Annotated in this window: 104 protein-coding genes and 1 pseudogene (1 of these 105 cut by a window edge); 26 read left to right on the forward strand and 79 right to left on the reverse strand. The window is 73.1% G+C overall.

Annotated features, from left to right (window positions below; translation table 11 throughout):
• Positions 1 to 865: pseudogene (locus ABZ449_RS09925) on the forward strand (hypothetical protein); the annotation flags it as partial.
• A 394-nt stretch (positions 866 to 1,259) separates the two neighbouring features.
• Here the strand turns inward: ABZ449_RS09925 and ABZ449_RS09930 are convergent.
• Positions 1,260 to 2,072 carry an RNA methyltransferase gene (locus tag ABZ449_RS09930; protein ID WP_360343068.1) on the reverse strand — a complete coding sequence of 271 codons (813 nt, stop codon included), beginning with the start codon at positions 2,070 to 2,072 and terminating at the stop codon, positions 1,260 to 1,262.
• Positions 2,073 to 2,161: 89 nt separating this feature from the next.
• Between ABZ449_RS09930 and ABZ449_RS09935 the strand changes: the two genes are divergently transcribed.
• Entirely contained in the window at positions 2,162 to 4,903 is a 2,742-nt protein-coding gene (locus ABZ449_RS09935; RefSeq protein ID WP_360343071.1) for a SpoIIE family protein phosphatase, read from the forward strand.
• 61 nt (positions 4,904 to 4,964) lie between these two features.
• On the opposite strand, the gene cobA is transcribed toward ABZ449_RS09935, so the two are convergent.
• From cobA to ABZ449_RS10015, 16 genes are all read right to left on the reverse strand, one after another.
• Complete coding sequence (gene cobA / locus ABZ449_RS09940) at positions 4,965 to 6,212, reverse strand: uroporphyrinogen-III C-methyltransferase (protein ID WP_360343074.1); 1,248 nt, start codon at positions 6,210 to 6,212, stop codon at positions 4,965 to 4,967.
• A gap of 110 nt (positions 6,213 to 6,322) precedes the next feature.
• Entirely contained in the window at positions 6,323 to 10,363 is a 4,041-nt protein-coding gene (cobT, locus tag ABZ449_RS09945) for a nicotinate-nucleotide--dimethylbenzimidazole phosphoribosyltransferase (RefSeq protein WP_360343077.1), read from the reverse strand.
• Between the two features lie 483 nt (positions 10,364 to 10,846).
• Positions 10,847 to 12,103, reverse strand: coding sequence for a precorrin-6y C5,15-methyltransferase (decarboxylating) subunit CbiE (gene cbiE, locus ABZ449_RS09950; protein WP_360343080.1), 1,257 nt, complete (start codon positions 12,101 to 12,103; stop codon positions 10,847 to 10,849).
• A 136-nt stretch (positions 12,104 to 12,239) separates the two neighbouring features.
• Positions 12,240 to 12,902, reverse strand: a complete 663-nt coding sequence (locus ABZ449_RS09955) for a GNAT family N-acetyltransferase (RefSeq protein ID WP_360343083.1) — start codon at positions 12,900 to 12,902, stop codon at positions 12,240 to 12,242.
• Positions 12,903 to 13,100: 198 nt separating this feature from the next.
• Positions 13,101 to 13,928, reverse strand: coding sequence for a MetQ/NlpA family ABC transporter substrate-binding protein (locus ABZ449_RS09960; protein WP_360343086.1), 828 nt, complete (start codon positions 13,926 to 13,928; stop codon positions 13,101 to 13,103).
• A gap of 57 nt (positions 13,929 to 13,985) precedes the next feature.
• Positions 13,986 to 14,714: a methionine ABC transporter permease gene (locus ABZ449_RS09965; RefSeq protein WP_360343089.1), complete on the reverse strand. Its 729-nt coding sequence runs from the start codon at positions 14,712 to 14,714 to the stop codon at positions 13,986 to 13,988.
• Positions 14,711 to 15,751, reverse strand: coding sequence for an ATP-binding cassette domain-containing protein (locus ABZ449_RS09970; protein WP_360343092.1), 1,041 nt, complete (start codon positions 15,749 to 15,751; stop codon positions 14,711 to 14,713). Before ABZ449_RS09970 ends, ABZ449_RS09965 begins: the two co-directional genes overlap by 4 nt.
• Positions 15,752 to 16,306: 555 nt before the next feature.
• Complete coding sequence (locus ABZ449_RS09975) at positions 16,307 to 16,807, reverse strand: GNAT family N-acetyltransferase (protein WP_360343095.1); 501 nt, start codon at positions 16,805 to 16,807, stop codon at positions 16,307 to 16,309.
• Positions 16,808 to 17,025: 218 nt separating this feature from the next.
• Complete coding sequence (locus ABZ449_RS09980) at positions 17,026 to 17,286, reverse strand: hypothetical protein (protein WP_360343098.1); 261 nt, start codon at positions 17,284 to 17,286, stop codon at positions 17,026 to 17,028.
• Between the two features lie 257 nt (positions 17,287 to 17,543).
• Positions 17,544 to 18,968 carry an argininosuccinate lyase gene (gene argH, locus ABZ449_RS09985; protein ID WP_360343101.1) on the reverse strand — a complete coding sequence of 475 codons (1,425 nt, stop codon included), beginning with the start codon at positions 18,966 to 18,968 and terminating at the stop codon, positions 17,544 to 17,546.
• A 114-nt stretch (positions 18,969 to 19,082) separates the two neighbouring features.
• Complete coding sequence (locus ABZ449_RS09990) at positions 19,083 to 19,631, reverse strand: arginine repressor (RefSeq protein ID WP_360343103.1); 549 nt, start codon at positions 19,629 to 19,631, stop codon at positions 19,083 to 19,085.
• A 23-nt stretch (positions 19,632 to 19,654) separates the two neighbouring features.
• Positions 19,655 to 20,923 (reverse strand): acetylornithine transaminase, encoded by a 1,269-nt coding sequence (locus ABZ449_RS09995; protein ID WP_360343106.1) that lies wholly within the window; start codon positions 20,921 to 20,923, stop codon positions 19,655 to 19,657.
• Positions 20,920 to 21,795 (reverse strand): acetylglutamate kinase, encoded by an 876-nt coding sequence (gene argB / locus ABZ449_RS10000; protein ID WP_360343403.1) that lies wholly within the window; start codon positions 21,793 to 21,795, stop codon positions 20,920 to 20,922. The genes ABZ449_RS09995 and argB overlap by 4 nt, the downstream gene beginning before the upstream one ends.
• 242 nt (positions 21,796 to 22,037) lie before the next feature.
• A complete protein-coding gene (argJ, locus tag ABZ449_RS10005) occupies positions 22,038 to 23,210 on the reverse strand; it encodes a bifunctional glutamate N-acetyltransferase/amino-acid acetyltransferase ArgJ (RefSeq protein ID WP_360343109.1) in 1,173 nt (390 codons plus the stop codon).
• On the reverse strand, positions 23,207 to 24,235 hold the full coding sequence (gene argC, locus ABZ449_RS10010) for an N-acetyl-gamma-glutamyl-phosphate reductase (protein WP_360343112.1): 1,029 nt from the start codon (positions 24,233 to 24,235) through the stop codon (positions 23,207 to 23,209). Before argC ends, argJ begins: the two co-directional genes overlap by 4 nt.
• 94 nt (positions 24,236 to 24,329) lie before the next feature.
• Positions 24,330 to 25,541, reverse strand: a complete 1,212-nt coding sequence (locus tag ABZ449_RS10015) for a methyltransferase (protein WP_360343115.1) — start codon at positions 25,539 to 25,541, stop codon at positions 24,330 to 24,332.
• A gap of 81 nt (positions 25,542 to 25,622) precedes the next feature.
• Between ABZ449_RS10015 and ABZ449_RS10020 the strand changes: the two genes are divergently transcribed.
• Positions 25,623 to 26,027 (forward strand): VOC family protein, encoded by a 405-nt coding sequence (locus tag ABZ449_RS10020; RefSeq protein ID WP_360343118.1) that lies wholly within the window; start codon positions 25,623 to 25,625, stop codon positions 26,025 to 26,027.
• 36 nt (positions 26,028 to 26,063) lie between these two features.
• Entirely contained in the window at positions 26,064 to 26,438 is a 375-nt protein-coding gene (locus tag ABZ449_RS10025) for a S4 domain-containing protein (RefSeq protein ID WP_360343121.1), read from the forward strand.
• Between the two features lie 111 nt (positions 26,439 to 26,549).
• Here the strand turns inward: ABZ449_RS10025 and ABZ449_RS10030 are convergent, their stop codons facing one another.
• The 3 genes from ABZ449_RS10030 to ABZ449_RS10040 form a co-directional block, all read right to left on the reverse strand.
• A complete protein-coding gene (locus tag ABZ449_RS10030) occupies positions 26,550 to 27,056 on the reverse strand; it encodes an FBP domain-containing protein (protein ID WP_360343124.1) in 507 nt (168 codons plus the stop codon).
• Between the two features lie 45 nt (positions 27,057 to 27,101).
• Positions 27,102 to 27,656 (reverse strand): HD domain-containing protein, encoded by a 555-nt coding sequence (locus tag ABZ449_RS10035; protein ID WP_360343127.1) that lies wholly within the window; start codon positions 27,654 to 27,656, stop codon positions 27,102 to 27,104.
• Positions 27,657 to 27,773: 117 nt separating this feature from the next.
• Positions 27,774 to 28,658, reverse strand: coding sequence for an SAM-dependent methyltransferase (locus ABZ449_RS10040; RefSeq protein WP_360343130.1), 885 nt, complete (start codon positions 28,656 to 28,658; stop codon positions 27,774 to 27,776).
• A gap of 211 nt (positions 28,659 to 28,869) precedes the next feature.
• Between ABZ449_RS10040 and ABZ449_RS10045 the strand changes: the two genes are divergently transcribed.
• Positions 28,870 to 29,784 (forward strand): polysaccharide deacetylase family protein, encoded by a 915-nt coding sequence (locus ABZ449_RS10045; protein ID WP_360343133.1) that lies wholly within the window; start codon positions 28,870 to 28,872, stop codon positions 29,782 to 29,784.
• 35 nt (positions 29,785 to 29,819) lie between these two features.
• Here the strand turns inward: ABZ449_RS10045 and ABZ449_RS10050 are convergent, their stop codons facing one another.
• Positions 29,820 to 30,638, reverse strand: a complete 819-nt coding sequence (locus ABZ449_RS10050; protein ID WP_360343136.1) for an SDR family oxidoreductase — start codon at positions 30,636 to 30,638, stop codon at positions 29,820 to 29,822.
• Positions 30,639 to 30,943: 305 nt separating this feature from the next.
• On the opposite strand from ABZ449_RS10050, the gene ABZ449_RS10055 reads away from it, so the two are divergent.
• A complete protein-coding gene (locus tag ABZ449_RS10055) occupies positions 30,944 to 31,813 on the forward strand; it encodes a 3-hydroxybutyryl-CoA dehydrogenase (protein ID WP_360343139.1) in 870 nt (289 codons plus the stop codon).
• A gap of 75 nt (positions 31,814 to 31,888) precedes the next feature.
• Here ABZ449_RS10055 and ABZ449_RS10060 read toward each other — a convergent pair whose 3' ends face one another.
• From ABZ449_RS10060 to infC, 11 genes are all read right to left on the reverse strand, one after another.
• Positions 31,889 to 32,731, reverse strand: a complete 843-nt coding sequence (locus tag ABZ449_RS10060; RefSeq protein ID WP_360343142.1) for a chitosanase — start codon at positions 32,729 to 32,731, stop codon at positions 31,889 to 31,891.
• Positions 32,732 to 32,853: 122 nt separating this feature from the next.
• A complete protein-coding gene (locus ABZ449_RS10065) occupies positions 32,854 to 33,819 on the reverse strand; it encodes an ABC transporter permease subunit (protein WP_360343145.1) in 966 nt (321 codons plus the stop codon).
• Positions 33,816 to 34,742 carry an ABC transporter ATP-binding protein gene (locus ABZ449_RS10070; RefSeq protein ID WP_360343148.1) on the reverse strand — a complete coding sequence of 309 codons (927 nt, stop codon included), beginning with the start codon at positions 34,740 to 34,742 and terminating at the stop codon, positions 33,816 to 33,818. Before ABZ449_RS10070 ends, ABZ449_RS10065 begins: the two co-directional genes overlap by 4 nt.
• Positions 34,742 to 35,179, reverse strand: coding sequence for a GntR family transcriptional regulator (locus tag ABZ449_RS10075; RefSeq protein ID WP_360343151.1), 438 nt, complete (start codon positions 35,177 to 35,179; stop codon positions 34,742 to 34,744). Before ABZ449_RS10075 ends, ABZ449_RS10070 begins: the two co-directional genes overlap by 1 nt.
• A gap of 109 nt (positions 35,180 to 35,288) precedes the next feature.
• On the reverse strand, positions 35,289 to 37,790 hold the full coding sequence (gene pheT / locus ABZ449_RS10080; protein WP_360343154.1) for a phenylalanine--tRNA ligase subunit beta: 2,502 nt from the start codon (positions 37,788 to 37,790) through the stop codon (positions 35,289 to 35,291).
• The gene (gene pheS / locus ABZ449_RS10085) at positions 37,790 to 38,911 is read right to left on the reverse strand and encodes a phenylalanine--tRNA ligase subunit alpha (protein ID WP_188299334.1); all 1,122 of its coding nucleotides are present in this window, start codon (positions 38,909 to 38,911) and stop codon (positions 37,790 to 37,792) included. The genes pheT and pheS overlap by 1 nt, the downstream gene beginning before the upstream one ends.
• Positions 38,912 to 39,072: 161 nt before the next feature.
• A complete protein-coding gene (locus ABZ449_RS10090) occupies positions 39,073 to 40,176 on the reverse strand; it encodes an ATP-binding protein (RefSeq protein ID WP_360343157.1) in 1,104 nt (367 codons plus the stop codon).
• A 119-nt stretch (positions 40,177 to 40,295) separates the two neighbouring features.
• Entirely contained in the window at positions 40,296 to 41,162 is an 867-nt protein-coding gene (locus ABZ449_RS10095; RefSeq protein ID WP_360343160.1) for an RNA methyltransferase, read from the reverse strand.
• Positions 41,163 to 41,260: 98 nt separating this feature from the next.
• Complete coding sequence (gene rplT / locus ABZ449_RS10100; protein ID WP_030055649.1) at positions 41,261 to 41,656, reverse strand: 50S ribosomal protein L20; 396 nt, start codon at positions 41,654 to 41,656, stop codon at positions 41,261 to 41,263.
• A gap of 109 nt (positions 41,657 to 41,765) precedes the next feature.
• Positions 41,766 to 41,960 carry a 50S ribosomal protein L35 gene (gene rpmI / locus ABZ449_RS10105; RefSeq protein WP_030055648.1) on the reverse strand — a complete coding sequence of 65 codons (195 nt, stop codon included), beginning with the start codon at positions 41,958 to 41,960 and terminating at the stop codon, positions 41,766 to 41,768.
• A gap of 143 nt (positions 41,961 to 42,103) precedes the next feature.
• On the reverse strand, positions 42,104 to 42,859 hold the full coding sequence (gene infC, locus ABZ449_RS10110; RefSeq protein ID WP_360343406.1) for a translation initiation factor IF-3: 756 nt from the start codon (positions 42,857 to 42,859) through the stop codon (positions 42,104 to 42,106).
• 445 nt (positions 42,860 to 43,304) lie between these two features.
• On the opposite strand from infC, the gene ABZ449_RS10115 reads away from it, so the two are divergent.
• A complete protein-coding gene (locus ABZ449_RS10115; protein ID WP_359824182.1) occupies positions 43,305 to 43,682 on the forward strand; it encodes a DUF1844 domain-containing protein in 378 nt (125 codons plus the stop codon).
• Between the two features lie 69 nt (positions 43,683 to 43,751).
• On the opposite strand, the gene ABZ449_RS10120 is transcribed toward ABZ449_RS10115, so the two are convergent.
• The gene (locus ABZ449_RS10120) at positions 43,752 to 44,525 is read right to left on the reverse strand and encodes an SseB family protein (RefSeq protein ID WP_360343163.1); all 774 of its coding nucleotides are present in this window, start codon (positions 44,523 to 44,525) and stop codon (positions 43,752 to 43,754) included.
• Positions 44,526 to 44,616: 91 nt separating this feature from the next.
• Between ABZ449_RS10120 and ABZ449_RS10125 the strand changes: the two genes are divergently transcribed.
• The 3 genes from ABZ449_RS10125 to ABZ449_RS10135 all read left to right on the forward strand — a co-directional run bounded on the left by ABZ449_RS10125 (position 44,617) and on the right by ABZ449_RS10135 (position 47,459).
• A complete protein-coding gene (locus ABZ449_RS10125; RefSeq protein WP_360343166.1) occupies positions 44,617 to 45,840 on the forward strand; it encodes an amino acid deaminase/aldolase in 1,224 nt (407 codons plus the stop codon).
• Positions 45,841 to 45,898: 58 nt separating this feature from the next.
• Entirely contained in the window at positions 45,899 to 46,303 is a 405-nt protein-coding gene (locus tag ABZ449_RS10130; protein WP_360343169.1) for a hypothetical protein, read from the forward strand.
• 241 nt (positions 46,304 to 46,544) lie between these two features.
• Positions 46,545 to 47,459 carry a lytic polysaccharide monooxygenase gene (locus ABZ449_RS10135; protein ID WP_360343172.1) on the forward strand — a complete coding sequence of 305 codons (915 nt, stop codon included), beginning with the start codon at positions 46,545 to 46,547 and terminating at the stop codon, positions 47,457 to 47,459.
• A 139-nt stretch (positions 47,460 to 47,598) separates the two neighbouring features.
• On the opposite strand, the gene ABZ449_RS10140 is transcribed toward ABZ449_RS10135, so the two are convergent.
• The 4 genes from ABZ449_RS10140 to ABZ449_RS10155 all read right to left on the reverse strand — a co-directional run bounded on the left by ABZ449_RS10140 (position 47,599) and on the right by ABZ449_RS10155 (position 52,442).
• Positions 47,599 to 48,756, reverse strand: coding sequence for a DUF2510 domain-containing protein (locus ABZ449_RS10140; protein ID WP_360343175.1), 1,158 nt, complete (start codon positions 48,754 to 48,756; stop codon positions 47,599 to 47,601).
• Between the two features lie 109 nt (positions 48,757 to 48,865).
• Entirely contained in the window at positions 48,866 to 49,666 is an 801-nt protein-coding gene (locus tag ABZ449_RS10145) for a 3-oxoacyl-ACP reductase (protein ID WP_360343178.1), read from the reverse strand.
• Positions 49,667 to 49,673: 7 nt separating this feature from the next.
• A complete protein-coding gene (locus tag ABZ449_RS10150) occupies positions 49,674 to 51,053 on the reverse strand; it encodes an aldehyde dehydrogenase family protein (protein WP_360343181.1) in 1,380 nt (459 codons plus the stop codon).
• Positions 51,054 to 51,056: 3 nt separating this feature from the next.
• Positions 51,057 to 52,442: a glutamine synthetase family protein gene (locus ABZ449_RS10155; protein ID WP_360343184.1), complete on the reverse strand. Its 1,386-nt coding sequence runs from the start codon at positions 52,440 to 52,442 to the stop codon at positions 51,057 to 51,059.
• A gap of 301 nt (positions 52,443 to 52,743) precedes the next feature.
• On the opposite strand from ABZ449_RS10155, the gene ABZ449_RS10160 reads away from it, so the two are divergent.
• The 5 genes from ABZ449_RS10160 to ABZ449_RS10180 all read left to right on the forward strand — a co-directional run bounded on the left by ABZ449_RS10160 (position 52,744) and on the right by ABZ449_RS10180 (position 57,044).
• Positions 52,744 to 53,472, forward strand: a complete 729-nt coding sequence (locus ABZ449_RS10160; protein ID WP_360343187.1) for a gamma-glutamyl-gamma-aminobutyrate hydrolase family protein — start codon at positions 52,744 to 52,746, stop codon at positions 53,470 to 53,472.
• Between the two features lie 227 nt (positions 53,473 to 53,699).
• Positions 53,700 to 54,782, forward strand: coding sequence for a cation diffusion facilitator family transporter (locus tag ABZ449_RS10165; protein ID WP_360343190.1), 1,083 nt, complete (start codon positions 53,700 to 53,702; stop codon positions 54,780 to 54,782).
• A 61-nt stretch (positions 54,783 to 54,843) separates the two neighbouring features.
• Positions 54,844 to 55,746, forward strand: a complete 903-nt coding sequence (locus ABZ449_RS10170) for a 5'-3' exonuclease (protein WP_360343409.1) — start codon at positions 54,844 to 54,846, stop codon at positions 55,744 to 55,746.
• Positions 55,747 to 55,902: 156 nt separating this feature from the next.
• On the forward strand, positions 55,903 to 56,697 hold the full coding sequence (locus tag ABZ449_RS10175) for a hypothetical protein (RefSeq protein WP_360343193.1): 795 nt from the start codon (positions 55,903 to 55,905) through the stop codon (positions 56,695 to 56,697).
• The gene (locus ABZ449_RS10180) at positions 56,694 to 57,044 is read left to right on the forward strand and encodes a transcriptional regulator (protein ID WP_360343196.1); all 351 of its coding nucleotides are present in this window, start codon (positions 56,694 to 56,696) and stop codon (positions 57,042 to 57,044) included. Before ABZ449_RS10175 ends, ABZ449_RS10180 begins: the two co-directional genes overlap by 4 nt.
• 93 nt (positions 57,045 to 57,137) lie before the next feature.
• Here ABZ449_RS10180 and ABZ449_RS10185 read toward each other — a convergent pair whose 3' ends face one another.
• From ABZ449_RS10185 to ABZ449_RS10205, 5 genes are all read right to left on the reverse strand, one after another.
• Positions 57,138 to 58,232 (reverse strand): radical SAM protein, encoded by a 1,095-nt coding sequence (locus tag ABZ449_RS10185; RefSeq protein WP_360343199.1) that lies wholly within the window; start codon positions 58,230 to 58,232, stop codon positions 57,138 to 57,140.
• 13 nt (positions 58,233 to 58,245) lie between these two features.
• The gene (locus ABZ449_RS10190; protein WP_360343202.1) at positions 58,246 to 58,779 is read right to left on the reverse strand and encodes a class IV adenylate cyclase; all 534 of its coding nucleotides are present in this window, start codon (positions 58,777 to 58,779) and stop codon (positions 58,246 to 58,248) included.
• Entirely contained in the window at positions 58,766 to 59,374 is a 609-nt protein-coding gene (locus ABZ449_RS10195; RefSeq protein ID WP_360343205.1) for a hypothetical protein, read from the reverse strand. The genes ABZ449_RS10190 and ABZ449_RS10195 overlap by 14 nt, the downstream gene beginning before the upstream one ends.
• On the reverse strand, positions 59,371 to 60,336 hold the full coding sequence (locus tag ABZ449_RS10200) for a hypothetical protein (protein ID WP_360343208.1): 966 nt from the start codon (positions 60,334 to 60,336) through the stop codon (positions 59,371 to 59,373). Before ABZ449_RS10200 ends, ABZ449_RS10195 begins: the two co-directional genes overlap by 4 nt.
• Before the next feature lie 290 nt (positions 60,337 to 60,626).
• Entirely contained in the window at positions 60,627 to 60,899 is a 273-nt protein-coding gene (locus ABZ449_RS10205; RefSeq protein WP_360343211.1) for a hypothetical protein, read from the reverse strand.
• A 194-nt stretch (positions 60,900 to 61,093) separates the two neighbouring features.
• Between ABZ449_RS10205 and ABZ449_RS10210 the strand changes: the two genes are divergently transcribed.
• Together ABZ449_RS10210 and ABZ449_RS10215 are read left to right on the forward strand one after the other, a co-directional pair.
• Positions 61,094 to 62,470, forward strand: a complete 1,377-nt coding sequence (locus tag ABZ449_RS10210; protein WP_360343214.1) for a Tat pathway signal protein — start codon at positions 61,094 to 61,096, stop codon at positions 62,468 to 62,470.
• Between the two features lie 40 nt (positions 62,471 to 62,510).
• Positions 62,511 to 62,999, forward strand: coding sequence for an SAM-dependent methyltransferase (locus ABZ449_RS10215; protein ID WP_360343217.1), 489 nt, complete (start codon positions 62,511 to 62,513; stop codon positions 62,997 to 62,999).
• A 296-nt stretch (positions 63,000 to 63,295) separates the two neighbouring features.
• Here the strand turns inward: ABZ449_RS10215 and ABZ449_RS10220 are convergent, their stop codons facing one another.
• A complete protein-coding gene (locus ABZ449_RS10220) occupies positions 63,296 to 66,151 on the reverse strand; it encodes a DEAD/DEAH box helicase (RefSeq protein ID WP_360343412.1) in 2,856 nt (951 codons plus the stop codon).
• A 158-nt stretch (positions 66,152 to 66,309) separates the two neighbouring features.
• Entirely contained in the window at positions 66,310 to 67,482 is a 1,173-nt protein-coding gene (locus ABZ449_RS10225; protein WP_360343220.1) for an aminotransferase class V-fold PLP-dependent enzyme, read from the reverse strand.
• A gap of 242 nt (positions 67,483 to 67,724) precedes the next feature.
• Between ABZ449_RS10225 and ABZ449_RS10230 the strand changes: the two genes are divergently transcribed.
• Both ABZ449_RS10230 and ABZ449_RS10235 read left to right on the forward strand, forming a co-directional pair.
• Positions 67,725 to 69,791: a prolyl oligopeptidase family serine peptidase gene (locus ABZ449_RS10230; protein ID WP_360343223.1), complete on the forward strand. Its 2,067-nt coding sequence runs from the start codon at positions 67,725 to 67,727 to the stop codon at positions 69,789 to 69,791.
• Between the two features lie 228 nt (positions 69,792 to 70,019).
• Positions 70,020 to 72,398 (forward strand): immune inhibitor A domain-containing protein, encoded by a 2,379-nt coding sequence (locus tag ABZ449_RS10235; protein ID WP_360343226.1) that lies wholly within the window; start codon positions 70,020 to 70,022, stop codon positions 72,396 to 72,398.
• A 174-nt stretch (positions 72,399 to 72,572) separates the two neighbouring features.
• On the opposite strand, the gene ABZ449_RS10240 is transcribed toward ABZ449_RS10235, so the two are convergent.
• Positions 72,573 to 74,030, reverse strand: coding sequence for an MFS transporter (locus tag ABZ449_RS10240; protein ID WP_360343229.1), 1,458 nt, complete (start codon positions 74,028 to 74,030; stop codon positions 72,573 to 72,575).
• 47 nt (positions 74,031 to 74,077) lie between these two features.
• Between ABZ449_RS10240 and soxR the strand changes: the two genes are divergently transcribed.
• On the forward strand, positions 74,078 to 74,551 hold the full coding sequence (gene soxR, locus ABZ449_RS10245) for a redox-sensitive transcriptional activator SoxR (RefSeq protein ID WP_360343232.1): 474 nt from the start codon (positions 74,078 to 74,080) through the stop codon (positions 74,549 to 74,551).
• A gap of 184 nt (positions 74,552 to 74,735) precedes the next feature.
• Here soxR and ABZ449_RS10250 read toward each other — a convergent pair whose 3' ends face one another.
• Genes ABZ449_RS10250 through ABZ449_RS10270 form a run of 5 tightly spaced genes read right to left on the reverse strand, consistent with a single transcriptional unit; the run spans position 74,736 to position 80,442 of the window.
• A complete protein-coding gene (locus ABZ449_RS10250; protein ID WP_360343235.1) occupies positions 74,736 to 75,737 on the reverse strand; it encodes an oligopeptide/dipeptide ABC transporter ATP-binding protein in 1,002 nt (333 codons plus the stop codon).
• Positions 75,737 to 76,735, reverse strand: a complete 999-nt coding sequence (locus tag ABZ449_RS10255; RefSeq protein ID WP_360343238.1) for an ABC transporter ATP-binding protein — start codon at positions 76,733 to 76,735, stop codon at positions 75,737 to 75,739. Before ABZ449_RS10255 ends, ABZ449_RS10250 begins: the two co-directional genes overlap by 1 nt.
• Entirely contained in the window at positions 76,735 to 77,721 is a 987-nt protein-coding gene (locus ABZ449_RS10260; protein ID WP_360343241.1) for an ABC transporter permease, read from the reverse strand. The genes ABZ449_RS10255 and ABZ449_RS10260 overlap by 1 nt, the downstream gene beginning before the upstream one ends.
• Positions 77,718 to 78,680, reverse strand: coding sequence for an ABC transporter permease (locus tag ABZ449_RS10265; RefSeq protein WP_360343244.1), 963 nt, complete (start codon positions 78,678 to 78,680; stop codon positions 77,718 to 77,720). Before ABZ449_RS10265 ends, ABZ449_RS10260 begins: the two co-directional genes overlap by 4 nt.
• A gap of 13 nt (positions 78,681 to 78,693) precedes the next feature.
• Positions 78,694 to 80,442, reverse strand: coding sequence for an ABC transporter substrate-binding protein (locus tag ABZ449_RS10270; RefSeq protein WP_360343247.1), 1,749 nt, complete (start codon positions 80,440 to 80,442; stop codon positions 78,694 to 78,696).
• Between the two features lie 162 nt (positions 80,443 to 80,604).
• Between ABZ449_RS10270 and ABZ449_RS10275 the strand changes: the two genes are divergently transcribed.
• Positions 80,605 to 82,056, forward strand: a complete 1,452-nt coding sequence (locus ABZ449_RS10275; protein WP_360343250.1) for an aminopeptidase P family protein — start codon at positions 80,605 to 80,607, stop codon at positions 82,054 to 82,056.
• 63 nt (positions 82,057 to 82,119) lie between these two features.
• Here the strand turns inward: ABZ449_RS10275 and ABZ449_RS10280 are convergent, their stop codons facing one another.
• Genes ABZ449_RS10280 through ABZ449_RS10290 form a run of 3 tightly spaced genes read right to left on the reverse strand, consistent with a single transcriptional unit; the run spans position 82,120 to position 85,019 of the window.
• Positions 82,120 to 83,142: a nitronate monooxygenase gene (locus ABZ449_RS10280; RefSeq protein WP_360343253.1), complete on the reverse strand. Its 1,023-nt coding sequence runs from the start codon at positions 83,140 to 83,142 to the stop codon at positions 82,120 to 82,122.
• Positions 83,143 to 83,190: 48 nt separating this feature from the next.
• Positions 83,191 to 83,817: a response regulator transcription factor gene (locus tag ABZ449_RS10285; protein ID WP_049656462.1), complete on the reverse strand. Its 627-nt coding sequence runs from the start codon at positions 83,815 to 83,817 to the stop codon at positions 83,191 to 83,193.
• Positions 83,814 to 85,019, reverse strand: coding sequence for a sensor histidine kinase (locus ABZ449_RS10290; protein ID WP_360343256.1), 1,206 nt, complete (start codon positions 85,017 to 85,019; stop codon positions 83,814 to 83,816). The genes ABZ449_RS10285 and ABZ449_RS10290 overlap by 4 nt, the downstream gene beginning before the upstream one ends.
• Before the next feature lie 163 nt (positions 85,020 to 85,182).
• Between ABZ449_RS10290 and ABZ449_RS10295 the strand changes: the two genes are divergently transcribed.
• Together ABZ449_RS10295 and ABZ449_RS10300 are read left to right on the forward strand one after the other, a co-directional pair.
• Positions 85,183 to 86,259, forward strand: a complete 1,077-nt coding sequence (locus ABZ449_RS10295) for an ABC transporter permease (RefSeq protein ID WP_360343259.1) — start codon at positions 85,183 to 85,185, stop codon at positions 86,257 to 86,259.
• Complete coding sequence (locus ABZ449_RS10300) at positions 86,256 to 86,939, forward strand: ABC transporter ATP-binding protein (RefSeq protein WP_360343262.1); 684 nt, start codon at positions 86,256 to 86,258, stop codon at positions 86,937 to 86,939. The genes ABZ449_RS10295 and ABZ449_RS10300 overlap by 4 nt, the downstream gene beginning before the upstream one ends.
• A gap of 1 nt (position 86,940) precedes the next feature.
• On the opposite strand, the gene ABZ449_RS10305 is transcribed toward ABZ449_RS10300, so the two are convergent.
• From ABZ449_RS10305 to ABZ449_RS10315, 3 genes are all read right to left on the reverse strand, one after another.
• Complete coding sequence (locus ABZ449_RS10305) at positions 86,941 to 87,234, reverse strand: Uma2 family endonuclease (RefSeq protein WP_360343265.1); 294 nt, start codon at positions 87,232 to 87,234, stop codon at positions 86,941 to 86,943.
• Positions 87,235 to 87,289: 55 nt separating this feature from the next.
• On the reverse strand, positions 87,290 to 88,000 hold the full coding sequence (locus ABZ449_RS10310) for a GntR family transcriptional regulator (RefSeq protein WP_360343268.1): 711 nt from the start codon (positions 87,998 to 88,000) through the stop codon (positions 87,290 to 87,292).
• A gap of 181 nt (positions 88,001 to 88,181) precedes the next feature.
• Positions 88,182 to 89,063, reverse strand: coding sequence for an NAD(P)-binding domain-containing protein (locus tag ABZ449_RS10315; protein WP_360343271.1), 882 nt, complete (start codon positions 89,061 to 89,063; stop codon positions 88,182 to 88,184).
• A 241-nt stretch (positions 89,064 to 89,304) separates the two neighbouring features.
• On the opposite strand from ABZ449_RS10315, the gene ABZ449_RS10320 reads away from it, so the two are divergent.
• Together ABZ449_RS10320 and ABZ449_RS10325 are read left to right on the forward strand one after the other, a co-directional pair.
• A complete protein-coding gene (locus ABZ449_RS10320) occupies positions 89,305 to 89,862 on the forward strand; it encodes a TetR/AcrR family transcriptional regulator (protein WP_360343415.1) in 558 nt (185 codons plus the stop codon).
• A 122-nt stretch (positions 89,863 to 89,984) separates the two neighbouring features.
• Positions 89,985 to 90,317, forward strand: a complete 333-nt coding sequence (locus ABZ449_RS10325) for a hypothetical protein (protein ID WP_360343274.1) — start codon at positions 89,985 to 89,987, stop codon at positions 90,315 to 90,317.
• Positions 90,318 to 90,380: 63 nt separating this feature from the next.
• On the opposite strand, the gene ABZ449_RS10330 is transcribed toward ABZ449_RS10325, so the two are convergent.
• The 23 genes from ABZ449_RS10330 to arc form a co-directional block, all read right to left on the reverse strand.
• Positions 90,381 to 91,283 carry an ornithine cyclodeaminase family protein gene (locus ABZ449_RS10330; RefSeq protein WP_360343277.1) on the reverse strand — a complete coding sequence of 301 codons (903 nt, stop codon included), beginning with the start codon at positions 91,281 to 91,283 and terminating at the stop codon, positions 90,381 to 90,383.
• Between the two features lie 38 nt (positions 91,284 to 91,321).
• Positions 91,322 to 92,350, reverse strand: coding sequence for a proline racemase family protein (locus ABZ449_RS10335; RefSeq protein ID WP_360343280.1), 1,029 nt, complete (start codon positions 92,348 to 92,350; stop codon positions 91,322 to 91,324).
• Positions 92,350 to 93,708, reverse strand: a complete 1,359-nt coding sequence (locus ABZ449_RS10340) for an aldehyde dehydrogenase family protein (RefSeq protein WP_360343283.1) — start codon at positions 93,706 to 93,708, stop codon at positions 92,350 to 92,352. Before ABZ449_RS10340 ends, ABZ449_RS10335 begins: the two co-directional genes overlap by 1 nt.
• Positions 93,709 to 93,757: 49 nt before the next feature.
• A complete protein-coding gene (locus tag ABZ449_RS10345; protein WP_360343286.1) occupies positions 93,758 to 94,762 on the reverse strand; it encodes a proline racemase family protein in 1,005 nt (334 codons plus the stop codon).
• Positions 94,763 to 94,864: 102 nt separating this feature from the next.
• Complete coding sequence (locus tag ABZ449_RS10350) at positions 94,865 to 95,773, reverse strand: dihydrodipicolinate synthase family protein (protein WP_360343289.1); 909 nt, start codon at positions 95,771 to 95,773, stop codon at positions 94,865 to 94,867.
• An 89-nt stretch (positions 95,774 to 95,862) separates the two neighbouring features.
• A complete protein-coding gene (locus ABZ449_RS10355; protein ID WP_360343292.1) occupies positions 95,863 to 97,263 on the reverse strand; it encodes an NAD(P)/FAD-dependent oxidoreductase in 1,401 nt (466 codons plus the stop codon).
• On the reverse strand, positions 97,244 to 97,561 hold the full coding sequence (locus ABZ449_RS10360) for a (2Fe-2S)-binding protein (RefSeq protein WP_355250421.1): 318 nt from the start codon (positions 97,559 to 97,561) through the stop codon (positions 97,244 to 97,246). Before ABZ449_RS10360 ends, ABZ449_RS10355 begins: the two co-directional genes overlap by 20 nt.
• A 72-nt stretch (positions 97,562 to 97,633) precedes the next feature.
• Positions 97,634 to 98,791, reverse strand: coding sequence for an FAD-dependent oxidoreductase (locus tag ABZ449_RS10365; RefSeq protein WP_360343418.1), 1,158 nt, complete (start codon positions 98,789 to 98,791; stop codon positions 97,634 to 97,636).
• A gap of 153 nt (positions 98,792 to 98,944) precedes the next feature.
• Complete coding sequence (gene tatC, locus ABZ449_RS10370; protein ID WP_360343296.1) at positions 98,945 to 99,886, reverse strand: twin-arginine translocase subunit TatC; 942 nt, start codon at positions 99,884 to 99,886, stop codon at positions 98,945 to 98,947.
• Positions 99,887 to 99,998: 112 nt separating this feature from the next.
• On the reverse strand, positions 99,999 to 100,298 hold the full coding sequence (gene tatA, locus ABZ449_RS10375) for a Sec-independent protein translocase subunit TatA (RefSeq protein WP_360343299.1): 300 nt from the start codon (positions 100,296 to 100,298) through the stop codon (positions 99,999 to 100,001).
• A gap of 191 nt (positions 100,299 to 100,489) precedes the next feature.
• A complete protein-coding gene (locus tag ABZ449_RS10380) occupies positions 100,490 to 100,702 on the reverse strand; it encodes a hypothetical protein (RefSeq protein WP_360343302.1) in 213 nt (70 codons plus the stop codon).
• A 21-nt stretch (positions 100,703 to 100,723) separates the two neighbouring features.
• On the reverse strand, positions 100,724 to 100,954 hold the full coding sequence (locus ABZ449_RS10385) for a hypothetical protein (protein ID WP_360343305.1): 231 nt from the start codon (positions 100,952 to 100,954) through the stop codon (positions 100,724 to 100,726).
• 2 nt (positions 100,955 to 100,956) lie between these two features.
• Complete coding sequence (locus ABZ449_RS10390) at positions 100,957 to 101,883, reverse strand: WYL domain-containing protein (RefSeq protein ID WP_360343421.1); 927 nt, start codon at positions 101,881 to 101,883, stop codon at positions 100,957 to 100,959.
• Between the two features lie 26 nt (positions 101,884 to 101,909).
• Complete coding sequence (locus tag ABZ449_RS10395; protein WP_360343308.1) at positions 101,910 to 102,884, reverse strand: WYL domain-containing protein; 975 nt, start codon at positions 102,882 to 102,884, stop codon at positions 101,910 to 101,912.
• A gap of 177 nt (positions 102,885 to 103,061) precedes the next feature.
• Positions 103,062 to 103,445 carry an FKBP-type peptidyl-prolyl cis-trans isomerase gene (locus ABZ449_RS10400; protein ID WP_360343311.1) on the reverse strand — a complete coding sequence of 128 codons (384 nt, stop codon included), beginning with the start codon at positions 103,443 to 103,445 and terminating at the stop codon, positions 103,062 to 103,064.
• Positions 103,446 to 103,616: 171 nt separating this feature from the next.
• Positions 103,617 to 104,933: an FKBP-type peptidyl-prolyl cis-trans isomerase gene (locus tag ABZ449_RS10405; RefSeq protein ID WP_360343314.1), complete on the reverse strand. Its 1,317-nt coding sequence runs from the start codon at positions 104,931 to 104,933 to the stop codon at positions 103,617 to 103,619.
• Positions 104,934 to 105,136: 203 nt separating this feature from the next.
• A complete protein-coding gene (locus ABZ449_RS10410) occupies positions 105,137 to 106,126 on the reverse strand; it encodes an FKBP-type peptidyl-prolyl cis-trans isomerase (protein WP_360343317.1) in 990 nt (329 codons plus the stop codon).
• A 140-nt stretch (positions 106,127 to 106,266) separates the two neighbouring features.
• Positions 106,267 to 107,628 (reverse strand): Pup--protein ligase, encoded by a 1,362-nt coding sequence (gene pafA / locus ABZ449_RS10415; protein ID WP_360343320.1) that lies wholly within the window; start codon positions 107,626 to 107,628, stop codon positions 106,267 to 106,269.
• Positions 107,629 to 107,745: 117 nt separating this feature from the next.
• Positions 107,746 to 108,501, reverse strand: a complete 756-nt coding sequence (gene prcA, locus ABZ449_RS10420; RefSeq protein ID WP_360343323.1) for a proteasome subunit alpha — start codon at positions 108,499 to 108,501, stop codon at positions 107,746 to 107,748.
• A gap of 31 nt (positions 108,502 to 108,532) precedes the next feature.
• Positions 108,533 to 109,375: a proteasome subunit beta gene (prcB, locus tag ABZ449_RS10425; protein WP_360343326.1), complete on the reverse strand. Its 843-nt coding sequence runs from the start codon at positions 109,373 to 109,375 to the stop codon at positions 108,533 to 108,535.
• 162 nt (positions 109,376 to 109,537) lie between these two features.
• On the reverse strand, positions 109,538 to 109,756 hold the full coding sequence (locus tag ABZ449_RS10430; RefSeq protein WP_049652012.1) for a ubiquitin-like protein Pup: 219 nt from the start codon (positions 109,754 to 109,756) through the stop codon (positions 109,538 to 109,540).
• A 174-nt stretch (positions 109,757 to 109,930) separates the two neighbouring features.
• Positions 109,931 to 111,442 (reverse strand): depupylase/deamidase Dop, encoded by a 1,512-nt coding sequence (dop, locus tag ABZ449_RS10435; RefSeq protein WP_360343329.1) that lies wholly within the window; start codon positions 111,440 to 111,442, stop codon positions 109,931 to 109,933.
• A gap of 228 nt (positions 111,443 to 111,670) precedes the next feature.
• Positions 111,671 to 113,437: a proteasome ATPase gene (gene arc / locus ABZ449_RS10440; RefSeq protein ID WP_360343332.1), complete on the reverse strand. Its 1,767-nt coding sequence runs from the start codon at positions 113,435 to 113,437 to the stop codon at positions 111,671 to 111,673.
• Positions 113,438 to 113,723: 286 nt separating this feature from the next.
• Here arc and ABZ449_RS10445 point away from each other — a divergent pair, with 286 nt between their 5' ends.
• On the forward strand, positions 113,724 to 113,725 hold a 2-nt sliver of the coding sequence (locus ABZ449_RS10445) for a ferredoxin (protein ID WP_360343335.1). Its footprint extends 304 nt past the window's final position; just 2 of its 306 coding nucleotides fall inside the window; its start codon straddles the right edge of the window (only 2 of its three bases are visible, at positions 113,724 to 113,725); its stop codon lies off the right edge, out of view.

Here is a 113,725-nt window from a genome sequence, read left to right on the forward strand (position 1 = left end):
GACCCGCCCGCTGCGGGAGCGCCCGGACCGTCCGCAGACCCCGCCCCCGGCCCGCCCCGGCCCCGGCAACGGCCCTCGCGACCGGGCGGCACGTCCCCGCGAGCGCCAGCACACCCCCGCCCCCGGCGGGCGGCCCGGCACCGCCCGGCAGCGGCTGCTCCGGCAGCGGCTGGTGGTCTTCGTCACGGTGACCATCGGGGTGGCGCTGGCCATCGCGGCGGCGCAGGGCTGCGAGAACCGGGACAACCGGAGCGTGCGGCCACCGACCGGAGCGGTGGCGACCGTCGGCTCCGGCGGCGAGCAGGCGGTGCCGGGCACCTCGGCGGACGTCGCACCGCAGGCCTCGACCACACCGCTCCCGGCCGTGGCGCGCAGCGCCGCGGACAGCGGGCTGACACCCCCGCAGGCGCCCGTGCCGACGGTGGACTGGCCCAACCGCAGCTACCCCGACGGGGCCGGCGGGCCGGCCATCGCCCTGCAGAACGGGCACTCGGTCGGGGCCGGGCCGCAGGTCACGCTGAGTGCGGTGCTGCCGGCCCGGTACAAGGGCCTGCCGGCCGCGGTGGTCGTCCTGCGGCGGGCGGAGGGTTCGACCCCGGTCGACCTCGTCCAGCTCTACACCTTCGCCGGGGACACCCCGGCCGTCGCCACCTCCCGTACCTCGGTGGCGGACCCGCAGGCCGCGGCCACCTGGCGGCTGGACGGCGGCACGGTCGTCCGCGAGGAACGCGCGGCCGTCACCGGCGCGGTCACCTCCACCCGCTACACCGTCCGCCCCGACGGCACCCTCGACGAATCCTGGCCCGGCGCCACCACCCCACCCCCCGCCGCCGCCCCCGCCCCGCCCACCTCCCCCACCGGCTGAAGCCACCCGGCCACGCACGAGAAGTCGGATCGGCCGACTTCTGGCGCACGGCACCCCCGGAACCCCCACAGCCCGGCACCCGGACACCCCGGCACTCGGACACCCACGAGAAGTCGGCCTGGCCGACTTCTGACGCAGCCGTGGAGCCACCGGCGAGGAGAGCGGCCCAGCGCCCCAGAACTCAGGCGGGCCGACTTCCGGCGCATGGAGCCCACTGCGGCCGAGCCCCTGGCAGGTGGCCTCGGCGAAGCCGGCCGCGCGAGAAGTCGGATCGGCCGACTTCTCGCGGGAGGAGGCTTGGGGGCGGCAGCCCGATGGGGCAGCCCCGGCAAGGCGGGCAGGCGCGCGAGAGGTCGGGCGGGCCGGCTTCTCGGGGGAAGCGGGGTGGGGGGATTTACGGGGTGGGGGTGGTGACGGCGTAGAAGGCCACGGCTGCGGCGGCGCCCACGTTGAGGGAGTCGATGCCGTGGGCCATGGGGATGCGGACGGGGTGGTGGGCGGCGGCGATGGCGCGGGGAGTGAGGCCGTCGCCCTCGGCGCCGAGCATCAGGGCGGCCTTGGGGAGACTGTGCGGGATGAGGGTGTGGAGGTCGACGGCCGTGTCGGCGGGGGTGAGGGCGAGCAGGGTGAAGCCGGCCTCGCGGACGGTGTCGAGGGCGGCGGGCCAGGGGTCCAGGCGGGCGTACGGGACCGCGAAGACGGCGCCCATGGAGACCTTGACCGCGCGCCGGTAGAGCGGGTCGGCGCAGTCGGGCGAGAGCAGCACGGCGTCCATGCCGAGGGCGGCGGCGCTGCGGAAGATGGCGCCGAGGTTGGTGTGGTCGACGAGGCCCTCCAGGACGGCGACCCGGCGGGCCCCGGCGAGCACCTCGGCGGCGTCGGGGAGGGGCTTGCGCTCCATCGAGGCGAGGGCGCCGCGGTGCACGTGGTAGCCGGTGACGGCTTCGGCGAGCGCGGGCTCGACCACGTGGACGGGGGCGTCGGCCTCGGCGATGACGTCGCCCATCACCTCCAGCCACTTGGCGGTGAGCAGCATCGACCGCATCCGGTAGCCGGCGGCGAGGGCGCGGCGGATGACCTTCTCCCCCTCGGCGATGAAGAGGCCCTCGGCGGGTTCGCGGCGGCGGCGCAGTTCGACGTCGGTGAGGCCGGTGTAGTCGGCGAGGCGGGGGTCGGCCGGGTCGGTGATGGTGCGGGGTTCGGACACCCTGCGATCTTGCCAAGCCCGGGCGGGGAAGGCCAAACGGCGGACGGAGCGGGGTGGTCCCCGGCTGGCCGTAGTGCAAATATGACCGTATGGCCCGAAATCCGGGCCGATCCTGGGCTCCGTCGGCCTCTGGCGCCACTGGCTCCGCCGGCTCCCCCGGTGGGCGCCCACACGGTCGGCCACAGCTGCCGCACGCGAAGCGGCGGTGGCCGGTGTGGCAACGGTCGGTGGCGGGGCAGGTGTTCGCCCTCCAGGTGCTGGTCGTGCTGCTGCTCGTGGTGGCGGCCGTGGTGGCGCTGGTGGTGCAGTCGCGCAACGACGCCGAGCACGAGGCGCGCAACCGTTCGGTGGCGGTCGCCCAGACCTACGCCAACTCCCCGGGCATCGTCGAGGCGCTGCGCTCCCCCGACCCGACGGCCGTCCTGCAGCCGAGCGCGGAAGCCGCGCGGGTCGCCTCGGGCGTGGACTTCATCGTCGTGCTGAACGAGCAGGGCATCCGCTACACCCACCCGAACCCGGCCCGGATCGGCCAGAAGTTCGTCGGCATCTACGAGCCCGCACTGCACGGGCAGGTGGTGACGCAGCAGGTCACGGGCACGCTCGGCCCGCTGGTGCAGGCGGTGGTCCCGGTGTACGCGCCGGGCGGCTCGGTGGTCGGGGCGGTCTCGGCGGGCGTCACGCTGAAGAACATCAGCAGCGCCAGCGAGCGGCAGCTGCCGGTGGTGCTGGGCGCGGCGGCGGCCGCGGTGGGGCTGGCCACGCTCGGGACGGCGCTGATCAGCCGGCGGCTGCGGCGCCAGACGCACGGGCTGGGCCCGGTCGAGATGACCAGGATGTACGAGCACCACGCGGCGGTGCTGCACGCGGTGCGCGAGGGCGTGATGATCGTCGGCGGGGACGGTCGGCTGCTGCTCTGCAACGACGAGGCGCGCCGACTGCTGGACCTGCCGCCGGACGCCGAGGGCCGCCCCGTGGGCGAGCTGGGCCTGGAGCAGGCGCCGCTGGAGCTGCTGACCGCCGAGCGCCAGGTGACCGACGAGGTGGTGCTGTCCGGGGAGCGGCTGCTGGCGGTGAACGTCCGGCTGATCGACCAGCCGGGCGGCCTGCCCGGCTGCGTCGCCACGCTGCGCGACTCCACCGAGCTGGCGGCGCTGTCCGGCCGGGCCGAGGGCGCCCAGCGGCGGCTGCGGCTGCTGTACGACGCCGGGGTGACGGTGGGCAGCACGCTGGACGTGACGCGGACGGCGGAGGAGCTGGCGCAGGTCACGGTGCCGCGGTTCGCGGACTTCGTCACGGTGGACCTGGCGGACCAGGTGCTGACCGGCGAGGAGCCGCCGCCGGGCCCGTCGCTGGGGCGGATGCGCCGCACCGCGGTGACGGGGGTACGGGACGACGCGCCGTTCTACCCGGTCGGCACGGTGCTGGACGTGGTGCCCGAGACCCCGCTGGCCGGGGCGCTGCACAGCGGTGAGCCGGGCATCGAGCCCCATCTGACGGAGGCCGACGCGTGGCGGGAACAGGACCCGGAGAGGTCGGCGCAGCTGCTGGCGTACGGGGTGCACTCGCTGGTGCGGGTGCCGCTGCGGGCGCGCGGGGTGCTGCTGGGGGTGGCCCGGTTCTGGCGGGCGCAGCGGCCGGAGCCGTTCGAGGCGGAGGACCTGGCGCTGGCGGAGGAGCTGGTGGCGCACGCGGCGGTGTGCATCGACAACGCCCGCCGCTACACCCGGGAGCACACCATGGCGGTGACCCTCCAGCACAGCCTGCTGCCGCGCAAGCTGCCGGAGCAGACGGCGCTGGACGTGGCGCACCGCTACCTGCCGGCCCAGGCCGGGGTGGGCGGGGACTGGTTCGACGTGATCCCGCTGCCGGGTGCGCGGGTGGCGCTGGTGGTCGGGGACGTGGTGGGACACGGGCTGCACGCGGCGGCGACGATGGGCCGGCTGCGCACGGCGATCCACAACTTCTCGACCCTGGACCTGCCGCCGGACGAGTTGCTGGGGCACCTGGACGAGCTGGTGAACCGGATCGACCAGGACGAGGCGGCGGGCGGCGAGCGGGCGGGGCCGGCCGGGGCGACCTGCCTGTACGCGATCTACGACCCGGTGTCGCGGCGCTGCACGCTGGCCAGCGCCGGGCATCCCCCACCGGCCGTGGTGGACCCGCAGGGCCGGGTGGTGTTCCCGGAGCTGCCGACCGGGCCGCCGCTGGGGCTGGCCGTGCTGCCGTTCGAGACCACCGAGCTGGAGCTGGCCGAGGGCAGCCGACTGGTGCTGTACACGGACGGCCTGGTGGAGGACCGGGAGCGGGACATCGACGAGGGGCTGGAGCTGCTGCGGGCGGCGCTGGCCGGGCCGCCGCGCACGCCCGAGCAGACCTGCGCGGACGTGCTCGGGGCGATGCTTCCGGCGCACCCGCAGGACGACATCGCCCTGCTGGTGGCCCGGACCAGGGTGCTGACCCCGGACCGGGTGGCGCAGTGGGAGGTGCCCCCCGACCCGGCGGCGGTGGGCGAGGTCCGGGCCGCGGTGGCCGAGCGGCTGACGGCGTGGGGGCTGGAGGAGGCCGCGTTCGTCACCGAGCTGATCCTGAGCGAGCTGGTGACCAACGCGATCCGGTACGGCTCCGGGCCGATCCGGGTGCGGCTGCTGCGGGACCGTTCGCTGATCTGCGAGGTGTCGGACGGCAGCAGCACCTCGCCGCACCTGCGGTACGCGGCGACCGAGGACGAGGGCGGGCGCGGGCTGTTCCTGGTCGCGCAGTTCGCGGACCGCTGGGGGACGCGCTACACGGCGACCGGGAAGGTCATCTGGACGGAGCAACCGCTGCAGTAGCGCCGGAACGGCCGCGGAGCGGGAAGTCGGGCCGGCCGACTTCCCGCTCCACGGGGTGGGCTCAGCGTCGGAAGGCCGCGGCCAGCACGTTGACGACGTCGCCGATGACGATGACCGCCGGGGGCTTGACGCCCTCGGCCTCGACCACCGCGGCGACGGTGCCGAGGGTGGCGTCCACCCGGCGCTGGGCGGCGGTGGTGCCCTCCTGGACGATCGCGACCGGGGTCTCCGCCGGCCGGCCGTACTCGACGAGCCTGGCGGCGATCGCGCCGATCTTGTCCACGGCCATCAGCAGCACCAGGGTGCCGCTCATCCTCGCGGCGGCCTCCCAGTTGGTGAGCGAGCGCTCGTCGTCCGGGCCGACGTGGCCGGAGATCACGGTGAACTCGTGGGTCATGCCGCGGTGGGTGACCGGGACGCCGGCAGCGGCGGGGACGCTGATCGAGCTGGAGATCCCGGGCACCACGGTGACCGGCAGTCCGGCCTCCGCGCAGGCCAGCAGCTCCTCGCCGCCGCGGCCGAAGACGTACGGGTCGCCGCCCTTGAGCCGGACCACGAACTTGCCGGCCTTGGCGTGCTCGACCAGGGTGCGGTTGATCGCCTCCTGGGCCATGAACCGGCCGTAGGGGATCTTGGAGGCGTCGATCACCTCGACGTGCTCGGGCAGTTCGGCGAGCAGCTCGCGCGGGGCGAGGCGGTCGGTGACGACCACGTCGGCGTCGGCGAGCAGCCGGCGGCCGCGCACGGTGATCAGGTCCGGATCGCCGGGGCCGCCGCCGACCAGGGCCACGCCCGCGCCGTGGGAACGGTACTGGCGGGCGGCCAGCGAGCCGTCCCGCAGGCCGTCCACGATGGCGTCACGCAGGGCGGCGGAGTGGCGCGGGTCACCGGTGAGGACGGCGACGGTGGCGCCCGCGTCGCGGCCGCTGGCCGGGGTCCAGGCGGTGGCCGCGGCGGCGTCGTCGCTGCGGGAGCAGAACACCCGCTCGCGCTCGGCCTCGGCGCTGACCGCCGCGTTGACGGCGGGGTCGTCGGTGGCGACCAGGGCGTACCAGGTGTCTGCCAGGTCGCCGTCCCGGTACGGGCGGGCGTGCCAGGTCAGCTCACCGGCGTCGGCCATGGCCTGGACGGCCGGGGTGGTGGCCGGCGATATGAGGTGCAGGTCGGCACCGGAGGCGATCAGGGCCGGCAGCCGGCGCTGGGCGACCTGGCCGCCGCCGACCACGACGACGCGGCGGCCGGCCAGCAGCAGGCCCACCGGGTAGGGGGTACGGCCCTCGGTGCTCGGGTGCGGGGTGGGCGCGGTCATCGGCGGTGCTCCTGATCGGGGGGGGTGAGGGTGTGGGGACGGTACGGCACGGCACCGCTCCGCGGTCCGGCGCGCCCTCGGGCCGGTCCGCGGAGCGGTGACGGGGTGCGTCAGGCCTTCTCGGTGACCCCGGCGGAGTCGAAGGTGGCTACATCGTGCATCGCCCGGGCGGCGCTCTGCACCAGCGGCAGGGCCAGCAGGGCACCGGTGCCCTCGCCGAGCCGCAGGTCCAGGTCGATCAGCGGGCGCAGGCCGAGCTTCGCCAGCGCCGCCTGGTGGCCGGGCTCGGCGGAGCGGTGGCCGGCGATGCAGGCGGCCAGCACCTCGGGGGCGATGGCCTTGGCGGCCAGCGCGGCCGAGCCGGCGATGACGCCGTCCAGGATCACCGGGGTGCGCAGCGAGGCGGCCCCGAGCAGGAAGCCGGCCAGGGCGGCGTGCTCCAGGCCGCCGACGGCGGCGAGGACGCCGACCGGGTCGCTCGGGTCGGGCCGGTGCAGGGCCAGCGCGGCCCGGATGACCTCGATCTTGCGGGCGTGGGTCTCGTCGTCGATGCCGGTGCCGCGGCCGGTGACCTCGGCCGGGTCGAGCCCGGTGAACACCGAGATCAGGGCGGCCGAGGCGGTGGTGTTGGCGATCCCCATGTCGCCGGTGACCAGTGCCTTGTTGCCCGCCGCGACGAGGTCCCGAGCGGTCTCGATACCGACCTCGATGGCCTTGAGGGCTTCCTCGCGGGTCATCGCCGGGCCCTGGGTCATGTCGGCGGTGCCGGGGCGGACCTTGCGGGGCAGCAGGCCGGTGGCACGGCCCTGCTGGACGGCGTCCGGCAGTTCGGCGGCGACGCCGACGTCGACCACGCAGACCTCGGTGCCGATCTGCTTGGCGAAGGAGTTGATCACCGCTCCCCCGGCCAGGAAGTTGGCGACCATCTGGGCCGTCACCTCCTGCGGCCAGGGGCTGACGCCCTGGGCGTGCACGCCGTGGTCGCCGGCGAAGATCGCCACGCAGGCGGGCTCCGGGATCGGCGGCGGGCACTTGCGGGACAGGCCGCACAGCTGGGCGGAGATGATCTCCAGCATGCCGAGCGAGCCGGCCGGCTTGGTCATCCGCTTCTGGCGGTCCCAGGCCTCGCCGAGCGCCTTGGCGTCCAGCGGGCGGATGCCGCGCAGGGTCTCGGCGAGCAGGCTCTGCGGCTCCTCGCCGGGCAGCGCCCGGTTGCCGTACTGCTCCTCGTGGACCACCCAGGACAGCGGGCGCTTCTTGGCCCAGCCCTGCTGCTCCAGCTCGGGCTCGCCCGGGAACTCGTCGACGAAGCCGACGCACAGGTAGGCGACGACCTCCAGGTGCTCGGGCAGGCCGAGCTCGCGGACCAGCTCCTCGTCGTCGAAGAAGCTCACCCAGCCCACGCCCAGGCCCTCGGCGCGGGCGGCCAGCCAGAGGTTCTCGACGGCCAGGGCGGCCGAGTACGGAGCCATCTGCGGCTGGGTGTGCCGACCCAGGGTGTGCCGGCCGCCGCGGGTGCGGTCGGCGGTCACCACGATGTTGACCGGGGTCTCGAGGATGGCCTCGATCTTGATTTCCTTGAACTGCTTGGCCCGGCCCTTGGGCAGCGAGTCCGCGTACGACTCGCGCTGGCGCTCGGCCAGGGCGTGCATCCGCCGGCGGGTCTTCGCCGAGCGGATCACCACGAAGTCCCAGGGCTGGGAGTAGCCGACGCTGGGCGCGGTGTGGGCGGCCTCCAGGACCCGGATCAGCACCTCGTGCGGGATCGGGTCCGGGCGGAAGCCGTTGCGGATGTCGCGGCGCTCGCGGATCACCTGGTGGACGGCCTCGCGGCCGGCCTCGTCGAAGCCGGGGGCGGCGGGGCCGCGCGGCTCGGCGGGCTCCTCGGGCTGCGGCTCCGGCTGCTCCTGCGGCTCCTCGGCGGCCTCGGTGACCGGCTGGACGGCCGGGTCCACGGTGGCGTCGGTGGCCTCAGCGGCTTCGGCGGCTTCGGCGGCGGGCTGCTCGGGCTGCTCGGGCTGCGGCTGCTCGGCACCTTCGGCGGTCGCCTCGGCGGCCTGCTCCTGGGCGGGCTCGGCCTCCGCGGCGGCGGCGGGCTCGGCCTCGGCCGGGGCCTGGGCCTGATCGGCGGCGGGCTCCGAGGGGGCCCCGGCCTCCTGGGCGGCGGCGACGGACTGCTCGGCGACGCCCTCGGCGGGTGCGGTCTCCTCGACGGCCGCGACGGGCTCGATAGGCTCGACGGCCTCGGCGGCGGGCTGCTCGGCCGCATCGGCGGGCTGCGCCGCCTCCGCGGCGGGGGCGGCCTCGGCCGGAACCTCGGTGGTCGGCTCGGCGGCAGCGGTGGCATCGGCCTCCGCGGGCGCCTCCACGGCCTGCTCCGCGACCGGCTCGGCGGGCGCCTCGGCCGGGACCTCGGCCTGCTGCTGCGGCTGCTCAGCCTCGGCGGCGGGTTCGGCGACGGGCTCGGCGACGGGCTCGGTGACGGCCTGGCCGGAGGGCATCTCGCCGGTACCCGCGGCGGTCTCCGCGACCGGCTCGGCAACGGCCTCCGGGGCGTTCTCGCCCTGGTGGGCCTGCTCGACGGCCTCGGCCACCGCAGCCATCGGAGCGGACTCGGCGCCCGCGACGGCCTCGACGGGCTGAGCGGCGCCCGCGACGGGCTGAGCGACGGCCTCGACGACCTCGACGACCTCGGCCATGGGCTGCTCGGCGGACTCGGCAGCATCGGCGGCCGCTATCGGCGCGGGATGCTGCGGGGCCGTCTCCTCGACGACCGGAGCCTGCTCGGCCTTCCCGACCTTGGGCAGGCCGTGCGGGGTGGGCGCGGCGAGGAAGGCGGAGATCCGGCGCGGCTGACCGGCCGGGGCCACGGCCTCGGCCTCGGTCTGCTCGGCGGACCCGGCGGTGCCGTCGGCGACAACACCCTCGGCGACAGCACCCTCGACGGCGACGGCCTCGGCAGCGGCAGGCTCGGCGACGGGCGCGGCGGCCGTCTCGGCCACCGGCTGGGCGGTCTCGGCCTGGGCCGGCTCGGCCACGACGGCCTGCGGCGCGAGCGCGACCGCCTCCGCGGCGGTCCCGGCGGCCTGGGGGTCAGGGTGCTCCTGCGACACCTGGGGGTCCTGCGCGACCTGCGGGTCCTGGGGAGCCGTCACGTCCTGCGCGGACTGGACCGGGGCGGCGTGGACGGCCTCCGGCGTCTCGACGACCTCGATCACCTCGATCGCCCCGACCATCTCCATCCCCAGCACGGCCTCGACCGGCGGCGCGGCCAGCGGCACCTGCTGGGCGTGCTGGACCTGCTGGAGGTCCTGCGCCTGCGGCAGCTGCTGCCCGTCCACGAGCGGAACGCCCGCGGCCGCCGGAGCGACCGGCGCCACCGGGGCGGCCTGCGGCGCGGCGGCGGGAGCCGGGGCGGCGGCCTCGGCCATCGGCGGACGGCCGACCACCGGGATGCCGACCACCGGGATGCCGTGCGCCGGCGTGCCGCCCTGCGAGGGGCCGCGGTCGGCCAGCGAACGGACCGGCACCTGGCCGGTCATCAGCGACGGGTCCGGGATCGGCGGACCGGCGTGCAGCGGCCGACGCGGCTGCTGAGCCTGCGTCACCGGCTGCTGCGGCTGCATCTGGACGGGCTGCTGCGGAAGGCCGTGCTCGGCGCCGAGCACCGGCGGGTCCACCGGCGGCCAGGACGGCTCGACCGGCATGCCGTCCTGCTGCGGCGCGAGCGGCACCTGCTCGGCCGGGACGGCCGCGAGCGGCTCGCCCCAGGAGCCCTGCGGGCCCGGCATCAGCAGCACGTCGTCATCGTCGTCCAGGCCGTCCGGCGTGTCAGGCTGGTCGAGGAAGTGGAAGGCCGGGCGCGGGGCGCCCTGGTCGACGGCCCAGCCCTCGCCGGGGAGGCCCGGCTGGGGCACTCCGGGAACGCCGTAGCCGTGCTGGCCCTGCGGCGGGATGACGCCCGCGCCGGGGGGCACCGCGCCGGGGACACCGCCGATCGGGGCCGCCGGGTTCGGGATCGCACCGCCGTCCGTCGCGACGCCCTGCAGGGGTGCAACGCCCGCGACGCCCTCCGGTCCGCCGAGCGGGTCCGGCCCGGCGTGCAGGTGCTCCGGCAGTCCCTCGCCCGGGACGTGGCCGCCATCGGTCATTGTCAAAGCTCCTTCCAGGCCGCTGCCGCGCCCTCGGCGACACGATCACCGATCGCAGCGCCCATCCGCACGGGCCGAACCAGCACCGGCCCGCCCCTAACCACACGCGGCCGCCGCGCCGTGGCGCTGCGGCCCAAGTCCATCCGGCGCACTGCGGCACCCCGGCCCGGCGTACCGCCCGCACGGGGCGGCACATCGTCTGAAACAACGACAACCCGGAGCAACCGGCACGACCGCACCGGACCCTACGGCATTCTCCAGGTCCGGCACGAGGCCCGTCGAATTGCCCACACTCCGAGCGGAATCGGATTGCACCGCGTCAAAAAGGTGACAAACCGACCGAATCGGGTGGGTCGCCGACCGATGTGGCCGTCCAGGACGTCACACTACCGGCACGGCGCGGTCACCTCTCGAATCGGTGTCCGGATGCGACCTGGATCACCGTCGACGCCACCGGAAGGCCCCGGCGCGCGCCCACGGCCTTCACACGATCTGCTCACCCCAGAGCACCAGTGCGCCGGTTCCACCCGCCCCCAACGTCAGCCCGTCGTCCTCCCCCACCGGCCGCAACGGGGTCGACTGGAGCAGCGCGCCGTCGGCCCGGTAGCCGGCCCCGGCGATCGCCCGGCGGACCTCCTCCGCCTCGGCGAACGTCCGGGGCAGCGCGACGAACCGTTCCGGCCGGCGGGCCAGTACGGCGCGCACCACGTCGAGGCCGCCGGACTCCACCACCGCCGCGTCCGGCTCCGGGAGGCCGCCCAGCACCTCGGGGCCGCTCCCGTACACGGCCTCCACCTCGACGCCGTAGCGGCGGGCGTTGACGGTCAGCCGGGCGCAGGCCGAGCGGGAGCCCTCGACCGCGACCACGGCGGCGCCGAACCGGGCGGCCTCCACCGCGAGGGCGCCGCTGCCGGCGCCGACCGACCAGACCAAGTCCCCGGGGCGTGCCCCCAGACGGGCCAGGACCAGGGCGCGCACATGGGCGGGGAGCGCCTCCGGTGCGCCCGGTTCGCCCTCCGTGCGCCCGGCGCCCGCGTAGGCGTCACCGGGGAGCGCCCAGCCGCGGTCCGCGCCGGGGTAGCCGACCGGGCGCCCGGCGAGCCAGCCGGCCGCCTCGTCCACGGTGGCGGCCTGGGCGCCGCCGCCGATCACCAGCACCACGTTGGGGTCGCGCCACACGTGGTCGGCGATCCGGTCGGAGGTGAGGACGGTGACGTCCTCGTCCGGGGTGCCGAGGGCCTCGCAGACCACGAAGGTCCGGTGCACCCCGCGCAGCATCAGGGCGAGTTCGGCGGGCCCGGCGCCCGGCGCGGTGAGCACCGCGACCTTGGGGTGGGCCCGGCAGATGTTGGCCGCGCGGCGCAGCCGTCCGCCGTGGACGCTGACCACCTGGGCGTCCTCCCAGGGCATGCCGGCCCGGGCGAAGGCCGCGGCCACCGAGGAGACGGCGGGCAGCACCTCCAGTTCGAGGCCGTACTCGGGGCGGCGCAGGGTGCGCACCACCCCGAAGAAGCCCGGGTCGCCCTCGGCGACCACGACGGCGGCGCCGCGGTGCTCGGCGATCCGGCGGGCGGCCTGCCGGACGTTGCCGAGGGTGATCCGCTCGGCGGACTCCGGCACCGGGAGGGCGCTCAGTTGGTAGGGGGCTCCGGCCACCAGGGTCGCCGCGGCCAGGGCCGCGCCGGCGGCCTCGGTCAGCGGTGTGCCGTCCCACCCGATGACCGTGATCCGGTCAGCCATCTGCGGCCGTTCTCCCTCGCCTCGGTGCGCCACTCGATCCGCCGTCGTGCGGTGCCGGTCCAGAGGCTACCGGGTGCGGTACCCCGGAACCCGACATCTCGCACACATGTCCGCGCCGGCCCCGGGCCCGCCGGGCTCAGTCGCGCAGCACGTAGCGGTCGTCGCGGTGCCAGCCCTGGTGGTGCGGCTCGGGCGACTCCAGGTCCTCCGGGAGCAGGCTCCACAGGATGAGGTCGCTGCGGCTCTCCGCCCCGGCCCGGCGGCCGGAGGCCTCCCCCACCGACTCGCCGGACTCCCCCCGGACTATCCAGGCGCTGCGCAGGACGCCCTCGCTGATGCCGCCGACCTTCTGGGCGACCTGCTGGGCGGCGGTGTTCCCGGCGGCGGTGCGCAGCTCCAGGCGCAGGAAGCCGCGGTCCTCGAACAGCCACTGGGCGACGCCGAGGACGGCCTCCGGGGCGTAGCCCTCGCCGCGCGCCCAGACGGCGGTGACGTAGGAGATCTCGGTGCTGCGCAGCCGCCAGTCGGTGTTGCGCAGTTCGACCAGGCCGACCAGGCGCTGGGTCAGGTTCTCGGTGACGGCGAAGACGATGCCGCGCCCGGCGGCCCGGTGGGCGGGGGCGAGGGTGCGGGCGAGTTCGGCCGCGTACTCCTCGGTGAAGGGGTGCGGCAGGTCCGTCCAGGCGAGGACGAGGTCGTCGGCCATCATCGTGGCCAGTCCGGGGGCGTCGTCCTCCGCAAGGGGTCGCAGCAGCAGCCGTTCGGTGCTGATGGCGGTCTCGGGGAAGCTCGCTGCCATGCCGTCTCTCCTCGCCGGGTCGTGAACACAACACCGTACGCCTCCGTCGTGCCCCGGGTGCCACTCGGTGCGCTGCCCGCACGACGGTACGTCAGAACGCGGCCGACCGTGGCGTCCCTGCCGCATACTGCCCGACCGGGCCCCCGCCGAGGTGCGGCGGGGGCCCGGTCGGGATCAGGGCGTCGAGCGGGTCGCGGCTCAGAAGGCCGGGGTGACCGAGCCCTGGAAGGTGTCGTCGATGTACTTCTTGACCTCGTCGGAGTGCAGCAGCTCGGCCAGCTTCTTGACCCGCGGGTCGTTCTCCTTGCCCTTCTTGACGGCGAGGATGTTGGCGTACGGGTTGCCCTCGGCCTTCTCCAGCACCAGGGCGTCGGTGGCCGGCTTCAGGCCGGAATCGATCGCGTAGTTGCCGTTGATGACGGCGGCGTCGAGGTCGGCGACGGAGCGGGGCAGCTGGGCGGCCTCCAGCTCCTTCCACTTGAAGTTCTTCGGGTTGCCGGTCACGTCGGCCGGGGTGGCGGTGGTGGTGACGCCGTCCTTGAGGGTGATCAGCTTGTTGTCGGCGAGCAGCTTGAGCGCGCGACCCTCGTTGGTGGCGTCGTTCGGCAGACCGATGGTGGCGCCGTCCGGCAGGTCGGTGACCGCCTTGACCTTCTTGGAGTAGACGCCCAGCGGCTCCAGGTGCACCGGCTCGACCGACACGATGTCCGTACCGCGCTTCTTGTTGAAGTCCTCCAGGTACGGGACGTGCTGGAAGAAGTTGGCGTCGGCCGAACCGTCCTGCACCGCCGTGTTGGGGGTCACGTAGTCGGTGACCTCCTTGATGTCGAGCTTGAGGCCCGCCTTCTCCGCGAGGTTGTCCTTGACGTACTTCAGGATCTGGCCGTGCGGGGTGGGGCTGGCCACGACCTTCAGCGGCGCGTTCGCGTCCGAGGAGGAAGAGGACCCGGAGCTGCCGCAGGCGGCGAGCGAGAGGGCGACGCCGGCGGTGGCGAGGATGCTGGTGACCTTCAGAACGTTGCGCACGAAAAGTGCCTTTCTGCGTGGAACGGGGAGCCGCGTCCGGGGTCGGACGGGGGAGGTCTAGGAAGCGACGAGGTCCTCGTCGGGAGCCGTCGGGGTGCGGCGGAGCAGCCGGGTCCGGCCGCCGGCGCGGCCCCGGTGGGCGAGCCGCTGGACGGCGTAGTCGCCGATCAGCTGGACGGCGGTGACGATGATCACCAGCTCGGCCACGATGACCCACATGAAGGTGGTCTCGAAGCGCTGGTAGCCGTAGTTGACGGCGAGGGTGCCGAGCCCGCCGCCGCCGACCGTGCCGGCCATCGCGGAGTAGCTGATCAGGGTGATGACCGTGGTGGTGACCGAGGCCACGATGCCGGGCAGGGCTTCGGGCAGCAGGGTCTTGCGGACGATCGTCCAGGTGCTGCCGCCCATCGACTGGACCGCCTCGACCAGGCCCCGGTCGACCTCGCGGACGGAGGTCTCGACCAGGCGGGCGAAGAACGGGATGGCGCCGATGGTGAGCGGCACCGTCGCCGCCTGCCAGCCGATGGAGGTGCCGACCAGCCAGCGGGTGAAGGAGATCAGCGCGATCATCAGGATGATGAACGGCACCGAACGGGCGAGGTTCACCACGAAGCCGATGGTCTTGTTGACGGCCCGGTTGGCCAGCAGGCCGCCCTTGTCGGTGAGCACCAGCAGCACGCCCAGCGGCAGGCCGAGCAGCACGGTGACGACCGCGGACACCCCGACCATCTGGAAGGTCTCCTGCGTGGCGGGCCCCATCAGGGCCCACATCTCGTCCCAGGTCATGCCACCGCTCCCTTCGCCGCACCGATGCCGTCCGAATCGAGGAGGGCCACCTGAAGGCCCTGCTCGCGCAGGTAGCCGATCGGCACCACGTTGTCCTGGTGGCTGCCGGGCAGCTCGACCCTCATCCGGCCGACCAGCCGGCCGGCGATGGTCTCCACCGCGGCGCCGAGGATGTTGATGTCGATCTGGTACGTGCGGGCGAGCTGGGAGACGAACGGCTGGGCCGAGCTGTCGCCCTGGAAGGTGATCTCCAGCACGGTGGAGCCGGGGTGGCCGGTGCCGAACTCGCTGAGCGGGAACAGCTCGCGGGCGAGCTCGGAGCCGGGCTTGGCGAGCAGGTCGGTGAGCTCGCCGGACTCGACCACCCGGCCGCCGCGCATCAGGGCGGCGGAGTCGCAGACGGACTTGATGACGTCCATCTCGTGGGTGATCAGCAGGACGGTGAGGCCCAGCTGCTGGTTGAGGTCGCGCAGCAGCTTGAGGATCGAGCGGGTGGTCTCCGGGTCGAGCGCCGAGGTGGCCTCGTCGGAGAGCAGCACCTTGGGGTCGCCGGCCAGCGCCCGGGCGATGCCGACGCGCTGCTTCTGGCCGCCGGAGAGCTGGTTGGGGTAACTGCGGGCCTTGTCGCCGAGGCCGACCAGGTCGAGCAGCTCGGCGGCCTTGCGGCGGCGCTCGGTGCGGTCCAGGCCGATGATCTCCAGGGGGAGCTCGACGTTCTGCTGGACGGTCCGCGAGGAGAGCAGGTTGAAGTGCTGGAAGACCATGCCGATCCGGCGGCGGGCCTCGCGCAGCTCCTTGCCGGCCCGGTTCTCGCCACCGGCCAGCGCGGTGAGCTCGACGCCGTCCACGGTGACCGTGCCGGAGGACGGGCGCTCCAGCATGTTCACGCAGCGGATGAGGGTGGACTTGCCGGCACCGCTGGTGCCGACGACTCCGTAGACCTCGCCCGGGCGGACGTGCAGGTCGACGCCGGCGAGGGCGGTCACCTCGCGGCCTCGGGAACGGTAGACCTTCGTCAGGTCCGTGGTGGTGATCACAGCGGCTTTCCGTGGGTCGGGGGCGGGCGGCGCGGATCGGCCGCCCGACCCGGTCGGGGGTCGGCGGGGCGACGTCGCGGCACTGCGCCAGGAGGGTCCGGACCTGGCGTCCCCTGATCGTGGCCGCTGGACGTCGGGGCCGCGCGATGGCGTGGTCCTGACGAGTCACGGCGTCCGCGCGAGTGCGGGCACGACGGGGGAAGGGGTCCGGGAGGAGGGGCGCGCTCGCACGGGGCCGGAGCGACGCCGGAGTCTCGCTTCGGGGCGCGAGGGGGAGGCGCCCTCAGGGGGCGCCGGGGGCGGTGGCCCTCAGCAGTGACACATTCGACGACACATGGCACGCTCACCTGCCGGCAGGGTGCCGGTGGGGGTCCAGTTCGTCGTCGCAGTCATGTGAGCCAGTAAAACAGATGGGTCGAATTCCGCCCAATAATTTCGCAACGCTGTCCGCAATGCGGACATGCACCGCTGCGACCTGCACGGATACGACTCGGCGCCGCCACCGGTGATCCGGATGGTGGCGGCGCCGGAAAGCGTGCGGCGGGGGCGGCGGGCTCAGGCCGTGGCGGCGAGCGGCGGCACGGCGGACTTCTCCAGGTGGACGAAGCTCAGCCGGTTGCTGACCTGCTCGACCCGGGTCTGCCGGTAGCCCTGCCGGGCGTACAGCCGCAGGTTGCCGAGGCTGCGGTGGCCGGTGAAAAGCCGGTAGACGCTCACCGGGCCGTCCTGGGCCATCCGGCGCTCCAGCGCGTCCATCAGGCGGCCGCCGAGGCCGTGGCGCTGCATCCGCGGATGGACGACCAGACGCCCTATCCGGCCGACGCCGTCGGCGCCGACGTGGCCGCGGACGGTGCCGACCACCTCGCCGCCCAGCCGGGCGACCAGGAAGTGCTGCTCGGACAGTTCGGCGCGCAGGCTCTCCAGGCTCTGCGTCAGGGGCTCGATCGCCCAGTCGCCGTACAGCTCGGCCTCGGACTGGTAGCCGAGGTACTGGAGCTTGAGGATCTGCTCCGCGTCCTCGACCTCAGCAGCCGAGATGATCACGCTCATGCCCATGTGGAGGGGCCTCCCCAGTCGTCGTGCCCGGCGCGCAGAGGGTGGCGCGCTCACGCTCAGTATCCGAGCGATCGCGCCACCGTCAAGAGCTGCGTTCGCCAGCGCTCTACCCGGGTGTCAGCTCCGCTCAACCTTCGTGGGGGCGGACGTGAGCAGGGTCACCACCCGTGCCGCCCGGTTTCCGTCCGGTCGCACGGGCTCGCGCTCGGGGCTCGCGCTCAGGGGTAGCGCTCCGCGTGGAGCAGCATCCGCAGGCAGGCCAGGCAGCGCGAGCGGGTGGGGCCGATCGAGCCGCGCGGCATGCCGAGCCGCTCCGAGAGCTCACGGTACGTGGGCGGCGGGTCCTCGGCGAGCGCGGCGATCAGCTGCGGGCAGCGGCCGGGCAGGGCGGCGACGGTCTCGCGGACCACGCGGCGGCGGTGTTCGGCGAGGTACACGTCCTCGGCGGAGGGGACGGCGGGTGGGAGGGGGGTGCACACACCGTGCATGACGGCCCGGGGCGGGGCCGGTTACGCCCGGGCCGGGGCGCGGACGCGGGAGGGGCGCGCCGGTCTCACCGCCGCGCCCCTCCCCCGTCGCGCCGGGGATCGATCCCGGCCGTGGCGGGGACCGAGCCCGAAGGCGTCGGGGACCGATCCCGAAGGCGTCGGGGACCGGTCCCGAAGGCGTCGGGCACCGGTCCCCGGCCGCGCCGAGGACCGGCCTCCCGTCAGCGGACCGACCCGCTGCGCAGGAGTCAGCCCTGCGCCCACTCCTGCTGCCGCGCCAGGTCCGCCTTCACCTCGGCGAGCTGGACCGCGACCGCCGAGGGGGCCGTTCCACCGCGCCCGCTGCGGGCGGCGATGGCGCCGTGGACGCTGAGCACCGAACGCACCTCGGGCGTCAGGTGCTCCGAGATCGCGGCGAACTGGGCGTCCGTCAGGTCGGACAGCTCGATGCCCTCGGCCTCGCAGACCTTGACGCAGGCGCCTGCCACCTCGTGCGCGACCCGGAACGGCACTCCCTGCTTGACCAGCCACTCGGCGATGTCGGTGGCGAGCGAGAAGCCGGCCGGGGCCAGCTCCTCCAGCCGCTCCCGGTGCACGGTGAGGGTGGCCATCATCCCGGTGAAGGCCGGCAGCAGCACCTCCAGCGTGTCGCAGGAGTCGAAGACCGGCTCCTTGTCCTCCTGGAGGTCCCGGTTGTAGGCGAGCGGCAGCGCCTTGAGGGTGGCCAGCAGGCCGGTCAGGTTGCCGATCAGCCGGCCGGACTTGCCGCGGGCGAGCTCGGCGATGTCCGGGTTCTTCTTCTGCGGCATGATCGAGGAGCCGGTGGAGAAGGCGTCGTGCAGGGTGATGAAGCCGAACTCCTTGGTGTTCCAGATGATCACCTCCTCCGCGATCCGGGAGAGGTTGATCCCGATCATCGCGGTCACGAAGGCGAACTCGGCGACGAAGTCGCGCGAGGCGGTGCCGTCGATGGAGTTGCCGACCGAGCCGCCCTCGAAGCCGAGGTCGGCGGCGACGGCCTGCGGGTCGAGGCCGAGCGAGGAGCCGGCCAGCGCGCCGGAGCCGTACGGCGAGACGGCGGTGCGGGCGTCCCACTGGCGCAGCCGCTCGGCGTCCCGGCCGAGGGCCTGCACGTGCGCGAGGACGTGGTGGGCGAAGAGCACCGGCTGGGCGTGCTGGAGGTGGGTGCGGCCCGGCATCGCGGTGTCCGGGTGCGCCTCGGCGAGGCCGACGAGGGCCTGCTGGAGGTCGAGCAGCAGGCCGCCGATGGTCTTCGCGTGGTCCCGCAGGTACATCCGGAACAGGGTGGCGATCTGGTCGTTGCGCGAGCGCCCGGCCCGCAGCTTGCCGCCGAGGTCGGGGCCGAGGCGCTCCAGCAGTCCGCGCTCCAGGGCGGTGTGCACGTCCTCGTCGGCGACGGTGCCGGTGAAGGTGCCCTCCTGGACGTCGGCGAGCAGCCGGTCCAGGCCGTCCAGCATGCCGGCCAGCTCCTCGTCGGAGAGCAGGCCCGCCTTGTGCAGGACCCGGGCGTGGGCCTTGGAGCCGGCGATGTCGTACGGCGCGAGGCGCCAGTCGAAGTGGACCGAGGCCGAGAGCCTGGCCAGCGCCTCGGACGGGCCGTCGGCGAAGCGCGCACCCCAGAGGCGGACGTCGGAGGACTGCTCGGCGGTCATCGCGTGGCTCCTTCATGCATGTGCAGTGGATGGCATAAGTATGCACGAGGGTGCATGAAACACAAAACCCCGGTCGAAGGGGTTCCTTCGACCGGGGTCCGGGATGCCCGGGCCCTACTGGGCCTTCGCCTGGGCGAGTTGCATGAGGTGGTCGGCGAGCGCCTGGCCACCGGCCGGATCACGGCTGATCAGCAGCACGGTGTCGTCGCCGGCGATGGTGCCGATGATCTCGAAGACCTCGGCCTGGTCGATCGCCGAGGCCAGGAACTGGGCGGCGCCCGGCGGGGTGCGCAGCACCACCAGGTTGCCGGAGGCCGTCGCGGAGACCATGAGCTCGCCGGCCAGCCGGGCCATCCGGCCCTCGCTGGCCGACTCCCCCATCGGCGCGCGCGGCGTGCGGTCGCCGCCCTCGGCCGGGACGGCGTAGATCAGCGCGCCGTCCCGATTGCGGATCTTGACCGCGCCCAACTCGTCCAGGTCCCGGGAGAGGGTGGCCTGGGTGACCACGAGTCCGTCGTCGGCGAGCAGCTTGGCGAGCTGGCTCTGCGAACGCACGGGCTGGCGGGTGAGCAGGTCCACGATCCGCCGGTGGCGCGCGGTGCGGGTCTGCGGGACCTGCGGCGTCGGGCCGGTGGCGGACGGGCCGGAGTGGGAAGCGGTCATGTGATTATTCTCCCGGACGACGGTCAACTCGCATCGGCCGGGGCGCCCTCGCGCACCGTCCGGAGGATGTCCGGCAACGCGGCCAGGAAGGCGTCCGCCTCCTGCTCGGTCAGCACCAGCGGCGGGGCCAGCCGGACGGCGTCCGCAACGGCCGCGTTGACCAGGAAGCCCGCCTCCTGCGCGGCGGCCTGGACCCGGGCCGCGACCGGCTCGGTGAGCACGATGCCCAGCAGCAGGCCCGCCCCGCGCACGTGCGAGACCAGCGGGTCGCCGAGCGCCTCCACACCGTGCCGCAGCCGCTCGCCCAGCTTGCGGGTGTGCTCCAGCAGGCCCTCCGACTCGATGGTGTCCAGCACCGCGAGCCCGGCCGCGGCGGCCACCGGGTTGCCGCCGAAGGTGGTGCCGTGCTGGCCCGGGGTGAGCAGGTCGGCGGCCGGCCCGAAGGCGAGCACCGCGCCCATCGGCAGACCGCCGCCGAGCGCCTTGGCCAGGGTGACGACGTCCGGCTCCACGCCCTCGTGGGCCTGGTGGGCGAACCAGTGGCCGGTGCGGCCGACACCGGTCTGGATCTCGTCCAGGACCAGCAGGGTGCCGGTGGCCCGGGTGATCTCGCGCGCCGCCCGCAGGTAGCCCTCGGGCAGCGGGACGGCGCCGTTCTCGCCCTGGATCGGCTCCAGGAAGACGGCGGCGGTCTCGGTGGTGACGGCCGCGCGCAGCGCCTCGACGTCGCCGAACGGGACGTGGGTGACGTCGCCGGGCAGCGGGCGGAACGGGTCCTGCTTGGCGGGCTGGCCGGTGAGCGCCAGGGCGCCCATGGTGCGGCCGTGGAAGCCGCCCTGGAGGGCGACCAGGTGGGTGCGGCCGGTCCGCCGGCTGATCTTGAAGGCGGCCTCGTTGGCCTCGGCGCCGGAGTTGCAGAAGAACACCCGGCCGCCCGGGCGGCCGTCCAGCTGCAGCAGCCGCTCGGCGAGGGCGATGGTGGGCTCGGCCATGAAGAGGTTGGAGACGTGGCCGAGGGTGGCGATCTGCCGGCTCACGGCCTCGACGACGGCGGGGTGGGCGGTACCCAGGGCGTTGACGGCGATGCCGCCGAGCAGGTCGGTGTACTCCTTGCCGTCGGCGTCCCAGAGCTTGCTGCCCTCGCCGCGCACCAACGGGATGCGGGGGGTGCCGTAGTTGTCGGTGAAGGAGTGCTGCCACCGGTCGGCGAGCTGCTCGTTGTGCGTCGCGCCGGCCGTACCGGCCGTGCCGGTGCTCTCGGTGCTCGCGGTGTTGTCGGTCCCGCCGGTCATGCCAGTCCCCCGGTCACGGTCGCTTCGTCGTCCGGCACGACCATCGTGCCGATGCCCTCGTCGGTGAAGATCTCCAGCAGCAGGCTGTGCTGGACCCGGCCGTCCAGCACGCGGGCGGTGCCCACGCCGGAGCGGACGGCGCGCAGGCAGCCCTCCATCTTGGGGAGCATGCCGGTGGCCAGGCCGGGCAGCAGTTCCTCCAGCTCGCTCGCGGTGAGCTGGCTGATCACGTCGTCGGAGTTCGGCCAGTCCTTGTAGAGGCCCTCGACGTCGGTGAGGACGACGAGCATCTCGGCGCCGAGCGCGACCGCGAGGGCGGCGGCGGCGGTGTCGGCGTTGATGTTGTAGACGTGGCCGTCGGTGCCGCGGGCGATCGAGGAGATGACCGGGATGCGGCCGTCGGCGATCATCGCCTTCACCGCGCCGGCCTCGATGTTGACGATGTCGCCGACCAGGCCGATGTCGACCTGCTCGCCGTCCACCACCGCGTAGCGCTTGACCGCCGTCATGGTGTGGGCGTCCTCGCCGGTCATGCCGACCGCGAACGGGCCGTGCTCGTTGAGCAGGCCGACCAGCTCGCGCTGCACCTGGCCGGCCAGCACCATCCGGACCACGTCCATGGTCTCCGGAGTGGTGACCCGCAGGCCGTTGGTGAAGCTCGACTCCAGGCCCAGCCGGTCGAGTTGGGCGCTGATCTGGGGGCCGCCGCCGTGGACCACGACGGGGTGCAGGCCGGCGTAGCGCAGGAAGACGACGTCCTGGGCGAAGGCGGCCTTGAGGCTGTCGTCCACCATCGCGTTGCCGCCGAACTTGATCACGACGGTCTTGCCGTGGAAGCGCTCCAGCCACGGCAGCGCCTCGATCAGCGTCATGGCCTTGGGCAACGCGGTGTTGTTGCGGGCCTGTTCGCCCTTGGGTGCGATCTGCACGGGATTCCCTCGTCGATGGGGGTCCCCCCGGCCGCAGGCTGGGGGAGAATGTCGCGGATCAGGTGTCGCGGATCAGGTGTCGCGGATCAGGGTGCCGCGGACCTGTCGCGGACCTGTCGCGGACCTGTCGCGGATCAGCGGATCAGGTGTCGCGGATCAGGGTGCCGCGGACGAAGTGACGCGGATCAGGTCGAGTAGGCGCTGTTCTCGTGAACGTAGTCGGCCGTCAGGTCGTTGGTCCACAGCGTGGCGCCCGCCGTCCCGGCGTTGAGGTTCGCGGTGATGACGACCTCGCGGCCCTTCATGTCCACCAGGTCGCGGTCCTCGCCCACGCCGCCCGCCTTGCAGACCCAGACGCCGTTGATGGCGACGTCCAGCTCGTTCGGGTCGAAGGCGGCGGCGGTGGTGCCGATCGCGGCCAGCACCCGGCCCCAGTTGGGGTCCTCGCCGTGGATGGCGCACTTGAGCAGGTTGTTGCGGCTGATCGTCCGGGCGACCTCGACCGCCTCGTCCTCGGTGGCGGCGCCGGTGACGTCGATCCGGATCTCCTTGCTCGCGCCCTCCGCGTCGCCGATCAGCTGGCGGGCCAGGTCGGCGCTGACGGTGCGGACGGCCTCGGCGAACTCGGCCTGCTCCGGGACGACACCGGAGGCGGCGGAGGCGAGCAGCAGCACGGTGTCGTTGGTCGACATGCAGCCGTCGGAGTCGATCCGGTCGAAGGTGGTGCGGGTGGCGCCGCGCAGTGCGGCGTCCAGGGCGGCGCTGTCCAGATCGGCGTCGGTGGTGAGGACGACCAGCATGGTGGCGAGGCTCGGGGCGAGCATGCCCGCGCCCTTGGCCATGCCGCCGACGGTCCAGCCGGCCGGGCTGGTGTACTGGGCGGTCTTGTGCACCGTGTCGGTGGTCTTGATGGCGATCGCGGCGTCCTCGCCACCGGTCTCGCCGAGCTCGGCGGCGGCCAGGGTGACGCCGGGCAGCAGGAGGTCCATCGGCAGCCGTACGCCGATCAGGCCGGTGGAGGCGACGGCGACCTCGCCGGCGTTGAGCTCCAGCTCCGCGGCGACCTTCTCCGCGGTGGCGTGGGTGTCCTGGAAGCCGAGCGGGCCGGTGCAGGCGTTGGCGCCACCGGAGTTGAGGACGACGGCGGAGACCCGGCCGCCCTTGAGGACCTGCTCGGACCAGAGCACCGGCGCGGCCTTGACCCGGTTGGCGGTGAAGACGCCGGCGGCCGCGAGCGAGGGGCCGTCGTTGACCACCAGGGCGAGGTCGGGGGTGCCGGAGGCCTTGATGCCGGCGGTCACACCGGCGGCGCGGAAGCCCTTGGCCGCCGTCACTCCGACGTTCGTGGTCGTGCTCACGGTGCGACTCCGTTCACGGGAAGGCCGAGCTCCTCGGGCAGGCCGAGGGCGATGTTCATGCTCTGCACCGCGCCGCCGGCGGTGCCCTTGACCAGGTTGTCGATCGCGCTGATCGCGATGATCCGCCCGGCGGCGGCGTCCAGGGCGACCTGGACCAGGGCGGTGTTGGCGCCGTAGACGCTGCTGGTCTGCGGCCACTGCCCCTCGGGCAGCAGGTGGACGAAGGGCTCGTCCGCGAACGCCTCGGCGTAGGCGGCGCGCAGGCTCTGCGCCGTCACCCCCGGCCTGGCCTTGGCCGAGCAGGTGGCGAGGATGCCGCGCGGCATCGGGACGAGGGTGGGGGTGAAGGAGACGGTGACCGGCTCGCCCGCGAGCGGGGTGAGGTTCTGCGCCATCTCCGGGGTGTGCCGGTGGACGCCGCCGACGCCGTACGGGCTGACGCTGCCCATCACCTCGCTGCCCAGCAGGTGCGGCTTGGCGGCCTTGCCGGCGCCGGAGGTGCCGGAGGCGGCGACCACCACGGCCTCCGGCTCGGCGAGTTGTGCGGCGTACGCGGGGAACAGCGCCAGGGAGACGGCCGTCGGGTAGCAGCCGGGCACGGCGATCCGGTTGCTGCCCTTCAACGCGGCACGGTGGCCGGGGAGTTCGGGCAGGCCGTAGGGCCAGGTGCCGGCGTGCGCGGAGCCGTAGAACTGTTCCCAGTCGGCGGCGGCCTTGAGCCGGAAGTCGGCGCCGCAGTCGATCACCAGGACGTTCGGGCCGAGCTCCTCGGCGACGGCGGCGGACTGGCCGTGCGGCAGCGCCAGGAAGACCACGTCGTGGTCGGCCAGCACCTCGGGGGTGGTGGCTTCGAGCACGCGGTCGGCGAGCGGGAGGAGGTGGGGCTGGAGCGCGCCCAGTCGGGTGCCCGCGTTCGAGCCGCCGGTCAGCGCCCCGATCTCCACCTCGGGGTGGCCGAGCAGCAGGCGCAGCACCTCACCGCCCGCGTAACCGCTCGCGCCGGCGACGGCGACTCGCAATGCCATGGCGTTCCTCCTTCGTCTTGGCATGAATATACGCGTGGCGGAAAATTCATGCAAGGAGTATGTGCCGGAACCCCGCCGGGGCGGGGCGGCGGAGTCAGCGCTTGACGGCCCGCAGCACCACGAACTTGGGGTTCCCGTCGACGAGTCGGCAGTTGCCGAAGAGGCGGCGCAGCTTGACGTGGTAGCCGAGGTGGCGGTTGCCGACCACCCAGAGTTCCCCGCCCGGCCGCAGCGCCCGCTTGGCGCCGGTGAACATCCGCCAGGCGGTGGCGTCGGTGGTGGCCTGGTGGGAGTGGAACGGCGGGTTGTTGAGCACCAGGTCCACCGAGCCGGCGGCGATCACGTCCGGCGCCAGGGCGTCGGCGGTCAGGAACTCGGCCGGGGCGTCCGGGCCCAGGTTGCCGCGGAAGGTCTCCTCGGCGGAGGCCACCGCCTGGTGCGACTCGTCCACGAAGACCAGCTCCGCGCCGGACCCGGCCAGCGCGGCGGCCGTACCGACCACGCCGTTGCCGCAGCCGAGGTCCACCACCCGGGCGCCGGGGGCGGGGACGGGCAGGTGGGCCAGGAAGAAGCGGGTGCCGATGTCCAGCCGGTCGGCGCAGAAGGTGCCCGCGTGGTTGACGACCGTACGGCCGGAGGCGGCACCGATGTCCGACGGCAGCGCGTAGCGGTGCGGCCACGGGTTGGGGCCGGGATCCAGCGTCCGGTCCGGGGTGCAGAGGATCAGCCGGGCCTTGCGGACGGCCAGCGAGGTGCGGGTCGGGCCGAGGATCCGCTCGAAGAGCTGGAGCGTGGAGGTGTGGATCTCGGTGACCATGCCGGCGCCGATCACCACGGTGCCCTCGTGGAGCGCCGGGGCGAGCCGGTGCAGCTGGTCCTCCAGCAGGGCCAGGCTCTTGGGGACGCGCACCAGCAGCACGTCGATCCGCTCCGGCGGGGCGTCCCGGGTGGTGAGCAGCCGGGCCTCGTCGACGGCGGCGCCGGCCCGGGCCAGATTGGCCAGGGTGGCCTGCCGGCCGAGGTGGGAGTCGGCGATCTGGACCGGCCGGTACCCGGCGAGCGCGGTGGTCAGCGCGCCCCAGCGGTCGCCGAGGACGGCGACCGTGCGGCCGGCCAGCTCGGTCGCGGCGCCGGCCGCGCTGTCGGTCTCGCCCGCGAGGTGGCGCAGCAGGTACTCGTCGGCGGCGTCCCAGGCCCGCAGCCGCTCGCGCGGGTCCACGGGGAAGCGGGTGAGCTCGAAGGCGCCCCACGGGGTGGCGAAGGGGGTTTCCGGCGGGGTCGCGGCGCGCGTGGTCTGGGGATTCATCGTGTTCTCAGGCTATCCGACGGCCCCCGGGAGCGATTACGGACGGATACTGGAAGAGCCCGACCGAGAGGGGTGAGGGCGATGGAGTGGAGACTCGAAGTCGTGGTGGTCCCGGTGTCGGACGTGGACCGCGCGAAGCTCTTCTACGAGGAGCGGGCCGGGTTCACCGTCGACCACGACACCCTGCTGCGGGACGGGACCCGGGTGGTCCAGCTGACTCCGCCCGGCTCGCCCTGCTCCATCGTGGTGGGCAACGGGGTGATCGACTCGCCGCCCGGATCGGTCAAGGGCCTCCAGCTGGTGGTGCGGGACATCGAGAAGGCGCACGCCGAACTGGCGGCGCGGGGCGTGGAGGTCAGCCCGGTCCAGCACTTCGTGGCGGGGGGCCGGGTGGACGGGCACGGCGAGGCGTGGAACAACTTCGTGTTCTTCAACGACCCGGACGGGAACGGCTGGGCGGTCCAGGAGGCGCCGCCCGCCGCGTAGCGCGGAGCGGCGGCCGGCCTTGGGTAGGCTCCGGGGATGGCTGAACACGAGGGAAGCGTGCGGGTGGACAGCTGGATCTGGTCGGTCCGGCTGGTCAAGACGCGGGCGCTGGCGGCGGCCGCCTGCCGGGCCGGTCACGTCAAGGTGAACGGCGAGCGGGCCAAACCGGCCCAGTCGCTGAAGCCCGGGGACGAGGTGCGGGTCCGCGAGGAGGGCTACGAACGCGTCGTCGTGGTGCAGAAGCTGATCCGCAAGCGGGTCGGCGCCGAGGTCGCGGCGCAGTGCCTGGTCGACAACAGCCCGCCGCGGCCGCCGCGCGAGTTCGTCGCGGCGGCCGGGACGCGGGACCGGGGAGCCGGGCGGCCGACCAAGCGGGAGCGCCGCGAGCTGGACCAGCTGCGCGGGCAGTGAGCGGTACGGGGACCGGGCCGTACGGGCACCGCGCCGTCCGGACACCGGGCCGTACTGGGACCGGGCCGTCCGGGAACTGCGCCGCGCGGGCACGGAGAGGTACGGGGGCCGCTACACGGCCGCGGTGGCGAGCACCTTGGCGAGGAAGCCGCCCAGGTTGCCCACCGTACGGTCGATCTGCAGCTCCAGCGGCAGCGACTCGTCGGGCCGGGTGACCAGGGTGGACTTCTTCAGCCCGCGCACGTAGAGCGAGCAGGCGAGGTCGGCGCAGATGTAGGTGCCGACGGTGTTGCCCTCGCGCCCGGCCGCCCCCGCCCGGCGGGCGGCGAGCAGCGCGACCCCCGACCCGGCGTGCGCGGTGATGCACAGCGAGCACACGTTGGTCTTGGTCAGGCTGCGCCGGATCACCGGCGAGCGCAGCGTCACGCCGACGAGCTCGCCCTCGTACGGTGCCACCAGGTACGCCCGGTCGGGCGCGCCCTGGTCCCGCCAGCCGAGGAAGTCCAGGTGCTCCCAGGGCAGTTCCGCCAGGCCCCGGGGAAGGTTGAGCCGACGGGCCTCGCCCTTGGAGCAGTTGACGAAGGACGCGCGGATCTCGTTCTCACTCAGGGGTTCCATGCGGCGGAAGCTAACACCGGCCCGCCCGTGGTGTCGCGCCCTTTTTCACCCGGTCCGCACCGGGTGGGCGGCCTGGACGGCGAGCCGCCGCGGGGCTCCCTCCCCGATCCGGGTGAGCAGGTCGTCCAGGGCGAGGAAGGCCTCCCACCGCTCCCGCCCGCCGGCGGCGGCGAGCCGCTCGACCACCAGGTCCTCCAGTTCCCGGACCCGCTTGTTCTTCCAGGCCTTGTCGGCCAGGCTGACCAGCAGCGACTCGACGGTGACACCGGGTTCGTCCCAGCTCGCGTGGCTGCGGGCGAAGCGGGCGAGGTGCTCGGGGACGCCGTGGGCGAGCAGCAGGGCGTACCCGGCGGGCTCGTGCAGGGAGCCGGGGGCGGAGAGCTCCTCGGGGTGGACGGTCTTGCCGATGTCGTGGGTGGCCGCGCCGTACCGGACGGCCTCGCGGTCGAAGACCAGGCCCTGACGGGCGCAGAACCCGGCGATCTCCTCGGCCACCTCGTGCACCAGGGCGAGGTGGGCGACCAGGCGGGGCGGGGCGCCGACGGCGCGCAGGAGTTCGGCGGCGTCCGCGGGCAGCGGGGGCAGGTCGGTGGTGGTCACGCCGCAGGGTAGCCGGGGCACTGAGGGACTGTCAGTGGGGGTTCGTAGGCTTCGACGGTCCGGGCCCGGCGCAGGAGGGAGGCGCCGGGGCCGGACCGTGACGAACGGCCGGGGGCGCTACTTCTTGAAGGCGACACCGGCGTACGCCGAGACGTCCTGCCAGCCCTCGGGGAGTTCGGAGGTGGCCACGTGACCGGCGGTGGGGCGCCAGAGCGGGAGCTGGACGAGCCCGGGGCCGGCGAACTCGAAGTCGCCGAAGAAGGGCTCGACGCCGGAGCGCGGGCGCAGCACGAGCGGGGCGCTGGCGCTGCGGTAGATCCGGGTGCCCTCGGAGGCGCTCTCGCGGGAGGCGAAGTCGGGGCTGCCGTGGGAGAGGATCAGGGCGCTGCCCGGGGCGAGCGCGTCGCGCAGGGTGCGGACGATCTGCTGCGCGCCCTCCTCGTCGCGGATGAAGTGCAGCACGGCGACCAGCATCAGCGCGACCGGCTGGGAGAGGTCGACGGCGCCGGCCAGCGCGGGGTGGCCGAGGATCGCGGCCGGGTCGCGCAGGTCGGCCTCGATCACCGAGGTGTGCCCGGCGGGGTGGCTCGCCAGCAGGGCGCGGGCGTGGGTGGCGACGATCGGGTCGTTGTCCACGTACACCACCCGGGCGTCCGGGGCGACCCGCTGGGCGACCTCGCTGGTGGAGCCGACCGCCGGGATGCCGGTGCCGATGTCGACGAACTGGCGCACGCCCCGGCCGGCGACGAACTCCACGGCGCGGCCGAGGAACTGCCGGTTGGTGCGGGCCAGCAGCGGCAGCGCGGGGTAGGCGGATATCGCGGCCTGGGCGGCCTTGCGGTCGGCCTCGAAGTTGTCCTTGCCGCCGAGGTAGTAGTCGTACATCCGGGCGGTGTGCGGCACGCCGGTGTCCAGCTCGCTCGGCGGCTGCCAGTCCTCGGCTCTGGCCCAGTCCCACTCGGTGTCCGTGCTCCGGCCGGTCGCCGCGCCGTCCTCGTACATGCTGTCCGCCCCCAATGCGCAATGCCGGAAGAATTCGGCCACCGCACGTCAACACGCGGTGCGCGGTGATCGTATCCAAGGACACCGCGACGAAACAGCGGGAGTTCAGGTTTACGCAACACCCGGTGACAGAGTGTGTGCACGTCAAGTCCGGTGCGGCCGGTCGGCGCCGGATCGCCCGCCGCAGCCGTCCTCTCTATGCTGGCTGCCGATGACTGCCGACCGCCGCACCGTGCTGCGCACCACCGCCCGCCTCGCCGCCCTCGCCGCGACCGGCGGCCTGCTCGCCGCCTGCGGCACCGGAACGCTCCGCCGGGCCGACCCCGGGGCGCTCGCCGCGCACCCCGGAACCGTGGACCCGCAGCACACCACCGACCCGGCCTGGAACGGCGCGGAGGGTCCGGCCTCCCCCACACCCACCGCCCCGGCCGAGCCCGGGCCCGCCGGTGAGCCGACCGCCGCCGCGGCCGCCGCCCAGCCCTCCGCCCCGCCGGCCCCGCCCGTGCTGCCGCCGCTCGCGCCCGGGACCCCGGCCGAGGTCGCGTACGGGCCGCGCACCGGGAAGAACGTGGCGCTCACCTTCCACGGCAGCGGCGACCCCAGGCTGGCCACCGCCCTGCTGGAGACCGCCGAGCAGCGCGGCGCCAAGCTGACCGTGATGGTGGTCGGCAGCTGGCTCGACCAGCAGCCGCAGATGGCCCGGCGGATCCTGGACGGCGGCCACGAGCTGGGCAACCACACCCAGAACCACCTCAACATCTCGGCCATGACACCGGACCAGGCGCGCGCCGAGATCGCCCAGTGCGCGGAGCGCCTGCAGCGGCTCACCGGCTCGATCGGCCGCTGGTTCCGCCCCTCCGCCGCGCAGTACGCCACCCCGATGGTGCGCGAGCAGGCCCGGGCGGTCGGGTACGAGCACGTGCTGTCCTTCGACGTCGACCCGCGCGACTACAACGACCCCTCGGCCGCCGACCTGCAGCGCCGGGTGCTGAACTCGGTGCGCGGCGGCTCGGTGGTGGCGCTGCACATGGGGCACCAGTGCACGGTGGACGCGCTGCCCGGCATCCTGGACGGCCTGGCCAAGGCGGGGCTCGCGCCGGTGACCGCCAGCCGGCTCTGCGCCTGACCGCCCGAGGCGGAACACCTCGGACACGCCCCGAGTCAGATCATCGGATCGTCGGACTTGTACGGGCGCAGTCGCAGCGTACGGGCGTCCGCGACGCGGATCGCGTCGGCCCGGTTGACCAGCTCCTCCAGGTCGTCCCGGCCGGCGTGGATGAAGCGCCCGTGCAGCCCGTCGAAGCGGCCGCGGGCCGCGTCCACGGTGACCGCGACCATGTACGGGATGGAACCCCAGGTGGTGGTCTCCTTGAACATCGGCATCCCGGCGGTCATGTCGGTGGCCACCGCGCCCGGGCTGATGTCCAGGATGACGACGCCGTTGCGGGCCAGCGAGTCCGCCATGTTGTCGGAGAGCTGGAGCAGCGCGCCCTTGGAGGTGGCGTACGCGGTGTAGTTGCCGTCCGGGCGCAGCGCGAAGCCGGAGTTGAGGTTGATCACCCGGCCGCGCCGGCGGGAGACCATGCCGGGGAGCACGCAGCGCAGCAGGTTGTAGGGGCCGCGCAGGTTGGTCTCGACCACCTGCCACCACTGGTTGGCGTCGGTCTCCCAGAGCGGCACCTCGGCGCGGTCGACCTGGCCGGCGTTGTTGACCAGCAGGTCGATCGGCCCGAGGTCGCGCTCGACCAGCCGGACCGCCTCGCGCACCGATCCGGGACGGGTGACGTCGGCGGTCACGGCGACGCCCCGGGAGCCGCGCCTGACGCACTCCTTGAGGGTGTCGGTCAGCGTCTCGTGGGTGCGGCCGACCAGGCCGACGGACATCCCCTCGGCGGCCAGGCCGATGGCGAGTTCCCGGCCGATGCCCCGGCCGGCGCCGGTGATCAGGGCGACCTGTCCTGCGAGCGATCCCGTCGACACCCCGTGCTCCCTTCGCGTCCCCGGCCCTGTCCGCTTCCGCCCCGGCTCCCGTCTGCGGCATTCTGTCGGGCGTCGGGCGGAGCGGGCCCCGGGCACACGGGGCCGGGGGCGCCGCCTCACTCGTTCGGGCGATTCCCGAGGGTGGCACCCTGCCGGGGAGGGGGTGACCTACTGGCCGGTACGGAGTAGTAACGTCGTCGGGGCGGTGACCGGTGCACCCATTCCGGCACACCGGCCCCGTCGTCCAGCAACTGGCTGGGCCACCCGTAGCTGGGCGACCCCCAGCACCGTCGAAGGGCAACTGAGTGAGTGACATCGCGCGCGTCGGAGTGATCGGCTGCGGCCTGATGGGGTCGGGCATCGCCGAGGTCTTCGCCCGGGCCGGGCTGGACGTCCTGGTGTCGGAGGCCAGCGGTGAGGCGCTGGAGTTCGGCCGCACCCGGCTGACCAACTCCCTGGAGACGGCCGTCAAGCGCGGCAAGCTGACCCCCGAGCAGCGGGACGACGCCATGGCCCGGCTGTCCTTCACCGTCGATCTCTCCGACTTCGCCGACCGCGACCTGGTGGTCGAGGCCGTCGCCGAGCGCGCGGACATCAAGGTCCAGATCTTCGAGACCCTGGACCGGGTGGTCGAGCGCCGCGACGCGATCCTCGCCTCCAACACCTCCTCGATCCCGATCGTGAAGCTGGCCGCCGCCACCACCCGCCCGGAGCAGGTGATCGGCCTGCACTTCTTCAACCCGGCGCCGGTGCAGAAGCTGGTCGAGGTCATCCCGACCCTGACCACCTCGGCGACCACCACCGAGCGGGTCGAGGCCTTCGCCTCCCAGGTGCTCGCCAAGGAGCCGATCCGCGCCCGCGACCGGGCCGGCTTCGTCGTCAACGCGCTGCTGGTGCCGTACCTGCTGTCCGCGGTGCGGATGTTCGAGTCGGGCGTGGCCACCGCCTCCGACATCGACAAGGGCATGGAGGCCGGCTGCGCCCACCCGATGGGCCCGCTGCGGCTGTGTGACCTGATCGGCCTGGACACCATCGTCTCGATCGCCGAGTCGATGTACGACGAGTACAAGGAGCCGCTGTACGCCGCTCCCCCGCTGCTCTCCCGGATGGTCGACGCCGGCCTGCTGGGCCGCAAGTCCGGCCGGGGCTTCTACGACTACACCGCGAGCGCCTGACGCCCGCGGCGTGCGCGGGACGGCGGGGCCCGGCGGCCGGTTCACGGTCGCCGGGCCCCGCCGCACGGCCTCGCGTCAGCTGTTGATGGCGTAGCTGTCGCCGTAGACCTTCCACTTCAGCGGCGGGTTGAGGTCGAAGTTCTTGGCGTTGAGGAAGACCAGCTGCTCGGTGTCGACCCGGCTGGTGTCCGAGTGCGCCTCCTCCTTCTTCATGACGACCTTGCGGGCGTCCAGGAAGGCCTTGAGGTAGGTGGCCTCGTCGCCGCCCTGGGCGGGGGTCTTGGCCTTCTTCATGGCGGCCGCGCGGATGCCGCCGAAGCTGTCGGAGCTGTTGCCCGGGCCGTGCATGACGATGGCGTCGTAGTAGGCGAACTGGCCGAGCGCGCGCAGACCGTCGCTCTTGGCCTGCTGGACGGCGGGGTTGAAGTACACCCGGTCGCGCTCGTCGTTCTGGGCCTGCTGGAAGACGGTGTCCTTGGCGGCGGCGGCCCAGTCCTTCTCGAACGCGGAGCCGAGGCCGGCGTGCGAGTCGGTGCCGTTGACCTTCTTCAGGGCCGGCAGGTACTTGGCCAGGACGTTGCCGGGCTTGAGGTCGGTGTAGTGCTTGACCAGATCCAGCATGTCACCGGTGCCGGAGCAGAAGCCGATGATGCCGGCGGTGTAGCCGCGGCCGTCCTTGATGTCCTCGATGTACTTGTACTGGGCCTTCCAGTCCAGCGACGAGTTCTCCGCGCTGGACACCAGCTGCATGGCGATGTCCTTCTTGTGCGGGTCGTCCAGCCCGACCCCCTTGGGCTGGACGGCGGCGGCCGGCGACGGGGCGGCCTGGGCCGCCGAGGTGGCCGCGACGGTCAGCGGCGCGGCCACCAGGGCGGCGGCGAGGGCGATGCGGAGGGCACGACGGGGCTGAGGGCGCATGGGACGCTCCGAATCCTCGATGCGTTAGGAAACTTTCCTAACGAGAAGTAGGAAAAGCCCTGGCGCCGCACTCCCGCAAGGGTTTTGACGGAACCTCTTCAAGAGATCTTGGGGGGCGGGGTTCAGAACGCCCGCCGCCGCACCCACCAGACCGCCGCCGCGCACAGGGCCACGGCGAGCAGGGCCGTCCAGCCGAACTCGATGAACTGGAAGGCCCAGAAGCGGCTGTCCGGCTGGTAGGACTCGTGCAGCGAGTAGCCGCCCTCGCTCAGCAGCTTCTGGGCTCCGTAGTAGTCGCCGCCCAGGTCGTAGAGCCGGCCGAGGTCGAGCCGGTTCCCCGCCGGGTCGGTGACCCAGAGGCCGCCCTCCCAGCGGTGGTCGAGCGACGTCTGGGCGAGCGTGTGCAGGGTGTCCTCGAGCGGTGCGCGGTAGTGGAAGCGCAGCGACTCGGCGACCAGGGTGGTCACCACCGAGGCCACCACCCCGATCCCCAGCGCCACCACCGTCCGCCTCAGCACCGCACCCGCGAGCGCGGACAGCGCGAAGACCAGCAGCACCCGGCCGACCAGCGCGGGCGGGGCACTGGTGAACACCAGCGGGGTGAACCGGCCCCCGTGGACCGCCATCGGCGAGATCCACCAGTTGAGCACCGCCGCCGTCACGGCCGTCGCGACGGCGAGCACACTGCCGACCACCACCAGCCCGCCGACCGTCCAGCGGGTTCGCCCGGCGCCCTGGGTCCAGGCGAAGCGCACCGTGCCGTGCTCGAACTCCCGCGCCAGCAGCGGAGATCCGACGAACGCCCCGAGGGCGCCGCCCAGGAAGTACACCACGTTCCCGCCGACCATCAGCTCGGGACCGTACTCGCGCAGGAACTCCTTCCAGCGCTCGTTGCAGCTCCGCAGCGCCATGTCGCACCCGACCGCACCGGTACGGTCGAGCCCCGCGTGGAGGTAGTAGCCGGTGACGGCCAGCAGCAGGAGCAGCCCGACGAGGACGCCCAGCAGCGTCCGCAGCGCGGGCCGGTGGCGCAGCCCGGCCGCCCGCAGGACGGCGGAGCGGGGCGGCGCGAGGGTCAGGGAGCTCACGGCAGCAGCACTTCCTCGTTCGGACGGACGGACCCGCGCGGGCCGGGGAGGGCGGAAGCGGTCGGCTCGCGCAGGTAGGAGAGCACCAACTCCTCCAGGCCGATGCGCTGCTGGCGCCAGTCGCCGGAGACCGGGGCGTCCACGCCGCCGGTGCGGACCAGCAGGTGGGACTGGGCGCCGGCCCGGCGGTCGCGGACCACCGGCAGCTGCCCGGCCACCCGGTCGGCCTCGGCGGTCGGGCCGGTGAGCATCCGGTGGTCGCCCAGCAGGTCGTCCACCTCCCCCGCCACCTGCACCCGGCCGCCACCGAGCACCACCAGGTAGTCGCAGCTCTGCTGCAGCTCGTTGACGGCGTGCGAGGAGAACACCACCGACAGCCCGTCCTCGGCCACGGCGGTCAGCAGCACGGCCATGAAGTCGTGCCGGGCGAGCGGGTCGAGGGCGGCCAGCGGCTCGTCCAGCAGCAGGAGTTCGGGGCGTTTGGCGAGCGCGAGGGCCAGCGAGACCTGGGCCTGCTGACCGCCGGAGAGACGGCCGTACCTGCGGTCCAGCGGGATGCCGAGGCCGTCCAGATGGGTCCGGGCCCGGGCCTCGTCCCAGCGGCGGTTGAGGTGGCGGCCCATTCCGAGCAGGTCGCGCACCGGCAGGCCCGGGTAGAGCGCGGCGTTCTGGGCGACGAAGCCGATCCGGTCCAACGCCCGGGGCGAGCCGGGAACTTGGTCGCCGAGTACGGTCAGCGCGCCCTCGCTGGGCAGGGTCAGTCCGGCGGCCAGGCTGAGCAGCGTGGTCTTGCCGGCGCCGTTCGGGCCGACCAGGGCCACCACGTGCCCGGCGGGGACGGCCAGCCGGCAGTCCCGCAGCGCCCAGGAGCGGCGGTAGCGCTTGCCGAGCCCGGCGCAGTCGATCACCGTGTCCGCGGCCATCAGGCCACCACCCCGTCCCGGCCCTCGCGCAGGTCGCGCAGCGCGTCCTCGAACACCGCGGCCATCCCCTCCTCGTCCAGCCCGGCGGTCCGCGCCGAGCGCATCCACTCCAGCAGTCCGCGGCGCAGCGCGGCCCGTTCGCGCAACGGCACCACCCCGGCCGGCAGGCCCCGGACGAAGGTGCCCTGACCCCGTCGGCCGACCGCGAGACCGCGGTGCTCCAGTTCGCGGTACGCCTTGAGCACGGTGTTCGGGTTGATCGCCAGTCCGGCCACCGCCTCGCGCACCCGCGGCAGCCGGTCCCCCTCCGTCAACCAGCCCATCCGCAGCGCCTGTTCGACCTGCTGCACGAGCTGCAGGTAGGTCGGGACGCCGGAGGCCGGGTCCAGGCGGAACTCGATGGGCGAGGGCCGGTCGTCGTCTTTATCTACTTCCATAGGTAAAGAGATAAGCGATGGACTGAGGCACCGTCAACCCAAGAAAACGGAAAGGGCCCCGCCGCGGACCTCGTGGTCCGTGGCGGGGCCCTGCCCGGGCGCTACCGGATCAGGCGCCGCGCAGCACCGCGCCCGTCCGGGCGACGGCCTCGGCGACGGCTGCCTCGCGGGCGGCGCTCGCCTCGTCGGCGGTCAGCGTGCGGTCGACGGCGCGGAAGCGCAGCGCGTACGCCAGCGACTTCTTGCCCTCGCCGACCTGCTCGCCGGTGAACACGTCGAACAGCCGGATGGCCTCCAGCAGTTCGCCCGCGCCGGAGCGCAGCGCGGCCTCGACCTCGGCGGCCGGGACGGCGGTGTCGACGATCAGCGCGACGTCCTGGGTCGCCACCGGGAAGCCGGAGACGGTCGGTCCGCCGACCCGCTCGGCGCCGTCGGCGGTGAGCAGGTCGATGTCGATCTCCATCGCGGCGGTGCGGGCCGGCAGCCCGAGCGCCTTGACGACCCGCGGGTGCAGCTCACCGGCGTGGCCGACCACCCGGTCGGTGCCGGCCACCAGCAGCTCGGCGCAGCGGCCCGGGTGCCACGGGGCCAGCTGACCCTGGCGGACGGTCAGCTCGATGCCGGCCGCCCGGGCCACCGTGCGGGCCGCCTCGACGGCGTCCGCCCAGGAGGCCTGGGCACCCTTGCCCCACCAGCCCGACGGCAGCCGCTCGCCCGCGAGGGCGACGGCGATCCGGCGCGGCTGGTCCGGCAGCGCGGCGTCCAGCGCGGCCAGCTCCTCGTCGCTGGGCCGGTGGTCGACCGCCGGACGCGGGGCCACGCTCAGCTCGTCCTTGGGCAGGAAGACGGTGCCGGTCTCGAAGATCGCCAGGTCGGTGTTGCCCCGGCCGACGTTGCGCCGCAGCGCGCCGAGCAGGCCCGGCAGCATCGTGGTGCGCAGCGCCGGCTCCTCGTCGTTCAGCGGGTTGACCAGCTTCACCGTGCGGCGGCGCCGGTCGTCCGCCTCCAGGCCGAGCGCCTCGAAGGCGGCCTCGCCGAGGAACGGGTAGTTGTTGACCTCGACGTAGCCGGCCGCGGCCAGCGCGACGCCGATCCGGCGGTTCACCCGCTGGGCCTCGGTCAGGCCCTTGCCCGGGGGAACGTTCGGCATCCGGGCGGGGACGTTGTCGTAGCCCTCCAGCCGGATGACCTCCTCGGCGAGGTCGTACGGGTCGGTGAGGTCGGGGCGCCAGGTCGGCGGGGTGACCTCCAGGACGTCGGCCCCGGCGACCGAGCAGCCGATCTCCTGAAGGCGCCGGGTGACGGTCTCGCGGCCGTACGCGGTGCCGGCCACCCGGTCGGGCAGATCGGCGGCGATGGTGATGGTGCGCACCGGGTGCGGGGCGGCGATGTCGGTGACCCCGGCCTCGGCGGTGCCGCCGGCGATCAGGACCAGCAGGTCGACGGCGCGCTGCGCGGCGGCGCGGGCTGCCTCCGGGTCTACGCCGCGCTCGAAGCGCTTGGACGCCTCGGAGGGCAGCTTGTGCCGCTTGGCGCTGCGGGCGATGACGACCGGGTCGAAGTGCGCGGCCTCGATGATCACCTCGGTGGTGCCCGGACCGGCGGCCGGGTCGAGGATCTCGGTGGAGGCGCCGCCCATCACGCCGGCCAGGCCGATCGGACCACTGTTGTCGCAGATCAGCAGGTCCTCGGGGGCGAGCTTGCGCTCGACGCCGTCGAGGGTGGTGAGGGTCTCGCCCTGCTCCGCGCGGCGGACGACGATCGGGCCGTCCACGCGCTGCCTGTCGTAGGCGTGCAGCGGCTGGCCGACCTCCAGCATCACGTAGTTGGTGATGTCGACGGTCAGCGAGATCGGGCGGATGCCCGACTTCTGGAGCCGGCGCTGGAGCCAGATCGGGGACTTGGCGTTCGGGTCGACGCCGATGACCGTACGGGCCACGAAGCGGTCGCAGCCGGCCTGGTCGTTGACCTTCACCAGGTAGCCGAAGGAGTTCGCCGGCGGCACGTCGAGCAGCGCCGGGTCGGCCAGCGGCAGCCCGTACGCGGCGGCGGCCTCGCGGGCCACGCCGCGCATGGACAGGCAGTAGCCGCGGTCCGGGGTGACGGCGATGTCGAGCACCTCGTCGACGAGCTGGAGCAGCTCGATGGCGTCGGTGCCGGGCTCGAACTCCGGCGGGAGCACGATGATGCCGTGGTGGTCGTCGCCCATGCCCAGCTCGCGGGCGGAGCAGATCATGCCGGCCGAGGTCTGGCCGTAGGTCTTGCGGGCCGCGATCGGGAACGGGCCGGGCAGCACGGCGCCCGGGAGCACGACCACGACCTTGTCGCCGACGGCGAAGTTGGTCGCACCGCAGACGATCTCCTGCGGCTCACCGGTGCCGTTGGCGTCGCCGACGTTCACGAAGCAGTGGCGGATCGGCTTCTTGAAGTCGGCCAGCTCCTCGATGGAGAGCACCTCGCCGACCACCAGCGGGCCCTTGAGGTCCGTGCCGAGCTGCTCGACGGTCTCGACCTCCAGGCCGGCCCGGACCAGGCGCTCCGCGACGTCACGGCCGGTCTCGCCGGCCGGCAGGTCGACGTACTCGCGCAGCCAGGAAAGCGGGACGCGCATCAGATCTCCATCCCGAACGGGAGGGTGAAGCGGACGTCACCCTCGACCATGTCGCGCATGTCGGCGACGTTGTGACGATTCATCAGGATCCGCTCCAGGCCCAGGCCGAAGGCGAAGCCGCTGTAGCGGTTGGGGTCGACGCCGCAGGCGACCAGCACCCGCGGGTTGACCACGCCGCAGCCGCCGAGCTCGATCCAGCCCTCGGAGGAGCAGGTCCGGCACGGCCGGTCCGGGTTGCCGACGCTCGCACCGCGGCACACGAAGCACTGGAGGTCGATCTCCGCGCTCGGCTCGGTGAACGGGAAGTAGGACGGGCGCCAGCGCAGCTCCAGGCCGCCGCCGATCAGCTTCTCGACCAGCACCTCGATGGTGCCCTTGAGGTCGGCGAAGGTGATGCCCTCGTCCACCGCGAGGCCCTCGACCTGGCGGAAGACCGGGGTGTGGGTGGCGTCCAGCTCGTCGGTCCGGTAGACCCGGCCCGGGCAGACCACGTAGACGGGGGGCTCGCGGTCGAGCATGGTGCGGGCCTGGACCGGGGAGGTCTGGGTGCGCAGCACCACGCCGGAGTCGGCGGAGCCGTCCGGGGCCTGGACGAAGAAGGTGTCCTGCATCGAGCGGGCCGGGTGGTCCGGGCCCAGGTTGAGGGCGTCGAAGTTGAGCCACTCGGCCTCGACCTCGGGGCCCTCGGCGACCTGGTAGCCCATCGCCACGAAGGTGTCCTCGATGCGCTCGGCCATGGTGGTCAGCGGGTGCCGGGCGCCGCGCGGGGCGCGGTCGTACGGCAGCGTGACGTCCACCGCCTCCTCGACCAGCACGCGGGCGTCGCGCTCGGCCTCCAGCTCGGCCTGCCGCTTGGCGAGGGCCTGGTTGACGGCCCCGCGGGCCTGGCCGATCAGCTTTCCGGCGGCCGCCTTGGCGTGCGGGGGAAGGGCCCCGATCTCGCGATTGGCGAGCGAGAGCGCGGAACGGTCGCCGGTGTGGGCGACCTTGGCCTGCTTCAGCTCGTCCAGGGAGCCGGCGGCGGCGAACGCGGCGATCGCCTCGTCCCGCGCCTGCTCCACCACCTCGGGCTTGAGGGCCTCGACCTCGACCGGGTCGTACGACTTGTTGGGTGCCGACATCTCTATCTTTCCCGTGCTCCTGCTCGTCCGTGCTCAAGGTCTTTGGGCCAACGCCAAAGGTCGAGTGTAGTCGCAGCGGGTGTCACCGCTGCCGCGAAGCCCGTCCCGGGGAACGACGTCCGACCTGCTCCGAAGCTCACCGCATGCCTTCCGGGCATGGATCAGAGCATGAAGTCGGGTACCCCGGCGGGCAGGATGAACCGGAACCGGGCGCCGCCGCCGGGCGCGCGGTCGACGCGGATCGAGCCGCCGTGGGCCTCCACGATGCCCTTGACGATGTAGAGGCCCAGGCCCGTGCCACCGCGCTTGGAGCCGCGCCAGAAGCGGGTGAAGACGCGCGGCATCGACTCCTCGGGGATGCCGCCGCCTTCGTCGCTCACGGTGACCGCTGTGCCTTCCACGATGCGGGGCGGGGTGCCGTTGCGCTCCCAGACGGGCGCCTCGACGACCTCCTTGGCCGGTGCCACCTCGATCGTGACAGTTCCCTCACCGTGCCGCACCGCATTTTCCAGCAGGTTGGCCAACACCTGGTCGACCTTGTCCGGGTCGGCCCACAGGACGGTCAGCGGTTCGCCGACCCGGACGTCGAAGCGGTCCTCGGGGATGCCGGTGGCGACCTTGCGCTCGACGTGCCGGCGCACCGCCGCGGCCAGGTCGACCACCTGCTTGCGCAGCTCCAGCCGACCGGAGTCGATCCGGGAGATGTCCAGCAGCTCGGCGATCAGCCGGGTGACCCGGTCGGCGTCCGCGTCCACGGTCTCCAGCATCAGCCGCTTCTGCCCGTCGGTGAACCGCTCCCACTTGGCCAGCAGCGTCGCCGTGAAGCCCTTGACGCTGGTCAGCGGGGAGCGCAGCTCGTGCGCCACGGTGGCGATCAGCTCGGCGTGGCTGCGCTCGGTGCGGCGCCGGGCCTCGGTGCCGCGCAGGGCGATCACCAGCCGCTCCAGCGGCCCGCCCGGCGAGCTGCGCACGTACCGGGCGGAGACCAGCACCTCGCGCCCCCCGGGCAGCAGCAGGTTGCGCTCCGGCTGGCGGGTGCGGATGGCCAGCCCGCCGTACGGGTCGGTCAGCTGCCACCAGCGGCGGCCGTCCAGGTCCTCCAGCGGGAGGACGTCCTCCAGTCCGCTGCCGAGCGCGGCCTGCGGGAGCACGCCGGTGAGCCGGGCCGCGGCCCGGTTGAAGCAGACCACCCGGCCCAGCGCGTCGGCGACCACCAGGCCGTCCGGCAGGTCGTCCGGGTCGAGCTCGGGCCCGCTGCCGACCATGGGTTGCCTCCCCGATTACCCACCGTGCCGTTCCCCCCACCGAGGCAGACCCTAGCGCCTCCCAGGCGCCCGCAGTAGGGCTTGAAAGGGGGTGATCCCCCGCGCCCCGGGGCGGTGCGTCAGGCGTTCGAGCGGCAGCCGCCGGGCGAGCGCTGGGCGCGGGCCGAGGCGTACAGGCAGACGGCCGCCGCGGTGGCCAGGTTGAGGCTCTCGGCGTGGCCGTGGATCGGGACGCGCACGACCTCGTCGGTGAGCGCGCGGGTCTCCTCCGGAAGCCCCCACGCCTCGTTGCCGAACACCCATGCGCCGGGCGCCCCCAGGGTGCCCTCGTCGAGCTCCTGGTCCAGGTCGCGCTCCCCCGCGCCGTCCGCGGCGAGCACCCGGACGCCGGCCTCGCGCAGCCGGCCGACGGCCTCCTCGACCGGCACCCCGACCGCCACCGGCAGGTGGAAGAGGCTGCCCACGGAGGCCCGGACGGCCTTCGGGTTGTACAGGTCCACCGAGGCGTCGGTGAGCACCACGGCGTCCGCGCCGGCCGCGTCGGCGGTGCGCAGCACGGTGCCGGCGTTCCCGGGGTCGCGCACGTGGGCGAGGACCGCGACCAGCTTCGGGCGGGCCTTGAGCACCTCGGCGAACGGGGTGTCGATGAAGCGGCAGAGCGCCACGATGCCCTGCGGCGTCACCGTGTCGCAGATGTCGGCGATCACCTCGTCGGTGGCGGTCAGCACCGGCAGCCCCTCGGTCAGGGCGGCCTCGACGATGCCGGCGTGCCGCTCGGCGGCCTCCGGGGTCGCGTAGACCTCGACCACGGCGTGCTCCCCGGTGCCCGGCAGCCTGCCGAAGGCGATGGCCTCCCGGACGGCCTGCGGGCCCTCGGCCAGGAAGCGGCGCTCCTTGGTGCGCTGGTTGCGCTTGGCCAGCCGGCGGGCGGCCACGACGCGCGGCGAGCGCAGGGAGGTCAGCAGGGGGGTGTCGGTGCTCGGCATGGTCTCGTTCTCCGGAGGCGCTGAAGGAGGGGGAAAAGCAGGACCGGACCCGCAGGAGAGCCTGCGGGTCCGGTCAGAGCTCAACCGATCTCGGAAGATCAGGCGGCGTCGGCGGCGGCCTTCGGGGCGTTCACGTCGGCCGGCAGCGCCTTCTGGGCGACCTCGACCAGGGAGGCGAACGCACCCGGGTCGTTGACGGCCAGGTCGGCCAGCATCTTGCGGTCGATCTCGACGCTGGCGGCCTTCAGGCCCTGCACGAAGCGGTTGTAGGTGATGCCGTTGGCACGGGCCGCAGCGTTGATGCGCTGGATCCACAGCTGACGGAAGTCGCCCTTGCGCTTCTTGCGGTCGTTGAAGTTGTAGACCAGCGAGTGGGTGACCTGCTCCTTGGCCTTGCGGTACAGGCGCGAACGCTGGCCACGGTAGCCGCTGGCGCGCTCCAGGATGACCCGGCGCTTCTTGTGGGCGTTGACTGCCCGCTTGACGCGTGCCACTTGATTACTCCTTGGGTTGGACCACGGACTACTTCACGTGGTCCGTCATTCGAATGGGTCGGGAAGGATCAGCTGCCCCGCTCGCGGCTCGCGCCGGGCGGGAGGGCGATCACTTGCCGAGAAGCTTCTTGATCTTCTTGGCGTCAGCGGGGGCCAGCTCGACGGTCCCGGCCAGCTTGCGGGTCAGCGTCGAGGGCTTGTGCTCCAGGAGGTGGCGGCGGCCGGCGCGCTCGCGCAGCACCTTGCCAGAGCCACTGATCTTGAAGCGCTTGCTGGCGCCACTGTGCGTCTTCTGCTTCGGCATTTCGCCGTATCTCCTCGTCGGTCCCGTCCACGCCCGCGCGGCGGCTGCCACGCGGGCGCGAACTGGATGGATCTGCGGTGACCGGGCGGGCCGCCCCGTCACCCTGTGGGCCGGTCTCCCGGGCCCTCCTGGCCGGTGAAGGCTCAGGCGCCCTGGGAGGCGGCCGGCTGCTCGACCGGAGCGTCGGCCTCGACGGCCGGCGCCTCGGCCGGGGCGTCCTGCGCCTCGGTCACGGCGTCCTCGGTCACGGCATCCTCGGCCTCGATCTCGTCGGCCTCGATCTCGTCGGCCTCGATCTCCGCAGGGGCGTCGGAGCCGGCGGTGCGGCCCTGACGCTCGGCCTTGCGGGCGTCCGCGAGGGCGCGGGCCTCGGCCATCGCCTCGGTCTTCTTCTTGTGCGGACCAAGGACCATGATCATGTTACGGCCGTCCTGCTTCGGCGAGGACTCGACGAAGCCCAGGTCCTGGACGTCGTCGGCGAGCCGCTGGAGCAGACGGAAGCCCAGCTCGGGGCGGGACTGCTCACGACCGCGGAACATGATCGTGATCTTGACCTTGTCGCCCTGCTTGAGGAACCGGACGACGTGACCCTTCTTGGTGTCATAGTCGTGCGGGTCGATCTTCGGCCGGAGCTTCATCTCCTTGATGACCGTGTGCGCCTGGTTCTTGCGCGCCTCACGGGCCTTCATGGCCGACTCGTACTTGAACTTGCCGTAGTCCATGAGCTTGCACACCGGCGGCCGGGCGGTCGCCGCGACCTCGACCAGGTCGAGGTCGTACTCCTGCGCGAGCTCCAGCGCCTTGGCAAGCGGCACGATGCCGACCTGCTCGCCGCTGGGACCGACGAGTCGCACCTCGGGGACGCGAATCCGGTCGTTGATGCGGGGCTCGGTGCTGATGGGGCCTCCTCGGTTGCACCTTCTGCGATGCGGCCGTCGGACGGCGGTCGCACGTAGTGGACTCGACCACTGGGCGGGGCTTCATTCGTGCTGCGCTGTCCGGTACGTACACCGCCACACGAAAAAAGCCCCGCTCGGTACAAGCGGGGCTCCACACAACCGGGGGCTGCGCCCGGTGAGGGGCGCTGCGGCGACTCGGCGCCAGGGGCGCCCGTCGCGGACCGGGACCCGTCGACCGCGAAGCCGATCAGGTGGGAGACTTTCGCGGTTGCCCTCTCGGGCCTCCTCAGTGGAGCCTCCACTTGCTGGCCGAGCGCCCATACGGGATCCCGGCCGGTCAGTCTCGAAGCTTACAGCGTCGGGGGGTCGAACGCTATTCCGCCCCTCCGCGGGGCCCCTTGTACGCTCCACGTGTACCCACACGGCACAACGGAACGAGCCACCCTTGAGCAGCGAGCCCACCCAGAACCCCGGCGCTGACGACGACGCGATCGGCTTCGACGACCTCACCCGCGACATCGCCGAGGTCCCGGCCGTCGAGGTGATCACCACCGTCGCGGTGCACCTGATGAGCGCCGCGGCCGTCAAGTGCGGTCTCGCCGAGGGCGGCGAGAAGGACAAGGACCTGGACGAGGCCCGCAAGCTGATCACCGCCCTGGCCGGGCTGGTCACCGCCGGCGCCCCGGAGATCAGCAACTTCCACGCCGCGCCGCTGCGGGACGGGCTGCGCTCGCTCCAGCTCGCGTTCCGCGAGGCCTCCGTCGTGCCGGACGCCCCGGGCGCGGGGCCGGGCGAGAAGTTCACCGGGCCGGTCTACTCCTGAGACCGGACGCGGGAGGCCCGGCCCACGTGGGCCGGGCCTCCCGCTTCTTCCGACTCCTCCCGACGTCTTTCAACGCCTGTAGAGCGGCTCCCCCGGCAGCTCCGCGCTCGCCGGCAGCACCGCGAGGTCCAGCCCCCGGTCCAGCCGCACCCGCAGCACCGGGTCGGCGGCCACCGCCCGCCCGACCCGCTGCGCGGCCGCCTGCAGGCCCGCCTGGTCCAGCGCCGGGTCGAACACCACCGCGAGCACCCCGTCCGAGCCCTCCGAGGCCGCCAGCAGCCCGCTGACCACCTGCGGCTCGGCCGCCAGCAACCCGCGGACCGCCTCGCGCACCTCCGGGTCCGCCGCCGGCGGCAGGAACGGACGGTTCTCCGCCAGTGCCCGCAGCCGGGCTCCGCCCAGCTGGAACGGCACCGGCCCGGCCGGGTCGATCAGCAGGGTGTCGGCCCGCTCCGAGAAGGCCACCATCGCGGCCTGCGGGGCCGCCGTCGGCGCCGGGCGGGCGTCGGCGCGCCAGCGGGCCAGCGACTCCAGCGACGTGAAGGCCGGCAGCGCGCGGCGCCCGTCCGGGGCCTCCAGCACCGGGACGGCCATGTCGCTGGTCTTCTCGTGCCGGTGCCCGTGCGCGTCCACCTCGACCTCGCCGAGGATCGCGACGATCGGGACCATCAGCCGGGTGGGGGTCAGCGCCGCCAGCACCTCCGGCTCGGCCGCACGGTCCTGCGACCAGCGCGCGAGGGCCTCGGCGAGCGCCGGGTCGGCGGTGCCGTCGTCGTCGGAGAAGCCGGGATTCGGGATGTTCTTGCCGACGAACGCCGGGTTGGAGAAGTCTTTGCGGTCCACCCGCCCGACCCTATGCCACCGCGGGCGAGCGGCCCCATTTCCCTGCACGCGGGGCCTACCCACCGGTAGCGCGGTGTGGCACCCTGCGCCCATGGTGATCCTCGACGCGCCCGCGCCCGCACCCGCCCCGGTCTCCGACCGCCTCCGGTACGACCGCGCCACCGCCCACCTGGACGGGCCGGTGGCCGTCGTGGACCTCGCCGCCTTCGACGCGAACGCCGCCGACCTGGTCCGCCGGGCGGGCGGCAAGCCGATCCGGCTGGCCAGCAAGTCCATCCGCTGCCGGGCACTGCTGGAGCGGGCACTGGCCGTGGACGGCTTCCTCGGGGTGATGAGCTTCACCCTGGAGGAATCGCTCTGGCTGGCCCGCACCGGCGTGCGCGACATCCTGCTCGCCTACCCCTGCGCCGACCGGGCCGCCTTCGCCGAGCTGACCGCCGACCCGCGGGCCGCCCGCGAGATCACCGTCGTGCTGGACGACCCGGCCCAGCTGGACCTCATCGACGAGGCCCGCGACGGCGACGCCGAGGTGCGGGTCTGCCTGGAGCTGGACACCTCGCTCCACCTGCTCGGCGGCCGGGTCCGGGTGGGCGCCCGGCGCTCGCCGCTGCGCACCCCCGAGGACCTCGGCGCCTTCGCCGAACTCGTCCAGCGCCGCCGGGGCTTCCGGGTGGTCGGCCTGATGGCGTACGAGGGGCACGTCGCCGGGGTGGGCGACCGGGTGCCCGGACGGCCGGCGCGCTCGCGGCTGATCCGGCTGATGCAGGACAAGGCCAGGACCGAGCTGGCCGAACGGCGCGCGGCGGCGGTCCGACGACTGCGGCAGGTCGCCGACCTGGAGTTCGTCAACGGCGGGGGCACCGGCAGCGTGGAGTCCACCGTCGCCGAACGCGCCGTCACCGAGGTCGCGGCCGGCTCCGGGCTCTACCAGCCGCAGCTGTTCGACAACTACCGCGCCTTCCGGGGCCGCCCGGCCGCGCTCTTCGGCCAGCCGGTGGTGCGCCGCCCCGGCCTCGGCGTGGTGACCGTCCTCGGCGGCGGCTACCCGGCCTCCGGCGCGGCCGGCCCGGACCGCTCGCCGGTGCCGTACCTGCCGACCGGGCTGCGCTACGACCCGATGGAGGGCGCCGGGGAGGTGCAGACCCCGCTGCTCGGCTCGGCCGCGGACGACCTGCTGATCGGCGACCGGGTCTGGTTCCGGCACGCCAAGGCGGGCGAGCTGTGCGAACGCTTCGCCGAGCTGCACCTGATCGAGGGCGACCGGATCGTCCGGACGGTGCCGACGTACCGGGGCGAGGGGAAGACCTTCCTCTGACGCTTCGTCCGCCTTTGCCCTACCGTGGTGCCGACACCACGAACACAAAGGGGGCGGCATGGACGCCGAGATCACGGACCTTGCGACGAGGGGCGCGACCGCATTGGTCGGGCTGATGGTCACCGAGGCCTGGACGCGGTTCAGGCCTCGCTTCGCCGCGCTCTTCGGGCGGGATCGCGAGGAGGACGTGTCGCTGGAGCTGGACGAGATCCAGGCCGAGATCGCCGAGGATCCGGAGAGCGGCGAGGGCCAGTCCTCCCAGTGGCAGCGACGACTGCGCCTGGCACTGCGGAACAACCCGGATGCCGTTGCCGAACTCCGGGCCATCCTCGATGAGTTCGAGCCCAAGGCCACTGAGCAGGCGACCAACGTGACGTACATCAACAACACGCTCAACGGCGGGAACTCGACCTACAGCGGAACCGTGATCATGGCCGGCTACTACAACGAAAAGAAGGACTGACCTTTTCGGAGCCTTAACGGGGCCCGATGGAACGGCTAACCACGGCCGTCCGTCGGGCCTTTGTGCTGCTCCGGGGCCTACAGTCCGTCAACAAGCGCAGCACGCACGACTATTGCCATCTGGTCCAGACCAATCCTACGCTCTGGCCGGGGGTCGCGCGCCGGGCCGGCGGCTCCCGAGCGGGCAGGCGTGCCCGCTCCCCCACACGCGCCCGGAACGACGGTCAAGGAGTCCCCACCCCATGTCCATCAAGCGAAGTGCCCTGTCCGTCGGCGTGATCGGCGCCGCGGTCCTCGCGGTGGCCGGTACCACCGCCGGCACCGCCAGCGCCCACGGCACGATGACCAACCCCGTGAGCCGGGTCGCGGCCTGCTACGCCGAGGGCCCCGAGCACCCGGTGTCCCAGGTCTGCAAGGACCTCGTCGCCGCGAGCGGCACCCAGCCGCTGTACGACTGGAACGAGGTCAACATCGCCAACGCCAACGGCAACCACCAGGCGCTGATCCCGGACGGCAAGCTCTGCTCGGCCAACCGCGACAAGTACGCGGCGCTGGACTGGCCGCGCACCGACTGGCCGGCCACCGCGGTGAAGGCCGGCGCCTTCACCTTCCAGTTCCGCACCACCGCGCCGCACGTCGGCACCCAGACCGTCTACATCACCAAGGCGGGCTACGACCCCACCAAGCCGCTGAAGTGGTCGGACCTCGACCAGACCCCGGTGGCCAAGGTGCAGGTCGACCGCAACGCCGTCAACGGGTCCTACACCTACTCCGGCACCCTGCCGCAGCGCACCGGCCGCCAGGTCCTGTACACGGTGTGGCAGCGCAGCGACAGCCCGGAGGCCTTCTACTCCTGCTCCGACGTCGACTTCGGCGCCTCCACCACGGCCGTGTCGGCGCTCGCCGCCCAGGCCCCGGCCGCGCCGAGCGACGCCCAGATCGCGGCCGACGCGTCCAAGTCCACCGTCGCCCACCACGGCCACGGCGGTGACCCGGACTCCCCGGCCGGCCAGGTGATCCCGACCGCCTCCGCGGCCGTGGGCGGCACCTCGGCCACCGGTCCGCTGCTGCTCGCGGGCGCTGCCGCGATCGGCGTCGGCTGGGCCGGCATGGTGCTCCGGCGCCGTCGCGTCGAGGCTGTTCGACGCGACGCCTGACGCCGGGCGCGGGAGCCGGGCCGGCACACCCCCGTCCGGCCCGGCTCCCGTGACACCACCCCGTACGACGGCGAACGGCGGCGGCCCACCCGGGGTTCTCCCTCCCGGGTGGGCCGCCGCCGTGTGAGGAGCGCGGGGCTCAGGTGGTGGTGCCCCCGGCGCCGCCGCCCGCACCGGCCCCGCCGGAGCCCGTCCCGGGCAGCCCCGGGATGTTCGGCAGCTTGCCCTTGTAGGCGGTGATGCCCTTGACGACGGTGTCCATCACCGCGACGTCCGGCGCCTTGTCGGCGATGTCGAAGCCGAAGTGCACCGAGACCAGCGACTTCCCGTCGGCGGACGGGAAGACCACGGTCTGCACGTAGCCGTTGTTGCCCTTGGGCGCGTCCACCTTCCAGCGGACCAGGTAGCCGTCCTGGCCGTTGACCTTCACCGCCTCGGACTTGAGCTCCTGGTGCCCGGTGATCTCGCCGTACGAGTCCTTGGCCGCCGCCTCGATGTCGGTCTTGGCCGCCGCCTGGGCGTCGGTGCCGCCGCCCTCGATCCGGCCGGTGTTCACCCCGCCGAGGGAGCACTCGCCCTTGCCGTCCGCGCAGGTGTACGAGCCGACGGTGAGCATGGCGTAGCCCTTGTCGGTGGTGCCGGCCTCCCAGCCGTCCGGGACGGGCAGGGTGAGCCGGTTGACCACGTCGATCGCCTGGTCGGCGTTCGGGCTGGTCCTGCCGCCTCCGTTGCCACCCCCGTTGCCGCCCCCGCCGCCCTTGCCGTTCCCGTTCCCGTTCCCGCCGTTGCCGGGGTCGCCGAAGTCCGGGACGCCGCCCCACGGGCCGCGGCCGTCCTGCGGGGCCGGGCGGGCGCTGCGCGGGGCGCGGTCCCGGTGGCCGTCCATCGTGAGGTAGGTGATCCCCGCGCCGGCGCCCAGGCCGAGCAGGGCGGCGACGGTGGTCGCCACCACCAGCTTGGAGGGCTTGCGCCGGGGCTTGCGCGGCGGCCCGGCGGGTGTGCCGTAGGCGGCGCCGAAGGGCGGCGGCTCGGGGTAGCGGACGGTCGGGCCGCTCTCCAGCACCTCGCCCTCCAGCACCCTGGGCTGCTCGGCCGCTCCCGGCCCCGGGTCCGCGGCGGACGCCGGCTCCGCCGCCGCCGGGGCGTCCGCCGCCGGGGCGTCCGCCGCGGGGGCGTCCGAGGGTGCGGGCCGGGTGGAGGCCGTCCAGCCCTTGCCGTCCCACCACCGCTGCGGCCTCGGGTCGCTGGTGGTGTCCTTGGGGTCCGGGTACCACCCGGCGGGAATCTGCTCACTCACGACAGAGAATCTAAAGGCAGCCGGATAAACGCGAAATCAGCGCAGCCGGTATTTTCCGCCGTTTTCGATGAGATTCCGGTGAGAACCCCGGAGCGCGGGCGTCCGCCGGCTACAGCGGGGTGACGTACGCCCCGGAGATGCCGCCGTCCACCAGGAACTCGCTCGCCGTGATGAAGGAGGAGTCGTCGCTGGCCAGGAAGGCCACGGCGGCGGCGATCTCCTCGGCCCGGGCGAACCGGCCCAGCGGGATGTGCACCAGCCGGCGGGCGGCCCGCTCCGGGTCCTCGGCGAACAGCTCGCGCAGCAGCGGGGTGTCCACCGGCCCGGGCGAGAGCGCGTTGACCCGGATGCCCTCCCGGGCGAACTGCACGCCCAGCTCGCGGGACATCGCCAGCACCCCGCCCTTGGAGGCGGTGTAGGAGATCTGCGAGGTGGCCGCGCCCATCCGGGCCACGAAGCTGGCGGTGTTGATGATCGAGCCCCGCCCGTGCCGGCGCATGTACGGCAGCGCGGCCTTGCAGCACAGGTAGACCGAGGTCAGGTTGACCTCCTGGACCCTGCGCCAGGCGTCCAGCCCGGTGGTCAGGATCGAGTCGTCCTCCGGCGGCGAGATGCCGGCGTTGTTGAACGCGACGTCCACGCTGCCGCAGGTCTCGTACGCCTCGTCGAACAACGCCTCGACCATGTACGGGTCGGTGACGTCGGTGTGCACGAACAGCCCGCCGACCTCCTTGGCGGCGGCCCGCCCGGTCTCCTCGTCGAGGTCCGCGCAGACCACCTTCGCCCCCTCCGAGGCGAGCCGGCGGGCGGCGGCCAGGCCGATCCCGCTGCCCGCGCCGGTGACCACCGCGGTACGGCCGACCAGCCGGCGGCAGACCACCTCGTCCCGCGCGGCGTGCTTCTCGCTCATCGGGCTGTCACTCCTCGCTGTGGATGAAGACGTTCTTGGTCTCGGTGAAGTGGCGCAGCGCGTCCGGGCCCAGCTCGCGGCCCACCCCGGACTCGCCGTAGCCGCCGAAGGGCGTCCAGTAGCGCACCGAGGAGTGCGAGTTGACCGACAGGTTGCCCGCCCGTACGCCCCGGGCCAGGCGCAGCGCGCGGCCGACGTCCCGGGTCCAGATCGAGCCGGACAGGCCGTAGCGGGTGGCGTTGGCCAGGCGCAGCGCGTCGGCCTCGTCGGTGAACGGCAGGACGGCGGCGACCGGGCCGAAGATCTCCTCGGTGACGGCCGGGACCTGCGGATCCTCGGGGGCGATCACCGTCGGCGGGTACCAGTAGCCGGGCCCGTCCGGGATCTTGCCGCGGGCGAGCACCGGCAGGTCGGGGGTGAGGTACGAGGCGACCCGGCGGACCTGGGCGGCCGAGATCAGCGGGCCGAGCCGGGTCTGCGGGTCGGTCGGGTCGCCGGTGCGCAGGGTCTCGACGGCCGGCAGCAGGTGGGCGAGGAAGTCCTCGTACACCTCGCGCTGGACCAGGATCCGGCTGCGGGCGCAGCAGTCCTGGCCGCTGTTGTCGGCGAAGGACATCGGGTCGGCGGCGCGGGCCAGGTCGGCGTCGGCGAAGACGATGCTGGGGCTCTTGCCGCCGAGCTCCAGGGTGACCCGCTTGGCGCGGGCGGCGCAGCGGGCGGCGACCTCCTTGCCGACGACGGTCGAGCCGGTGAAGACGATCTTGCGGACCGCCGGATGGTCCACCAGGGCCCGGCCGGTGGTGGCGCCCGCACCGGGGACGACCTGGAACAGGCCCTCGGGCAGGCCCGCCGCGAGGGCGAGCTCGGCCAGCCGCAGGGCGGTCAACGGGGTGGCCTCGGCGGGCTTGAGCAGGACGGCGTTGCCGGCCGCCAGGGCGGGGGCGAAGCCCCAGGCGGCGATCGGCATCGGGAAGTTCCACGGCGCGATCACCCCGACCACGCCGACCGGCTCGTGGAAGGTCACGTCCAGGCCGCCGGCCACCGGGATCTGCCGTCCGGTCAGCCGCTCCACTCCCCCGGCCGCGTACTCCAGCAGGTCCCGGACGTTGCCGGCCTCCCAGCGGGCACCGGCCGGGAGGTGGCCGGCTTCCTCGACCTCCAGCGCGGCCAGCTCCGGGACGTGCACCTCGACCTGGTCGGCGAACCGGCGCAGCAGCCGGGCGCGTTCGCCGGGGGCGAGCGCGGCCCAGCCGGTCTGGGCCGCCACCGCCCGCCGGACGGCCACGTCCAGCTGTTCGGGGGTGGTGTCGGGAACGGTGGCGAGCACCTCGCCGGTGGCGGGGTTGCGGACGGTGCTGCTCCCGGCGCCCGGGTTCGCCTCGGTCATGGATCACATCCGTTCGAAGGATCGGTAGCGCTCCCAGTCGGTGACCGCCCCGTCGTAGGCGGCCTGCTCGACCCGGGCCATGTTCAGGTAGTGCTCGACCACGTCGTCGCCGAAGGCCTCGCGGGCCGGTTCGCTCGCCGCCCACAGCTCGGCCGCCTCGCGCAGCGATCCGGGCACCCGGGCGTACTCCTCGACCGCGTAGGCGTTGCCCAGGCAGGGCGCGGGCAGTTCCAGCTTGCGCTGCAGCCCGTGCAGGCCCGCCGCGATCATCCCGGCCACCGCGAGGTACGGGTTGACGTCGCCGCCCGGCACCCGGTTCTCCATCCGCAGCCCGGCACCGTGGCCGACCACCCGGTAGGCGCAGGTGCGGTTGTCCCGGCCCCAGGCGACGGCGGTCGGGGCGAAGGAGCCGGGGCGGTATCGCTTGTAGGAGTTGATGTTCGGCGCGTACAGCAGGCTGAACTCGCGCAGCGCCGTCAGCTGGCCGGCCAGGAAGTGCCGCATGGTGTCGGTCATCCGGCCGTCCCGGTCGGCGAAGGCGGGGGCGCCGACGGCGTCGCGCAGCGAGAGGTGGATGTGGCAGCTGTTGCCCTCGCGCTCGTCGTACTTGGCCATGAAGGTGAGCGCGCAGCCGAGCTGGGCGGCGATCTCCTTCGCGCCGGTCTTGTAGACGCTGTGCTGGTCGCAGGTGCTGAGGGCGTCGGCGTAGCGGAAGGCGATCTCGTGCTGGCCGAGGTTGCACTCGCCCTTGGCCGACTCCACCACCAGGCCGGCGCCGGCCATCTCGGTGCGGATCCGGGACAGCAGCGGCTCGACCCGGGCGGTGCCCAGCATCGAGTAGTCCACGTTGTAGAGGTTCGCCGGGGTCAGGCCGCGGTAGCCGCCCAGCCAGGCCTGCTCGTAGGTGTCGCGGAAGACCAGGAACTCCAGCTCGGTGCCGATGTCGGCGGCCAGGCCGTGCTCGGCGAGCCGGGCGATCTGGCGGCGCAGCAGCTGGCGCGGGGCGGCGTCCACCGGGTGGCCACCGTGCCGGGCGAGGTCGGCGGTGACCTGGGCGGTGCCGGGCTGCCAGGGGGTCAGCCGCAGGGTGGCGAGGTCGGGGCGCATCGCGAAGTCGCCGTAGCCGGTGGCCCAGGAGGAGAAGGCGTAGCCGTCCACGGTGTTCAGGTCGACGTCGACGGCCAGCAGGTAGTCGCAGGCCTCGGCTCCGTGCTCGGCGACCTCGTCGAGGAAGAACCGGGCGGCGAAGCGCTTGCCCTGGAGGCGGCCCTGCATGTCGGTGAAGGCGAGCGCGACGGTGTGCACCTCACCGGCGTCCACCAGGGTGCGCAGCCCCTCCAGGGTCAGCGGTGGCCGGGGCGGCGAGCCCGCGGTGGTCTGTTCGGACATGGCCGAACCCTCCTCCTCGATCACTCTTCGAGATCAAGCGGTCACAGCGAACCGTACGGCCTGCGGCTCGCGGGGCGGAAGAGGGCGGGTGAGTGGCGGCCGGGTGTCGGGCGGGGCGGAGACGGGACGGGCGGGCGGGACGGGTGTCGGGCGGGACGGGTGTCGGGCGGGGTGGGGTGGGGTGCCTGGCCGGCGCGGGGCGGGCGGGGGGGTCGAGTGCGGGATGGGTGCCGGGCGCCCGTGGCGCGCCGACGCGCGTGGCTGACGGGGGATCCGCCGCTCCGGGGGGAGAATGCGCGCCATGGATCGCAGGCCTTTGATCGGCGTCAGCACCTACCTGGTGGACGCGAGTTGGAGCGATTGGCGGGGCCGCCGGGTGGCCCTGCTGCCCGAGCGGTACACCGCGCAGGTCCGGGACTCGGGCGGGATCGCGGTCCTGCTGCCGCCGGACGTCCCGGACCGCGCGCCGGAGGTGCTGACCCGGCTGGACGGCCTGGTGATCGCCGGCGGGCCGGACATCGACCCGGCGTACTACGGGGAGCCAGTGCACCCGGCGACGGAGGTGGACTCGCCGGAGCGGGACGCCTGGGAGGTCGGGCTGCTCCGGTCGGCGCTGGCGGCCGGGATGCCGCTGCTGGCGATCTGCCGGGGCATGCAGATCCTGAACGTGGTGTGCGGCGGGACGCTGGTGCAGCACCTGCCGGACGTGATGCCGGTGGACGTGCACGGCGGCTCGCCGGGGCGCTACGGCTCGCACCCGGTGCGGCCGGTGCCGGGGACGCTGCTGGGCGGGCTGCTGCCGGAGAGCGAGCTGGAGGTGCCGACCTCCCACCACCAGGCCGTCGGCCGGCTGGGGTCGGGCCTGCGGGTGAGCGCCCACGCGCCGGACGGGACGGTGGAGGCGGTGGAGGGCCCGGGGTTCGCACTCGGGGTGCAGTGGCATCCGGAGCAGGGGGACGACCTGCGGCTGATGCGGGCGCTGGTCCGGGCGGCCACCGCGGCGGCACTCGACACGCTCGCGCTGGGGTAGCGCAACTGGGCATGGCGGCAGGGGAGTTCGGCCCGCCCGGCGGCTGCGGAGTGCGCCGGGTCCGGCCGCCGGGACGGGAACGACAACGGTCACCAGTACAGCCTTTGGATCTTTGTCGATTCTGCGGTTCACTTCGGTTGCGGGGCGGTCGCGCCGCGCCCCCCTTCCCACCCGTGCGCCTCGAGAGGACTTCCATGGCCGGGCACGAGCATTCGCACGACGATCATGTGCATGACCAGGAGCACGCGCCGTCGCACTCGCCGTCGCAGTCGCCGTCGCGCTCGCACGGGAACGGCGGGCACGGCGGGCACGGGCACGGCGGGCACTCGCACGGTCCCGGCGGCCACTCGCACGGCGTCGCCGCCGACGCGGACCGCCGCTGGCTGCTCAGCGCCCTCGCCCTGATCGTCGTCTTCATGGCCGGCGAGGTCGTGGTCGGCTTCGCCGCCCAGTCCCTGGCGCTGATCTCGGACGCGGCCCACATGCTCACCGACGCCGCCTCGATCGTGCTCGCGCTGATCGCCATGCGGCTCGCCGCCCGCCCGGCCCGGGGCGGCTACACCTACGGCCTCAAGCGCGCCGAGATCCTCTCCGCCCAGGCCAACGGCGTCACCCTGCTGGTGCTGTCGGCCTGGCTGGGCTACGAGGCGATCACCCGGCTGCTCGAACCGCCGGAGGTCACCGGCTCACTGGTGCTGGTCACCGCCCTGGTCGGGATCGTCGTCAACCTCGCCGCCACCTGGTGCATGTCCAAGGCCAACCGCAGCTCGCTGAACGTCGAGGGCGCCTTCCAGCACGTGCTGACCGACCTCTACGCCTTCATCGCCACCGCCGTCGCCGGTGCGATCGTGCTGACCACCGGCTTCGCCCGGGCCGACGCGATCGCCTCGCTGATCGTCGTCGCGCTGATGCTCAAGGCCGGCATCGCGCTGGTCCGGGACTCCGGACGGATCTTCCTGGAGGCCGCCCCGGCGGGGATCGACCCGGACGCGGTGGCCGACCGGATGGTCACCGAGCCGCTGGTCGAGGAGATCCACGACCTGCACATCTGGGAGATCACCTCCGGCCAGCCCGCCCTGTCCGCGCACATCCTGGTCACCCCCGGCGGCGACTGCCACGCGGTGCGGCGCTCCCTGCAGCACCAGCTCTCGCAGGAGTACGGCATCACCCACTCCACCCTCCAGGTCGACCACGTCGGCGAGGACGAGGCCGGAGCACTGCTGCAGATCACCACCCCGGCCGACTCCGCCGCCGAACACTGCGCCGACGCCCACGGCCCGGTCCACCGCGCCGGACCGCACGAGCACTGACAACACACCCGTCCGTCACCGCGGTGCGGCATGATGCTGAGTCGTGACCGCACCGCGACTGATGCTGCTCGACTCCGCCAGCCTGTACTTCCGGGCCTACTTCGGCGTACCGGACACCCTGCGCTCGCCGCAGGGTGAGCCGGTCAACGCCGTCCGCGGCCTGCTGGACTTCATCGCCAGGCTGGTCCACGACCACCGGCCCGACCAGCTGGTGGCCTGCATGGACGCCGACTGGCGCCCCCAGTGGAGGGTCGACCTCGTCCCCTCCTACAAGACCCACCGGGTCGCCGAGGCGGCCGAGGACGGCGAGGAGGAGGTGCCCGACACGCTGGCCCCGCAGGTCCCGGTGATCGAACAGGTGCTGGACGCGCTCGGCATCGCCCGGGTCGGCTCCCCCGACTACGAGGCGGACGACGTGATCGGCACCCTCACCGCCCGCGCCACCGGGCCGGTGCAGATCGTCACCGGCGACCGCGACCTCTTCCAACTGGTGGACGACGCCCGCGGGATCACCGTGCTCTACCCGGTCAAGGGCATGGGCAACCTCCAGGTCACCGACGACGCGCTGCTGCTGGAGAAGTACGGCGTGCGCGGCGCCCAGTACGCCGACATGGCCGCCCTGCGCGGGGACCCGTCGGACGGCCTTCCCGGCGTCAAGGGCATCGGCGAGAAGACCGCCGCCCAGCTGATCAACGAGTACGGCGACCTCGCGGCCATCCGCGCCGCCGCCCTCGACGTCGGCTCCAAGCTCACCCCGGCCCGCCGCCGCAACATCGTCGAGGGCGCCGCCTACCTCGACGTCGCCCCCAAGGTCGTCCGCGTCGCCGACGACGCCCCCCTGCCGGCCTTCGATCCCGCCCTCCCCCGCGAGCCCCTCTATCCCATGACCCTCGAGGAACTCTCCGCCCGCTGGGGCCTCGGCACCTCCCTCGACCGCCTCCTGGAGTCCCTCGCCACCCGCTGAGCCCGTCCTCGCGAAGGGGCCCGCACGTTCGACGCGAACGTGCGGGCCCTCGGCGTTCGCGGGAGCCGCCTTCCCCAACAGCCCTTGACTGGTTCCTACTTTGCGATGCAAAGTTCATGGCACCGCAAAGCTCGAACGCATGAACAGGGGTGGATCATGACGACGACGCACCGGGCCGGCCCGGCCGAACTCCTCGCCGAGACGGAAGGGCTCCGGGCCCGGGCCCGGACACGGCTGCGCGGCTCGGGGGTGCCGCTGCTCGGGTTCGGCGTGCTGGCCCTGGCCGCCGTGCCGGTCTCCGGCCAGGCCTACAACTTCGGCGCCAACGGGCGGGGCGTCACCTCCTACCCGTCCTTCGCCTACTCGGAGCTCATCGACCTCTGTGTGTCGCACACCCCGGACGGCGTGTGCCGGACCGGCGACTTCGACGGCGCCTTGGCCCGCTTCCTGGCCTGGGGCGTCTGGTACGCGCTGCTCCCGGTCGCCTGGCTGGCCCTGGCCCGCTGGTACCGGCGGCGCGGTGAGGCCCGCGGGATCCTCCCGCACCGTGGCGGCTGGACCGGCACCGCGGTCGGGATCGGAGTGCTGCTCACCGCCGTCCTGCTCGGACTGGTCTTCGCGCGCCATGTGCCGTTCGGACTGTCCCTGCTCGTGAACACCTACGCCTCGCCCTGGTACGTGGTCGGCATCGGCCTGGTCGTCCTCGGCGTGACCGAGCGCAGCCCCCTGGTCACCGCCGCCGGACTCGCCCACACCGCACTGCTCACCGCCTACCTCGCGGCGCCGTGGGAGAGCGGCTGGCTGCCCTGGCTCGACCGGGGCGACGGCGGCTGGGCCGACGGCCCGCAGCCGAAGGCCCTGCTGCTCGCGGCGGTCCTGCTGGCCGCCGGGCTGGCCCAGTGGACGGCGGCACGCCGCACGCCCGCGGCATCCCGTACGGTCACCCCATGAGCGTTGCGGACGAAGCCGAGGAGCAGCACCCGACTCTCGCGCTGGACGACACCGTCCACCAACGGGTCCGGCTCGGCATCCTGGCGGTCGCCCGCGAGGCCGAGAGCGTCGAGTTCGGCTTCCTCAAGGAGCAGTTGGGCGCCACCGACGGCAACCTGTCCCGCCACCTCAAGGTCCTGGAGGAATCCGGCCTCGTGGCCGTCGCCAAGGGCTATGTCGGACGCCGCCCCCGCACCTGGGTCACCCTCACCCCGCGCGGCGCCGAAGCGCTGGACCGCGAGCTCCGCGCCCTGCGCGAACTCGTCCGCCGCCTCGACGCCGCCGGGCCCGGCCACGCCCCGGCGTAGGAAGTCGGCCGGGCCGACTTCCGGCGCCCCGACCCGGCGGCCTCGCTCGGGTCGAGCGAGGCCGCCAAGGCCCCATCGTCCAGAGCCCGCCACTCAGGCGGCAGCGCCGTACTCGCGCGTCAGCCGCCGGACCTCGGCGTCCTTGAAGGCCTGCACCTCTTCCACGATCCCGCTCCTCGGCAGCTCGGCCAACGGAACGCAGAGGTCCATCCGCTGGATGCAGACGCCCACCATGTACTCCCCCTGCTCGGTGAGGTACAGGCGGATGCCGTAGTAGCCCTCCTCACAGTCCGTGTCGTTGTTGAACCGGCACGACGCGCAGGTGTCGGGGAGCCGTACAGGCAGCAGTCGCTTGACGTAGACCGCCCGGCTGCCGAGCGCCCGATAGAGGGTGCGCTCGTCGGAGGTGCCGGCGGTGAACGTCCGGAGCACCGGTTCCGCGCCGACACGGGCCAGCACTTCGGAGATCGCCGCCACCGACTCCGGCCCGTGCTGGATGCTGGTGAGCATCCGCACGTCCGCGAACTGGCCGTACGACTCGACCAGGTTGACGACCCGGTCCACGTGCGCCATGCCAGGAACGACGATGTTCACGGACACCTTGACGCCGTTGGCAACGGCGGCCCGGACGGTCTGCTCCGCAGCGCGGATCTTCGTCCCGGCCAGACCCGCCGACCTGAACCGCTCGGACTGGACGGCCCCGAGTTCCTCGGCGGTCGTGCCGAACACCGAGACGTTGACCCGGTTGAGTCCGGCCACCGAACACTGCGGCATCACCTGCCGACCGCGCTCCCCGTTACTGGTCATTCCGACGCTCAGCCCCATGCCGGAGAGCGCCGCCACCAACGCGGGCACCTCCGTGTGGAGGGTGGGCTCTCCCCCGGTGAGGTGGACCTCGTCCGCGTCGAACGCCCTCGCCACGGTTCGCACCGCCCGCCGGAAGGCCATGTCCGGGTCCATCCTGGCGGCCAGAAAGCCGACTCCGTTCGTCTCGCTGTAGATCGACACGCGCCCGGTCCTCCCCGGGCCCGCGACGAAGGGCAGTGCGGTGCGGTCCCGGTTGTCGGCGGTGACCGGCGTTCCCTCGTTGTGGCAGAACGTGCAGGCCAATCCGCAGTCGTCGATCACCTTGATGCGGATGGTCCGGTCCCGGACGACCCTGACCGCATGACGCTGGGTAGCTGACAAGGCTTCTCTCCTGTCACTCGAACGTGAGCCGGGGGATCGACTCGATGTCGATCCCGTACCGGCGGTAGACCTTGGTCGTGTTCTCGCTCGTCAGCTCATCCAGCGGGAGCTTGAGCGCGAGGGCGGTGGCGTGGACGTGTTCGGCGCTGTCTCCCTCGATCTCCACGTAGGGGGGAATCAGCGGCCAGTGGTCGATCTCGACGGCCGCGCCGGCCAGCCTCCAGGAGGACCGACGGTTCTCCTGGTACGCCTTCGGCTGGTAGCCGAGCTTGCCGAGGAGCGCGTTAGTGACGTCGAAGTCGCCGACGATCGTCTCCGTTTCGGTCACGCCGTCGATCGCGTCGGAGTGGATCTCCTTGGCGCACAGGGTGACGTCGGTGCCGGTGTCCCGCAGCCGGACCCACGCGCCCGGCCGGCCGGGGATGTCGTAGACGTAGCGGCGCTGGAACCGGTCGACCAGGTGCTCGGCCCCGGCCTCGGCCAGGAGCGCTCGCATCGCCTCCGGCTCGATGTTGAGGACCTTTGCCTCGAACTCAATTGCGGTCATGGAAAGTTGCCTTCCTCAATGCGGTACGAGCATGCGAGCGCACGGTATCGACGATGCCGCGCACCACCTCCTCCGGCGGGCGGTCGGTGCCGTCCACCGGCAGCAGGCCGAACGCCCGGTACACGCGGGCGCTCTCCGCCACGTTCGGTTCCTCACGCTGGTGCCAATAGGTCAGCGTCCCTTGTGCGGCCCGCCGATGAAGCCGCTCCTGGCGCACCTGTTCGTCCACTTCCAGGAGGATCGGCACGTCCGGAACCAACGCCTGGTCCGGATACTCCAGCGCGCAGTCGTACCCCATCGCCGTATGCGTGGCGATCGTGCGCGGGAAGTAGGACTCGACCACGACCGTTCGGCCGGTCTCGATGAGCGCGCGGGCGGTCTCGGACTTGAGGTGGTTGGCCATCATCCACCAGTGGAAGCGCGCCGGCAGGATCCCCGTGGCGTCGACCTCCGCACGCGTGCGGGGGAATGTCGGCAGCGTCCCGTCCGTGAGGTGAACGCCGTCGAGGAGGGCGGCGACCAGCGGGGCGACGGTGGTCTTCCCGCTCGCACTGAGACCGTCAAGGGTGATGAAGAGTCCTCGGGTCGCATTCATGTGGACTCCATTCGCGGGCCCCAGTTCCAGGGGGCCTGGTGGGCCCCGCGCAGGCAGGCGACGCGGTGGGCGGCCTGCCGGCGGGTGTCGGTGTCGAGGTGGGCGCGGCGCACCGTGTCCATCACCGCGGTGAGGACGACGAGGTCGCGTACGACCTGGTAGCCGGTCCAGGCGCCGATGTAAGGGTGCGGTGGGAGCCGGTCCTCACGTTCGTACGAGAGGTAGGTGTCGGCGTAGGTCCGGTGGTCGTCGCGGGGGCCGGTGAGCAGTTCGGAGCGCCAGCGGGCGGCGACGAGGTCCCATTCGCGGTGGCCGCGCTGGAGCGGGCGGCGCAACAGGAGGCCGACGTGAACGCCGTCGTCGTGGACCGGGGCCATGCCGAGGGTGCCCAGGACGACGGTGTCCGGTGTCGGCCAGTCGAGGTAGTCCCACTCCTCGCGCAGCTGGGTCGCGCGCTCGCGAAGGAACCGGCGGACGGCCGCGTCCAGCGGGGCGTCGTCCAGGCCGGCCAGCAACCCGGAGAACGGGTCGTGCTCCCCCAGCCATGGCCCCGACGCGGCGTCGATGCGGTGAGTGAGGGCGGTCACCCAGGCTGACAGGGAAGCGTCCGGGCTTCGCAGCCCCGGGCGGTGCCAAAAGGTGACGGCCTGGCCGTCGGCAGCCACCCGGACCTCGGTGTAGTGGGGAGAAGTGACGGCGACCCGGTTGCTCTTCAGCAACTGCGCGCTCTTGACGAGTGCCCACGCCTCATCCACGTGCGGGTGCACGATGGCGAGCGCACGCGAGCGCGCTCCGAGCGACCACAGGTGGTTCGGGCTGTCACTGACCAGCTCGGCCTTCGCGACGTCGTCGCCGGTGAACACGCAGGCTTGCGTCAGTGCCTCATAGGAGGCCGCGATGTCCAACCTGCGGGCTGCGGCGGCGGTCTTGAGCAGCGTTCTGGTGCGCGGTCCGACACTCACGGCGCAGTCCTTGGGGACGGAGTGGGTGGATGGGAGAGAGGGGAGACCGGTCCGGTTCGACCCACGCCAGGTCGTGTGCCGAGACGGGCGAGCGAGCGACGATCTGCTCGACCGTGACGGTCGCCGACCGCGCCGGACGAGGCAGCTCGATCTCGGCCCAGATCTCCTTGCCGCCCCCGGTAAGGCTCTCGACGCCGAAGCGGGACACGACCCCCATCACCAGCGTCAGGCCACGGCCGCAGGTCGCCTCATCACTCGCCGACCGGTACTCGGGCGTGCCCCCGCCCGGATCAGCCACGGACACCCGCAGCGCACCCGGGGTGCACATCAGAGAAGCGGCCCCTCTTCACGCCCGGCTGGTCGCCACCGCAGCCGTGCAGGACGGCGTTGGCGCCGAGTTCGGACAGGACGAGCTCGACGTCGTCCAGCACGTCACCGTGCTGCCGGGCGTCCAGGCCGAGGCCGAGCAGCGGCATGACCGTCCTGGCCCAGCGGCGGAGCTCACCGATCCGTTCCCGTTCGGCGGGGAACCTCGTCGTGATGATGCGTGATCCAGGCTCCATGGGGGCGCCTCACTCGCTCGGGGTCGGGACAGTTCGAAGACAGGCCTCACCGCCGCCCGGACATGACGGAACGTTCGCAGTGCAGGCCCTGCAACTGCCTTGCACGAACAGCAAACCGTCCAAGTTGGCCGAGAGTAAGGTATTGGCGACCGTCCGTTGTTGAACCGGTTGAACGGCATCTCCAGGAGACCCCCATGGGGCGCACTCGCCAACCCAATGAGCGGCTGGGCCAGCTCATTCGGGAAACCGGCCGGCCCAACGAAGCCCTCTCCCGGGCCCTGTGCGGCGTCGCGGCCCGCCACAACGATCCGGCACGTCCAAGCCGGGCATCCGTCACGCAGTGGGTCCGCCAAGGCGTGATGCCCTCCGGGAACATCCCTCAGTACCTCGCGGAAGTGCTCACCAGCTGGCTGAACCGTGACATCACCCTTGCGGCGATGGGGTTCGGGGACGAGCAAACGGATCTACGCGACTGGGACTTGGATACGCTGAAGGCTCTGGCGGCTCTTGGACGGATCGACGTTGACGTGGAACGCAGACAGCTCCTCCGCACGCTCACATACTCGCTCGGGGCGCTGAGCATTCCCCCCGGCAGCTGGTGGGAGCACATGGCCCGCACCGACAGCCGTGGCATCACCCACCGCCGCGCTGGTCAGGCCGACGTGGACGCCGTTCGGGAGATGACGGGGCTCTTCTCCCAGCTCGACCAGCGGCGCGGCGGCGGACACGGACGCACGGCGGTCGCGCAGTATCTCCTCACGGACGTCGGAGAGTTCCTCCAAGGCACCTTTTCGTCCGACCAGATCCGGCGTGACATGTTCTCCGCAGCATCCGAGCTCGCCTACCTGGCTGGATGGACGGCGTTCGACAACGGCGAGCACCCCACCGCTCAGCACTACTACACCGTCGCCGTGAAGCTGGCGGCCGAGGCCGACGACCCCGCAATGGCCGGCCACGTCCTGCGCGCCATGGCCCACCAGGCGGTCGACCTTCACAAGCCGCGCCACGCCGTCCGGGTTGCTGAGGCGTCCATGGCCGGCGACCGGTACCGGCTCGCCAGCTCGCGCGAGCGTTCCCTGCTCGGCGTCGTCCACGCGCGCGCCCTGGCCGCCGCGGGCCGCACCGCCGAAGCGAACGCCGCGCTGCTCCAAGCCGAACGCGACCTGTCAGCGGCTTCCGCCGGCGACGACGAGCCGGCGCGGGTGTTCTTCTTCGGCGAGGCGTCCTTGGCACACGAGACGGCATCGGCGCTTCGTGATATCGGCGATCTGGAAGGTGCAGCAAGGGAGTTCGAACGCAGCGTCGCGACCCGCCGGGTCTCGTCCTTCACCCGGACCCACGCGGTCACCCTCGGCCACCTCGGCCTCGTGAAGGCCAGGCAGCACTCCATCGAGGAGGCCTGCACGATCTGGTCCCAGTCGCTCGACGCCATGCAGACCGTCCGCTCCGCCCGTACCCGAGACGTCGCATTGCAGATTCGCAGTGCACTGTCCCCCTACCGCGGGCGGAAGGTGTCGACCATCGACACCGTCGACAGGCGCGCCGCCGAGTACTTGGCCGCCACCACCTGACCCGCTGTCCTGGCGCGGTCCGTTCAGAGGAGGGAAGCACGTGGGTGATGTCTTCAGCGTGGAAGCACTCGGGCACGTTGTGGGAGGCCGCACGGAACCGACCGACGACTACTGGGGCGGGACGCGCGCCGTCATCCGACTCGACAGCGACAGGTTTCCGCTCGACGCGACGAAGGGGCTGGAGGAGTTCTCCCACCTCGACGTGATCTTCCGGTTTCACAAGACCGACCCAAACGACCTGAACTTCGGTGCGCGCCGTCCCCGGGACAACCCCGACTGGCCCGAGGTCGGCGTGTTCGGCCACCGGAACATGCGACGCATCAACTGGCTCGGGTCCTCCCGCTGCCGCCTCCTCAAGGTCGACGGCCTGGACCTCCACGTCGAGGACCTGGATGCCATCGACGGCACCCCGGTCCTCGAAGTGAAGCCCTGGTTCGAGGAGTTCGGACCGCGCGGGCAGGTACGTCAACCCGAATGGACCACCGAGATGCTTCGCGACTACTTCGCCCCGACGTCACCCCAGCCCTGACCCGATCTTGCTAATCTCCGCTGCCCTCCATCTGCTGCGTAGGAGGGGGTTTGTGGTCGGCTCCCTCGCTCGGGTCGAGTGAGGGAGCCGAGGCCAAGTGTGAAGGTCTGTGGTCCGCCGTAGGAAGTCGGCAGGGCCGACTTCCTACGCAGCACCGGAATCCACGAGCGGGGGTGGGGGTGGGGGTGGGAAGGGGGCGGCCGGAGGCCTGGCGCTTCCCACCTCTTCATCCTCGGAGATGCGCAGGGGCCCGCGCGTTCGCGAGAACGTGCGGGCCCCGGGGGAGGTCCGGCCGGTCAGCCGACGGAGGAGTAGGCGATGATGCCGCGGCGGAGGCCGTCGACGGCCTTGCGGGCGGTGCGGCGGAGTTCGGCGTCCTCGCCGGCGGCGTCCTGGATCTGGCCGAGGACGTCGATCAGTTGCTTGGTCCAGCGGACGAAGTCGCCGGCCGGCATGTCGGCGTCGCGCAGGACCTGGTCGAGGTTGTGGCCGAGCGCCCAGCGGTAGGCGACCCAGGCGAAGCCGAGGTCGGGCTCGCGCTGGCCGACGCCCTCGGCGGTGTTGATCCGGTGCTGCTCCTCCAGGGCGTCCAGGTGGCCCCAGATCCGGACCATCTTGCCGAGCGCCTCCTTGGCCGCGCCCTCCGGCACCCGGGGGGCGCCGGCGTCGTCGGACTGGCGGGCCTCGTACACCAGCGCCGAGGCGCAGGCGGCGAGTTCGGCGGCGGCCAGGCCGCTCCAGACGCCCTCGCGGATGCACTCGGAGGCGAGCAGGTCGAGTTCGCCGTAGAGCCGGCCGAGCCGCTTGCCGTCGTCGGTGACGGTGTCCCCGCTGAGGTAGCCGAGGTCGGTGAGCAGTGCGCAGACCCGGTCGAAGGTGCGGGCGATGGTGTGGGTGCGCGAGCGCATCCGGCGCTCCAGCAACTCGGTGTCGCGGTGCAGCCGGTGGTAGCGCTCGGACCAGCGGGCGTGGTCCTCGCGGTCGGAGCAGCCGTGGCAGGGGTGCTGGCGCAGTTCGGTGCGCAGCCGGGTGATCTCCGGGTCGTCGGCGGCGGCCGCGCGGCCGCGCCGGAACCGCTCGGGCTCCAGGTGGCCGGCCTTGGTGCGCAGGGCCGAGGCGAGGTCGCGCCGGGACTGCGGGCTGCGCGGGTTGAAGGACTTGGGGATGCGCAGCCGTTCGATCGCGACGACCGGGTACGGGAAGTCGATCATGGCGAGCCGCTTGACCTGCCGCTCGGCGGTGAGCACCACCGGGCGCGGGCCGTCCTGGAAGTCGGGGTGGCGCGGGCCGCCCCGGCCGGAGCGGTTGACCGGCGGCAGGCCCGGGTCGAGGACCAGGGCGAGGCCGGCGAACTTGCCGGTGGGCACGTGGATGACGTCGCCCGGCTTGAGCTGCTCGATGGACTCGACCGCGGCCGCGCGGCGCTGGCTGGTGCCCTCGCGGGCGAGCTCGTTCTCACGGTCCTTGAGCCTGCGGCGCAGCTCCATGTACTCGTCGAAGTCGCCGAGGTGGCAGGTCATCGACTCGCGGTAGCCCTCCAGCCCCTCCTCGTTGCGCTGCACCTGGCGGGCGATGCCGACCACCGAGCGGTCCGCCTGGAACTGGGCGAAGGAGGTCTCCAGCAGCTCGCGCGAGCGGTGCCGGCCGAACTGGGAGACCAGGTTGACGGCCATGTTGTACGAGGGCCGGAACGAGGACTTCAGCGGGTAGGTGCGGGTGCCGGCCAGGCCGGCCAGCGCCTCCGGGTCGAGGCCGCGCTGCCAGAGCACCACGGCGTGGCCCTCGACGTCGATGCCGCGCCGCCCGGCCCGGCCGGTGAGCTGGGTGTACTCGCCGGGGGTGATGTCGGCGTGGGTCTCGCCGTTCCACTTGACCAGCTTCTCCATGACCACCGAGCGGGCGGGCATGTTGATGCCGAGCGCCAGGGTCTCGGTCGCGAAGACGGCCTTGACCAGGCCCTTCACGAAGAGCTCCTCGACCACCTCCTTGAACCGGGGCAGCATCCCGGCGTGGTGGGCGGCGATGCCGCGCTCCAGCCCGTCCAGCCACTCGAAGTAGCCGAGGACGTGCAGGTCCTCGTCGGGGATGTCGGCGCAGCGCTCCTCGACGATCGCCCGGACCTGGGCGCGCTCGGAGTCCTTGTTGAGCCGCAGGCCGGAGCTGAGGCACTGCTGGACGGCGGCCTCGCAGCCGGCCCGGCTGAAGATGAAGGTGATCGCGGGCAGCAGGCCCTCGGCGTCGAGCCGGTCGATGACGTCGACCCGGCCCGGCGTCCAGACCCGTCCGGGACGGCCGTTGGGCATCGAGCGGCCCCGGCCGCGGCCGAAGCGGTCGCGCGGGTTGCGGTCGAGCTCGGAGCGGGCGAGCCGGACCAGCTCGGGGTTGACGGCCTTGCCGGGGTTCTTCAGGTTGTTCTTGGGGCGGCCGTCCCGGTCGGGGTCGGCGAACAGGTCGTACATCCGGTTGCCGGCCATCACGTGCTGCCACAGCGGCACCGGGCGGGTCTCGGAGACGATCACCTTGGTGCCGCCGCGCACGGTGTCCAGCCAGTCGCCGAACTCCTCGGCGTTGGAGACGGTCGCGGAGAGCGAGACGAGGGTGACCGACTCGGGGAGGTGGATGATGACCTCCTCCCAGACGGCGCCGCGGAAGCGGTCGGCGAGGTAGTGCACCTCGTCCATCACGACGTAGCCGAGGCCGTCGAGGGTGCTGGAGCCCGCGTAGAGCATGTTGCGCAGCACCTCGGTGGTCATCACCACCACGGGTGCGTCGCCGTTGACGGAGTTGTCGCCGGTGAGCAGGCCGACCTTGGCGGCGCCGTAGCGCTTGACCAGGTCCCCGTACTTCTGGTTGGAGAGCGCCTTGATCGGCGTGGTGTAGAAGCACTTGCGGCCCGAGGCCAGGGCCAGGTGCACGGCGAACTCGCCGACGATGGTCTTCCCGGAGCCGGTGGGGGCGGCGACCAGGACGCCGGATCCGGCCTCCAGCGTCTCGCACGCCTCCAGCTGGAAGTCGTCCAGCGGGAAGTCGTACAGCTGCTGGAAGCCGTACAGGGCGGTGGCCTGCTCCTGGGCCCGGCGACGGCTGGCCGCGTACGCCTCGGCGGGGCTGAGCTCCTGGTCGTCCTGGGGCTCGGGATCGGGGGTGTTCATCGCCGTCCGGGTGTGGTTGGTGTGATCTCGCATCTCAGCGAGAGGTTACCCGGGAGGACTGACATCGATAGCACCGTTTTTCCGTGCGACGAGATCGCTCCCCGGATCGCTCCTCTCACGTCCATGGTCGCAAATGTCTTCACCCACCCCCGGGGGCGTCAGTCCTTCAGCAGCTCGGCCAGCCCGTCCGCCAGCCGCTCGTACTCCCCCGGCCGGTTGTACAGCTGGGCGCTGACCCGCAGCACCCCGCCGCCGGCCCACGGGCGGACGGCGATCCGGGTGCCGAGCCGGTGCCACACCTCGGCCATCAGCGCCTTCACCTGCGGCTCGGTCTCGCCGAACCCGGCCGGCAGCCGGACGGTGCGCATCCACACCCCGGGCGTCGCGGGCAGCGGCACCAGACCGGCCCGCTCGACCAGCACCCGGCGGCCGTACGCGGCGAGGGCGGTGTTGTGGGCGGCCACCTCCGGGTGGCCGAGCTCGCGCAGCAGCTCGAAGCCGGCCGGGGCGGCCAGCCAGGGGGTGTAGTCGCAGGTGCCGCGCCACTCCACGTTGCCCGGGAACCCCTTGTCGTGCTCCCAGGACAGCGCCAGCGGGCGCACCCGGCCGGTCCACTCGGGGCGGACGGCGAGCACGCCGGTGGCGCGCGGGGCGAAGGCCCACTTGTGCAGGTTGCCGAACCAGAAGTCGGCGTTCGGGTCGACCGGGGCTGGCAGCATGCCGGGCGCGTGGGCGCCGTCCACCACGGTGGTCACGCCGCGGGCGCGCAGGTCGGCGAGCAGGGCCGGGCCGGCCACCAGACGGGCGGTGGGCGAGGTCAGCTGGTCCAGGATCGCGACGGTGGTGCGTCCGTCCACGGCGGCGAGCACCGCCTCCCGGACGGCCTGTTCGTCCGGGGCGTCCAGCGGCACCGGGGCGACCACCACCTCGGCGCCGGTCTCGGCGGCCTTGCGGGCCGCGGCCTGGGTCACCGCGCCGTAGCCGTGGTCGGTGACCAGGATCCGGTCGCCGGGCGAGAACGGGATGGTGTCCAGGGCGATCGCGACCGCCTCGGTGACGTTGGAGACCAGCGCGAGCCGGTCCGGGTCGGTGTCCAGTTCGACGGCGATCCGGGCGCGGGCGGCGGCGATCCGGGCCGGGAGGTCGGCGAAGAAGCCGTCCGGGTCCCACTCGTGCTCGGTGCGCAGCCGCTCCTGTGCCCGCTGCACCGGGACGGGCACGGCGCCGTACGAGCCGTGGTTCAGGTGCGCGGCCTGCGCGGACACGCTGAACAGCCCGTCGGCGGCGGGCAGGGGGGCCGGGGGTTCGGCGGCCCACAGGTCCTCGATCACGGTTTCCTCCGTTGGCTGACGCACCGGTGGCCGGCGCGACGGTCCCGGCGCGACGGTCCCGGCGCGACGGTCCCGGCGCGACGGTCTGGCACACCGGCGCCCGGCGCGCCTCCGGCTCGACGTCCCGCCGTACCGGCCGGCACCGGCCGACACCGGCCGACACCGGCACTACTGACTGATGTGTGACATTTCACATGACAGACTACTGGTCGGGGCACGCACCTCGCGACCACCATCGGGCCGTGACCATCACCGACGCCTTCCTTGCCCTCAGCGCCCGTACCGGCCGGTTCACCTTCGGCGCACCGCGTGCGTACACCTTCGCCGAGGACGGTACCCGGCTGCTGCTGCTGCGCTCCACCGGTCCGGAGGATCCGGTCGACCGCCTCCACCTGCTCGACACCACCACCGGCGAGGAGCGGCTGGTCGCCGACCCGGCCGCGCTGCTGCCCGGCCGCACCGGCCGGCGCGAGGACCTGCCCGTCGTCGAGCGCCGGCTGCGCGAGCGCACCCGGCTGGTCGCTGCCGGCATCGGCACGTACGCCGCCACCGCCGACCTCGCCGCCGCGGTCTTCACCCTGGACGGCCGGCTGTTCCGCACCGACACCGCCGCCGGCACCAGCGACGAACTCCCCGTCGCCGGGCCCGCGTTCGACCCCCGGCCGGACGCCACCGGACAGCGCGTCGCCTACGTCGCCGACGACGCCCTGTACGTCACCCCCGCCCTGGAACCGCTCTCCCCCGCCGACGGCGCCCGCTGGGGCGTCGCCGAGTTCGCCGCCGCCGAGGAGCTCGGCCGCGCCCGGGGCCACTGGTGGCGCCCGGACGGCGGCGCGCTGCTGGCCGCCCGGGTGGACGAATCCGGCGTCCCCCGGCGGTACTTCGCCGACCCGGCGCACCCCGGCGAGGCTCCCGAGGACTTCGCCTACCCGCAGGCCGGCGGCCCCAACGCGGATGTCCAGCTCTGGGTGCTCGGCCTCGACGGCACCCGGGTCCAACTGCACTGGGACAACGAGCAGTTCCCGTACGTCTGCGCCGCCTCCTGGGTCTCCGGCGAGGAGGTGCTGCTGACCGTCGCCGACCGCCTGCAGCAGAACGTGCTGCTGCTGAGCGCCGACCCGGCCACCGGCAAGAGCACCGAACTCTCCCGCACCACCGACGAGTTCTGGGTGGACGACCTGCCCGGCACCCCGGCCCGGCTGGCCGACGGCCGGCTGCTCACCGTCCACGACACCCCGCAGGCCCGCGGCCTCGCGCTGGACGGCAAGCCGCTGGACACCACCGGCCTGCAGATCCGCCGGGTCGTCGGCCGACTGGACGGCCGGCTGCTCTGCGAGACCGGCGAGGGCGACCCCTTCGACCAGTACGTCCACCTGATCGACCCGGACGGCGGCGCACCCGAGCCGCTCGCCTCCGGCCCCGGCATGCACGCGGCCCTCGCCGCCGCCGACACCCTGCTGCTCACCTCGGCCACCCCGGAGGGCGTCCGGCGCGTCGTCCGCCGCGACGGCCGCGAGCTGCCGCTCACCGACCGCAGCGCCCCGCTGCCGTACCGGGTGGAGCCGCTGCTCGCGCGGGTCACCGAACGCGCCCTGCCCGGCGCCGTGGTCTACCCGCGCGACCACGTCCCGGGCCGGCGGCTGCCCGTCCTGCTGGACGTCTACGGCGGGCCCGGCTACCAGGCGGTGGCCAACGAGCCGCGCCGCTGGCAGCTCAAGCAGTGGTGGGCCGACCAGGGCTTCGCGGTGGTCACCGTCGACAACGGCGGCACCCCGTTCGTCTCCCCCGCCTTCACCCGCACCATCTTCCGCCGCTTCTCCCAGGTGGCGCTGGACGACCAGGTCGACGCCCTGCACGCGCTCGCCGAGCAGCACCCGGACCTCGACCTCGGCCGGGTCGGCGTGCGCGGCTGGTCGTACGGCGGCTACTTCGCGGCGCTCGCCGTGCTGCGCCGCCCGGACGTCTTCCACGCCGCCAGCGCGGGCGCCCCGCCCACCGACTTCCGGCTCTACGACACCGCGTACACCGAGCGATACCTCGGCCTGCCGCAGGACAACCCCGAGGGCTACGCCGACGACTGCCTGATCCCCGACGCGCCCGGTCTGAGCAGGCCGCTGCTGCTGATCCACGGGCTGGCCGACGACAACGTCCACCCCTCGCACACCCTGCTGCTCTCCCAGGCGCTCACCAGGGCCGGCCGCCCGCACAGCGTGCTGCCGCTGCCCGGTGCCACCCACATGACCCCGGGCGGGCTGATGGAGCAGCTGGCCCAGTCCGAACTCGCCTTCCTGCGGGCTTCCCTGGGGTGATCCGCCGCACTGCCCCGACCGGGCCGCGACACTCCCGCGCGATCAGCGTGGCGCCGGAGTGCGCCACCGGCTGAGGGCTCGGTGGTTCAGGGGCGTCGCGGCTTCGGCCGCGGCGCCCTTTCGCCTGCTCCCAACCCCTTCCACGTGACCCGTCACATGTGAAATATTACCTGCGCTTCATCGACTGATGATCTGAAGGACCCCCATCCCCCGGAAAGGACCGGTCAGTTGCGCAGACTGTCCGCGGCCCTCGCCGCCGCGCTCACCACCGGCGCGATAGCGGCCACCCTGCTGGGCACCCCCGCCCAGGCCGCACCCCCGAGCCCCGCCACCCTCGCCGCGGCCTCGGCCGACGCCGACCAGGGCGCCGCACAAGGCGCCGAGGCCCCGCCCGCACCGCTGGCCCCGCAGGAACGCGAGCGCCAGGCGCTGCGCGGCAAGGCCCTGGAACAGCTCAACAAGGGTGCCGTCGCCAAGGCCGCGGGCAAGCGGGCCCCGGCGAAGGTGAAGATCGGCAACGACTACGTCCAGCTCGCGCACCAGCGCACGGACAAGGTCTTCGTGATCCTCGCCCAGTTCGGCGACGAGGTGGACAACACCACCCAGTGGAACGGCCAGCCCCGCTACGGCGGCACCCCCGGCCCGCGCCACGACCAGATCCCCAAGCCGGGCAAGGACGACAACCACACCCTGTGGTCGGCGGACTTCGACCGCGCGTACTACCAGAAGATGTTCTTCGACGACACGCCCGGCGCCGTGTCGATGCGCAACTACTACCGCACCCAGTCCTCCGGCCGGTACGACGTCGAGGGCACCGTCAGCGACTGGGTCACCCTCCCGTACAACGAGGCCCGCTACGGCAGCAACAAGGGCCCGCAGGGCTCCGGCGCCTGGACCCAGGGCCAGGAGTTCATCCGGGACGCCGTCAAGGCCTGGTACGACGGCGAGATCGCCAAGGGCCGCACCGTCGCCGACGTCAAGGCGCAGCTCGCCCAGTACGACGTCTACGACCGCTACGACCACGACAAGGACGGCGAGTTCAACCAGCCGGACGGCTACCTGGACAACGTCGTCGTGGTGCACGCGGGCGTGGACGAGACCTGGGGCGGCGGCGCCCAGGGCGCCGACGCGCTGTGGGCGCACCGCAGTTGGGCCTTCCCGGACGCGACCGGGCAGACCGGCCCGGAGGGCGACAAGATCGGCGGCGCACCGGTCGGCGACACCGGCCTGTACGTCTACGACTACGTCCAGGGGGGCGAGAACAGCGGCGTCGGCCTGTTCGCCCACGAGTACGGCCACAACCTCGGCCTGCCCGACCTGTACTCCACCAGCGGCGGCGACAACAGCGTCAACTTCTGGTCGCTGATGTCCTCCGGCTCGTACCTGGGCAAGGGCCCGAACACCACCGGCGGCTACCCCGGTGACCTCGACGCCTGGAGCAAGCTGCAGTTCGGCTGGCTCGACTACGACGAGGCGCAGGCCGCCACCCGCTCCACCCACGCCCTCGGGGTGAGCAGCTACAACACCGACCAGGCCCAGGCGGTCCTAGTCCACCTTCCGGACGGCACCACCAGCACCGACCTCACCGACCCGTACGAGGGCGGCCGGCAGTGGTGGAGCGACACCGGCGACAACCTCGACAACTCCCTGGCCCGGGACGTCGACCTGCGCACCGCCGCCGGCCCGGCCGCCCTGGACGCGGCGGTCTGGTACGACACCGAGCAGGACTACGACTTCCTGACCGTCGAGGCCTCCACCGACCAGGGCAAGCACTGGACCGCCCTCGGCGGCACCGTGGACGGCGCCCCGATCGGCAACACCAACGCCAACACCCCCGGCCTGAGCGGCGCTTCCGGCGGCTACAAGCAGCTGCACATCCCGCTGGACGGCTACCTCGGCCAGCAGGTCCGGCTGCGCTTCCACGCCACCTCGGACGGCAACACCCACGGCCGGGGCGTGCTGGTGGACGCCGTGAAGGCCACCGCCGGCACCGCCGTGCTGTTCGCCGACGGCGCCGAGAACGGCACCGACGGCTGGACGGCCAACGGCTTCACGGTGATCACCGGCCGCGCCGCCGTCAAGCAGCACCCGCGCGCGTACCTCGCCGAGAACCGCCGCTACACCGGCTACGGGGCGTTCCTGAAGACCGGCCCGTACAACTTCGGCTACAGCGGCGTCGCGGGCAAGGCCAACGTGGTGGACAACTACCCGTACCAGGAAGGCGTCCTGATCTGGCTCTGGGACACCTCGTACGGTGACAACAACACCAAGGACCACCCCGGCGGCGGGCTGATCCTGCCGATCGACGCCCGCCCGGCGCCGGTCCGCTTCACCGACGGGACGCTGGTCAACGGGCGGGCGCAGACCTACGACGCGACCTTCTCGCTCAAGCCGACCACGGCGTTCACCCTGCACAAGGGCGGCGTCCCGGTGCGCGTCCCGGCCAAGCCGGCCGTCCCGGTGTTCAACGACCACACCGGGGTGTACGGCGACCCGGCCACGCCGCAGCTGACGGTGAAGGTGCCGGACACCAACACGAAGATCGAGGTCGTCCGGGAGTCCCAGGGCGGGAAGATCACCACCGTCCGGGTGGGCCCGGCCTCCTGAGGCCCGCACCGCCGTGACGAAAGGCCCCGGATCCCCCCGACGAAAAGGGATCCGGGGCCTGCTCGTGCCCGCCGCGGCCCACGTCCCCGGGCCGCGGGCGGTGTGCGCGGCGGTGACCACGCCGCGGGCGGTACGCGCGGCGGTGACCACACCGCGGACGGTGCGCGCCGCGGCTCAGTTCCCCACGCCTCGGGCGGTGCGCGCGGCGGTGACCACGCCGAGGGCGGTGATCGCGGCGATCCCGAGGGTCATGTACCGGGCCGAGTCGACCGGGGCGTCCCCGCCCAGGTTGACCAGGGTGCCGGCCAGCGCCGAGGTCACCGAGAAGGCGATCAGCTGGGTGGTGTTGATCGCCGCGGCCGCCTTGCCGCCCTCCGCCGGATCGCTGCTGCTGCGCATCGCGGCCACACTCAGGTGCGGGAAGGCCAGCCCGATCCCGGTGCCGGCGCCGAACAGCGCCACCGCCCAGAGCAGCACCCTCGGCCCGGAGGCGTGCCCGGTCTGCGACAGCCCGTAGACCAGCAGCCCGCCGACCAGCACCAGCGGGGCGGCGCGGATCGCCAGGGCCCGGCCGCGGGCCGACTCGATGCCGACGCTGAACAGCTGGGCGGTGGTCCAGCCCGCCGAGGTGGTGGCGCCGAGGAAGCCGGCCACCAGCGGGGAGAGGCCGCCCAGCTGCTGGCCGAACAGCGGGATGAAGTTCTCCGTCACCACGCCCGCGCAGAGCACCGCGACGGTCAGGTAGAGCCACTTCAGCGGGTTGCCGGCCCGGTAGGTCTGCCGCGGCAGCACCGTGGCCGCCGCGCGCCGCTCGACCGCCACGAATCCCACCAACAGCGCCAGTCCGGCGAGCAGGCACACGGCGGTCGGCCAGCCGCTCGGCACCGTCGAGCTGATGCTGAAGGCGGCCGCCGCCAGGGTGAGCAGCAGCAGTGAGGGCAGCGGCACCGGGCCGCTGCCGTGCCCCGCCCCGGAGCGCCCGGGCAGCACCCGGCGGGCCACCACCGCCAGCGCCAGCGCGGCGACCAGCAGCAGGACGTACGCCCCGCGCCAGGCCCCGAGCTGGGCGAAGAGCCCGCCCAGCGACGGTCCGACCAGGGTGCCGACGCCCCACATCGCGGAGACCAGTCCGGCCGCGCGGGTCCACAGCCGCTCCGGCAGGGCGCTGCGGATCACGGCGTAGCCGAGCCCGGCCACCAGTCCGCCGCCGAGGCCCTGCACCACCCGGCCGAGGATCAGAGCCGCCATCGACGGGCTGAGCGCGTTGATCACCGCGCCCGCGCCGAAGACCAGGAAGCCCAGCACGTAGGCCCGGGCCGCGCCGAGGCGGTCCAGCAGCCGGCTGACCAGCATCGAGGCGATGACGGCGGCCGTCAGGAAGCCGGTGGCCACCCACGCGTAGTACCGCTCACCGCCGGTGTCGGCGACGATCGAGGGCATCAGGGCGGCGGTGAAGTAGAGGTTCATCGCGTACAGCGCGACGCCGCCGGCCAGGATCGAGGCGGGGGCGGCGTAACGGCGGGAGAAGAGTTCGCGCCACCCGCCGGAGGCCCCCGCGGACGGCGACTCCGGCGGGCAACTGTCCAGCTGGGCAGCGGTGGTGCGGTTCTCGACCGCAGGTGATTCGGTCACGTCCGGTACGCTAGGACTTCAATAGAACTTGAAGTCAAGGAGCCGCCATGACCACCGCGCCGGTCGATCTGCTGAGTGTCGGCGAGGTGGCCCGCCGGGCCGGGATCGCCACCTCGGCGGTGCGCTTCTACGAGGACCAGGGGCTGATCTCCGCCGAGCGCACGTCGGGCAACCAGCGGCGCTACCGGCGGCACGTGCTGCGCCGGATCTCGCTCATCCTGGTCGCCAAGCGGCTCGGCATCCCGCTCTCCGAGGTCGCCGAGGTGTTCACCGGCCTGCCCGAGGACCGGATGCCCGGCAAGCACGACTGGGAGCGGATCTCCCGGCGCTGGGCCGAGCAGCTGCGCGCCCGCCGGACCGAGTTGGAGCGGCTGGAGGAGGAGCTGACCGGCTGCATCGGCTGCGGCTGCGTGTCCCTGCGCCGCTGCCGGGTGCTCAACCCGGGGGACGAACTGGCGGCCGAGGGCCCGGGCCCGCGCCGGTTGCTGCCGGAGGAGGGCCTGCTGCCCGTCGAGGAGTGAGCGAGTGAGCGGGGAAACCCGTCGGGAAGAGAGCGGGTGACCCGCCGGGAAGAGAGCGGGTGACCCGCCGAGGAATGGGCGGGCCACCCGTCGAGGATGGGGCGGGGAAAGGGGTGGAACCCGGTCGGACGCGGCCCTCGCAGGGTTCCCCGCCGCGTCCGACCGGGGGCTTTTTCGGGCGGCCTCAGGCCTCCGGGAAGTGGCAGGCCGCCTGCCGCTCGCCGGGCCCGGCGATCTTCAGCAGCGGCCGCTCGGTGCGGCAGAGGTCCTGGGCCTTGGGGCAGCGCGGGTGGAAGGTGCAGCCGGGCGGCGGGTCGGCCGGGCTCGGCGGGTCGCCGAGCAGCACGATCCGCTCCCGCCGGCGCTCCGCCTCCGGGTCGGGCAGCGGAACGGCGGACAGCAGCGCCTTGGTGTACGGGTGCGCGGGGTTCCCGTACACCTCGGCCTTGTCGCCGATCTCCACGATCCGGCCCAGGTACATCACCGCGACCCGGTCGCAGACCCGCTTGACCACCGAGAGGTCGTGCGCGATGAACACGTACGCCAGCCCCAGCTCCTGCTGGAGCCGCTCCATCAGGTTGACCACCTGGGCCTGGATGGAGACGTCCAGCGCGGAGACCGGCTCGTCGGCGATCACCAGCCGCGGCGAGGTGGCCAGCGAGCGGGCGATGCCGATGCGCTGGGCCTGGCCGCCGGAGAACTCGTGCGGGTAGCGGTCCAGGTGCTCGGGGATCAGCCCGACCAGCTCCATCAGCTCGGCGGCGCGCTTGCGCGCGTCCGCCGCGCTCCCGCCCTGGACCAGCAGCGGCTCGGAGATGATCCGGGCCACCGTCTGCCGGGGGTTGAGCGAGGAGTACGGGTCCTGGAAGACCATCTGGAGGTCGCGCCGGTGCGGCCGCAGCTGGGCCTGGGAGAGCCCACCGATCTCGGTGCCGTCGAAGGTGACGGTGCCCGAGGTCGGGTCGAGCAGCCGGACGATCATCCGCCCGGTGGTGGACTTGCCGCAGCCGGACTCGCCGACCAGGCCGAGGGTCTCGCCCGCGCCGACGTCGAAGCTCACCCCGTCCACGGCCCGGACCGGCGCACCGGGCCGCCCGGTGCGGCTTCGCCGACCGGGGAAGGTCTTCACCAGGTCCCGTACCGAGAGCAGCGGCCCGGCCGCGCCCTTCGTCGACGGCGTGGTCATCACAGCACCCCTTCCGGCACCAGCGGCAGGTGGCAGGCGGCCTGGTGGCCGGGGGCGAGCCGGTCGAGCACGGGGCGCTCGGCCAGGCAGCGGGCGTGCTCCTCGACGGACGCCGCGGTGGTGCGGGCGCAGCGCGGGGCGAAGGAGCAGCCGGGGGCGGGGGCGATCAGCGACGGCGGGCTGCCGGGGATGGCCCGCAGCGGGGCGTCGTCGGTGTCGTCCAGGCGCGGCAGCGAGTCCAGCAGGCCGCGCGTGTACGGGTGCGCGGGCTGCGCGAACAGCCGGTCCACCGGGGCCTGTTCGGCGGCCCGGCCGCCGTACATGACCAGCACCTCGTGGGCGACCCGGGCGACCACGCCGAGGTCGTGGGTGATCATCACGACGCCGAGGCCGCGCTCCTGCTGGATCCGGGCGATCAGGTCGAGGATCTGCGCCTGGACGGTGACGTCGAGGGCCGTGGTGGGCTCGTCGGCGATCAGCAGCTCGGGCTCGCAGGCGAGCGCCATGGCGATCATGACGCGCTGGCGCATGCCGCCGGAGAACTGGTGCGGGTACTCGTCGACCCGGCGGGCCGGCTCCGGGATGCCGACCTCGGCCAGCATCTCCACCGCCTTGGCCCTCCCGGCCTTGCGGTTCGCCTTGAAGTGCACCCGGTAGTGCTCGGCGATCTGCTCGCCGACCGTGTAGAAGGGGTGCAGGCTGGACAGCGGGTCCTGGAAGATCATCGCGATCCGGCGGCCCCGGACGACGCCCAGTTCCTTCTCCCCGAGCCCGTTCAGCTCCTGGCCGTTCAGCCGGATCGAGCCGGTGACGCTGGCGCCGCGGTGCAGGCCCATGACGGCGAGCGAGGTGACGGACTTCCCGCTGCCCGACTCGCCGACCAGCCCGAGGGTGCGCCCGGCCTCGACGGTGAAGGAGATCCCGTCCACCGCCCGGACGGTGCCGCGCGGGGTGTCGAAGGCGACCTTGAGGTCCTCGACCTCCAACAGTCCGGTCATCAGTACCTCACTCTCGGGTCGACGAACGCGTACAGCAGGTCGACCAGCAGGTTCGCCGCGACGATGAAGAAGGCCGCGAGCAGGGTGACGCCGAGGATGACGGGCTGGTCGGAACGGCCCAGGCCGTCGTAGAACAGCCGGCCCACGCCGGGCAGGCCGAAGATCGACTCGGTGATCACCGCGCCGGCCAGCAGGCCGCCGAGGTCCATCCCGAAGATGGTCAGGATCGGCGTCATCCCGGAGCGCAGCCCGTGCTTGACGGTGACCGTCAGCGGCGGCAGGCCCTTGGCCCGGGCGGTGCGGATGTACGGCTCGGCCATCGCCTCGATCATCGAGTTGCGGCTCTGCCGGGCGTACATGGCGGCGTACAGCAGGGCCAGCGCGATCCACGGCAGCAGCAGGTTGGAGCCCCACTCCAGGGGGTTGTCGGTGAACTTGTGGTACGAGGGGTAGGGCAGCAGGCCGGCCGTCCTGACGACGCCCCAGATCAGCATGATCGAGGTGAAGTAGACCGGCAGCGAGGCGGTGCCGACGGACAGCACCATCAGTGTCTTGTCGATCGGCCGGCCCTTGCGCAGCGCCGAGGTGACGCCCGCGCCGAGGCCGAGGACCAGCCAGAGCGCGGCCGCGCCGAGGGCCAGCGAGATCGAGACCGGCAGGCGGTCGGTGAGCAGGTCCCAGACCGGCAGCCCGTACTCGTAGGAGTAGCCGAGGCAGGGGAAGCCGCAGTGCACCGCGCTGGGGCCGGAGCCGTAGTCGCGGCCGGCGAAGATGCCGCCGAGGTAGGCGAGGAACTGCTCCCAGACCGGCTTGTCCAGGCCCATCGCGGCCTTGACGTCGGCGAGCCGCTCGGGGCTGCAGGTCTTGCCGCAGGCGGCCGCGGCCGGGTCGTTGGGCAGCAGGTAGAAGATGGTGAAGGTGATGGCGCAGATGGCGAGCAGGATGCCCACCACTCCGAGCAGCCGGCGGCCGAGGTAGAGGATCACGACCGGCCTCCCCGGGGGTCGAGGATGTCCCGCAGCGCGTCGCCGAGCAGGGTGAAGGCGAGCACGGCGACGAACAGGAACGCGGTCGGGATCAGGAAGTAGGTCGGGTCGGTCTCGTAGTGCACGATGCTCTCGGCGATCATCTGGCCCCAGGACGCCGTCGGCGGGCGGACGCCCACGCCGAGGTAGCTGAGCGCGGCCTCGGTGGCGATCATGCCGGGGACGAGCAGGGTGGTGTAGGCGATGATCGGGCCGGAGACGTTCGGCAGGATCTCGCGGGTGAGGATCCGCCAGGAGCGCGCCCCGCCGACCTTGGCGGCCTCGACGTACTCGCGGTGCTTGAGCGAGAGGGTCTGGCCGCGCACCACCCGGGCGATGCCGGGCCAGGTGAACAGCCCGATCACCAGGGTGATCAGGAGGATCCGGTTGACGTCCTTGGCCACCGACATCATCGCGATCATGAAGATCAGCGAGGGGAAGGACATCGTGAGGTCCATCAGCCGGGACAGCACCGTGTCGACGCGCCCGCCGAAGTAGCCGGCCGCGATGCCGGCCAGGGTGCCCACGACCACGACGACGGCGGTCGCGGTGAAGGCGATCAGCAGCGAGACCTGCCCGCCGTGCAGCACCCGGGCGAACAGGTCGCGGCCGGTGCCCGGCTCGACGCCGAGCCAGTGCCGGGCGCTGATCCCGCCGAAGTCGCCCCGGGGCACGCCGCCCAGGTACGGGTCGATGGCGCGCTTGTCGAACTCCTCGGGGGTCCAGCCGCCGAGCGAGCTGAGCGGGCCGGCCAGCGCGGCGGCCAGCACCAGCACGCCGACGGTGATCAGTCCGAACCGGGCCGAGCCCTTGGCCCACAGCTGGTCCCAGACCAGCCGCCAGGGCCCGCGCCCGGCACTCTTCTTGGCGCCCCCCGCCGTGGCGTCGGCCACGGCGGGGGGCTCAGTGGTGGTACTCATCGCTTCCGGCCCCTCACTTGCCCTTGGCGGGGTCCTTGAGGCCGATGGCACCCAGGTCGAGCATGCCGGCGTAGCCCTGGTTGCCGAACGCGCCGGCCACGTTGCTGCCGACCAGCAGGGGGCGGCGCTGCCAGATCAGCGGGACGGCCGGGGCCTTCTTCGCCAGGTCCTGGTCCAGCTGCTGCCAGGCCTTGTTGGCCTCGTTGACGTCCGTCATGGCCGCGATCTGGTCCATCCGGTCCATCGTGGCCTGGTCCTTGTACTGGCTCAGGTTGCCCTGGTTGCCCTTCTCCTTGATGGTGCGGCCGTCGAACTGGAACGGCAGGAAGGTCGCACCGGAGGGGTAGTCGGGGCACCAGCCGTTGATGGTCAGCTCGGGGGCGTTCTTGGTGTCGCCGACGGTGTCCTGGAAGGCGGACGGGTCGGTGGTGTTGATGGTGACCTGGACGCCGGCCTTGGACAGCGACTGCTGGATCGCCTCGGCGCGGGTCTTGTCGCCGAGCGAGACGGTGAGCGAGACCTTGAGGTCGGTCTTGCCGGCCTCCTGGAGCAGCTTCTTGGCCTTCTCCGGGTCCCCGGTGGCCGGGATCTTCAGCGGGTCGGACTTGACGCCGCCGGTCAGCGACGGCGGCAGGTAGGAGGTCGCCACGTCGGCCATCGCCGGGCCACCGAAGGCCGTCACCTGCGCGTCGCGGTCGACCGCCCACATCATCGCCTCGCGCACCTTCGGGTCGTCGAAGGGGGCCTTGGCGGTGTTCAGGTACAGCATGTCGGTACAGCCGGTGACCTCGGCGGCCATCCGGGACTTGACGTCCTGCTTGGGCAGCACCTTGGCGACGGTCTCGTGCTGCATCCACGGCATGTTGATCGCGTTGGCGTCGGCGCCGTCGCTGGCGATGATCCGGTCGTCGGCCTGACCGCCCTTGATGCCCTGGGTGACCACGACCTTGTCCGGGTACGCCTTGCGGACGGTGTCGGTGGCCTGATCCCAGTTGGTGTTGCGGACCAGCACCAGCTGCTTGCCGCGGTCGTAGGTCTCGATCTTGTACGGGCCGGAGGAGAACGGCCGGGCGTCGTACTGGGTGCCCTTCTCCTGGGACTGCGGCACCGGGGAGAAGGTCGGCAGCGAGACGGTGGAGGAGAACTCGGCGACCGGGCGCTTCAGGTGGAAGACGATGGTCTTGTCGTCCGGGGTCTCGATGCTCGACAGGTGCTCGCCGTTCAGCGGGCCCTTGTAGTTCTCGCCGTCGGCCAGGTACTGGATCGCGTAGTCGGGGCCGCCGGTGAGGTCAGGGGAGTAGGACCGCTCGACGTTGTACTTGATGTCGGCGGACTTGATCGGCGTGCCGTCCTCGTACTTGAGGCCGTCCTTGAGCGTGAAGGTCCACACCTTGCCGCCCTCGGAGGACTTGCCGAGGTCGGTGGCGAGGTCCGGGACGATCTCGCTGCCGGCCGCGCCGGGCTCGGACTTGAAGGTGGTCAGCGTCCGGTAGAGCAGCCGGGTGCCGAAGTCCATGTGCGGCACCACCCAGTTGCGGGCCGGGTCGAGGTGCGCGAAGTCCTGGTTGGTCAGGACGGTGAGGGTGCCACCCTTCACGGGGGTGCCGCCGATGATCGAGCCGGACGCCGCGCCCGGGCCCTTGCTGTCGGAGGGGGCGGCGTCGGTGCCGCTGTCGCTCTTGTCGTTCGAGCAGGCCCCGAGGCCGAGGGTGAGGGTCGCCGCGAGGGCCGCCGCGAGGGCGGCGTGGGTGCGCCTGGTCATGTTGCAACTCCGCTGTGGGGGGCCTGATCGTCCGATCTGGCCGCTGCGCTGTGTGACCCGTAACATAGTAATGTGAAATTGCACTGCACAAGAGGTGACGCCACCCGTTACCGAGCTGTGTCCGTGCCCCGCATCTCCCCAGTCCCGCCTAGGAGTTCACCGGTGACCCTTCCCCCGACCGGCCTCAACACCGGAAGCCACGACCTCCCGGTCTCCCCCGCCCTCGCCTCGTTCATGGCCACCAGCTGGGCCGCGACCCCGCTCCCCACCGACCAGCGGGTCCCCGGCTACGACCGCTTCCCCGGCCGCCGCGCCCGGCTCTCCGCCGCCTTCCCCGGCGAGCGACTGGTCGTCCCGGCCGGCCGCCTCAAGGTCCGCTGCAACGACCTCGACTACCGCTTCCGCCCGCACAGCGCGTACGTCTGGCTCACCGGCCTCACCGGCGAGGACCAGGCCGACCACGTCCTCGTCCTCGAACCGGCCGGCCCCGAGGGCCACGAGCCGGTCCTCTACCTGCGTCCGCGCTCCCCGCGCGACGGCGGCGAGTTCTACCGCGACCGCCGGTACGGCGAGTTCTGGGTCGGCTCCCGCCCCGACCTCGCCGAAGCGGCCCGACTCACCGGGGTGCGCACCGAACACCTCGACGACCTCGGCAAGCTGCTCGCCGGCCCGCAGCCGCCCACCCGGGTCCTGGCCGGCACCGACCCGCTGGTCGACGAGGCCACCGGGCGGCCGTCCGCGGACCGCCGGGACGGCGAACTGGCCGCGGTGCTCTCCGAGTTGCGCCTGGTCAAGGACCAGTGGGAGATCGGACAGCTGCAACTGGCCGTCGACCACACCACCACCGGCTTCGAGGACGTCGTCCGCGCCCTGCCCACCGCGCTGCGCCACCACCGCGGCGAACGCTGGATCGAGGGCGTCTTCGACCTGCGCGCCCGCGCCGAGGGCAACGGCACCTCCTACACCACCATCGCCGCCTCCGGCGCCCACGCCTGCGTGCTGCACTGGATCCGCAACGACGGCGCCCTCGACCCGAACTCCCTGCTGCTGCTGGACGCCGGCGTCGAGACCGACACCCTCTACGCCGCCGACATCACCCGCACCCTCCCGCTCAGCGGCACCTTCACCCCCGTCCAGCGCCAGGCCTACGACCTCGTCCTCGCCGCCCAGAGCGCCGGCATCGCCACCCTGCGCCCGGGCGCGCAGTTCCGCGACTTCCACCGCGCCGCCATGCGGGTCATCGCCGAGGGCCTCGCCGACTGGGGCGTCCTGCCCGTCTCCGCCGAGGAGGCCCTCGCCGAGGACAACGGCCTCTACCGCCGCTACACCCTCTGCGGCAGCGGCCACATGCTCGGCCTCGACTACCACGACTGCGCCAAGTCCCGCGCCGACCGCTACCTCGACGGCACCCTGGAGGAGGGCATGGTCCTCACCGTCGAACCGGGCCTCTACCTCCAGCCCGACGACGAAACCCTCCCCGCCGAACTCCGCGGCCTCGGCATCCGCATCGAGGACGACCTGGTCATCACCGCCGACGGCGCCCACCTGATGTCGAGCGCCCTCCCCCGCGCCGCCACCGACGTCGAATCCTGGATGGCGACCCTGCTCTCCTGAGCCCGGGAGCGGGCGATCGAGCCACCTTGGTCGTCCGCTCCCCCTGCCGCGCGCCCCGGCGCGTCAGGCGCGGGCCGACCGCCACAGGGCGGTGACGATCTGCTCCGCCGGGCCGGTGCGGGCGAGCTTGTGGGCGGTGCCGGCCCAGAGGTGCATGGCGGCCGTGTCGCCGCGGCGGGCGGCGGCGGCGCGCAGGGGGGCGGTGAGGCGGTTGACGTCGGGGTAGGCGGGCGGGGCGTACGGGCCGTGGCGGTCGATGAAGGCGTTGCGCAGGCCGCGGGCCGGGCGGCCGGTGAAGGCGCGGGTGACGACCGTCTCCGGCAGTTCGACGAGCGCGGCCCGGTGGGCGGCCGGGGCACCCGACTCGTCCGACCGCAGCAGCGCCGTACCCAGCTGCACCGCCACCGCTCCCGCCCGCAGCGCCGCCGCCACGGCCGGGCCGTCACCGAGCCCGCCCGCGGCGATCAGCGGCAGCCCCGTCACCTCCCGTACCGCGGGCAGCAGTCGGAGCAGCGGCAGCTCCCCCGGCTGGTCCGTCACCCGGTGGGTGCCGCGGTGGCCGCCCGCCTCCGGCCCCTGCACGCACAGCGCGTCCATCCCGACCGCCTCCGCCGCCCGCGCCTCCTGCGGCGTGGTGACGGTGGCGACCTGGGTCGTCCCGGCCGCCCGCAGCGCCGCCGCCTCCTCGGCCGTCGGCAGCCCGAAGGTGTACGAGACCACCGGCACCGGATCCGCGAGCAGCGCGGCGAGCTTGGCCTCCCAGTCGTCCCGGTCCGGCGCGGTCTCCTCCGGCAGCGTCACGCCCCACCGCTCGGCCTCGGGCCGCAGCCGCTCCCGGTACGCGGCGACGGCCGCCCCGTCCCCGGGCCGGCCCGGCACGAACAGGTTCACCCCGTACGGCCGGTCGGTCGACCTCCGCACCGCGGCGATCTGCTCGGACATCCCCGCGGCGCTCTTCATCCCCGCGGCCAGGAACCCCAGCCCGCCGGCCCGGTTCACCGCCGCCACCAGTTCGGGCGTCGAGGGCCCGCCCGCCATCGGGGCGGCGATCACGGGGACGACGAGCTCGTCGAGCCGGACGGTCATCGGGCGCTCCTCACACTGCCACGGGCACGGAACGCCCCCACCCTACGCTCAGCGGATCAGCCCCAGCCGCCGCGCCTCGCGCACCGCCGCCGTGCGCGAGTCCACCCCCAACTTGGTGTAGATGTGCACCAGATGGGACTTCACCGTGGCCTGGCTCAGGTGCAGCCGCTGACTGACCTGCTGGTTGGTCAGCCCGTCCGCGACCAGCCCCAGCACCTCGGTCTCCCGGGCGCTGAGCGCCGCCGCCGGCGTCCGCATCCGCTCCAGCAGCCGGTCCGCCACGCTGGGCGCCAGCGCACTGCGCCCGGCCGCGGCGGCCCGCACGGCCTGGGCCAGCTCCTCCGGCGGCGCGTCCTTCAGCAGGTAGCCGGTGGCGCCCGCCTCCAGGGCAGGCAGGGTGTCCGCGTCGGTGTCGTACGTGGTGACCACCAGCACCCGCGGCGCGCCCGCCCGGGCGGTGATCGCCGCGGTGGCCTGCGCCCCGTTCATCGCCGACCCGGGTCCGAACTGGAGGTCCATGAGCACCACGTCCACCCCCGGCTCCGCCGCCAGCTCGACGGCCCGCTCGGCGGTGGCCGCCTCCGCCACGATGGCGAAGTCCGGCTCGCACTCCAGCACCGCCCGCAGCCCGGCCCGCACCACCGGGTGGTCGTCCGCGATGAGCAGCCGGATCACGGGCCCACCTCCGCGGTGACCGGCAGCTGCACCGCCACCGTCGTGCCCTCCCCGGGCGCCGACTCCACCGTGAAGCCGCCGCCGAGCGCCCGCGCCCGGGCCCGCATCGAGGGCAGCCCGAACCCGCCGTCGCCGCCGGTGCGGCCGGCGACCGCCGCCGGGTCGAACCCGGCTCCGTCGTCGTACACGTCCAGTGCCACCTCACCCTCCATGTAGCTGAGCGTCACCTCGGCCCGGGTGGCCCCCGCGTGCCGGACGGTGTTGCCGAGCGCCGACTGCGCGATCCGCAGCAGCGCGACCTCCTGCGCGGCCGGCAGCCGGACCGGGGCGCCGGAGACGTGCAGTTTCACCGGCAGTCCGCTCTGCGCCGTCGTCGTCGCGCTCAGCCGCTCCAGCGCGACCGGCAGCGGATCGCCGTCCAGCGCGGGCGGGGTGAGCGCCCGGACGAACCGCCGGGCCTCGTCCAGGTTGTCCTGGGCGGCCTGCCGCGCCTGCTCGACGTACCCGGCGGCGGCCTCGGTGCGCTCCGGCAGGGCCCGCTGGGCCGCCCGCAGCAGCAGCTGGATGGAGCTGAGGCTCTGTGCGAGGGTGTCGTGGATCTCCCGGGCGAGCCGCTCCCGCTCGGCCAGCACGCCGGCCGTGTGGTGCGCGGCGGCGGCGTCGGCGCGGGCGGCGGTCAGTTCGTCGATCAGCCGGCGGCGCTCCTCGCTCTCCCGGTACAGCGCCTGGTAGCCGAGCACGGTGGCGGTGGCGACGGCCGCGCCGAGCGCGGGCCCGATCGAGGCGGCGAAGCCGAAGCTGTGCTGGTGCCAGGACCAGGCGGCGATCGACGCGGCGGCGGTCAGCCCGACGGCCACCAGCCCGCCGCGGCGCCCCAGTAGGTGCAGTTCCAGGAAGTACAGCGGGAACGCCAGCCAGACCCCGTCCTGGGTGGTGATCAGCACGCCCGCCCAGGTGAGGCCGAGCAGCACCAGCCAGAGCGCGGCCGCCCGGCGCGAGCGGCGCACGGCGGCCAGCTGCGGCCCGACGGTGTAGACGGCGGCCATCGCGGTGGCCGCGGCGGCGACGGCGGCCGGATCGCCGCCGCGCTCGACGAAGACGGCCCGGGCGACGGCGAGCGCGAGCAGGCCCGCAACGAGCAGGTGCAGGCAGACCTGGAGGACGCGGGCGACGGGGGTGGTTCTGGATCGTTCGGTCGCCATCCGTCCAGCCTAAGTCGGCGCCCGCGGCGCGGCATCAATCAAAAGGTTGAACTCGGCGTCTTCCCTTTGATGCCCAGGATGCAATCCCCGGCGCGATGCCCCGGGGCCCGCCTGCCCGGCACCGTGGAAGCGTCGAAAGAAACTGCGCAGAGAGAGGCTCACCGTGTTCGTCGCCTGGAGGGACCTCAGGTTCGCCAAGGGGCGGTTCGCCCTGATGGGGACCGTCATCGTGCTGATCACCGTCCTGGTCGGTCTGCTGTCCGGGCTGACCGCCGGACTCGGCCGGCAGAACATCTCCGCGATCACCGGCCTGCCCGCCGACCACCTGGTCTTCGGCAAGCCGGCCGACGGACAGAAGCTCTCCTTCACCGACTCCCAGGTCACCCCCGACCAGTGGCAGGCCTGGGCCCGCGAGCCCGGCGTCACCTCCGCCCAGCCGATCGGCATCACCACCACCAAGGCCGCCGCCGGCCAGCGCACCGCCGCGCTCTCCGCCTTCGGCGTCCCGGACGGCTCCGGGCTCGCCCCGCAGGGCACCCGGATCGCCGCCGGCCAGGCGGTGCTGTCCGAGACCGCCGCGGAGAACCTGGGCGGCCTCACCGCCGGCGCCGAGTTCACCCTGGCCGGGCACCCGCTGAAGGTCGCCGCCGTCGAGGGCGACGCCGCGTACAGCCACACCCCGGTGATCTGGACCAGCCTCGGCGACTGGCAGCAGTTCGCCCCCAACGGCGCCGGCCACGCCACCGTCATCGCCCTCGACACCGCGAAGGGCGCCGACCTGGCCGCCGCCGACGCCCGCCACGGCACCGAGACCCGCACCCGCGACGACGCACTCGCCGCGATCGGCTCCTACACCTCGGAGAACGGCTCCCTCCAACTGATGCGCGGCTTCCTGTTCGCCATCTCGGCGCTGGTGATCGGCGCGTTCTTCACCGTCTGGACGATCCAGCGCAGCGGCGACATCGCCGTCCTCAAGGCCCTCGGCGCCTCCACCCGCTACCTGCTGCGCGACGCGCTCGGACAGGCCGTCCTGCTGCTGGTGCTCGGCACGGTCGTCGGCACCGCGATCGCCTCCGGGTTCGGCGCGCTGATCGGCTCCGCCGTCCCCTTCGTCCTGGACGCCCCGACCGTCCTGCTGCCCGCCGCCGTCATGATCGCCCTCGGCGCGATCGGCGCGGCCCTGTCCATCCGCCGGATCACCTCCGTCGACCCGCTGACCGCCCTCGGGAGCGCCCGATGAGTCTTGTCCTCGACCGCATCACCCTCACGTACCCGGACGGCGACGGCCGGCTCACCGCCCTGGACGAGGTCTCGCTGACCGTCCCCAAGGGCTCCCTCACCGCCGTCGTCGGCCCCTCCGGCTCCGGCAAGTCCAGCCTGCTGGCGGTCGCCGCCACCCTGATCACCCCGGACTCCGGGCAGGTGGTCATCGACGGCACCGACACCACGGGCCTCAGCCGGGCGGAACTCACCGCGCTGCGCCGCACCAGGATCGGCATCGTCTTCCAGCAGGCCAACCTGCTGCCCTCGCTCACCGCGGTGGAGCAGCTGCAGGTGATGGCCCACCTGGACGGCCGCGCCCCGCGCACCGCCCTGCCCCGGGCCCTGGAACTCCTGGACGCCGTCGGCCTGCGCGACCAGGCCGCCCGCCGCCCGCACCAGCTGTCCGGCGGTCAGCGCCAGCGGATCAACATCGCCCGCGCGCTGATGAACGACCCCACGGTGCTCCTGGTGGACGAGCCCACCAGCGCCCTCGACCACGAACGCGGCGCCGCCGTCCTGGAGTTGATCACCGACCTCACCCACCGCCGGGCCACCGCCACCGTCCTGGTCACCCACGACCGCACCCACCTGACGGCCGTCGACCAGATCGCCGAGGTCCACGACGGAAGGCTGACGCTCCCGGCCGCGGCGGTCTGACCTACTTCTTGGCGATGAGCACGTCGTCCACCGAGAGCGTCACAGCGGCGCCGATCGACTCCGGCAGCGTGAACGACTGCCCGGGGTGGTGGACGGCGTGCACCCGGTACTCGCCATCTCGCGGCTCGGTCAGAACCATGACCTTCAGGTTCTTGCGGTCGACGATGAGATGGACGGGCACTCCCGCACCGGCATACAGAGCCGGCTTGACCTTCACGTCGGTCAGGTAGTTCGACGATGTCACCTCGACCACCGGCCTGAAGATCACCGGGTCGTAGTTGTTGCTCTCGACCAAGTGATCTGCATGGGCGCCCGATCCTCAGACTTCACCCGGACGAGTGGTTCAGCGTCTAGCGGGACCGCAGTCGCAGGGCCGAGGACTCCGGCTCGGCGGGCTTCTCCTCGCCGGCCCACAGCGAGCGGACGTGGCTGAGGTGGCGGATCATGCAGGCCTCGGCGCCCGCCGCGTCACCGGCGAGCAGGAGGTCCAGCAGCTCCAGGTGCTCCTCCGCGGAGGAGACCAGCTCGCCGCGCTCGTCCAGCCGGTTGAGGCCGTACAGCCGCGAGCGCTTGCGCAGGTCGCCGACCACCTCGACCAGCCGGGTGTTGCCGGCCAGCCCCAGGAGGTCGAGGTGGAACTGGCGGTCGGCCTCCAGGTAGCCGATCAGGTCGTGCTTGCGGGCCGCGGCGACGATCGCCTCGGCCTGCGGGCGCAGCCGCTCCAGCTGTTCCGCGGTGGCGGTGCGGGCCACCCGGCCGACGGTCGGGACCTCGATCAGGGCGCGGATCTCGGTGTAGTCGTCGAGGTCGCGGTCGGTGAGCTCGGTGACCCGGAAGCCCTTGTTGCGGACGGCCTCGACCAGGCCCTCACGGGCGAGGTCGAGCATGGCCTCGCGGACCGGGGTCGCGGAGACGCCGAAGTCGGCGGCGAGCGCGGGCGCGGAGTAGACCATGCCGGGGCGCAGTTCGCCGGAGATCAGGGCCGCCCGGAGCGCGTGGGCGACCTGGTCGCGAAGCCGCTCCTGTACGGAGATCAGGGTGCGGGATTTGAGGTCGGCCATGGTGTTCCTCCGGATGGGTGCAGAACACCAGCGTACAATGTCACGTTACGTTGCGTACGCAACAGCAGACGATTCACACACCTGCGACGACGGCCCCTCGCGACACCGAACGCCATGGTGGCAGCGGCCGTCGACCGCGACAACGGCCGACGGCACACGATCTTCCACCCTGTACGGAGGGCTACGCCCGGCGGAACTGGCCCACCAGGGTGGTCAGGCCGGCCGCACCGTTCCCGTCCGCCGCGCCCCGCCGGAACGCCTCCGCCAGGACGGCCGGAAGGGCGCCGTCCACCCCGGAGTCCTCCGCGGTGTGCCGGACGTGCTCGATGCTCGCCAGGGCCATCGCCAGCCGGTCGACGTCGCCGCGGTGGTCCCCGGCGGTGATCCTCGGCGCGTAGAACGCCTGGAAGCCGGCCATCGAGGCGGCGGTCGAGGACAGGTACGGCAGGAACTCCTCGGCCGAGATGCCGTTGGCCTCGGCGATCGCCGTGGCGTGCAGGTAGCCGACCATCGAGGACCAGAACAGGTCCATCTGGATCTGGTAGTACAACTGCGCCAGTCCGGGGTCGTCACCCCGGTAGTCGACCCCGGTGAGCACCTCCAGGGCGTCACGGTGCCGCTGGAACAGCTCGACCGGGCCGCTGTAGAAGGTGGACGACCCGGGGCTGCCGATGCCCGACGGCGGCACCTGCACCCCGCCGGTCAGGTGCCCGGCGCCGCGCTCGGCCAGCCAGCGGGCGGCCTCGCGGGCCCGCCCCGGGGTGTCCGAGCCGAGGTTCGCGATCACCTTCCCCTTCAGCGCCGGCTCGACCGACTCCAGCACCCCGAACACCGCGTCGTAGTCGGTGAGGCTGAGCACCACCAGCTCGTTCGCCGCCACCGCCGCCTCCGCGCCGGGCGCGGCCTGCGCACCGCGGGCCACGAGCGCGTCGGCCCGCGCGGCCGTACGGTTCCACACCGTGACGTCGTACCCGGCGTCCAGGAACGCCCCGGCCATGGCCTGCCCCATCGGGCCGAGCCCGATCACCGTCACGGACCGCTTCGACTGCTGCTCCACGGACATGCGTCTTCCCCTCCACCGGAAACGATTCTCTAGAACGAGCGCTCTATCCAGAGCGCCGGAGCCGACGCTAGCACAGGAGTAGAACGAACGCTCTACCCAGAACCTCGGCTAGGATCGCGGCGTGAAGACGCCCGAGAGAGCCGACGCGAGCCCGAACGCGAAGACGAACGCGAAGACGGGCACGAACGCGCACGCGAGGACGAACGCGAAGGCCGAAGCGAAGCCCGGCACCCGTGAGCGGATCGTCCGGGCCACCTCCCGGCTGCTGCAGCGCCAGGGGTACGAGGGCACCGGGATCAAGCAGATCTCCCGCGAGGCGGAGGCCACCCTCGGCTCCGTCTACCACTTCTTCCCGGGCGGCAAGCAGGAGTTGGCCGCCGAGGCGATCCGGCACGGGGACGAGGAGTTCGCCGTGCTGCTGCGCGCCGGGCTCGGCTCCTCGCCGGACCTGGGCGAGGCGATGACCTCCTGCACCCGGCTGCTCGCCACCGAACTGCGCGCGTCCGACTGGCAGGACGGCTGCCCGATCACCAGCACGGCTCTGGAGACGGTCGGCCGGGTGCCGGTGATCGAGGAGGCGGTGGCGGAGGCCTTCGCCAACTGGCGGGCCGTCGTGACGGACCGCCTGCTCGCCGCCGGCATCGGCGAGGAGGACGCCCGCGAGCTGGCCGGCACCGTGATCAACACCTTGGAGGGCGCCGAGCTCGCCGCCCAGGTCGCCCGCAGCGAGGAACCGCTGCTGGTCACCGGCAAGCACCTGGCCCGCCTGCTCACCGCCTACGCGGACGACCGGGCCTGACCACACCGGGCCGCCACCGGCAGGACGCCCGGAAAACGTGAGGAGCCGGCGCAGCGGGGGATCCCTTCCCGCTGCGCCGGCTCCGGTTCCACAACTCCCGACCACGGCCAGGAGTAACGCACTTGTCGATCGAAGCGGCACTGTACGACGGCCGCCCGAACAACGGCCGCCGCACCAGCCCGAACCTGCTGCACCTGTCCACCGGCCACGGCGCCGGTCTCGCCGACGCCCTGGCCGGGCACACCCGCCCGTCCGACCACCGGCTCGGCCGGATCGACCCGTACGGCGACACCCTGTTCAACGAGCAGGACGCCGGCGCCGCCTTCGAGGAGGCCACCGCCCTGCTCGCCCGCTGCACCACCGAGGCGCAGCGGGCGGCCGTCCGCGACCTGCGCAACCTGCTCGCCAACTGCGCGGCCATCCCGGGCAGTTGGCTCTGCCTCTACGGCGACTGAACCTCCGGCCGCCTACGGCGGCCGAACCGCTACGACAACCGAGCTGCCACGGCGGCCGAACCGCTACGGCGCGGCCCGGTACACCTCCGCCGCGACGGCCAGGTCCTGCCAGGCCATCCCGACGCTCTTGAAGAACCGCGGCCGCCCGTCCGGCACCAGCGCGTCGCCGCGCACCAGCTCGGCGAGGTTCCACAGCTGCCGTCCGGCCACGCCCGCCATCAGCAGGTCCCCGGCCTCCCGGCCCGCGACCGTACGCGCCTCCACGTACAGCTCGGCCCGCTGGACCAGCAGCTCGTCGACCTCGCGCGCCTCCGGCTCGTGGGAGCCGACCGCCGCGACCGCCGCGTGCGCGGGCACCAGGGCGCCGTCGAACAGCGGCGTGCGCGCGGTGGTGCAGCAGACCACCAGGTCCGCCTCGCGGACCGCCCGCGGGCCGCCGACCTCGGCCGTCAGCCCGAGCTTGCGCCCGTAGGCGGCCAGCGCCTCGGCCCGTTCGGCGTTGCGCGCCACCACGGTGAGCCGGCGCAGCGGCCGTACGGCGAGCAGGGCGTCCAGGTGCCCGTACGCCTGCGGCCCGGAGCCGAACAGCACCAGGTGCTCGGCCTCCGGCACCGCCAGCCGCTTGAGCGCGGCCGCGGTGACGGCGGGCGTGCGCAGCGCGGTGAGCGCGGCGCCGTCCAGCAGGGCGAGCGGCTGCAGGGTGGGCCCGTCCAGCAGCAGGTAGCTGCCGGTGATCCGGGGCAGTCCCCGCTCCGGGTTGGCGGGCGCCACGCCGGCGATCTTCACGCCCGCGTACGGCCCGGCGGCGGCCGGCATCATCAGCAGTTCCCCGGCGGGCACCGGTACGGCCGAGCGGGCGGGTGCCGCCTCCGGGTCGAACCCGTCCAGCAGCACCCGCTCGATCGCCCCCACCGCACCGGCGGGCCCGACCCCGCCGGTGCCCGTCACGGCGTACTGGAGCGGCACAACCGCCGTTCCGGACGGTGCGGTCGGACTCGTGGAGGTCACAGCAGGAACCCCGCTCCCAGCTCGTCGTCCGGCTCCAGGACGAAGCCGTGCTCGCCGGTGCGGAAGGCCGTCCCGCCGACCTCGGTGACCACGCCCTCGCCCTGCGGGTCGCCGCCGGGGAGGAAGCGGCCGGAGAAGACCGTCCCGATGATCGACTCGTGCCGCAGCGGCTCGCCGGGGGCCAGCCGCCCCTCGGCGGCGAGCACCGCCAGCCGGGCGGAGGTGCCGGAGCCGCAGGGCGAGCGGTCGATCTGGCCATCGGCGAAGACGGTGACGTTCCGCTGGTTCAACACCCCGTCCACCGAGGGGAGTTCGTCGTACAGCACGACCCCGTACACGCCCGAAAGCCGGGCGTCCGTGGGGTGCGCGACCGCCTCGGCGCCGGCCAGCGCCGCCCTGATCTCCCGCCCCACCGCGGTGAGTTCGGGCAGCTGCTCCGGTTCCACGGCGAGCCCGAGGGCGGCCGCGGACACCGAGGCGTAGCAGGCCCCGGAGTGCGCCACGGCGACCTCCACGGTGCCGAGCGAGGTCTCCACCGGCAGCTTCAGCGCCGTCACCCGGCTGGGCACGTTGCGGAAGGTCACCCCGGTGGTGCGTCCGCCGGCCCGCTGCACCAGCGCGGTGACCCGGCCGGACGGCACGTCGATCCGCACCCGCGCCACGCCGTCCTCGGGGGCCGGCACGAGTCCGGAGTCCACCGCCCAGGCGCCGAGCGCGATGGTGCCGTGCCCGCAGGCGGTGGAGTAACCGTCCTTGTGCCAGAACAGCACGCCCAGGTGCGCCTCGTCGTCGTCCGGCGGCACCAGGAAGCCGCCGTACATCCCGGCGTGGCCGCGCGGCTCGCGGACGAGCAGCTGCCGGACGTCGTCCAGCGCGCTGGGCCGGGGAGCCGTCGCGCTGCCGCCCGCGCCGAGCGCGATGGCCCGGCGCTCGGCCACGGTGTCGCCGGGGATCGGCGGCACGCCGTCCAGCACGATCCGGAACGGCTCGCCGGCCGTGTGGTAGTCGACCGTCCGCACGAACATCAGAGCGCACCTCCGCCCGGCAGCACGCTGACGGTCCGGCTGACGGTGTAGAAGTCCAGGGCGGCCTGGCCCTGTTCGCGCTCGCCGTGGCTCGCGCCCTTGGCCCCGCCGAAGGGCAGGTGGAAGTCGACGCCGCTGGACGGCGCGTTGACCCGGATCATGCCCGCGTCCAGCCGGTCGGCGGCGGCCAGCGCCACGTCCAGGCTGCGGGTGTGCACCGAGGTGGAGAGGCTGTGCGGGGTGTCGTTGGCGAGCGCGATGGCCTCGTCCAGGTCGGCCGCGGCGTGCAGCACCGCGATCGGGCCGAAGAACTCCTCGCGGGCCAGCGGGTGTTCGGCCGGGACCTCGGCGAGCAGGGTCGGCTCGACGTACCAGCCGGCCCGCTCGGGCACCCCGCCGCCCGCCAGGACGACGGCCCCGGTCTCGACCGCCGAGGAGACGGCCCCGGTCAGCCGCTCCCGGGCGGCGGCGTTGATGACCGGCCCGCAGACCGCGTCGTCGACCGCCGCCAGCGCCTTGACCAGCGCCTCGCGCAGCGGCTCGTACGCGGCGCCGACCGCGATCACCCGGCTGGTGGCGGTGCACTTCTGCCCGGCGTACCCGGCGATCGCCGCGGCGATGTGCCCGGCGGCCTGCGCGATGTCGGCGTCCGGCAGCACCAGCGCGGCGTTCAGCCCGCCGAGTTCGGCCTGCACCGGCACCCCGCGCTCGGTCGCCGCCCGCACCACGGCCCGGCCGACGCCGGTCGAGCCGGTGAAGGAGATCACGTCCGCCGTCTCCACCAGCGCCGCGCCCTCCTCGGCCCCGCCGGGCAGCACCGTGAAGACGTCCTCGGGCAGCCCGGCCAGCTCCGCCAGCCGCAGCGCGCAGGCCGTCGCCTCGGGGGCCGGCTTCAGCACCACCGCGTTGCCGACGGCGAGGGCGGGTGCGGCCTTCCAGGTCGGGATCGCCAGCGGGAAGTTCCACGGCGCGATCAGCCCGGCGACCCCGTACGGGCGGCGCCGGGTGAGCAGCAGCCCGGGACCGGCGGCGGTCTCGTGCACCGCCCCGGAGGGCGCGTACGGCGCCTGCGCGTAGTAGCGCCAGATCGCCGCCGTGCGGGCGACCTCGCCGAGCGCCTCGGCCAGCGGCTTGCCGACCTCGCGCACGATCAGCGCGGCCAGCTCGTGGGCGTGCGCCTCCACGGCGTCCGCGATCCGGCCGAGCGCCGCCGAGCGGGCACCCGCCCCGGCGGCGAGCCAGTCGCCCTGCGCCGCCCGGGCCCGCGCGACGGCGGCCCGCACGGCCTCGGCGCCGGGCTCCTCGACGGCGACCACGAGGTCGTCGGGGTCGGCGGGGTTGTACGAGGTGATGGTCACAGCCAGCAGCCCTTCGAGGGAGGTACGGGGAACGAAGGAGGAAGGAGGGTCAGAGCAGGAAGCCCGCCGGGAACGGGTCGCTCGGGTCGAGGAAGTACTGGGCGGTGCCGGTGACCCAGGCCCGCCCGGTGACGGTGGGCACCACCGCGGGCCGTCCGGCCACCTCGGTCTCCTCGACCAGCCGTCCGGTGAAGGTGGTCCCGATGAAGGAGTCGTTGCGGAAGTCCCGGCCGAGCGGCAGTTCGCCGCGCGCGTGCAGCTGGGCCATCCGCGCCGAGGTGCCGGTGCCGCAGGGCGAGCGGTCGAACCAGCCGGGGTGGATGGCCATCGCGTGCCGGGAGTGCTCGGCGGTGGAGCCGGGGGCGAGCAGCTGGACGTGGTGGCAGCTGTGGATGGACGGGTTCTCCGGGTGCACCGGCCGGTCCGGGCTCGCGTTGATCGCGTCCATCATCGCCAGGCCGGCGTCCAGGATCTCCTGCTTGCGCTCGCGCTCGAAGGGCAGCCCGAACTCCTCGAGCGGCAGGATGGCGTAGAAGTTGCCGCCGTACGCGAGGTCGTAGGTGACCGTGCCGTAGCCGGGCACCTCGATCTTGCGGTCCAGGGCGACGGAGTAGGAGGGCACGTTGCGGATGGTCACCGCCTTGGCGGCGCCGTCCTCGACGTGCACCTCGGCGACCACCAGTCCGGCCGGGGTGTCCAGCCGCACGGTGGTGACCGGCTCGACCACCGGGACCATCCCGGTCTCGACCAGCACGGTGGCGACCCCGATGGTGCCGTGCCCGCACATCGGCAGCAGTCCGGAGACCTCGATGTAGAGCACGCCGAAGTCGGCGTCGGGCCGGGTCGGCGGCTGGAGGATCGCGCCGCTCATCGCCGCGTGGCCGCGCGGCTCGTACATCAGCAGGGTGCGGAAGTGGTCCAGGTGCTCCTGGAAGTGCACCCGGCGCTCGGCCATGGTGGCGCCGGGGATGACGCCGAAGCCGCCGGTGATCACCCGGGTCGGCATGCCCTCGGTGTGCGAGTCGACGGCGTGGAACACGTGGCGGCTGCGCATGGGTCACAACTCCCGTACAGGTTCGAATGGTTGGCTGGGATGCGCCCCGGGCCGGGCCGACTGCCGCCGCAGCCGGCCCGGAGGCCCGGAATCGCGCGGGTGTCAGACCAGGCCGTCGGCCAGCGCCTTCTCGGTGGCCGCGCGGACGGCCGCCTCGATCTCCGGGGTGAGCGGCTGGCGCGGGGCGCGCACCGGGCCGCCGGGGCGCCCGGCGATGTCCATGGAGAGCTTGATGGCCTGGACGAACTCGGTCTTGGAGTCCCAGCGCAGCAGCGAGTGCAGCGACTTGTACAGCGGCAGCGCGGTCTCCAGGTCCTTGGAGACGGCGGCGTCGTAGAGCGCCACCGAGGCGGCCGGCAGGGCGTTCGGGTAGCCGGCGATCCAGCCGACCGCGCCCGCGAGGGCCAGCTCCAGCAGCACGTCGTCGGCGCCGATCAGCAGGTCCAGCCCGGGGGCCAGCTCGGCGATCTCGTACGCCCGGCGGACGTCGCCGCTGAACTCCTTGACCGCGACGATCGAGCCCTCGGCGTGCAGCTGGGCGAGCAGCGCGGGGACGAGGTCGACCTTGGTGTCGATCGGGTTGTTGTACGCCACGATCGGCAGGCCGGCCTTGGCGACCTCGGCGTAGTGGGCGCGCACCGAGGCGTGGTCGGCCCGGTAGGCGTTCGGCGGCAGCAGCAGGACGGAGCCGGCGCCGGCCTCGGCGGCCTGCTCGGCCCAGCGGCGGGACTCGCCGCTGCCGTAGGCGGCCACGCCGGGCATGACCCGGGAGCCGTCGCCGGCCGCCTCGACGGCGACCTCGACGACCTTGGCGCGCTCCTCGGCGGTCAGCGTCTGGTACTCGCCCAGCGAGCCGTTGGGGACGACGCCCTCGCAGCCGGAGTCGATCAGCCAGCGGACGTGCTCGGCGTAGGCGTCGTAGTCGACGGAGTGGTCCGGGCGCAGCGGAAGCGTGGTGGCGACCATGATGCCGCGCCAGGGACGGGTGGTGTCGTGCTGGGTGATGGACACGTGAGCTCCTAGATGAGGTGTGACATTTTATTAGAATGGGCAGGCCGGAGACAAGGTCCCCGGCCCACCGTTCGACGACGGGCGTCCTGCTACGACTCCGGGGTGGGCCCGGCCGCCAGCTGGGAGAGCGGCACCGGGCAGCCCAGCGGGCGCCGGTCGGGCCCGGGCTCACCCGAACCGGCCAGGCAGGCCACGGCCGGACCGCACATCCGGCCCTGGCACCAGCCCATCCCGGCCCGGGTGAGCAGCTTGACGGTGCGCGGATCGCCCGCGCCCAGCTCGTCGACGGCCTCCCGGATCGCCGCGACCGGCACCTCCTCGCACCGGCAGACGTCGGTGTCCGGGCGCAGCCAGCCGGTCCAGCCGGGGCCGGGCCGGTGGGCGGCGGCCATCAGGTCGGCGAAGGCCCGCAGCCGCGAGCGGCGGCGCAGCAGCGCGGCCGCGGGCCGCTCACCGGCCACCGCGTGCGCGGCCAGCTCGCCCTCGGCGAGCGCGAGGTCCGCGCCGCCGACGCCGTTGGTCTCCCCCGCGGACCAGAGGCCGGGCACGCTGGTCCGCAGCCGGGCGTCGACCTCCAGCGCGACCGCGCCGTCCGGCCCGGTCACGGTGCTCGCCCCCAGCTCGGTGGCCAGGTCGATCTGCGGCAGCAGGCCGTGGCCGACGGCGAGCGCGTCGCAGTCGATCCGCCGCTCGGTGCCGGGCACCGGCCGCCAGTCGGCGTCCAGCCGGGCCACCGTGACGCCGGTGACCCGGTCCGTCCCGTGCGCCTCGACCACCGCGCTGCGCGGGCGCAGCCGCACGCCGTGGCGCAGCAGCGCGCCGCCGTGCCCGGCGCCCTCGACCAGCTTGCCGGGCACGCCCACCAGCACGCCGGGGCGCCGCGCGTACCCGAGGTAGGCGGTGGCCTCGACCACGGCGGGCACCTCGGCCCCGGCGGTGACCAGCGAGGAGGCCGCCGCGAGCAGCAGCGGGCCGCTGCCGGCCACCACGATCCGCTTCCCGGGCAGCACCAGCCCGGCCTTGAGCATGGCCTGGGCGCCGCCCGCGGTGACCACCCCGGGCAGGGTCCAGCCGGGGAACGGCAGCTGCCGCTCGTACGCGCCGGTGGCGAGCAGCACCGACCGGGACCGGACGGTGGCCCGGTCGGTGCTCTCCGGCCCGCGGGTGACGTGCACCGCGAAGCCGTCCCCGGTGCGCTCCAGCGCCCAGACCTGGTACCCGGCCCGGAAGGCGGCCCGCCCGGCGCGCTCGTGCGCGTCGAGCCGGTCGGCCAGCCCGGTGTAGGCGGACCAGTGGTGGTGCAGCCGGTCCGGCCGGGCCGCGCCGAGGCCGGGCGCCGGGTGCCGGTAGTACTGCCCGCCGGTGCGCTGCCCGCCGTCCAGCAGGGCGCAGCTCAGCCCGAGGTCGGCGGCGGTGACGGCGGCGGCCAGCCCGGCCGGGCCGGCGCCGACCACCACGAGGTCGAAGGTCTCAGACGGCGAGGTCGGCACGGCCGTGGCCCTCCTGGGTGGTGACGGTGGTGCCGGGCTCCGCGGGGAGCAGGCAGGTGCGCTGGTTGGGGCGGCCGTCCACGGTGGCCAGGCAGTCGAAGCAGGCGCCGATCCCGCAGAACGCCCCGCGCGGCCTGCCGCCGACCCGGGTGGTGCGCCAGGCGAGCACGCCGTCGGCCCAGAGTGCGGCGGCGATCGACTGCCCGGGCAGCGCGGGGACGGGCCGCCCGTCGAACTCGATGTGGTGGGCGGGCCCTGGCTCGGCCTCGACCAGCCCGGCGGGGGTGCGGCGGCGCATCGGCGGCTTCTCCAATCCTGGACGGAATCTCGTGTGTGGCAATCGCGGGCGGGCCCTCACCCGGCCGGGCTGTTACGTCGAAGGGAACCGGTCCGCCCGGAACGGCGCGAGGTCCAGCTCCGGCTGCTTGCCGGTGAGCTGCTCGCTGATCAGCAGTCCGGTCGCCGGGGCCAGCCCGATGCCGGCCCCCTCGTGCCCGCAGGCGTGGTACAGCCCGGGCACCCGGGGGTCCGCGCCGATGGCCGGCAGGTGGTCCGGCAGGTACGGGCGGAAGCCCCGGTAGGTCCGCATCACGGTGACGCCGGCCAGGACCGGGAACAGCGCGGCGGCCTGGCCGGCGAGCCGGCGCAGCACCTCCTGGGAGAGCGTGCGGTCGAAGCCGACCCGCTCCCGGCTGGCGCCGATCAGCACCGGCCCGCCCGGGGTGCCCTCGATCACGGCGGAGGTCTCCAGCCCGGCCGATCCGCTGGCCACGTTGGCCACGTAGTCGGCGGCGTAGACCTTGTGCCGCACGACCCGCGGCAGCGGTTCGGTGACCAGCACGAAGCCGCGCCGGGGCAGCACCGGCAGGTGCACTCCGGCCAGCGCGGCGATCTCACCGCCCCAGGTGCCCGCCGCGTTCACCACGGCGGCGGCGGCCAGGCTCCGCCGGTCGGTCCGCACTCCGCGCACGGCGCCGTCCGGGCCCCTGTCGACGGCGGTGACGCTCTCCCCGGTGATCAGCTCGGCGCCCATCCGGCGGGCCTCGCGCAGCAGGTGGGCGGCAGCGAGGGCGGGCTGGACCTGGGCGTCCTGCGGGTAGTGGAAGCCGCCAGCCAGGCCCTCGGCCAGGTGCGGCTCCAGCTCGCGCAGCCGCTCGCCGGGCACCTCCTCGGCCTCCACTCCGACGGCCCGCTGCCCGGCGGCGAAGGCCCGCAGCGCGTCCTGCCCGGCGGCGGTGGAGGCGACCACCACGCCGCCCTTGGGCTCGTACTCCATCGCCGGGCCGAACCGCTCGGCGAGTTCGCGCCAGAGCCGGGTGCTGAGCAGGGCGAGGTCGAGTTCCGGGCCGGGCTCCTTGTCGGACACCAGCAGGTTGCCCTCGCCGGCCCCGGTGGTGCCGCCGGCCACCGGCCCGCGGTCCACGACGGCGACGGCGAGCCCGGCGCGGGCGGCGTAGTAGGCGCAGGCGGCGCCGACCACACCGGCGCCGACCACGACGACGTCCAGGAGAGGTCTCTCGGTCTTCAGCACCTCAGTAATATGTCACATGCCATGAGCGCTGCCAAGACCGCCCCACCGAAACCCGACCAGCCCCCACCAGCGGAAAGGCCGCGACGACGAGGAGCCCCGGCCCACCGCTCGACAGAGCGGCGGACCGGGGCTCCCTCAAGCCCTACCGGCTCAGGTGATGTCGTCCATCTCCTCGCGGCGGGACGCCGGCACCGCCGCGCCGGCCGCCGGGGCCGTCGAGGCCTGGACGGACTCCGCACCGGCCACCGGCTGCACCGAGAGGTCCACGTGCGAGGCCTCCTCGTCGTCCAGCCCCGCGTCCGGGTTGCGGCGCGCCTTCCGCTTGTCGTTGAAGAGCGCGATCGCCACCGCGATGAAGTACAGCCCCCAGATGGGCGCGGCCAGCGCCAGCATGCTCAGCGGGTCGGCGCTCGGCGTGGCGAAGGCCGCGAACACCGTGATGCCCATGACCATGCCGCGCCACCAGCCCAGCAGCCGCTTGCCGGTGACCATGCCGACGACGTTCAGCATCACCAGCAGCAGCGGGAACTCGAAGGCCAGGCCGAAGACCAGCACCATCCGGGTGGCGATGTCGAAGTAGTCCTCGGGCGGCAGGATCGGCGTGGTGTTGTTCGGGGTGAACGAGATGAGCACGTCGACCGTGGTCGGCAGCACCAGGATGGCCACGCCCACACCGGCCAGGAAGAGCGGCGCCCCGCAGGCCATGAAGATGACCGTGTACTTCTTCTCGTGCCGGTGCAGGCCGGGCGCCACGAAGGCCCAGACCTGGTAGAGCCAGATCGGCACCGTCGCGACCACACCGGCCGTCAGCGCCACCTTCAGCATCCAGGTGAAACCGGCGGTCAGACCGATGTTGGAGACCTGGGCGCACTTGCCGTGGAACTGCGAGGCCGTCTCCATGGTGCACCGCGGCAGCGGCTTCAGGAGGAAGTCCTCCAGCTGCTTGTGGTAGATCGCCGCCACGATGGTGATCAGCACGATCGCCAGGACCGACTTGACCACGCGGTTGCGCAGTTCCCGCAGGTGGTCGGCGAGGGCCATCCGCCCCTCAGGATCCTTTGACGCCTTCGGCGCCTTGGAGAGCTTGCTCAACCCCGGTCCTCAACTCGTGCGTCGGGGCCCGCCGGCCGGCGGGCCTCCGTGGTCGCGCGCGTCCCGCACGTCGGGTGCGCGGCGCGCGTCAGGTGCCTCACGTACGCCGCGCTCAGTGCGGGCGGTCGCCGTCGGGCGCGGAGGCCCCGGCGGCGGGCTGGTCCACCGGACGGGCCGTGGCCGACGCGCCCGGAGCGGACTGGACGGTCCGGCCCGGGTTGCCGTCCACCGGAGCCGGAGCGGGCCGGGCCGGCTCCTCGGACTCGCCGTCCGAACGCATCGCCCGGGCCTCGCTCTTGAGGATCCGCATCGACTTGCCCAGGGAGCGCGCCACGTCCGGCAGCCGCTTGGCTCCGAACAGCACGATGGCGAGTACCACGATCACCACGATCGCGGTCATCGAGATGCGCATGCGCGACCACCTTCAGTCATGGCAGCCCGACCGGCCGTCCGCTGCGGATGGTAACCGCCGCGGATGACGTCACGACGACGGCCGCCCGAACAGGACAGCGGCCCCCGGTACGCGGTTCAGGAGCCAACTGAGAGCGTAACCCGACCCCACCCCCGCGCAGCAGCCCCCGTACCACCACGGGCCCGGCCGTGCTAGGCGACGGTGACGCCCCGCTCCTCGGCCGGGGCAGCCGGGGCGGGCATCGCGTCCGCCAGGTCCTCGGCGGCCGCGGCCAGCGCCCGCGAGGCCCGGTCCACACCCTTGGCCAGCGCCCGCACGTCCAGCCAGAGCCGGATTCCGAGGACCCCGAGGACCAGCAGGCCCGCGGTGGCGAGCAGGACGGCGGCGACGAGCATCCAGGACATGCGCCCCACCCTATACGGGGGCTACCCCTCGGCCGGGACGAGCCGCATGGTGCGCACCCCGGCCCCGGTGAGCGCCTCGACGATCTTCTCCCCGGCCGGCTTGCGCACCGCCGCCCCGCACTGCGGGCAGCCGAAGCTGTAGTGCGCCTGGGCCGGGGTGCGGCCGAGGGTCAGCCGGAAGTCCTCGGCCGGGAGCTCCACCTTCTCCCGGCACTCGGAGCAGTAGACCTTGAATCTCGTCCCGGGTTCCACCCTCAGGCCCGCCCCTCCCCGTAGGCGGCCAGTGCCTCCCGCGCGGCCGAACGCGCCTGCTCGGCCAACTCGGGCGGCGAGACGATCCGGCCGTCCCGGCCCAGCCGCAGCGCCAGCGGGCGCAGCTGGGAGGGGTCGGCGCTGCGCAGGGTGATCCGCAGCCCGCCGTCGGGCAGTTCCTCGGCCCGGTCGTGGGTGTAGTACTCGGCCACCCAGCGCCCGCCGGAGGAGACCTCGACGACCACCTCGGGGTCGTCCGCCGCCGGGTTGACCAGCCCGCCGCTCAGGTCCCGCGGCTCGCGCCGGGGCGGGTCGGCCGGGGTGTCCAGGACGCGGATCTCGGCGACCCGGTCGAGCCGGAACATCCGGTGGTCCTCGGAGGTGCGGCACCAGGCCTCGAGGTAGGTGTGGCCCTCGGTGAGCAGCCGGATCGGGTCGACCTCGCGCTCGGTCATCCCGCCGCGCCCGTGCGAGTAGTAGCGCAGCCAGAGCCGGCGGCCCTCGCTGAGCGCGCGGTCGATGTCGGCGAACACGTGGCTCTCCGCCTCGAAGGTCACACCGACCCGGGCGCTGCCCTCGGCACTCTCCCCGGCCGCGTTCTCGATCTTGGCGACGGCCCGGGTGAGCGCCTCGCGGTCCCCGGCCCGCAGACCCGGCAGCCCGGCCACCGCGCGGGCGGCCACCAGCAGCGCGGTCGCCTCGTCGGCGGCCAGCCGCAGCGGCTGGGCCACGTCGTCGACGTTGTGCCACCAGATCCGCTCGCCGTCGGTGTCGATGTCGAGCAGGTCGCCGCCGCGGAAGCTGGTGCCGCACATCGGCAGCACGTTGAGGTCCGCGATCAGCTCGCGCTCGCTGATCCCGAACGCCCGGGCCACCTCGGCGACCTCGGCCCCGGGCCGCTCGCGCAGGTAGGTGACCAGCGACAGCATCCGTCGCGTCTGGTCGATGGCATTGCTCACGGACGTTCTCCCTCGATACCCGCGACCGCCCGCAGCCGGTCGACCACATCCGCCCGCAGCTCCTCCGGCCCGAGCACCAGCACGTCCGGCCCGAACTCGGCCAGGTCCGCGCCCAGCCCGTTGCCGTACGGGATCTCCAGCTCGTCCCAGGCCTCGTCCACCCGGGTGCTGCTCAGCGCCTTGGTGCGCAGCGGGAAGCCGGCGCCCCGACGGACCCGGACGGTCGCGGTGGCGGTGGCCCCCTCCCCCGCGAACTTCGCCACGGTGGCCCGGACGTCCACGTGCTCGGGCACGGTGCCGAGGAAGGCCCCGGACCTCGCCTTCACCCTGCCGGTGATCCGGCTGAGCCGGAACACCCGGGCGTCACCGCGGTCGCGGTCGTACCCGGCCAGGTACCAGTGCCCGCGCCAGCACTCCAGCGCCCACGGCTCGACGCTGCGCTGCTCGACGGCGGCGGCCCCGGCCTTGCGGTACTCGAAGGTGACCGGGCGGCGGTCCCGGGCGGCGGTGAGCAGCGGCTCGAACGCGGCCTCCCGGGCGGGGATGCGCGGCTCCAGGGCGGTGCGGCCCTCGGCCTCGGCGAACGGCACCCCGGCCGCGCGCAGCTTCTGCAGGGCGCCGCTGGCCGCGCCGGACATCTTGGCCTGCTGCCAGACCCGGGCGGCCAGGGTCAGCGCGGCCGCCTCCTCGGCGTCGAGGGCGATCTCCGGCAGCCGGTTGCGGTCGGCGCGGGCCAGGTAGCCGAGCTCTCCGTCCAGGGTGCTCTCGTCGACGTCGATCACCAGGCCGAGCTCGCGCAGGTCGTCCTTGTCCCGCTCGAACATCCGGTTGAAGGCGTCCTCGCTGCTGGTCTGCCAGGCCTCGCGGTACGCCTCGATGGATTCCCGCAGCTCCTTCTTGGAGAGCGGACGTCTGGTGTTCATCAGGCACAGGGCGAGATTCATCAGCCGCTCTGCCTTGGCGATCGCCATCGCTGACCCTTCCGGTGTGCCGCGCCGCGCGCGGGGTGCGCCAACCGGGCGATCACCACCCGGCGGGACCGACCGTACCGGTCGCGGTACGCACTGCAAAAGCGGCGTCCGCGAACGCCCCCGGACACGCCCGTGGGCCGGGCCCCCGGAGGGGTCCGGCCCACGGTCACGGCGGGCTCAGACGGCCAGCAGGTCGACCACGAAGATCAGGGTCGAACCGGCCGGGATGAGCGGCGACGGCGACTGGTCGCCGTACGCCAGGCTCGCCGGGATGGTCAGCTCGCGGCGGCCGCCGACCTTCATGCCGACGACGCCCCGGTCCCAGCCCTTGATGACGCGGCCGGCGCCCAGCGGGAAGCGGAACTCGTTGGGGCTCCGGTTCCAGCTCGCGTCGAACTCCTCGCCGGTCTCGAAGGTCACGCCGACGTAGCGGACGCTGACGTTCAGGCCCTTCTTGGCCTCCGCGCCGTCACCGACGACGATGTCGCGGATCTGCAGCTCCGTCGGGGCGTCGCCGATCGGGAAGTCGATCTCGGGCTTCTCGCTGAGGTTGACGCTCACAGTCCCTCTTCTCACATTCGCTTGCCATCACGACCAAGCGGCGGACGCCCGCACCCGGTCCCCGGACAACAGTCCGGACGGACCACCGTACGCGCGCCCGCCGCCCGTCCGGGTCCGGCCACGCGGCCGGACCCGGAGGTCACACGTGCACCATTGTCACCCGAAAGTGGATCAGCCCTGACCGGCGTCGAGGATGTCCACCACGAAGACCAGCGTCGCACCGGGCGGGATGTCGCCCTGGCCCTTGTCGCCGTAGCCCAGCGAGGCGGGGATCACCAGCTCGACCCGGCTGCCGACGGTCTGGCCCTCCAGGCCCTGGTCCCAGCCCTGGATGACCTGGCCGCCGCCGACCGGGAAGGTGAACGCCTGGCCCTTGCTGAGCGAGGAGTCGAACACCTTGCCGTTGGAGAACAGCGCGCCGGTGTACTGGACGACGACCTTCTCGCCCTTCTCCACCTTCGGCCCGGTGCCCTTGATCAGGACGTGCGACTTCAGCTCGGTCGGGTCCTTCGCGCCGGCCACCGGGGTGATCTCGGCCGGCTTCTTGCCGTTGTCCTTGACCTGCGGGAAGTCCGCCGGCGGCGGGGTGACGGTTCCGCTCACCACGGCGTCGGGCGCGTTGGCGTTGCGGATGTCGATCACGAAGATCAGGTCGTCCTTGGGGCCGATCGACATGTCGGCCTTGCCCTGGGCGCCGAAGGCGGCGGCCGGCGGGGCCACCACCAGCAGCCGGCTGCCGGCCTTCTTGCCGATCACGGCCTGGTCCAGGGCCGGGATCAGCGCGTCGGTGCCGGCCTGGAAGATCTGCGGCTTCCCCTCGGCGTCGTACGAGCTCGGGATGTCCTTGCCGGTGTTCCAGTCCTTGGCGGTGTAGTCCACCGAGGTCCAGGAGTTCTTCTCCACCTTCGGCCCGGTGCCCTCGGTGAGGACCTTGACGACGAAGGAGCCGTCGGAGGTCTCGCCCGGCACCTGGATCTCGGCCTTCTTGCCGAAGTCCCCGGCGACGGTCGGCAGCACCTTGGCGCTGTCCTTGATCGGCGGCACCGGCTCGGCGGTCGGCGTGGGCGGCGCGGTCTTGGCCGCGTCCGGCTTGGCCGCGGCACTGTCCTTGGAGCCGTCGTCCTTGTTCACCATGTAGAGCGTGATGCCGCTGCCGACCAGCAGCACGGCCAGCACCGTGCCGAGGATCACACCCAGCCTGCCGACACCGGGCGGGTTCTCGTCGTACCCGGCCTCCGAGCTGTCGGACTTGCGCACGCTGGAGGCGAAGATCTGCGGGGCGTCGTCCGTCTTGGTCCCGCCCGCGGCCCGCGGCGCGTCGCCGGGCTGCGCCCAGCCGGCCTGCTGAGCCAGGATCGCCGGGGGGACGACGATGGACTCGCGGTCCACGCCGGCCGGGCCGCCGGGACGGGAAGCGGCCGGGTCACCCGCAGAGCCGTCGTTCGCCGCGGTGCCGGCCCCGCCCGGGCTCGGCGTCTTCTCAGTCATGACTCCCCATCCATCTCGCCACGAGGTCTTCCAGGTCTGCGCCCGGCGTGAGCACGCCGGCCTGCGGTCGCACCGCCCGCCCCGGACCTCGGCGCCGGGCGGCGCCTGCCACAGTGCGTGGGCAGTATGACAGCTCAGGATGAGGGCGGACGCTTCGCTGTACGAGCGTCCGCCCAAGCGTACGGAATCCCCCGGCCCAGTTCCTAGACCGCTTCGAGAATGTCGATCACGAAGACCAGGGTCGAGTTCGCCGGCACCGAGCCCTGCGCCTTGTCCTGGTAACCGAGCGCCGGCGGCACCACCAGCAGGACCCGGCTGCCGACGTTCTGCCCGACCAGACCCTTGTCCCAGCCCTCGATCACGCTGCCGGTGCCGATCTGCACCGCCTGCGCGCCGCCGTGCGTCCAGGAGGAGTCGAACTGCTGGCCGTTGGCCCACAGCACCCCGGTGTACTGCACCACCAGGGTCTGCCCGCTCTTGACCTGCTTGCCCTCGCCCTTGATCAGCACGGCCTGCTGGAGGTCGGTGGGCGCGGCCTGCCCCTCCGGGATCGTGATCGTCACCGGCGCCTTGCCGTTGTCCTTGACCTGCGGCAGCGTCGCGGGCGGCTGGGTCATCGTGCCGCTGAGCGTGGAGTCCGGCGGCAGGCTCTCCATGATGTCCAGCACGAACACCACGGTGTCCCCCTTGTTGACGCCCAGCTGACTGGACCCCTGCTCGCCGAAGGCCGCCTCCGGCGGGGCCACCACCAGCAGCCGGCTGCCCACCTTCTTGCCGATCACGCTCTGGTCCAGCGCGGGCACCAGCTGTCCGCTGCCGGCCTGGTAGAGCTGCGGCTTGCCGTTGGCGTCGTAGGAACTGGGCAGGTCCTTGCCGGTGGTCCAGTTCTTGGCGGTGTAGTTGACCGTCACCCAGTCGCCCTTGTTGACGGTCGCCCGCTCGCCCTCACTGACCGTGTTCACCACGAACTGACCACTGGGCTGCTGGCCCTCGGGAATGGTGATGGTGGCCTTGCTGCCGAATCCGCCACCCGAAAGAGTGGGCATCGGTGACGCCTCGGCAACCGGCGAGGGCACCGTCGGGGCGGCACTCGCCGGGGAGGGCGTCGCCGGACCGGCCGCCTTGGGGGAACTGCTGCAGGCGACCGCGAGCAGCAGCGGCAGGGTGAGAAGCAAACCGGCGGTGCGGCGCACGGTGGTCCTAACTGTCGGTCGAAGTCGGCTCTCCCGACTCGACGGACAGCGTATGCCCGGCACGCGTCCGGCCCCGGTAGACACCACCGGGGCCGGCTCCAGCGTCTTGATCTTGGCGGCCCGAGCGGACCGCCCCGGGCCTACATCCCCGCGATCAGCTTCTCCACCCGCTCGTCCACCGAGCGGAACGGGTCCTTGCACAGCACCGTGCGCTGCGCCTGGTCGTTCAGCTTCAGGTGCACCCAGTCCACCGTGAAGTCCCGGCGCTGCTCCTGCGCCCGGCGGATGAAGTCCCCGCGCAGCCGGGCCCGGGTGGTCTGCGGCGGGATCGACTTGGCCTCGAAGGTCTTGAGGTCGGTGGTCACCCGCTGCGCCTGGCCCTTGCCCTGGAGCAGGTAGAACAGGCCGCGACGGCGGTGGATGTCGTGGTACGCGAGGTCGATCTGGGCCACCCGCGGGTTGGACATGCTCATCTGGTGCTTCTCGCGGTAGCGCTCGATGAGCTTGTACTTCATGATCCAGTCGATCTCCTGGGCCACCCCGTCCAGCCGCTCGCTGCGCACGGCCTCCAGGGTGCGGCCCCAGAGGTCGAGCACCCGGGCGACGGTGCCGGTGTTGATGCCCTTGCGGTCGGCGAACTCCAGCGCCTTGGTGTAGTACTCCTCCTGGATGTCCAGCGCGCTGGCCTCCCGGCCGTTGGCCAGCCGCACCTGGTGGGTGCCGGTGAGGTCGTGGCTGACCTCGCGGATCGCCCGGATCGGGTTCTCCAGGGTGAGGTCGCGCATCACCACGCCGGCCTCGATCAGCCGCAGCACCAGGTCGGTGGTGCCGACCTTGAGCAGCGTCGTGGTCTCGGACATGTTGGAGTCGCCGACGATCACGTGCAGCCGGCGGTACCGCTCGGCGTCCGCGTGCGGTTCGTCCCGGGTGTTGATGATCGGGCGCGAGCGGGTGGTGGCGGAGCTGACGCCCTCCCAGATGTGCTCGGCCCGCTGGCTGACGCAGAACACCGCGCCGCGCGGGGTCTGGAGCACCTTGCCGGCGCCGCAGATCAGCTGCCGGGTGACCAGGAACGGGATCAGCACGTCGGCGAGCCGGGAGAACTCGCCGTGCCGGGCCACCAGGTAGTTCTCGTGGCAGCCGTAGGAGTTGCCGGCCGAGTCGGTGTTGTTCTTGAAGAGGTAGACGTCCCCCGCGATGCCCTCCTCGTGCAGCCGCCGCTCGGCGTCCACCAGGAGCCCTTCGAGGATCCGCTCACCGGCCTTGTCGTGCGTCACCAGCTCGACGACGTCGTCGCACTCGGGGGTGGCGTACTCGGGGTGGGAGCCGACGTCGAGGTAGAGGCGGGCGCCGTTGCGCAGGAAGACGTTGCTGCTGCGGCCCCAGGAGACGACCCGGCGGAACAGGTACCGCGCGACCTCGTCCGGGGACAGCCGTCGCTGCCCGCGGAACGTGCAGGTCACGCCGTACTCGTTCTCCAGCCCGAAAATCCGGCGGTCCATGAGCACTCCATTCTCTGTCGGAGCTGTCCGAAACCGCCTCCACGACGACTGGGCCGCCGCAGGGGCACCGGAGTCCCGTACGGCGGCGGGCCGCCGTACGGGACTCCCCAGGCACTGCTACACCGGCGTGCCGTCCGCCGGGTTGTCCTCGTCGTCCGCCTCGGCGGACTGGTCCCCGTCGAGCAGCCGGCCCAGCTGGTTGCCCAGGATCCGCTTGAACTTGCGCTGCTGGAACCGCTGGCGGTCGAGGACCGCGACCTCCAGTTGTTCCGGCGTGAGGCTGCGCGGGCTGCCGCCGTTGGGGTCCCGGGCGAGCGAGTCCACGGCGACCTTCACGGCCTCGGTGAGGCTCATGCCGGCCCGGTGGCGCTGGCCCAGGTAGTTGCCGATCGAGTCGGCGTTGCCGCCGACCACCACGTAGTTCTTCTCGTCCACGACCGAGCCGTCCGGCGTGAGCCGGTAGATCTGGTCGTTGTCGGCCGTGCGGCCGACCTCGGCCACGATCAGCTCGACCTCGTACGGCTTCTCGCCGACCGACGAGAAGATGGTGCCCAGGGTCTGGGCGTACACGTTGGCCAGGCCCCGGGCCGTGACGTCGGCCCGGTCGTAGGAGTAGCCGCGCAGGTCGGCGTAGCGGACGCCGCCGATGCGCAGGTTCTCGAACTCGTTGTAGCGGCCGACCGCCGCGAAGGCGATCTTGTCGTAGATCTCGGAGACCTTGTGGAGCGCCCTGGAGGTGTTCTCCGCGACGAAGACGATGCCGTCGGCGTAGGTGAGCACGACCACGCTGCGGCCGCGCGCGATGCCCTTGCGGGCGTACTCCGCGCGGTCCGCCATGGCCTGCTGGGGCGAGACGTAGAACGGTGTCGACACCGGCGGTCGTCCCTTTCCTGTGAGGTGGAAGCTAGATCAGCGGGGCCTGCGGGCCGTTGGGCCGGGCCAGCCGCTCGTCGGTGATGGCGACGGCGACCTCCGTGACCTCCGCCTCGGTGAGCCGGCGGAAGCCGTCCTCGGTGATCAGCGAGACGATCGGGAAGATCTTGCGGGCGAGGTCCGGGCCGCCGGTGGCGGAGTCGTCGTCCGCCGCGTCGTACAGCGCCTGGACGACCATGGTGACGGCCTGGTCGGCCGTCAGGTCCTCGCGGTAGAGCTTCTTCATCGAGCCGCGGGCGAAGACCGAGCCCGAGCCGGTCGCGGTGAAGCCGCGCTCCTCGGACCGCCCGCCGGTGACGTCGTAGTTGAAGATCCGGCCGCGGCCGAGGTCCAGGTCGTAGCCGGCGAACAGCGGCACCACGGCGAGGCCCTGCATCGCCATGCCCAGGTTGCCCCGGATCATGGTGGTGAGCCGGTTGGCCTTGCCCTCCAGGGAGAGCGTGGTTCCCTCGATCTTCTCGTAGTGCTCCAGCTCCAGCTGGAACAGCCGGACCATCTCGATCGCGAGGCCCGCGGTGCCGGCCACGCCGACCGCGCTGAACTCGTCGGCCGGGAAGACCTTCTCCATGTCGCGCTGGGCGATCACGTTGCCCATCGTCGCCCGGCGGTCACCCGCGATCACCACGCCGCCGTCGAAGAGGGCGGCCACGATCGTGGTCCCGTGCGGGGCCTCGACCACGGCCCCCTCGGGGAGCCCGCGGTGACCGGGGACCAGCTCCGGCCGGTGCTCGGCGAGGAAGTCGACGAACGAGGACGACCCCGGGGTCAGGAAGGCAGCCGGTAGACGCCCGGTGCCACGAGTGTTGGCTTCCACACGATTCCTTCCAGGTAGCTTGAAGCGCGCGCTGCCCGCACCCTACCCGCCCGACGATCACTGTCCAGGGGTGGAGGGGCCGGTGCCGGAACGGCCGGGCGGTGCTCGCCACCCGGCCGCCCCGGACGGTCGCGACCGTGAATTCGGAATGCCCGGTGCGGGCTATTGCCCGCCCTTCTGGACGAATCCGCGCACGAAATCCTCGGCATTCGACTCGAGGACCTCGTCGATTTCGTCCAGCACCGCGTCGACGTCGTCGCTCAGCTTTTCCTGGCGCTCCTTGAGGTCCTCGGAATTCTGGCTTTCCGCGGCCTGCTCCTCGACCTCCTCGGAGGAACGGTTTGCCCGCTGCTGGCCGCCGCCGGTGTCCTTGCTCGCCATTTCCCTCACCCCGCTCGATTCGTCTGGCACGGTTCGGTCGTTGCTTGCTGCACCGACCCTATACACAAGGCGCGACTGCCGCTCCCGGTTTGCCGGTGGCGCTTCCTGTCCAACGCCCGCTGCCACCCCGGATGATTCCCATTCGGCGGACGTTCACCCATGGTGATCGAAAAGTTACCCGCCGGACAGCACCCGGAGCAGGTCCTCGGCCGTGCGGCAGCGGTCCAGCAGCTCCTTGACGTGGTTGCGGGTGCCGCGCAGCGGCTCCAGGGTGGGAACGCGCTGCAGGGAGTCCCGGCCCGGCAGGTCGAAGATCACCGAGTCCCAGGAGGCCGCCGCGACGTGGTCCGCGTACTGCTCCAGGCAGCGACCGCGGAAGTACGCCCTGGTGTCCTCCGGCGGCTTGGAGACGGCCCGCTCGACCTCCTCCTCGGTGACCAGCCGCTCGAACCGCCCACGGGCCACCAGACGGTTGTAGAGGCCCTTCTCGGGCCGTACGTCGCTGTACTGGAGGTCGACCAGGTGCAGCCGCGGGTTGGCCCACTCCAGGGCGTCCCGGCTGCGGTAGCCCTCCAGGATCTCCCGCTTGGCGATCCAGTCCAGCTGCCGGGACAGCGACATCGGGTCGCGCTCCAGCCGGCCCAGGACGTCCTCCCAGCGCGCCAGCACGTCCACCGTCTGCTCGTCCGCGTCGGTGCCGAAGCGGTCCTCGACGTACTTGCGGGCCAGCTCGAAGTACTCCAGCTGGAGCTGGACGGCGGTGAGCCGGCGCCCGTTGCGCAGGGTGATCAGGTGCTTGAGCGTCGGGTCGTGCGAGACCCGGTGCAGGGTGCGCACCGGCTGGTCGACGGCGAGGTCGGCGGCGATGAACGAGTCCTCGATCATCGACAGGACCAGTGAGGTGGTGCCCAGTTTGAGGTAGGTGGAGATCTCGGAGAGGTTGGCGTCCCCGATGATCACGTGTAGTCGGCGGTACTTCTCGGCGTCGGCGTGCGGCTCGTCCCGGGTGTTGATGATCGGGCGCTTGAGCGTCGTCTCCAGGCCCACCTCGACCTCGAAGTAGTCCGCCCGCTGGCTGATCTGGAAGCCGTGCGCCGAGCCGTCCTGGCCGATGCCGACCCGGCCGGCGCCGGTGACCACCTGGCGGGAGACGAAGAACGGGGTGAGGTGGCGGACGATGTCGGCGAACGGTGTCGCCCGCTTCATCAGGTAGTTCTCGTGGGTGCCGTAGGAGGCGCCCTTGTTGTCGGTGTTGTTCTTGTACAGGTGGATGTTCTGCCCGTTGGGCAGCTCCAGCGCGCGTTGCGCGGCGGCGGCCATGATCCGCTCGCCGGCCTTGTCCCAGAGCACGGCGTCGCGCGGGTTGGTCACCTCGGGCGAGCTGTACTCGGGGTGCGCGTGGTCCACGTAGAACCGGGCCCCGTTGGTGAGGATGACGTTGGCGAGGCCGATGTCCTCGTCGGTCAGCTGGCTGGCGTCCGCGACCTCGCGGGCCAGGTCGAACCCCCGTGCGTCGCGCAGCGGATTCTCCTCCTCGAAGTCCCAGCGGGCCCGCCGTGCCCGGTGCATCGCCGCCGCGTAGGCGTTGACGATCTGGGACGAGGTGAGCATGGCGTTGGCGTTGGGGTGCCCCGGCACGGAGATCCCGTACTCGGTCTCGATGCCCATCACGCGCCGTACGGTCATGCGGCCCTCCTTGCCCGGTGCACCGCCCCCGACGGGCGGAGCACGCTGACGTACCGCCGAACAACACCGACGCCGGGCCTCTGCCCGCGGACGGTGGGTCGAGCCTAGAACCCGGCGCCGAGTGGCGGGCCCGGAGACGCGCCGTCCGGCTGCGGGGCCGCGAGGCGCCACAGCCGGACGGTGTGCGTACAGCTCCGGGGACCGCAGCCGGCCCGGACAACCGCGTGCTTACAGGTACTGCCCCGTGTTGGCGACAGTGTCGATCGAGCGGCCGGACTCGGCGCCCTGCTTGCCGGTGACCAGCGTGCGGATGAAGACGATCCGCTCGCCCTTCTTGCCGGAGATGCGGGCCCAGTCGTCCGGGTTGGTGGTGTTCGGGAGGTCCTCGTTCTCCTTGAACTCGTCCACGCAGGCGGCGAGCAGGTGGGAGACGCGAAGACCGCGCTGACCGTGGTCGAGGAAGTCCTTGATGGCCATCTTCTTCGCGCGGTCGACGATGTTCTGGATCATCGCGCCGGAGTTGAAGTCCTTGAAGTACAGGACCTCCTTGTCACCGTTGGCGTAGGTGACCTCCAGGAAGCGGTTCTCCTCGGTCTCGGAGTACATCCGCTCCACCACCGACTGGATCATCGCGGCCACGGTGGCGTCGACGGAGCCGTCGTGCTCCTTGAGGTCGTCCGGGTGGAACGGCAGCGAGTCCTTGAGGTACTTGGAGAAGATGTCCTTCGCGGCCTCGGCGTCCGGGCGCTCGATCTTGATCTTGACGTCCAGGCGGCCGGGCCGCAGGATCGCCGGGTCGATCATGTCCTCGCGGTTCGAGGCGCCGATGACGATGACGTTCTCCAGGCCCTCCACGCCGTCGATCTCGGCGAGCAGCTGCGGGACGATGGTGTTCTCCACGTCCGAGCTGACGCCGGAGCCGCGGGTGCGGAAGAGCGACTCCATCTCGTCGAAGAAGACGATGACGGGCGTGCCCTCGCCCGCCTTCTCCCGGGCCCGCTGGAAGACCAGGCGGATCTGCCGCTCGGTCTCGCCCACGTACTTGTTGAGCAGCTCGGGGCCCTTGATGTTGAGGAAGTAGCTCTTCCCCTGGGGGCGGCCGGTGACCTCGGCGACCTTCTTGGCCAGCGAGTTGGCGACCGCCTTGGCGATCAGCGTCTTGCCGCAGCCGGGCGGGCCGTAGAGCAGCACGCCCTTGGGCGGGCGCAGCTCGTACTCCTTGAAGAGGTCGGCGTGCAGGTAGGGCAGCTCGACCGCGTCGCGGATCAGCTCGATCTGGTTGCTCAGGCCGCCGATCTGGCGGTAGTCGATGTCCGGGACCTCCTCGAGGACCAGCTCCTCGACCTCGGACTTCGGCACGACCTCGAACACGTAGCCGGAGCGGGGCTCCAGCAGCAGGGCGTCCCCGGCCCGGATGGTCAGCCCGCGCAGCGGCTCGGCGAGCCGCACCACGCGCTCCTCGTCGGTGTGGCCCAGGACGAGGGCGCGCTCGCCGTCCTCCAGGACCTCCTTGAGGGTGACGATCTCGCCGATGTTCTCGAAGGCCATCGCGTCCACGATGTTGAGGGCCTCGTTGAGCATCACTTCCTGGCCGCGCCGCACCTGGTCGAGGGCGACGCCGGGGCTGACGTTCACGCGGAGCTTGCGCCCCCCGGTGAAGATGTCGGCGGTGCCGTCCTCGTTCGCGTCGAGGAAGGTGCCGAAGCCCGCCGGGGGCTGTGCCAGCCGGTCCACTTCCTCCTTGAGGGCCACGATCTGGTCGCGGGCCTCGCGCAGGGTGGAGGCGAGCCGGTCGTTCTGGGCGGTCACGCCCGCCAGGTTGGTCTGGAGCTCGACGATCCGCTCTTCGAGGATCCTCGAATTGCGCGGCGAGTCGGCGAGCTTGCGGCGCAACACGGCGATTTCCTGCTCAAGGTACGAGACCTGAGCGGCCTCGTCGGAACCACGAGCGGGCCTGCCGGTGCTGCGGTTGTAGTCGTCATCGTGGGCTGCCACGGTCCTCACCTCCTCCGGGGAGCTGGACGCTTCCAGACCCTACCTGGGACCAGGGGTCCGTAAACCCCTAGATCAAGAAAGATGGAACGGGCGTGTCCGATCTTCGCCCCAGCGTGCTTCCCCTCTGCTAAGGGGGATACCCACCGCGCACGGCCCAAAGCCGGCCAGATGTATCGTCGAGCGAAGTGATATCCGATCGCGACCACAAGTCGAGGTCCGATCGTTGTACGAATGGCGGGATTGCTCCAGGAATAGGGGCGACCCGGGACAGAAACGGCAGGGGACCAT

This window comes from Kitasatospora sp. NPDC005856 (assembly GCF_040629945.1).
Lineage (GTDB): Bacteria > Actinomycetota > Actinomycetes > Streptomycetales > Streptomycetaceae > Kitasatospora.

Bases quoted from the DNA above. Each gene is read 5' to 3' on its own strand.
- ABZ449_RS10210 (WP_360343214.1), top strand. From the start codon at position 61,094: ATGGGGCGCACTCGCCAACCCAATGAGCGGCTGGGCCAGCTCATTCGG.
- ABZ449_RS10345 (WP_360343286.1), bottom strand. From the start codon at position 94,762: ATGCGCAGCCGCCACGTGTTCCACGCCGTCGACTCGCACACCGAGGGC.
- cobT (WP_360343077.1), bottom strand. From the start codon at position 10,363: ATGACCGATGGCGGCCACGTCCCGGGCGAGGGACTGCCGGAGCACCTG.
- ABZ449_RS10175 (WP_360343193.1), top strand. From the start codon at position 55,903: ATGACGACGACGCACCGGGCCGGCCCGGCCGAACTCCTCGCCGAGACG.
- ABZ449_RS10300 (WP_360343262.1), top strand. From the start codon at position 86,256: ATGAGTCTTGTCCTCGACCGCATCACCCTCACGTACCCGGACGGCGAC.
- ABZ449_RS10095 (WP_360343160.1), bottom strand. From the start codon at position 41,162: ATGCCGAGCACCGACACCCCCCTGCTGACCTCCCTGCGCTCGCCGCGC.
- ABZ449_RS09990 (WP_360343103.1), bottom strand. From the start codon at position 19,631: ATGACCGCTTCCCACTCCGGCCCGTCCGCCACCGGCCCGACGCCGCAG.
- ABZ449_RS10030 (WP_360343124.1), bottom strand. From the start codon at position 27,056: ATGGAACCCCTGAGTGAGAACGAGATCCGCGCGTCCTTCGTCAACTGC.
- ABZ449_RS10150 (WP_360343181.1), bottom strand. From the start codon at position 51,053: ATGACCGAGGCGAACCCGGGCGCCGGGAGCAGCACCGTCCGCAACCCC.
- ABZ449_RS10090 (WP_360343157.1), bottom strand. From the start codon at position 40,176: ATGGTCGGCAGCGGGCCCGAGCTCGACCCGGACGACCTGCCGGACGGC.
- ABZ449_RS10395 (WP_360343308.1), bottom strand. From the start codon at position 102,884: ATGGCGATCGCCAAGGCAGAGCGGCTGATGAATCTCGCCCTGTGCCTG.
- ABZ449_RS10070 (WP_360343148.1), bottom strand. From the start codon at position 34,742: ATGGCCGCGGACACGGTGATCGACTGCGCCGGGCTCGGCAAGCGCTAC.
- argC (WP_360343112.1), bottom strand. From the start codon at position 24,235: ATGGCATTGCGAGTCGCCGTCGCCGGCGCGAGCGGTTACGCGGGCGGT.
- ABZ449_RS10380 (WP_360343302.1), bottom strand. From the start codon at position 100,702: ATGTCCTGGATGCTCGTCGCCGCCGTCCTGCTCGCCACCGCGGGCCTG.
- ABZ449_RS10265 (WP_360343244.1), bottom strand. From the start codon at position 78,680: ATGAGTACCACCACTGAGCCCCCCGCCGTGGCCGACGCCACGGCGGGG.
- pheT (WP_360343154.1), bottom strand. From the start codon at position 37,790: ATGCGCGTCCCGCTTTCCTGGCTGCGCGAGTACGTCGACCTGCCGGCC.
- soxR (WP_360343232.1), top strand. From the start codon at position 74,078: ATGACCACCGCGCCGGTCGATCTGCTGAGTGTCGGCGAGGTGGCCCGC.
- ABZ449_RS09955 (WP_360343083.1), bottom strand. From the start codon at position 12,902: ATGGCAGCGAGCTTCCCCGAGACCGCCATCAGCACCGAACGGCTGCTG.
- ABZ449_RS09935 (WP_360343071.1), top strand. From the start codon at position 2,162: ATGGCCCGAAATCCGGGCCGATCCTGGGCTCCGTCGGCCTCTGGCGCC.
- rpmI (WP_030055648.1), bottom strand. From the start codon at position 41,960: ATGCCGAAGCAGAAGACGCACAGTGGCGCCAGCAAGCGCTTCAAGATC.
- ABZ449_RS10360 (WP_355250421.1), bottom strand. From the start codon at position 97,561: ATGCGCCGCCGCACCCCCGCCGGGCTGGTCGAGGCCGAGCCAGGGCCC.
- ABZ449_RS10125 (WP_360343166.1), top strand. From the start codon at position 44,617: ATGGTGATCCTCGACGCGCCCGCGCCCGCACCCGCCCCGGTCTCCGAC.
- ABZ449_RS09965 (WP_360343089.1), bottom strand. From the start codon at position 14,714: ATGACCTGGGACGAGATGTGGGCCCTGATGGGGCCCGCCACGCAGGAG.
- ABZ449_RS10180 (WP_360343196.1), top strand. From the start codon at position 56,694: ATGAGCGTTGCGGACGAAGCCGAGGAGCAGCACCCGACTCTCGCGCTG.
- ABZ449_RS10430 (WP_049652012.1), bottom strand. From the start codon at position 109,756: ATGGCGAGCAAGGACACCGGCGGCGGCCAGCAGCGGGCAAACCGTTCC.
- ABZ449_RS10270 (WP_360343247.1), bottom strand. From the start codon at position 80,442: ATGACCAGGCGCACCCACGCCGCCCTCGCGGCGGCCCTCGCGGCGACC.
- ABZ449_RS10045 (WP_360343133.1), top strand. From the start codon at position 28,870: ATGACTGCCGACCGCCGCACCGTGCTGCGCACCACCGCCCGCCTCGCC.
- ABZ449_RS10020 (WP_360343118.1), top strand. From the start codon at position 25,623: ATGGAGTGGAGACTCGAAGTCGTGGTGGTCCCGGTGTCGGACGTGGAC.
- ABZ449_RS10145 (WP_360343178.1), bottom strand. From the start codon at position 49,666: ATGAGCGAGAAGCACGCCGCGCGGGACGAGGTGGTCTGCCGCCGGCTG.
- ABZ449_RS10075 (WP_360343151.1), bottom strand. From the start codon at position 35,179: ATGGAAGTAGATAAAGACGACGACCGGCCCTCGCCCATCGAGTTCCGC.
- ABZ449_RS09975 (WP_360343095.1), bottom strand. From the start codon at position 16,807: ATGGGCATGAGCGTGATCATCTCGGCTGCTGAGGTCGAGGACGCGGAG.
- ABZ449_RS10170 (WP_360343409.1), top strand. From the start codon at position 54,844: ATGCTGCTCGACTCCGCCAGCCTGTACTTCCGGGCCTACTTCGGCGTA.
- pafA (WP_360343320.1), bottom strand. From the start codon at position 107,628: ATGGACCGCCGGATTTTCGGGCTGGAGAACGAGTACGGCGTGACCTGC.
- pheS (WP_188299334.1), bottom strand. From the start codon at position 38,911: ATGTCGGCACCCAACAAGTCGTACGACCCGGTCGAGGTCGAGGCCCTC.
- cbiE (WP_360343080.1), bottom strand. From the start codon at position 12,103: ATGGCTGACCGGATCACGGTCATCGGGTGGGACGGCACACCGCTGACC.
- dop (WP_360343329.1), bottom strand. From the start codon at position 111,442: ATGACCGTACGGCGCGTGATGGGCATCGAGACCGAGTACGGGATCTCC.
- tatA (WP_360343299.1), bottom strand. From the start codon at position 100,298: ATGCGCATCTCGATGACCGCGATCGTGGTGATCGTGGTACTCGCCATC.
- argH (WP_360343101.1), bottom strand. From the start codon at position 18,968: ATGACCGCCGAGCAGTCCTCCGACGTCCGCCTCTGGGGTGCGCGCTTC.
- ABZ449_RS10220 (WP_360343412.1), bottom strand. From the start codon at position 66,151: ATGAACACCCCCGATCCCGAGCCCCAGGACGACCAGGAGCTCAGCCCC.
- ABZ449_RS10315 (WP_360343271.1), bottom strand. From the start codon at position 89,063: ATGTCCGTGGAGCAGCAGTCGAAGCGGTCCGTGACGGTGATCGGGCTC.
- ABZ449_RS10390 (WP_360343421.1), bottom strand. From the start codon at position 101,883: ATGCTGTCGCTGGTCACCTACCTGCGCGAGCGGCCCGGGGCCGAGGTC.
- ABZ449_RS10335 (WP_360343280.1), bottom strand. From the start codon at position 92,350: ATGTTCGTGCGGACGGTCGACTACCACACGGCCGGCGAGCCGTTCCGG.
- argB (WP_360343403.1), bottom strand. From the start codon at position 21,795: ATGACGCTGATCGAGGCGCTGCCGTGGCTGGAGCGCTTCCACGGCAAG.
- ABZ449_RS10195 (WP_360343205.1), bottom strand. From the start codon at position 59,374: ATGAATGCGACCCGAGGACTCTTCATCACCCTTGACGGTCTCAGTGCG.
- ABZ449_RS10190 (WP_360343202.1), bottom strand. From the start codon at position 58,779: ATGACCGCAATTGAGTTCGAGGCAAAGGTCCTCAACATCGAGCCGGAG.
- ABZ449_RS10040 (WP_360343130.1), bottom strand. From the start codon at position 28,658: ATGTACGAGGACGGCGCGGCGACCGGCCGGAGCACGGACACCGAGTGG.
- ABZ449_RS10250 (WP_360343235.1), bottom strand. From the start codon at position 75,737: ATGACCACGCCGTCGACGAAGGGCGCGGCCGGGCCGCTGCTCTCGGTA.
- ABZ449_RS09995 (WP_360343106.1), bottom strand. From the start codon at position 20,923: ATGACCGGCGGGACCGACAACACCGCGAGCACCGAGAGCACCGGCACG.
- ABZ449_RS10130 (WP_360343169.1), top strand. From the start codon at position 45,899: ATGGACGCCGAGATCACGGACCTTGCGACGAGGGGCGCGACCGCATTG.
- ABZ449_RS10255 (WP_360343238.1), bottom strand. From the start codon at position 76,735: ATGACCGGACTGTTGGAGGTCGAGGACCTCAAGGTCGCCTTCGACACC.
- ABZ449_RS10025 (WP_360343121.1), top strand. From the start codon at position 26,064: ATGGCTGAACACGAGGGAAGCGTGCGGGTGGACAGCTGGATCTGGTCG.
- ABZ449_RS10135 (WP_360343172.1), top strand. From the start codon at position 46,545: ATGTCCATCAAGCGAAGTGCCCTGTCCGTCGGCGTGATCGGCGCCGCG.
- ABZ449_RS10155 (WP_360343184.1), bottom strand. From the start codon at position 52,442: ATGTCCGAACAGACCACCGCGGGCTCGCCGCCCCGGCCACCGCTGACC.
- ABZ449_RS10060 (WP_360343142.1), bottom strand. From the start codon at position 32,731: ATGCGCCCTCAGCCCCGTCGTGCCCTCCGCATCGCCCTCGCCGCCGCC.
- ABZ449_RS10160 (WP_360343187.1), top strand. From the start codon at position 52,744: ATGGATCGCAGGCCTTTGATCGGCGTCAGCACCTACCTGGTGGACGCG.
- ABZ449_RS10015 (WP_360343115.1), bottom strand. From the start codon at position 25,541: ATGAATCCCCAGACCACGCGCGCCGCGACCCCGCCGGAAACCCCCTTC.
- ABZ449_RS10280 (WP_360343253.1), bottom strand. From the start codon at position 83,142: ATGACCGTCCGGCTCGACGAGCTCGTCGTCCCCGTGATCGCCGCCCCG.
- ABZ449_RS10290 (WP_360343256.1), bottom strand. From the start codon at position 85,019: ATGGCGACCGAACGATCCAGAACCACCCCCGTCGCCCGCGTCCTCCAG.
- ABZ449_RS10310 (WP_360343268.1), bottom strand. From the start codon at position 88,000: ATGGCCGACCTCAAATCCCGCACCCTGATCTCCGTACAGGAGCGGCTT.
- cobA (WP_360343074.1), bottom strand. From the start codon at position 6,212: ATGACCGCGCCCACCCCGCACCCGAGCACCGAGGGCCGTACCCCCTAC.
- ABZ449_RS10405 (WP_360343314.1), bottom strand. From the start codon at position 104,933: ATGACTGAGAAGACGCCGAGCCCGGGCGGGGCCGGCACCGCGGCGAAC.
- ABZ449_RS10205 (WP_360343211.1), bottom strand. From the start codon at position 60,899: ATGGAGCCTGGATCACGCATCATCACGACGAGGTTCCCCGCCGAACGG.